Genomic DNA, 113,884 nt, shown 5'->3' with positions numbered 1-113,884 from the left:
AGGGCCCCTCGTCCTCGTTGAACCCGGTGTCGGTGACCCGGGCCGTCACCCAGTCGGCCAGCTCCCTCGCGGCGTCGGAGGACAGCCGGCCCTGTTCCCACTCCCGCCGGGCCCGCCCTGCCGCCTCCGCGTCATGGCGGGCGGCCTCCTCCAGCCAGACCGGTGCCAGGCGCCGGACGGCCTGTTCGTCCGCCGGGTCGCCGGTGGGGGGTGTGCTCGGTGAATCGTTCATGTTCCAACGTGTGACCGGCCGGGCCGGATACCATGCCCGATTCGCCCGTCCATGCCCCGGCAGGGTCAGCGGGGAAGGGTGCCGACGCCGCCCGAGGTCGTCTCCGGCGCCCTCCACCGCACGGTCCGCGCCACCGGCCGCCTCCGGCCGGCGAAGCGGTCCAGCAGCCACACGGCACCGTTCAGCCCCCAGGTGAGCAGGGCGAGGGCTGCGATGGGCGCGACCACCAGGCCGAGGATGAGAACGACGGTTTCCGTCACGGTGCCTCCTGAAACAACCGAACCGGGCTGTCATCGACCGGTGCCCCGTACGGAGAAGAACACTCCTGCCGGCTCGCGTTCGGCTCGGCCGTGCCTCGCGCCGCGAGGCACGGCCGGGGGCGTCATCCGGGCTGGTCGCTGTCCTTCAGGGAGCCCCAGCCGTGCCAGCGGTCGATCTCGATCCAGGCGCTGACGCGGCGGCGGTCCCGCCGCGGATACGGCTCGCCCAGGTAGTGGCGGGCCAGCCGGTCGATGTCGGCGAGTTCCGGGTCCTCGCGGATCTCGGCCACCCGGCCGATGAGGCTGACGTGCGTGTACCAGTTGCCCTCGTCGAGCACGGTGAGGGTGACCCGGGGATCGTCGCGCACGTGCCGCAGCCGTTTGCGGGCCTCGTCCATGTTGACCAGCACCCGGCCGTCCTCCCACAGGTACCAGGTGGCGGTGGACACCGGCTGGCCGTCCGGCCGCAGGGTCGTGATGACGGCCGGGTTGGCCTTCTTCAGCATGGTCACGGCCGCTTCGGGGAGCGGTGGCTTCGACATGGGTGGCACTCCTCGGCACATCGCCGTACGTCGCTGTGTGTCGTTGTACGCCGTCCGACCGGCATGGTCCCGCCCAGCATCACACACCGCCGGCGCCGAACGCGGGAGCACGCACTCCCCGCGGGCGGCGGCGTCGCGCCACCGCCCGCGGGGCGTTTCAGACCCGGGCGGCGCGGGTGCGGAAGCGGCGCAGCACGGCGCTGAGGACCCCGGCGTTGACCACGGCGGCCAGGGAGACCAGGCCGAGCAGGAGCGCCGCTCCCACCGGACCGTCCGGCAGCGGCACGGCGAGGGCGAGCAGGCTGGTCGGGGCGGTGGCCGCCACGGGCCACACCCCCGCCAGCGAGGCGTCCTCGTGCGGGACGAACGCCGCGTCCAGCGCGACCCACAGCACCAGCGCGGCGCACACCGCCAGATAGATCCGGGCGGGCCGGTTGTCCGCGATGCCCGAGATCCGCGCGGGGATCCGCCCCCGTCCGTTCCCGCCCCCGTCGCCCCGCGTACCGTCGTGCACGGCCATCTCGCTCACCTGTCTCTTCCGTCTCGCTCATCGTCCGCCGCCCGTCGTGCCGCGCGTTCCACGGGGGTTCGCGGCGCTCACCGTCCGGTCGGACGGCGTGTGCCGTCCGACCGGACGGTGGCGCGGGGCCGGTGGGCCGTGTCGGCCCGTGGATCCAGGATCTCGCCGGGTGGGCAGCGGATTCCTCGGCCGCCGGCAGGAACTCCCTCTCCACCCCTGGGTAGAGGGGGCTCGTACCGGCGGAGGGCGGGCCGGCCGTCTATCCCGTGGAGGTGGTGCGCGGTCTGATCAGCCCGGTGTCGTACGCCAGGATGGTCGCCTGGACCCGGTCGCGCAGTCCCAACTTGCCGAACAGCGCGTTCACATGGGTCTTAACCGTTCCCGTGGAGACTCCCAGGCGCTCGCCGATCTCGGCGTTGGTCAGCCCCGAGGCGACCAGGAGCAGCACCTCCCGTTCGCGGGGCGTGAGCCGCTCCAGCGCCCTGCCCGACTCGGGACGGACCGGCGCGCCCTGCGCGAAGGCGGCGATGAGGCGGCCGGTCACCGCCGGTGCCAGGATGCCGTCGCCGGAGGCGACGACGCGGACGGCGGCCAGGAGGTCGTCGGCCCGGGCGTCCTTGAGCAGGAATCCGGAGGCCCCGGCGCACAGGGCCTCGAAGACGTAGGAGTCCAGGTCGAAGGTGGTGAGCACCAAAACACGGGCCCCGCTCGGGCCGCCGGTGATCAGCCGGGTGGCCGTCAGCCCGTCCATGCCGGGCATCCGGATGTCCATCAGCACCACGTCGGGGCCGAGTTCCGCGGCCAGTTCCACGGCCGTGGCGCCGTCGCCCGCCTCACCGACGACCGACAGGTCCGGTTCGGCGTCGACGATCGCGGCGAAGCCCGCGCGGACGACGGCCTGGTCGTCGACGACCAGCACACGAACAGCGATGGGTCCACCCCCTGCCCCGGGCCGGCGGAGGCCCCGGCCGACCGGGCGTCATCGTCCCATGCGCACCGGCCCGTTCGCCCGGCCCGCCCGGTGGCGGGATAGCCTGGGCGGCGCCCGCCGGGCCGACGGCGGAACGCCGGGGGCGGGTGCGGGGAGCGGGGGCGGATGGACGGCGTACGAAACCGGCGGCGTGTGCGGCGTGTCGCCTCGGCCGTGGCCGGGACATGGGCCGCCCGCGCCTATCTCGCGCTGTGCGGCGCCCTGCTGGTGTGGGTGCCGGCGGACGCCTTTCTCGTGAGCCACGAGGACGCCTCCATGGCGGGGGTCCTCCCCCTGCTGGCCACCGCGCCGCTGAGCGTGCTGCTCCTCCTGGTGCCGTGGGAGGGGATCCTCGCCTACGTGTCGGTCGTCGTCGTGAGCGCCCTGGCGAACGCCGCCCTGGTCAACTGGTGCGTCCGTGCGCTGGGGCGGGGCGGGCGGAGCGCCGGCGGCGCCCGTTGAGCCGGCGCACCGCCCCGGGGCCGGCGCCTCGGTGGGCGGGGGAACCGGCTCAGTAGGTGACCGTGATACGGCGCGCGGGGCCGTCCACCCGGATCCGTCCTCCGACGGGGATGACGAGCTGAGGGTCGGTGTGGCCGAGGTCGACGTCGAACACCGCCATGGTGTCGGGGGCGTACTGCCCGAGGGCCCGCAGTACGGCCTCCCGCTGGTCCCGGCGGAGCCGTGCCTTCTCCGGGGCGGTGAACCGGTTCTCGAACGACCAGCTCCTCGCCCTGCCCATCAGCAGCGCCGGGAACTGCCGGAGCAGTCCGCGTTCGCCCATGTTGCGCAGGATCCGGTAGACCTGTTCGGCTCGCGGCATCTCCTCGGAGGTCTCCAGGAAGAGCACCCCGCCGGCGTAGGAATCGGCCGGAAGGATCTCGCGGTCGGCCATCAGCAGCCAGGAGACGATCTCCAGTTCGCCGCCCCAGCCGATCCCCTCGACCACCCGGTCGCCGTTGTGCCAGGACCAGCCGTCGGCGGGTTCCATCTGCGGTTCGGAGTCGAAGGTGCGCGGGTCGTCCCAGGGGCGGCTGATGTCCCCGTAGGCGTCCGCCGCGGTGAGTTCGTACTCGCCGGAGGTGAACAGCGCCGCCCTGAGCGAGTCGGCGGTCAGCGGGTGCATCGCGCCGGGGCGCCCGAGTTCGACCATCACCGTGCTGCCGTGGTACCCGACGATGCCCAGGTTCCGCAGGAGGAGCAGCAGGTTGGTGTTGTCGCTGTAGCCGAAGAAGGGCTTGGGGTTGGCGCGGAGGAGGTCGCGGTCGAGGTGGGGCAGGACGGTGATCTGGTCGTCACCGCCGATGCTGGCGAACACGGCCTTGACGCGGGGGTCCGCGAAGGCCGCGTGGATGTCCGCGGCCCGCTCCTCGGGCGTCGATCCCATCTTCCTGGAGGCCGGGTACTCCACCGTCTTCAACCCGAATTCCTCCCGCAGTCTGCGCAGGCCCAGCTCGTACGGCATGGGGAAGAGGCCGGGCAGGCCGGACGAGGGGGACAGCACCGCGACCATGTCACCGGGCCGGGGCTTCGCCGGGCATACGGGATCCGTCATCCGCCGATCATAGAAGTCGGCAAACCCGTCGCCGCAGCGAATATCGCGGGGCCCGTCCCGGACGGACTCGCCCCTTCCCCTCCTCAGCCCCGCGGTCCGCGGCCGAGGGGCTGAGGCGCTCCCCCGGGGTCCGCCGCGGCCTGCGGCGGCGCGGGAACGCCCTCCCCGGACCCGGCCTCCCCGTAAGCGGCCTTCGCCGCAGGTGCGCCGGCGGGCCGGCCGCCGGGCTCGTGGAGGGTGGCGAGCAGCTCGCGCATGGCGGCCAGCGCCGCCCGGGCCTGGGCCGCCACGTCCTCCAGCCGTCCCTCCTCGGCGCTGCGCACCACCCGGCCCGCCCGTTCCAGAACGGTCCCGCGCAGCCCTTCGGCCACGTGCCGCCGCTGGGCGCGTACCGCCTCCGCCGCCTGCCGTACCGCCTCCTGGAGCGCCTCCCGCTCACGTGCGGCGGCACGGGCGCCGCGGGCACGCGCGGCGGCGCCCGCCCGCCATACGGCGGTGAGGACCAGCACCAGGGCGGCGGTGAGCGGCACGGTGACCGGCAGGTGCGCCGCCGGCCCGGCGAACCGTTCCGGCAGCAGCCCCGCGGCGGCGGCGCTGGTGCCCACCGCCGCGCCCAGGACCAGGCCCGTCGCGGGGGCGGCCCACCGGGCGCCGCGACCGTACCGGCCGTGGGCCGCCGCGGAGTACAGCGCGGCGGCCTCCACCCCCGCGCCCACCCACAGCAGCGGTACCGCCTTCGGGGGCAGCGCCCCGGACAGGGCCGCCGCCGGCCACAGCGGCACGGTGGCCAGGGCTGCCGCCAGCGCCGCCAGGGGCGCGCGCCGCCGCCACAGCAGCGGCAGTGCGTGGGCCGCCGTCAGCAGCAGGTACAGCGCGTCGGCCGCCGGCCCGTGGGGTGTGGAGCCGACCGTCCGGGTGGCCAGCGCGGGGACCAGCGGGTTGAGGACGGCGAACAGGGCGAGGAGCACCTGGGCCACCCTCCGTCGGCCCATGCGGAGCGTACGCACGGGCCGGCGGGATCCGCGCCCGCCCGCCGGGGGCGCCGCGGGGGCGGGACCGTCGGCGGACAGTTCGGCCCGTACCCGCCAGCCGCCGCCGGGGCGGGGGCCCGCGGTCAGGTTCCCCCCGGCCGCCGCCGCGCGTTCCCGCATCCCGTCCAGGCCACGTCCCGACCCCAGACCGCGTACGGCGCCGGATGCGTGCGGCGTCCCGCCGGACGGCGGGGCGCCGTTGTCGACGGTCACCTCCAGCAGGCCGCCGTGGTGCCCGACGACGACCCGTACCGCCGCGCCGGGCGCGTGACGCAGCGTGTTCGTCAGGGCCTCGCGCACGACGGCGAAGACGGTTTCGCCCAGCCTCCCCGGCAGGTCCACCCGGAGGTCGGTCTCCACCGGGCCGCCCAGCCCGCCCACTCCGGCGGCGAGTTCGGCGATGCGGCCGTTCCAGGTATGCGGCTCCCCCTCAGCCTCGGTGCGCATCACCGCCACCAGTTCGCGCAGTGTGGCCAGGGTCTCGCGGCCGTCGCGCGCCGCGGCCTCCAGCGCCTCGGCGGTCAGTTCGGGCCTGGAGCCGCCGAGTCTGCGCGCGGCCTCGGCCGTGACCACGACCGAGGTCAGGTGGTGGGCTCCGACGTCGTGGAGTTCGCGGGCCAGCCGGTGGCGTTCCTCGTCGGCGGCCCTGTCCCGCTCCGCCTCGGCCCTTGCCAGCCGTACGGCGGCGGCGTGCCGGGCGGCCAGTCGGCGGCGTCTGCCCAGGCCGGTTCCGGTGCCGATCACATGCGGCACGGCGGCGAGGACGAGGCCCGCGGCGGCGCCCCGGCTCCCGCCGTACAGCACGGCGCCCCACAGCAGCTGCCAGCACAGGTGGGCCGCGCCGGCGATCACGATGGCGGCGGCCTCGCACCGCACCGCCACCGCGTGCAGGGCGAGGGCCACACCGGCGCTGCCGAACAACTCCAGCGCGCCGGGGAACGAGGCGGCCGGCCCGAGGACCGCCACGGCGGTGACGCCTGCCAGCGCGCCCACCGGCGCCCGCCGGCGCAGGCCGAGGACGGCGGCGGCCAGGCACACCGCCAGCAGGCCGGCGCCCGCCTCCACCGGTCCCGGGGCGCCGCCGCCGGGGCGCAGCGCGTCCAGGGGCCACCACACGATCTGCGCGGCGGCGAGGGCGGCGGGGACGGCGAGGGCCCCGAGGGCCGGCCAGGGCCGTGGTGCCTCCATGTCCGGGAAACATAGCGGTGCGCCCCGCGCCGTCCGCCGGCGCGTCCGGTCCGCGGACTGCCGGACGGGCCCGCACCGCTTCCCGGGGCTCCCCGGCCGTCCCGCGCACGCCGACATGAACAGACACCCTTTTTGCCCTATTATTCCGTTCTAGTGACTTATCTCTCGCCTCCTCCGGTATCCGAGAGGGAGGGCCCCGCCGACCGGCCGCCCTCTCCCCGGGTACGTGCGGAGATCCTCGCCTCCTGGCAGCGCTCGCGTCTGCTCGGCGTCGACCAGGAAAACCCCGCGCTGCCCGTCGAGAGCGACCTGGACCCCGACTCCCGGCTACTCAGGGCGGCCATGCCGGTACTGCGGCGGCTGTACGAGCGGTTCTCCGGGATGCCCGTCACCGTGGTGCTGACCGACTCGCGGGCCAACATCGTCGACCGGCTCGGGGAGACCGGGGGGCTGGAGCTGATGGATGCCGCCTCCCTCGTCCCGGGCGCCAACGTCGACGAGCGGTTCATGGGCACCAGCAGCGTCAGCATGGTGCTGAGCACCCGTGCCCCGTTCGTGGTCGTCGGACACGAGCACTTCCTGCACAGCCTCAAGACGCTGACCTGCATGGCCGCCCCGGTGCGCGACCCGTTGGGCGGCACCTTGCAGGGCGCGGTGAACCTCTCCGTCCCCATGGAGCTGGCCAGGCCCGGGATGGCCCTGACGCTCCAGAAGGCCACCGACCGCATCGGCGAGCGGCTGCTGGAGATGGGATCGGCCCGGGAACGCGGCCTGATGGAGTCCTTCCTGCGGGCCAGGCGGCGCGGCGAGCACTCCGAGATCGACCTCGCCACGGGTATGCCCGCCCAGCGCGGCGAGGCGGCGCCCCGGCTGGACCCGAGGGAGGAACTGGCGCTGCTGGAGGCCGCCACCGAGCTGATCTCCTCCGGCGGCGAGACGTTCGCCGAGGTGCCACTGACGGGCGGGCGGGTGGCGACGCTGCGGCGCAAACTCCTGCACCACGGCGACGCGGAGGGCGCCGCCGTCGAGATCAGCTTCCGAAAGGCCCGTCCCGCCGTCCCCGTACCGGGAGCATCCGCGGCCGTGGCGAGCGGCCCGGACGGCCGGCGGGTGCCGCTGCTGCGTCCGCCGTCCCCCGCCGGAGGGCCCTCGGGCGCCCGGGAGGAGCCGGGCACGCCGGACGGCACCCGGGAGGAGCCCGAAGGGCCGCGGGAGGCGGAACCGGAGCGACGACCCGGTGGGACGGAGGGCGGCGGCCCCGACGCGTGGCTGCTGATGGTGGGCGAGCCGGGGGTCGGCCGCCTGGCGGTCGAGGCCCGTCGGCGGCTGTCGCTGCTGAACGAGGCGGGCACCCGGATCGGCACCACACTGGACATCCGGCACACGGCGCGGGAGCTGGCGAAGATCGCCGTTCCGGGGTTCGCCGACGTCGTCGTGGTGGACCTGACCGAGGACGTCCTGGCCGGCGAGGAGCCCCGGCCGGGAACCCCCGGTGCCGCGACGGCGCTGCGCCGGGTGGCCGTACGGGGCGGTGAGGGCGCGGAGGGCGAGCGAACCGAAGGCGCGGACGCCCAGGTCGGCTACGCACCCGGCACGCCGCAGGCCCGGTGCCTGGAAGCCGGGCGGCCGGTGGCGGACTCGGTGCGGACCGAGATCCTCACGGCGCCCTCCCTGGGCGGCGCCCACCCCGGCGAGCTGCTGCGCGAACTGCTCGGCGAGGGCGAGCACTCGTATCTGGCCGCGCCGCTGCGTGCCGGGAGCGCCGTCCTGGGTCTGGCCGGTTTCTACCGGCGCGGCAGGGCGCGCCCCTACGAGGAGGACGACCTGGCCCTGGCGGGCGAGCTTGCGGCCCGCACCGCGATCAGCGTGGACAACGCCCGCCGCTTCAGCCGGGAGCGCGACGCCGCCCTGACCCTGCAGCGCAGCCTGCTGCCGCGTGACACGCCCCGGCTGGCCGCCGTCGACCTCGCCCACCGCTATCTGCCCGCCGACTCCAGGAGCGGGGTGGGCGGCGACTGGTTCGACGCGATCCCGCTGTCCGGGATGCGTTCGGCGCCGGTCGTCGGGGACGTGGCGGGCCACGGACTGGAGGCGGCGGCCACCATGGGCCGCCTGCGCACGGCGGTGCGCACCCTGGCCGATCTGGACATGCCGCCGGAGGAGGTGCTGGCCCACCTGGACGACCTGGTCGGCCGCGCTCTCGACGACCCGGCCACGGCCGCGACCTGCCTGTACGCCGTGTACGACCCGGTGACCTGCCGCTGCACGGCCGCCCGGGCCGGGCATCCGCCGCCCGTCGCCGTGTTTCCCGGCGGCAGGGCGCGGACGCTGGACCTGCCGGCCGGCCCGCCGCTCGGGCTCGGCGGGCTCCAGCCCTACGAGTCGGCCACCGTGGAGCTGCCCGCGGGCAGCCTGCTGGCGCTGTACACCGACGGCCTGCTCAAGGAGGACCGCGGCTACGGCGACGCCGAGGCGCGCATGGGACTGCTCGCCTCCGCGCTGCGCGGCCCGGAGCCGCCGCGGGGTTCCCCGCCGGACTCGCCGCCGGGGCCGTCGCTGGAGCGGATCTGCGACCGGGTCACCGGCACTCTGCTGCCCGACGGCCCCCGGGACGACGTGGCCCTGCTGCTGGCCCGTGTGCACGCGCTGCCCGCCGACCGGGTGGCGTCCTGGGAGCTGCCCTCCGACCCGTCGGTGGTGTCCGACGCCAGGGCGCTGGCCCGGCGGCAGCTGGACGAGTGGAGTCTGCCGGAACTGGAGTACGGCACCGGCCTGGTGGTGAGCGAGCTGGTCACCAACGCCGTGCGGTACGGCGGCGGGGGGCCTGTGCGGCTGCGGCTGCTGCGCGGCGCGTCCCTGCTCTGCGAGGTCTCCGACCGCAGCAACTCCTCTCCCCGCATCCGGCGTGCCGGGGTGACCGAGGAGGGTGGGCGCGGCCTGTTCCTGGTGGCGCAGTTCACCAGGAACTGGGGGGTGCGCTACATGCAGCGGGGGAAGACGGTATGGGCCGAGCAGGTGCCGCCCTCCGGGGACTTCGGCCCCGGGCGGCCCGGCCGCCGGGGGGAGCCCGCCCCGGAGGAGACGGACGAGCAGGCGCTGCTGGCCATGTTCGACGACCTGGGCTGAGAAGGCCCGGCGCCCGCCGGAGCGGCGGCTCACCGGGTCGGCGGGGCCGTGAAGCAGCGGGCCGGTACGGGTCAGTGCGGCCAGATCGGCGGTTCGGTGGTGAAGTGGCCGCCCAGGCAGGCGTGTTCCGGCCTGTCCGGGTCGAGTTCGCCCTGTTCGGCGATGAGCCCGGCCGCATAGGGCTCGGAGTCGTCCTGCGGCTCGTACCCCAGCGCCCGCGCCGAGGAGAGGTCCCACCACAGCCGGGTGTTGGCGGAGGAGCCGTGGACGACGGTGTGCCCGACGCCCTCGGCGGTCAGGGCGGCGTGCAGCAGCCGGGCCCCGTCGGCGGGGCTCATCCAGACCGAGAGCATCCGCACCGTCGTGGGCTCGGGGAAGCAGGAGCCGATGCGGACGGAGACGGTCTCGATGCCGTGCCGGTCCCAGTAGAGCTGGGCCAGGTCCTCGCCGAAGCACTTCGACAGCCCGTAGAAGGTGTCGGGGCGGTGCGGGGTCTCCACCCCGATCAGCGGATCCCCCTCACGCGGGCGGGGGGTGTAGCCGACGGCGTGGTTGGAGGAGGCGAAGACGACGCGTCCGACGCCCTCCTCACGGACCGCCTCGTAGAGGTTGTAGGTGCCCTCGATGTTCGCCCGCACGATCTTCTCGAAGGGGGCCTCCAGGGAGATCCCGGCGAGATGGACGACGGCGTCCACGCCCCGCACGGCCTCGCGCAGCGCCGCCCGGTCCGCGAGGTCGGCGGTGATGGTCTCCTCGGCCCGCTCCTCCGCTCCGGGGAGCGGCTCGACGGGGGCGACGTCCAGGAGGCGGAGGGTGTAGCCGTAGGAGGGGAGCAGTCCCCGCATCAGGGTGCCGAGGCCACCCGCGGCACCGGTGAGCAGGACGGTTCTGGGGGCGGGCATGGGCTGTCTCCTCGGTGCGGTGGGGAGGCCGGCGCGCACACGCCGAGCGGGTTCGGCGAAGGGGTGGCTCACCGAACGTCATTCACAACTGTGGAGACGGTAGGAGCTCTCCCAAGCATCGTCAAGTGTAGGGGAAAGCGCTTTCCCCGCTTTTCGTCAGGCGGTATTCCCGCGGCAGCGGGCAGCCTTGACCGCCGCGAACCGCTGCCCTACCGTAGCGATGTTCATGAATATGGACAGCAGTCTTGAATGTGTACGCCATCTGCCGCCTCGCGACACCCAGGGAGTGCCGTGACCACACCTGCTCTCAGCGCCCGGCTCGACGGCCTGCTCTTCTTCCCCGTCACCGCGTACGGCCCGGACGGCGCCCTCGACACCGACGCGTTCCGCACGCATGTGCGCGGTGGCATCGACGCCGGCGCCGCCGCCGTCTTCGCCTGCTGCGGCACCGGCGAGTTCCATGCCCTCACCCCCGAGGAGTTCGGCGCGTGCGTCCGCGCGGCGGTGGCGGAGGCGGCGGGGCGGGTGCCGGTGGTCGCGGGCACCGGTTACGGCACCGCCCTCGCCGTGCGGTACGCCCGCGCCGCCGAGGAGGCGGGCGCCGACGGGCTCCTCGCCATGCCCCCCTATCTGGTCGCACCCGGCCAGGAGGGGCTGCGGGCCCACTACACCGCCCTCGCCGACTCCACCGGGCTGGACGTCATCGTCTACCAGCGGGACAACGCCGTCCTCGCGCCGGCCACCGTGGCCGAGCTCGCCCGCCACCCGCGGATCGCGGGCCTGAAGGACGGGGTCGGCGACCTCGACCTGATGCAACGGATCGTCAGCGCGGTGCGGACCGCGGAGCCCGGCCGCGAGTTCCTGTACTTCAACGGGCTGCCCACCGCCGAACTCACCTGCCTCGCCTACCGGGGCATCGGGGTCGGTCTCTACTCCTCCGCCGCCTTCTGCTTCGCGCCGGAGGTCGCCGTCGCCTTCCACCGCGCCCTCGGCAAGGGCGACGACGCCACCGTGCGCCGGCTGATCGACGGCTTCTACCGCCCCCTGGCGGAGCTGCGCGACAAGGGGCGCGGTTACGCGGTCTCGCTGGTCAAGGCCGGGGTGCGCCTGCGTGGCCTGGACGTGGGCGGGGTGCGGCCGCCGCTGAGCGAGCCGGACGACGCGCACGTCGGGGAGCTGTCCGCCCTCATGGAGCACGGGCGCACCCTGCTGGCGTGAGCCGGGCCCGGAGAACCTGTCCGCGCGGAGGCCCTGCCCGCGCGGACAGCCCCGGCAGCGGTTCGGGGGCGCATCAAAATCCACATTCGTGAACGCCACTCCGGACATTCACCCGCCCCACCTCTCTCGCCTTTCCGTCTGTTCGCATGTATTGACGCCCCATGAGGGCGCTTCTACTGTGACGGCACGCATTCATAGAGTTGACAGTTGTTCATATCTATGAACCAAAGGAGCCGTCATGGCCGCACTGGACTGGACCGTGCTGGGCGCGTACTTCCTCGTGATGGTGGGCATCGGCCTCTGGTCGAAGAAGCGCATCCACACCATCGCCGACTTCTTCACGGCCCGCGGCCGCATCCCGTGGTGGCTCTCCGGGATATCGCACCACATGTCCGGCTACAGCGCGATCATGTTCGTGACCTTCGCCGCGGTCGCGTACGACCACGGCGTCACCGTCTACTTCTGGTGGCCCCTCACCATCGGGCTCGGCATCGGCGTCGGCGCCTTCCTCTTCGCCGCGCGCTGGAACCGGCTGCGTGCCAGACACGGCGTCAACTCGCCACTCGCCTACCTGGCCGTCCGCTACGACCTGCCCACCCAGCAGGTCCTCGCCTACAGCGGCACCGCGCTCAAGGTGGTGGACATCGCCGCGAAGTGGGTCGCCATCGCCCTGCTGCTCCAGGGGTTCGCGGACATCCCGCTGGTGTGGGGCATCGCCCTGACCGGCGCCTGCACCATGCTCTACATGGCCTTCGGCGGTCTGTGGGCCGACGTCCTCACCGACTTCGGCCAGTTCGTCATCCAGGCCGTCGCCGGGTTCGCGATGCTCTTCGCCCTCTTCGCCCACCTCGACGGGGTGGCCACGCTCTGGACGATGTGGGACGACCTCCCGGCCGACCGCGGCGACCCGGTCAGCGGCCCCGTCACCACCGGGTTGATCATGGCGTTCCTGCTGGTGAAGACCTTCGAGTACAACGGCGGGATGTGGAACCTGGCGCAGCGCTACATGGCCGCGCCCTCGGGTTCCCGGGCCAGGAGGTCGGCGCTGCTCTCCAGCTTCCTGTGGATCGTGTGGCCGTTCATCCTCTTCGTTCCGATGATCGCCGCCCCTCTCGTCGTCCCCGGGCTGGACGACGGCGAGAGGTCGTACATCATGCTCGCCCAGGAACTGCTGCCCGCCGGCCTCATCGGGCTGCTCCTGGCCGGCTTCTTCTCCCACACCATGGCCATGGTGGCCTCCGACTCCAACGTCATCACCGCCGTCATCACCCGCGACCTCGCCCCGGTGATCGTCCCTCGCGTGCGGCGTCTGACGGAGGCCGGGCAGTTGATGTTCGCGCGGGTCACCACCGTCGCCTTCGTCACGTTCAGCATGACCCTCGCCCTCCTCGCCGACCCGGACGGCTTCATCATGACGGTCGTGGTGAGCATCGTCGCGGCCACCATGGGGCCGATCTCCATTCCGCTGATGCTGGGCCTGCTGCCCTGGTTCCGGCGCCACGGACCGCGCGCGGCGCTCACCTCCTGGGCGGGCGGCCTGGCGGTCTGGGCGTATCTGTACTGGGGAGTGGACGACGCGAGCCAGACCGTGAGCGTCGGCCTGCCGGTCCTCACCTCGCTGACGCTGTACATCGTCGTCGGGCTGGTGCGGCCCGAGGGCAGCACGGCGCGCGACGTGCTGCTCGACTCCCTCGACAGCGACCCGTCGGAGGCGGAGAGGGCCGAGGTGGAGCGCAGGTTCGCCGAGCACCCGCCCTCCTTCGACGGCGACGCCGTGTCGGGCACGGTCACCCGCTGAGCGGAAAACGCCCCGGGCGTACACCGCGTCCGGGCGCCGTCACGTCCGGGGACAGCCGCCCGCGCGGCGCGGTTCCCGGTGTTCCGGAGACGGGACTCCCGCCGGACGCCGCGCGGAGATATCGTAAATACCAGGCAAACCGGACGGGGGAAACAATCCAACCCATGGACGGTAGGTGTCTGCGATGCTCCAGGGACTCGCGGCGGCGGGGATCGTGCTGCTCTGCGTCTGCGCCGTCTACGTCGCACTGGCGGCCCGGGTGGTCAAACAGTACGAGCGCGGAGTGGTCTTCCGGCTCGGACGGGTCATGAAGGACGTACGGCCACCGGGCTTCACCATGATCATTCCGTTCGTCGACCGGATGCGCAAGGTCAACCTGCAGATCGTGACCCTCCCGGTGCCCGCACAGGAGGGAATCAGCAGGGACAACGTGACCGTCCGGGTCGACGCCGTCGTCTACTTCAAGGTCGTCGACCCCGTCGACGCGGTCGTCCGGGTGGAGGACTACCGCTTCGCGGTCTCCCAGATGGCCCAGACCTCGCTGCGCTCCATCATCGGCAAGAGCGATCTGGACGATCTGCTGTCCAACCGGGAGAAGCTGAACCAGGGCCTGGAGCTGATGATCGACAGTCCGGCCGTGGGCTGGGGCGTCCACGTCGACCGGGTCGAGATCAAGGACGTCTCCCTGCCGGAGACGATGAAGCGGTCGATGGCCCGCCAGGCGGAGGCCGCCCGCGACCGGCGGGCCCGCGTCATCAACGCCGACGCGGAGTTCCAGGCCTCGAAGAAGCTGGCGGAGGCCGCGCAGCAGATGGCCGACACGCCGTCCGCGCTGCAGTTGCGGCTTCTGCAGACGGTGGTGGCGGTCGCGGCCGAGAAGAACTCCACCCTGGTCCTGCCCTTCCCCGTCGAACTGCTGCGGTTCCTGGAGAGGGCCCAGCAGGCTCCCCAGCCGGGCGCGGCGCCCTCCGCACAGGCCCCGTCCACACAGATCCCGTACGCGGCGGCCTCCTCCGCGCGGACGCCGGCGGACTCCGGGAACGACGGGCAGCGGGCCAGGGAAGTGTGACGCGTGCGCGGCTCGGGCACATCCCGGGCCGCCGGGCGTCGCGTACCTGCGCGGCCGCAATCACCGCGGCCGCTCTCCCCCTCGGACGGACCCGGAAGGAGGGCCCACCCGAAACTGTCGGCCAAAGACGACCACACCGCTCTGCGACCGGGGCAGATGTTCGGACAGAACGGCCTCGTTCACCGAACCGCAGGTCACGGCCTCCCCCGTCGGATGACACCGCCTCATCTGTTCGCATGCCGGACACGTTCTCGCAGGAGACCGGAAGACCCTCGGCCGCCCCCGCGCCACTTTGGGCAACCGAACCATCGCCGAAGGTGACCGGAAGTGATTCATCCGATGTGCGTTCGCCCTTCGCTCCAGCAAGACTCCTGTTCGGAATCCGATGAACCGAACCGAGGAGTGTTCGAAATGCGGTACGCCATCAAGGCCCTGGGAGTGAGCACCGCCCTGGCCGTCACCTGCCTTGCGGGCTCGGCCGCCACCGCGGCCGCCTCGCCCGCGCAGCCCGAAGGGCTGTACACGCCCTCGGCCCTGGTGCTCACCGTCGGCAAGGGAGAGGACCCGGCGACGGCCACCGTGCTGCGGGCCGCCACGCTGAACTGCTCGCCGGCGCCGGGCGGCACCCACCCGGGGCCGGCCGAGGCGTGCGGCGAGTTGCGTTCCGCGGACGGCGAGTTCGCCTCGCTGGTCGAGCCCGGGGACCGGATGTGCCCGATGGTCTGGGATCCGGTCACCGTGACCGCCGACGGGGTCTGGGAGGGCCGCAGGGTCTCGTACGCGCACACCTTCTCCAACGCCTGCGTCATGGCGGACACCGCCCCCGCGCTCTTCTCCTTCTGAGCCGGCAGGCGGTCCCGCCCGGATTCCCGGCCCAGACCCCGGCCCGGAGTCCTGCCGCGTGCCCGAGGACGCCGTGGGGCCGTCGCCGTACGGACGGCGGCGGCCCCACGGCGGTGGAGGGAGCCGGCGGCGGGCCCGTCAGGGAGCGAGGTCGCGCAGGCGGGCGGTCTCCGCGCGGATCTCCGGCAGCCTGTCGTACAGCGCCTGGCCGGGGCAGTCGGTCTGGTGGCTGTCGCGGTGGCCCGCGATGACGTCGAACGTCGCCGCCTCGCCCTTGTCGTAGCGGCTCTCGTCGTTCGTCGAGACCAGCCGCACCCGGCCCTGCGGGTCCGCTCCGGGCCGCAGTTTCCACGCCGCGACCTCGGCGATCGCGTCGATCACCGCACGCGGCACCTCCTGCCCCGCACCGAAGGTGCCCAGCGCCGCCACACCGACGCTGTTGCGGTTGAAGCCCTTGGTGTGCGCGCCGTACACCGGGCGCCCGATGCCGCCGCCCCGCCCCTCGTAGATGGTCCCGCACTTGTCCACGACGAAGTTGTAGCCGATGTCGTCCCACCCCTGGCCCTCGACGTGGTCCGTCTCCAGCCCCCGCAGCATCTCCGGGACGTCCGAGCAGTCGTAGCCGTTGGGGTGGCCGGTGTGGTGGACGAAGACGGCGCTCACCGGGCCCGTGTAGCTGGCCTTCTCCCTGACCAGGCTCTCGTCGGCGCGCCAGGCCTTCCGGCTGACGACCGGAGGCCGTGGCGCGGTGTAGGCGGTGGCGGGGCCGGCGGTCTCCGGCCCCGGGGGATCGAGGAGATGGGCGGGAACGTCCCGCGCCACCAGCAGTGCCAGCGGCAGAAGGGCGGCGCCCAGCACGAGTCGTGGGTACCACATGCCCCCACCCTGCCCCGGCTCGCCGCGGATCTCGCGGCCGGCAGGGCCGGTCGGGTGAGGGCGGGCGACCGCCCGGAAAGGTGTTTACGCAGCTCAGGTGTGAGATGAGGGAGTGGAGTCGAAACGGGCCCGCCCGTGCGGCCGAACGCGCGCTTCCCGGCCGGGGCGGCGGCGTGCCGCCCCGGCCGGGAAGCCGCTCGGGGCTCTGCGGAACCGGTTTCCCGACCGCTCAGCGGGAGGCCATGTCCTCGCGCAGCGCGGCGAGGATCCTGGCCGCCTCCTCCAGGCCCGCCCCGGCGCAGCGGCGGACCGCCTCCTCCAGGCGGGCCACGGCGTCCTTCGGCCGTTCCAGCCCGTTGCCCTCGACCAGGGCGGCCAGCCGTGCCGTCTCCGCCCGGCCCGCCTCCCCGTCCGGGCCGCCCTCCGCCAGACGCGAGTCGGCCCGGTCCGCCTCGGCCAGCGCCTCCTCGAAGCGCTCGGCGCGGGCCAGACAGCGGGCGCGGCACAGGTGGTTGTGACCGGCGTGGTACCAGTGGGGGAACTCCTCCGGGTCCTCTGGGACCTCGGCCAGCAGTTCGTCGGCGGTGGCCAGGTGACCGAGAGCCGCCTGGAGGGCCGTCCGAAGTTCCTCCTCCTCGCCGCGCGTGGCGAGGTCGGCGAACTCCCGGAGCATCTCCAGGACCGGTACCGGGCTCGGCGCCCGGCGGTGGGAGGCCAGAGCGCGTTCGCGCGCGGCCGCGGCCGCCTGGGGGCGGCCGGCCCGGGCCAGCGCCGCGGCCGCCTGGGAGGCGACCATGGTGTGGGTGAACTGCTCCTCCCACCCGGCCACCGTGTCGGCCAGGCTCAAGAACTCCTCGGCCGCCGCACGGTGCTCCTCCAGGTCCGTCAGGCCCCGGGCGAGGGTGAGGCGGATCTGGGCGAGCAGCCGCTCGTCGAGCGGACCGCCTGATTCCGCGGCGCCCTCGCGGGCCACGGACTCCAGCACCGCGACGGCGTCCTCCGGCTGCCCGGAGGCGGCCAGGGCGTCGGCGAGTTCCAGACGGCACTGGGCGGCGCCGTTGTGGTCCCCCTCCCTCTCCATCCGGGCGGCGGCCTCGGACAGGTGGCGGACGGCCCCGGGGAGCTCACCGGCGTGCCGGCAGGCGTGGCCGAGCATCGCGTGGACGGCCGTGGCCGGGAAGGAGCGGTCGTCGTACCGCGTGGCCCGGGCCATGGCCTGCCGGAACACCTCGGCCGCCTCCCCCGGCCGGCCGGTGCGCATCAGGATCTGGCCCAGCAGCAGCATGCCGCGGGTCGCCCGCCACGGGGTGCCGGTCTCCTCCAGGATCTCCTGGGAGCGCCGCTGCCGTTCGACGGCCTCCTCGATGCGCCCGGTGCGGGCGGCGATGTCGGCTTCGTAGAGGTGGGCGGCGGCCCTCTGGTGGGGGACCTCCCAGCGTGCGGCCGCCGTGTGCAGCGCCGCGACCGCCTCCTGGAAGCGCGCGGCGGTCTCCGGGCCGGCGTCCGGCAGCGCGTCGATCATCTCGGTGTGCGCGGCGAAGGCCCGGCAGTGGAGCACGACGAGGTACTTGTCCGGCCGGAAGTCCGCGTCCGGCTCCCGGTCCCCTCCGGGGAGCATCCGTTCGGCGAGTTCCAGCAGGGGCTCCAGTTCCCGCCGTACCGCGAGGTGCTCGGCGGGCTTGTCGGCGGCCTCGTCGGCGGATCCCTCACCGTGCTCACCGTGCCCCTTCCCGGCCCCGGGCCGGCAGGCCACGCGAGCCCGGGCGGCCAGTTCGTGCCAGGGCAGGCCGGCCCGGGCGTAGAGTTCGGCCGCCTCGGCCATCGCGGCCCGGCCGTTCCCGCCCCCCTCGTCCTCGGCGAACGCGCGCTGCTCGGCCAGCTCGGCCAGGAGCAGGTCCCGGTGGCCGAGCGCGGGGTCGTGGACGTATCCGTCGGCGGCCACGCGCTCCGCGACGCGCTCCCACAGCGGCGTGTCACCGGGGTGCCCCTGATCGGCCAGCCGCCGTGCCTTGGCGACCAGTTCGGCGAAGTCCTCGGGGACAGCCACCCGGTGTGCGGCGGCGGGCGCGGGCGCGGGCTCCGTGGCGGCCCCTCCGCCCTTCGGGCCGGTCAGCGGGGAGACGCGCAGCCCCAGCGCGAGGGGCTCGTCCAGCAGGGGGCGCCGCTCCAGGCGCTCACGGCGGCGCCCACCGACCGCCGCCGTGCCGTTGCGCCGGTCGAACGCGGCGGCCAGCCCGTCCGCCTCCGTCCCGATCTCCTCGTTCAGCGTCCGCGCCGTCCACTGCCGCCCGGGCGGCCCGGCGACGGGTGTGTCGGCGTACCCCTGCTCCACGAGGCGGCCGAGCAGCACCTGGACACCGGTGAGGAAGGCCAGCCGCGCCTTGGGGGCGCCGGTGGCCTCGAACAGGTGGCGGTTCTCGGCGAGGATCTCCAGTCCGCGACCCTCGTTGCGGGTCAGGGCGCAGAACTCCAGGTGGAGGCCGATCTCCTCGGCCATCCCCGTCCTGCCGCGAGCGTAGCGGTATCCGGCCAGATGGTGCGAGCGGGCCTCGTCCGCGCGGCCGGTGCGCAGCAGCGGGAGCAGCGCGAAGGCATGGCTGACGTACGGCTCCTCCTGGCAGCTCACGGTCCCGGCGAACAGCGGTGCCCAGATCCGCAGGGCCCGCTCGTCCTCCCCGAGAGCGACGTGGTGCAGCGCCCGGTGGCGTATCTCGCACGCCTCGCAGTCGCTCAGCGGCTCCCGGGGGCGGGTCACCCACAGGTCGTAGGCGGACTCCAGGCCGCTGCCGGTGTGCAGCGCGACGCGGTGTGCCATGGCCGCCACCGGCTGCATGCCGTGGCCGGCCTCGCGGTAGCGTTCGCGCATCCGGCCGATCCACTGCTCGATGGTGGCCAGCGGTACGTCCGGCACCTCCAGCAACGAGGTCGTCACCCACTTGAAGCGCCAGTAGACCTGGTGGCCCTCCCACTCGTTGAAGGCGCCGCGGTCCTCGTCCCACAGCTGGAGCAGCCGGGCGAAGACCACCGGCGACTTGCGGTGCTCGCCGGTGTACTCGTAGGCCTCCATCAGCTCCAGCAGCGCGGTGACGAGGAGGCCCTTGTCCTCGAACTGCCCGGCGGCCTCGGCCAGTTCCTCGGCCCGCACCGTCCTGGGCAGGCCGTAGGGGCGTCCGTCGTTCTCCCGCAGCGCGTCGAGCACGGCCTCCGGGGTCTCCAGCATCACGGCTCCTTCCGGGAGGCCGGGCCGCCAGGGGTGTCGGCCCGGTCGTGCATGGCGTGGTCGAGCAGGCCGAGGAAGGCCCGGTTGAGCAGCGCGCTCTCGGCGGCGCGCAGCGGACGGCGGCTGAGCAACAGCGCCTGCCCGTACAGTGCCTCGGCCGTGGCGGTGGCCAGTCCGCGTTCGGTGATCGTCGCCGCGCGGCGGACCAGCGGGTTGAGGTGGTTGAGGACCAGTTGGGCGCGGGGGGCCTCGGTGCGCAGGGAGCCGAGGATGTCGGCCCACAGCCCGTCGCCGGTGCCGGCCAGTTCGGAGCGGGTGCGCTCGTGCCGGGCCTCCCGGTTGTCCAGCAGGAGGGCGGGGGCGGTCACCGGCTGGAAGCTGCGCAGCACCACGTCGCAGTCGTGGACGCCGATCACCTCGCGGGCCACGGCCAGGAAGGAGGCGGCGGCCAGTTCGGCGGCGGGCTCCACCGCGTCCAGGTGGGCGGTGACGGTGGCCGGGTCCAGGTCGCCGACGGTGGTGCCGGAGCGTATCTCCGGCAGCCGGTGCACCAGGTCCCGGTCGTAGGTGTAGCCGCCGTTGACGACTCCGAGGCCGGCCGCCGCGGCGATCGGCGCGACCTGCCGGAACTCCTCCACGCTCCGGGTGACCAGGATCGTGGGGTGGCTGCGGGCGAACTCGTCCAGGGTGACGTTGCCGTCGGTCGTCTCGAAGGGAAGCCAGGGCAGCAGCATCCGCAGCAGCGCGTCGTCGTGGCGGGCCAGCGCCTTGACGGCCAGGTGGTGGGTCTCGATGAAGCGGTGCAGGAGGGTGGGGTCGCCGGCGGCCAGGCCGGTGAGCCAGTCGCGCAGCCGGTCGCCGAGCGCCTCGCGCACGGCGTCGAGCGTCTCGTCCTCGTACAGCGACTCGCGGGAGGCGGTGGGCCGCAGACCGGTGGTGTCCACCACGCAGCGCACGAAGAACGCCCAGTCGGGCAGGAGTTCGGACGCCTGGTCCGACAGGAGCATGCCCTTGAGGTGCACCCGGTGGCCGGCTCGCTGGGAGGGGCTGACGGCGGTCGGCAGGACGTAGGCGACGCCGCGCAGCCCGACGACGGGCAGATCCAGTTCGACGGTGTCCAGCGGGGTGAAGCCGAAGGTGGAGCGGCAGTGCTCGGCCAGCGCCTCGCGGCGGGCCTGCGGTGAGGCGTGGCGCTCCTGCCACGGCGGGGTCCGGTCGATGCGGGTGGTCGTGCCGCGGGCGTCGGTCACGGTGACCTCGTGCCGCAGCAGGCCGCCGTAGTGCCGGGCCAGCTCCAGGACCCGGTCGGGGCGTGTCCACTCGGTACCGTCCGCGCGGGGGGTGAGCCGTACCGTGGTGCCCGGCTCCGGCCTGGTGTGCGGGGGCAGGGTGCGGATGGTGTAGCTGCCGTCGGCGCGACCGCGCCATTCGACGACCGGTGCGTCGGGGGCGGCCGCCGAGCGGCTGACCACGGTGATCTCGTCGGCCACCACGAAGCAGGCGAGCAGTCCGATGCCGAACTGGCCGATGAACTCCGAGCGGGCCGAGGCGATGGCCGTTCCGTCGAGGCCTCCGTCGGCGGAGCGCTTGGAGCTGCGGCCGATCGTCGCGAGGAAGGTGTGGACGTCCTTCTCGGACAGGCCGACTCCGGTGTCCGTGACGGTGAGCGTCTCACCGGTCTCCACGGTGATCCGGGCAGGGGCGTCCGGGGACAGGGCCTGGCGGGCGGTGATGGCGTCCACCGCGTTCTGCAGCAGCTCGCGCAGGTAGACGCGGGGGCTGGAGTAGAGGTGGTGGGAGAGCAGGTCGACCAGGCCGCGCAGGTCGACCTGGAAGGTGTGGGACGTCTGAGGCTGGGACACCGGGTGGGCTTTCTTCCGTGGGTGGCGGGAGGGGCCGTGGAGTCGGCGGGGCGGTGGGGTGGCGCGGTCAGCGGCCGGCGCGCGAGCGCCACTTGCGGAACGCCGCGACCGGATCGCCGGAGTCGAGGTACTGCCAGGGGAACTCGGTGACCCGTCCCTCCAGCGGCGCGAAGGCGGCAGCCGCGGCCTCCCGTTCACCGGCCAGCGACAGGGCCATGGCGAAGGTGTTGTGCACGCCGATCCAGTCGCGCGGACGTCCGAAGGCCGGGTCCCCGATGGATCGGTGGGCGGCCTCCAGCAGCCGGGCGCGTACGTCGGGGCGGCCGATGTACTCCGCGTCCTCCCCCGGCTCCAGGTCCAGCCAGTGCTCCAGGTGGGCGAGGGCCACCAGTTCGCCCAGCGGGCTGCCCTCGGGGGCCGAGAGCATCGACTCGCGCGCGAACTCGTGCATCTCCTCGTGCGAGCCGCCCCACTTGGCGCACACCTGCTGCAGGTGCTGCCGGTGCGCGCCCGGGTGCCCGGGGCAGCGGCGCACCGCCGCCTCGAAGCGGAGCCGGGCGATCTGGGGTCCGACCTGGAGGCCGCGGCCGGAGACCTGGAGCATGAACCAGGGGGCGACCCACTCCGGCTCGCGCTCGGCCACCCGGTACAGCAGGTCCTCGGCGGCCTCCAGACGCTGGTGGAAGACCCGGAACTGCTCGCGGGAGACCTGGGAGGCCCGCGCGCCGGTACGGGCCTCCCAGGCCCAGTCGATGTGGTGCGCGCCGGCCATGAGCAGGGCCAGGGTCCCGTCCGGCTCGCGGTCCATGACACGGCCCATCAGCTCGGTGGTGCCCGGCGCGCTGGAGGCGTGCCACACCAGCCAGCACAGCTCCTCCCCGTCGGTCACGGCCGCCAGCCGTTCGCGCACCGCGGGCCAGTCCCCCGCTCCGACCGCCTCCCACAGCCGGGCCAGCTCCGGATCGCCGAAGTCGGTGACCAGCCGCGCCGCCGGTCTGCGCTTCCACAGCCCGGACGGGAACACCGGCCGGCGCCGTCCGCCCGCCGACTGCTCCTCGGCCGCGGAGTGCCCGCTGATGGTCGTCATGTGCATCCCCCCGTGAAGCCCCCGCCGGGGCCGCTGATGATCGTCTGGAGAACGAATATCATGCGGCACCGACAATGCTTCGGCCAGGGGTTTCCGCCGGTGACCGACTGTGACCGGCGACGGCGGCCGCTCCGTTCGGCGGGCCGGGCGCGGCTGCGCGACCGGTCAGCGGGAGGGCTCCGCCCCGCTTGCCGCGGTCCGGTCCAGCGGACCCCACCTCCCCCGCTGCCGGGCCACCTCCTCCTCCGCCTCGAGGATCACCCGCGCGTCGACCCGGGCGATCGGCTCAACATCCCTGACCAGCGGCTCGTTGTCGGGCCCGCGTCCGACCTCACGGCCGCGCAGCACCCAGGGCCGCACCCCGGGGCCCTTCGAGCGGCGCAGATGGCAGTAGTCGTACAGGCGCCGGGCGACCCACAGCCGGACCGGCCTGCCCGCCCACCACGGCTCGACGTCCAGCGCGTTGACGGACAGCCCCGGCAGCGGGACGCCGGTCAGGTCGTCCGTGCTGGCCGTCCGCCCCAGATCGGTCCAGGGACCGCGGGACCAGCGGACGTACAGCCGCCCGCCGCTCTCGACCAGACGGACCAGCTCGTCGAGGGAGGTGACCGCAGGCGGTTCGGAGGGGAAGGTCATACGGTGCTCGCTCCTTGGGTGTCGCCTGCCGCCCGGCCTCCGCCGGGCCCGCCGGAACGGACCCTCCTGCCGAGGGGTGGGGGCGCCGGAACGGCACACGACCGCGTGCCCCCGCACCGGGCCGGGAAACCCGGTCGGCCCCGGTGACCTGCGGGGATCGGCTCGGCCGGGCCGCGCCCGGTCTGCGCGGCCCGGCGCCTGCCCGGCGGAGAACGAGATGTTTCCCCCATTTGCCAGCGGTTAGGCGATATAGGGCAAGACGGCACGACACCACCGCGAGGAGGCCGTTATGGGCAAGCTGGGCGACATGGCGAACAAGGCCAAGAAGATGGCCAAGCGCCACCCCGACCAGGCGGACAAGGGCGTCGACCGCGCCGAGCGGACGATCGACGAGCGTACCGGCGGCAAGTACGACACGCAGACGGACAAGGCCGCCGACTCCATGCGCCGCTCCTACGGCAACGACGAGGACCATCTGCGGTAGGGCGGGCCGAGGCAGGACTCTTGTACGGGCGGCGGGGCCGTCGGCGCTTTGAATGAGCCGACGGCCCCGTTTCCCTCGTCTCCCCGACCTCAGTCCCCGGTGACGTCCCGGCGTTGGAAGGCCGCGACACCCGCCAGTACGGCCGACAGCCCGAGGCCGGTCATGACCGCCGCGGGCAGTGGCTCGAACGGCTCGACGGGCACGGTGGCCAGGTGGTGGAACGGCGACAGGTCCAGTACCGCCTCCGGCCAGTCCAGCGCCGTCCCGATCGTCTCCACCAGGTAGGCGGCGACCGCGACGGCCACCGGCAGACCCACGGTGAGCCGGGGCGCGATGCCGTACACCAGTACGGCCAGGCCGGTCAGGAGCACCACCACGGGCAGGGTGTTCAGCACCGATCCGAACGCACCGGCCGCCTCCACGTCGGCCCCGCCGGCCACCGAGCCGGCCCACACGGCCAGTGCCGCGACGGCCGCGATCAGCAGGGAGGCGGCCAGGGCGAGCAGGATGTGGCCGCCCAGCCAGCGGCGCCGGGAGACCGGCCTGGTGAGGGTGGACTCCAGCCGCCCGGCGGCCTCCTCGGCGCGCGCCGCGCCGATCCGCCAGCAGGCGTGGAGGCAGAGCAGCAGACCGAACAGCAGACCCATGGTGCCCAGGTAGCCCTCGGTGACCCGCCGCAGGTCCCACCCGAGCCGCTGGAGCATCTCCCGGTAGGACGCCTGCTCGGCCACGAAGTCCGCGACCGCCCTGGCCACCGATCCGGTCACCAGGGCGTAGAGGGTGACGCCCGTCAGCCAGCCCGCCAGCATGCCCTGCGTTCCGCGCCAGGCGAACGCCGTCGGGCCGCCCAGCAGCCCGAGCCGGGCGCGGCGGCTGTCGGAGCCGGCGATCAGGGCGCCGCCGGTGTCGCGCAGTGCGCGCAGCCGCACGGCGGCGGCGCCCAGGAGCACCGGCGCCGCCAGCAGCAGGAGCAGGGCCGCCCATCGGGGGTCGCGGTAGGCGTGGAGCTCGTCCATCCAGCCGAACGGGGTCAGCCAGCGCAGCCAGCCGCGGGAGTCGCTGCTGTTGGCGGCCATCCTGAGCAGGAAGGACGCGCCGAGGACCGCGGCCGCGGTGCCGGTGGCCCGGCGGCGCACCTCGAAGAGCTGCGCGGTGACGGCACAGACCCCGGCGAACGTGGCCGCGAAGCCCGCGACACCCAGCCCGAACAGCGCCGAGCCCGCCGCGGCGGCACCCGACAGTGCCAGCGCCGCCGCGATCGCGGCGCCGATCACGGTGATCGCGGCGGCGACGACCAGCAGGTTCGCCAGCAGGGCGCGGCCCGCCCGCACCGGCGCCGCCAGTACGGACTCGGCCCGGCCCGTCTCCTCCTCCGCGCGCAGCAGCCGTCCGGTGGTCAGCAGCGCCCAGATCCCGGCGATCGCGGCCAGGATCCAGCCGGCGTCCCAGGCGGCGAAGCCGCCGGGGGTGTCGACGGCGTGCGGGACGCCCTGGAGCATCCGCACGGCCGGGTTGTCCTGGAAGGTGGAGATGGTGCGGCGCGACGCGGCGTCGGGGTAGGCGGCGAGGTAGGTGAGGACCTCGACGACCGCGTAGAGGGCGGTCGACAGGGCCAGCACCAGGGTGCCCCGGCGGATCAGCCGGGCCGCCAGCCGGGCGATCGCAGCCTCCGTGCGGTGCCGGCGCGCCGGGCGGGCGGCCCGGGGTACGGGTACGGCCCTGGCCATCGTCACCGCCTCCTGGCACGGGTCCCGGGGCCCGGTGTGCCCTGCGGATCCGGCGAGCCCCGCCCTTCCCGGGCGCCGGGTCCGGCCACGCCCGGCGGGGCGCCGCGCGCGGCGGCGACGGCCCCGCGCTGCCCGGAGGTGGCCTCGTAGTAGGTCAGGAAGATCTCCTCCAGGCTCGGTTCCCGGCTGCGGAGCCTGACCAGCCCGGCCGAGGCCAGCCGGGAGAGCGCGGCCGACGGCGGCCCGGCGACGGACACCCGCAGGCCCCGGTCGATCCGCTCGACGGCGACCACTCCCGGCACTCCGTCCAGCCGGGGCGCGGGACCGTCCAGGACCGCCTCGAACACCGTGGTGTTCAGCTTGCGCAGATCCTCCAGCGCCGCGACCTCCACCAGCCGCCCCGCGCGCAGGATCGCCACGCGGTGGCAGATGTCCTCCACCTGGTCCAGCAGGTGCGAGGAGAGGAAGACCGTCTGGCCGCGGTCGGCGGCCTCCCGGGCCAGCGCCTGGAACTCCGCCTCCATCAGGGGGTCGAGACCGCTGGTCGGCTCGTCCAGCAGCAGCACGTCGGGCCGGGTCATGAAGGCCGCGGTCAGCGCGATCTTCTGCCGGTTGCCCTTGGAGTACGAGCGGGCCCGCACGCCCGGGTCGACCCTCAGCCGTTCGATGAGTTCGTCCCGGAAGGCCTCGTCGGCGCCGCCGGACAGGTTGGCCAGGTGGGTGAGGATCTCCATACCGGTCAGCTGCGGCCACAGGGAGACGTCGCCCGAGACGTAGGAGACGTGCCGGTGGGCGCGCTCGACGTCCTCGACCGGCACCCCCATGATCCGCGCCGTCCCGGCGGTCGGGCGGACGAGGTGGAGCAGCAGGCGGATCGTGGTGGACTTGCCCGCCCCGTTGGGGCCCAGGAAGCCGAAGATCTCGCCCTGTTCCACCCGGAGGTCAAGGCCCTCCAGGGCGGTCACCGTACCGAAGTGCTTCGTCAGCCCCTCGGTGTGTATGGCCGGAACGCGCATACCGCACCTCCGAGGTCCGGAAGGACACCTCCCACGCTACAGATCTCCTCGGCCGGAGGCAGGCGCGGAAGCCGGGACGGAGGACCCCGGCGGCCCCGCGACGGTGGTGACCACCCGCACCAGGGCGGGCGTGCGGGGCGCGGAGCCGAACCCGAACCGCACCGGCGGATCGACCGGCGCGAGCGGTCCCAGGTCCCGTCCCTCCCAGGAGGCCTCGGCCGTGGTGATCCCGCGCAGGTCCCGTACGCCGTACCACTCCCGGTATCCGCCGCCCGCGCTGCCCCTGGCCCGCACCCCGGGCATCAGCCGGGCGGGGACGTCGGTGAGCGCGACCCAGGCGGGCCGGGCGGCGAGCGGCGCGGGCACACACCGCAGCAGCAGTCCGAGCCCGCCCCGGCGGCCGGTGGTGAAGCGCATCCGCAGCGGTCCGGCCGTGACGTGCCAGTGCCGTCCGGCCGCGTCCACCGTCACCGGGACGACCAGCACCCGGTCGAAGCGGTAGACCGCGGCGACGAAGTCCGCGACCGGCCGGGACGGGGCCAGCAGCAGCCGCTGCCCGTCGGCCCGCTCCAGCATCACGTCGCCGAACGGACCGAACGGCGACCGGGGCCAGTACCCGAGGACGATCCGCGTCCCCGAGGACGTCCCCACACCGGCGATCCACCCGTAAAACCGCTGGGCGTTCCGCACCATGGGCACCCCTTCCGGCGAGAGGGGCGCTCCCGGCCGGATCGCCCCGCAAGGTCCAGGATGCCCGCACGGGCGCAGATGCCCGCACCCGCGCCCGTGCGGTGGCCCACCGCCCGGCGCCCGGGCCCGCGCCGGGCGGCTCCTCAGCCCGGCGCCTGTGCGCGCTCGTCGATCAGGCCCTGCTCGTACAGATCGGCCCACAGTCCCTCGGGCACACCCGCTCCGAACGCCTCGATGTCGCTTCGCACCTCCCCGGCCGAGCGCATGCCGAGCACGATGCCCGCGACGACGGGGTGGCGCAGCGGGAACGCCATCGCCGCCCGCGGAAGCGTCACTTCGTGCGCCTCGCAGACGTCGGCGATGCGGTGCGCCCGCCGCAGCGCCTCCGGCGAGGCCTGCGCGTACTCGTACCGCGCACCGGCGGCCGGGCGGGGCTCGGCGAGGATCCCGGAGTTGAACACCGCGGCCGCCAGTACGGAGACGCCGCGTGCGGCGCACGCGGGCAGCAGGTCGTCCAGGGCGCTGTGGTCCAGCAGGGTGTAGCGGCCGGCCAGCATGACCACGTCGACGTCGGTCTCCTCCACGAGCCGGGTCAGCATGCCGGTGTGGTGCATCCCCGCGCCGATGGCGCCCACCACACCCTGGGAGCGCAGTTCGGCGAGCGCCGGGTATCCGTGGCGCAGCGCGTCCTCGAAGCACTCCTCCGCGTCGTGGAGGAAGAGCACGTCGACGCGGTCGGTCCCCATGCGGGCGAGCGAGTCCTCGACGCTGCGCAGCACTCCCTCGCGGGAGAAGTCCCTCACCCGGCGGTGTGTGGCGGGCACCTGGAAGCTCTCGTCCGTGCGGCCCTCCGCCTCCTGCGGGACCAGGATCCTGCCGACCTTGGTCGACAGCGTGTACTCCGCCCGGGGCCTGCTCCGCAGGAAGCCGCCGACGCGGCGCTCGGAGTGCCCGATGCCGTAGTGCGGGGCGGTGTCGAAGTAACGGATGCCGCCCTCCCAGGCCGCCGCGAGCGCCCCGGCCGCGGTGTCGTCGTCCAGCGGCTCGAAGAGTCCGCCGAGCGGTCCGCCGCCGAAGCCCAGCTCCGTGACCTCGACCGTGCTGCGCCCCAGCCGGTTCGTTCTCATCCCGCCGTCTCCTCCTCCTGCGTCACTGCGCCACTGCGTCGCGCCGCCGCGGCCCCCGGATACGGGAGCCCCTCACGGAGGTGAACCGTCCCCACGACTCCCGGAGGTCAACCGCGCGGTCGCGGATCCCGTGCGGTACGCCGCGGTACACCGGTGCCCCGGCGGCGGTCCGGGTTCCCCGGCGCGCCGCCGCCGTGTGCCAACATGTCCTCCACCGAAGCCCCGCTCACGGACGGCACACCGAGGTGACCACACCGATGACGACACCGGACGGCGCCCCGCGGCGGGCGGTCCTCGGCACCTGGCCGACGCCGCTCGAACCCGCGCCGCGCCTGGCCCTCGCCCTCGGGCTGGAGGCGGAGGACCTGTGGATCAAGCGGGACGACCTCACCGGCCTCGGTGGCGGCGGCAACAAGGTGCGCAAGCTGGAGTGGCTGTGCGGGGCGGCCCTGGCCGAGCGCGCCACCGTCCTGGTCACCACCGGCGCGCCGCAGAGCAACCACGCCCGGCTGACGGCGGCCGCGGCCGCCCGGCTCGGCCTGGGGGCCGTGCTGGTGCTCGCCGGCCGTCCGGGGGCGTCCTCCTCCGGGAACCTCGCGCTCGACGGGCTCCTCGGCGCCCGGGTGGTGTGGGCCGGTGACACCGGCGTGGCAGCGCTCGAGTCCGTCGCACACGAGATCGCCGAGAGGCTGAGCCGGCAGGGCGCCGTTCCGTCGCTCCTGCCCTTCGGGGGCTCCGGTGTGCTCGGCGCCCGGGGCTACGCCGAGTGCGGACGCGAACTCCTCGTCCAGGCTCCCGGCCTGGACACGGTGGTCACCGCCGTCGGCTCCGGGGGGACCATGGCGGGGCTCGTCGGCGAGTTGGGCGCGCGCCGGGTCCTGGGCGTCCACGTCGGCGCCGTGTCCGCCCCCGCCGTCACCGTCTCCCGCCTGGCGTCCGGCCTGACCGGCGCGTACTGCCCGCCGGAGTCGCTGCGGCTGCGTATGGATCAAGTGGGGGCCGGCTACGGCACGCTGACGGAACCGGCCCGGTCCGCGCTTCTCCTCGCCGCGCGCACCGAGGGGCTCGTGCTCGACCCCGTCTACACCGGCCGCGCCCTGGCCGGTCTGGCGGCGGCCGTCGCGGACGGCACGGTCCGGCCCGGGCAGCGCACGGTCCTGCTGCACTCCGGTGGCCTGCCCGGTCTCTTCGGCCACGCGCCGGCGCTGGCCGCCGCCGAGTCCGGGCTGACCGCCGAGGACGGGGGCGAGGACACGGACGAGGGCGGCGCCGGGCTCTGATCCTCCGTCCCGTCCCTCGGCGGCATCTCCCCGGGGATGTGTGCTTTGATCAACAGACCTGCTGCCAGGGCGAGTTCGAGCGCGTAGTTTGACGGGAGCACTCGCGCAGGACCTCAGGAGGGGGCTCCCATGGCAGATGGAACGACCACGTCCGAGCAGGTTTCGGCCCGGATCGACACCACCATTCCGCACTCGGCCCGGATGTGGGACTACTGGCTGGGCGGCAAGAACTACTACGAGGTGGACAAGGCCGCGGGCGACCAGGTCCGCAGCATCCACCCGGGCATCCTGGACTACGCCCGGGCCGACCGGGCGTTCCTGGGCCGCGCGGTGACCCATCTGGCCGGCGAGGCGGGCGTCCGGCAGTTCCTGGACATCGGCACCGGTCTGCCGACCAGTGAGAACACCCATGAGGTCGCCCAGCGCATCGCGCCGGACGCCCGGATCGTCTACACCGACAACGACCCCATCGTGCTGGCGCACGCCCGGGCCCTGCTGACCTCCACCCCCGAGGGCGTCACCGACTACCTCGACGCCGATCTGCACGACCCCGACGCCATCCTGGCCGAGGCGGCCAGGACCCTGGACCTCACCGAGCCGGTCGCGGTCATGCTGCTGGGCATCGTGATGTTCGTCGAGGAGACCGACCGGGCCCGCGCGATCGTGAGGCGGCTCATGGACGCGGTCCCCCCGGGCAGCCATCTGGTGCTGTCGCACACCATCACCGCTCCCGGGCTGGACGACGTGGACGCGGCGGTCGAGTACTGGAACAGCGTCGGCACTCCGAAGCTCCACCAGCGCACGCCCGAGGAGGTGGCGCGGTTCTTCGACGGGCTGGAGCTGCTGGAGCCGGGCGTGGTGTCGTGCTCGCGGTGGCGGCCGGAGCCCTCGCCGTCCGGTGAACTCCCCGACGAGGTGGCCTTCTACTGCGGCGTGGCCCGCAAGCCCTGACGGGCTCCCGGCGCAGCCGCCCCCGGGCCGCCACCGGGCAGCAGCTCGCCAGCTGCCCGGTGGCGGCCCGGTGAAGACGCCCGCGGGGACGGCGGCGGGGCTTGCGGGTACGGGGCGGGCGGGAAGGTGACTTTTCGCTTTTCGTGTTTCGGTGTCCGGTTCACAGGTGACGAGTGTGCCGTTGCCCGTCTGCCCCACACGGAGGAGCGAACATGGAACAGCAGCACCCCGTTCCCGGCCGCCCCGGTCCCGAGCCGCCCTCGCTCGAGGAGCCGACCGAGCCCCGGGGGCCGCTGCCTCCCAAGCCCGACCAGAGCGGCCCCGCCACCGTCAGCCCCACCGGGCAGCCCACCGGCGCGGACCGGGCGGTGATGGCGCAGGGCGGGGAGTACCTCACCACCGCGCAGGGGCACCGGCTGCCGGACACCGACCACTCGCTGAAGGTGGGCGCCCGCGGGCCGGTGCTGCTGCGGGACCATCATCTGCGGGAGAAGATCACCCACTTCGACCACGAGCGCATCCCCGAGCGCGTGGTGCACGCACGCGGCGCCGCCGCCCACGGCGTGTTCCGGGGGTACGGCACGGCGGCGAGCGTGACCAGGGCCGCCTTCCTGGGCGAGGACGTCGAGACCCCGGTCTTCGTCCGCTTCTCCACGGTGCTCGGTTCCCGGGGGTCCGCGGACACCGTCCGGGACACCCGGGGGTTCGCGGTGAAGTTCTACACCGGTGAGGGCGTCTTCGACCTGGTGGGGAACAACATCCCGGTCTTCTTCATCCAGGACGCCATCAAGTTCCCCGACGTCATCCACGCGGGCAAGCCGCACCCGGACCGGGAGATCCCGCAGGCGCAGAGCGCGCACGACACCTTCTGGGACTTCGTCTCCCTGCACACCGAGGCCACCCACCACACGCTGTGGAACATGTCCGACCGGGGCATCCCGCGCTCGTACCGGATGATGGAGGGCTTCGGCGTCCACACCTTCCGGCTGGTGAACGCCGACGGCGGAACGACGCTTGCGAAGTTCCACTGGAAGCCGAAGCTCGGCGTGCACTCCCAGGTGTGGGAGGAGGCCCAGATCACGGGCGGCGCCGACCCCGACTTCCACCGGCGCGACCTCGCCGACGCGATCGAGGCGGGCGCCCACCCGCAGTGGGAGCTGGGCATCCAGACGTTCCCCGACACGCCCGAGCAGACCTTCGAGGGCATCGACCTGCTGGACCCGACCAAGATCGTCCCCGAGGAACTGGCCCCGGTGCAGCCGATCGGGCTGCTGACACTCGACCGCAATCCGAGCAACTTCTTCGCCGAGACCGAGCAGGTCGCCTTCCATCCGGGCCATCTGGTGCCGGGCATCGACGTCACCGACGACCCGCTGCTGGCCGGGCGGCTGTTCTCCTACATCGACACCCAGATCACCCGGCTGGGCGGCCCCAACTTCGCCCAGCTGCCGATCAACCGTCCGCACGCCCCGGTCAACGACATGCTGCGGGACGGCATGCACCAGACCGCCGTGCACCGGGGTACGGCCCCCTACCGGCCCAACTCCCTGGACGGGGGCTGCCCGTTCACCGCGGGAGCCGAGGCGGGCGCGTACGTCGAGGTGCCCGTGGAGGTGCCGGCCGGCCGGAAGGTGCGGGAGGCCCCGGCCTCCTTCTCCGACCATTTCAGCCAGCCGCGGCAGTTCTGGCTCAGCCTGTCGCCGGTCGAGCAGGAGCACGTGATCTCCGCCTACACCTTCGAGCTGAGCCGGTGCTACGAGAACGCGGTCAAGGAGCGGGTGCTGCGCACGCTCGCCAACATCGACCCCCGGCTGTGCCGGGAGGTCGCCGAGGGGCTCGGGCTGCCGGCCCCCGAGCCGTCGGAGCCCCTGGCCGATGTCGCGCCCAGCCCGGCGCTCTCCCAGGTGGGGCGGGAGTGGCCCGTGGCCGGACGGGTCGTGGGGATCGTCACCGACGGCGGCGACCTGGAATCCGTGCGCGCGGTCCGGCAGGCGGTGTTCGACCAGGGCATGGTGCCGCTGGTGGTCGCGCCCACCGGCGGTGCGCTGGGCGCGGACACCGGTGACCCCGTCACCGTCCAGCGGACCTTCGCGGCCGCCCGCTCCATCGAGTTCGACGCACTGCTCCTGGCCGGCGCGCCCGCTCCGGCCGCCGACGCCCACGGGGCCCGGGACGCCAAGGCCGGCGGCGACCGGAGCGGGGACTCCGGCCCGGCGGTCGACCCCCGGGTGGTGCTGCTGGCCGGCGAGGCGTACCGGCACTCCAAGGCCCTCGGCGGCTGGGCGGGCGCCGAGCGGGTCTGGCGGGCGGCGGGCATCGCCTCCGACGCGCCCGGTGTGGTCGGCGGCGGCGACGGCCGGGACGTCCTGCCCGAGGTCGTCCGGCTGCTGGCCCGCCACCGGGTCTGGGAGCGCTTCCCCTCGGCCCTCTGACGACCGTCGCCCTCCGCGGGGCCCGGCTTCCGACCGGGCCCCGCGCGCCTGGGAGTCCGGTTTCCCGCCCGGCGGTCCTCCGGCCCCGCGCGGCGCTCGTCGGGGGAACGTGCGCCCCCTGCCGAGCTGCCGCTCCGGCGGCCGGTCGCGGCGGCAGGTCACGGGCTTCCCGTGCAGGTCTCCGCCGGCGGTTCGGTGAAGGCCCCGGCCGCGGCGGCGACGGCGGCGGCGCGGGCCGCCCGGCCGGGCAGCCGGGGATCGGGCGGGGTCCGCAGAAGGACCAGTTGGTGGTAGAGCGGCGCGGTGGCGGCGACGAGCAGTGCGCGGGCGTCGGTGCCGGCCGGCGCCTCCCCGCGCCGCACCGCGCGCCGGACGACCGTCTCGCAGCGCGCGTACCGGTCCTCCCAGAACCGCCGCAGGGCGTCGGCCGCCTCCGTGGAACGGAACGAGGCCGCGATCAGGGCGGTGGTGACGGACGGCCGTTCGGTCAGGGCGGCGTGCACCTCCTGGTTCAGCGCCGTCAGATCCCCTACCAGGCCGCCGGTGTCCCGGGGCCGCCACTCGTCGTCCCCCGCCGCGTCGAGGACGTCGGCGAGCAGACCGCCGACGTCCCGCCACCGCCGGTAGACCGTGGTGCGGTGCACGCCCGCGCGGGCGGCCACGGCATCGACGGTGAGCTCGTCGTAGCCGCACTCCACCAATTGGGCGCGGACGGCTTCGAGGACCCGCTCCCGGACACGGGCGCTGCGGCCTCCCGGGCGGCGGGCCGGGACGGGTGCGGTGGGGACCGGGCCGGGTATTCCGATTGCCTCCTCGGACGGTGCCATGGCACCATTCTAACGCAACTGTTGTCGCGTTAAGGAGTCGTCGATGCTCTTCCGAAGTGTTCCCCCGGCCCCGCGGCCCCTGTCGGCCGCACCGTCCGCGAACGCTTCGGAGTGCCCGCATGCCCACACAGATCACCGTCCGCGCCGTCACCAGGTCCTACGGCGGGCGGATCGTCCTCGACTCGGTCACCTGCTCGCTCGCCGCGGGTGAGCGCACCGGGATCGTCGGCGAGAACGGTTCCGGCAAGACCACCCTGCTGCGCCTGCTGGCCGGCCGTGAGCAGCCCGACCAGGGGGATGTCGTCCTCCATGCCGAGGGCGGTGTCGGCCACCTGGCCCAGGACGAACGGCTGCCGGCGCGTCTGACCGTCCAGGACGTCCTCGACCGCGCCCTGCACGAACTGCGTGCGATCGAGGAGCGGTTGCGCCGTCTGGAGGCCGCGATGGCCGACGGCGACGAGTCGCCTCTGACCGAGTACGGGGAGCTGCTGACGGTCTACGAACTGCGCGACGGCTACGGCGCCGACGCCCGGCTGGAGCGCGCCCTGCACGGTCTGGGTCTGGGGCGGCTGCGCCGCGACCGCCCGGTGGGCGGCCTCTCCGGCGGCGAGCAGGCCAGACTGCGGCTGGCGGCCGTCCTCACCTCGGCACCCGAGGTACTGCTGCTGGACGAGCCGACCAACCACCTCGACGACGGCGCCCTGGCCTGGCTGGAGGAGCATCTGCGCGCCCGGCGCGGTACGACCGTGGCGGTCTCCCACGACCGGGTCTTCCTCGAGCGCGTCGCCACAACCCTGCTGGAGGTGGACGCCGACCGCCGCGCGGTGGTCCGCCACGGTGACGGCTACTCCGGCTATCTCGCCGAGAAGGCGGCGGCCCGGCAGCGCTGGGCCCAGGCACACGCCCGGTGGCGGGCCGACGTCGACCGGCTCCGCGAGACCGCCGCCACCACCGCCCGCCGGGTGGCTCCCGGCCGGGCCATGAAAGACGGCAACAAGATGGCCTACGACCGGGCTGCGGGCCGTGTGCAGCAGTCCGTCGCCGGCCGGGTGCGCAGCGCGGAGGAGCGGCTGCGCCGCCTGCTGGCCGCCCCGGTGCCGCCCCCGCCCGAGCCGCTGCGGTTCACCGCCGCGCCGTGTACCGGCCGCCCGCGGGGAGAGTCCCCCTCCCCGGAACTCCCGGGCCGGGCCGCCCCGCAAGGTGCCGTGCTCGAAGCCGACGGCATCACCGTCACCGGCCGGCTCGGCCGCACCGCCCTGAGCCTCGCACCGGGCGAGCGGCTGCTGATCACGGGGCCGAACGGGGCGGGCAAGTCCACCCTGCTGCGCGTCCTGGCCGGTGAACTGCCGCCGGACGCCGGGCGAGTGACCCGTCGCGGCCGGGTCGGCCACCTCCCCCAGGAACCGGCGCCCGGGCGGCCGGGCGAGACCCTGCTGGACGCGTTCGCCCGCGGCCGGCCGGGAACGGCCGACGAGCACACCGAACGGCTGCTCTCCCTCGGCCTGTTCGCACCCGACCTGCTTCCCGTCCCGGTGACGGGCCTGTCCACGGGCCAGCGGCAGCGCCTCGCCCTGGCGCGGCTGGTCACCGAACCGGCCGACGTACTGCTGCTGGACGAGCCGACCAACCACCTCTCCCCCGCTCTCGTCGAGGAGTTGGAGGTCGCTCTGGCGGGTTTCGGCGGCGCGCTCGTCGTCGTCAGCCACGACCGTCTGCTGCGGCGGCGGTGGCGGGGCCGGCACCTCGAGCTGCGGGCGGCCCCGCCACCGCCGCCGTGAACTGATCCCCGGCACGGACCGAACCCGCCACACAGTCCGCCCATGCCACGACCACGAGGAGACGCCTCATGCCGCACCCCGCCCGCTCCATCGACCGCATACCCGTATCCGGGCCGGGCGCGGGTCCCTACGCCCTGACGGCCGGACCCGACGGAGCCCTGTGGTGCACTCTGGTCCACTCCGGAGGGATCGCCCGAATCGAACCGGGCGGACGGCTCGACGTCCACCGGCTCGACTCCGTTTCCTGCGGGCCGTCGGTGATCACTCCGGGTCCCGACGGGGCGCTGTGGTTCACCCGGCTGCGGGATCACCGGATCGGGCGGATCACCGTGTCCGGGCGGACGGCCTCCTACCCCGTAACGACCCCGGACAGCGGCCCGTTCGGCATCGTGTGCGGGCCCGACGGCGCGCTGTGGTTCACCCAGACGCGGACCGGCCGGATCGGCCGCGTCACCACCGACGGCCGGATGACGGAGTTCTCCCTGCCGGTCGCCGGCGCCTTCCCCTCCGCCATCGCCGACGGGCCCGACGGGGCGCTGTGGTTCACCCTCAACCAGGCGGACGCGATCGGCCGGATCGGCCTCGACGGAAAGGTGGTGGTCCATCCGCTTCCCACTCCGGGGGCCGCGCCGGTCGGCATCACGCGCGGCCCCGACGGGGCGCTGTGGTTCACCGAGATCGGCGCCGGCCGGATCGGGCGCATCACCACCGACGGCCGCATCGACGAGTTCGCCCTGCCCGACCCCGCCTGCCGACCTCACGCGATCACCGCCGGGCCGGATGGTCTGTGCTGGTTCACCGAGTGGGGGGCGGGCCGGATCGGTTCCGTCGACGCGGGCGGCCGCGTCGAGGAGTACGACCTGCCGGTGGCCTCCTCGGAGCCGCACGGTCTGGCCTTCGGGGCCGACGGGGCCCTGTATGCGGCCCTGGAGATCGGGGAGATCGTCCGGCTGGAGGTGTAGCCGCGCAGGGGTGTGCGTCCCGGTGTGCCGGACCGGTCGCGGGAGCGGCCCGGCACATGGGCGTACCTCCGGCGGCGAGGGCGCGTGGCGTGTCGTCAGACGTCGGGAACGCGCAGCCTCTTCCAGCTGGTGGGGCCGGGGACGCCGTCGGCGTCCTTGCCGGTGAAGCCCAGCTTGCGCTGCCAGGCGGCGTAGGACTGCCGGTCGGCCTCGCTCCACCGGGGGCCGGGGCCCACCTTGTAGCGTCCGCAGCCCTCGGCCACCAGCCGCTTCCCCATGGCGGTGATGACCGCGCTCTCGCGGCCCACCCGGAAGAAGTCCGCGCCCGGGTAGGGCTCGTACCGCGCGGGTGGCTTGGGCGCGGGCTTGCCGGGGCCGTCCGCCTTCCTGCCCAGTCGCCTGGCGATACGGCCCCGCATGGTGTCCATCGAGAAGCCGCGCGGGTCCACTTTGCCCGGCTGCCACTCCCGGTGGCCGATCACGGATTTCTCGTTCCAGCCGTGCGCGCGGCAGACGGCGGCCGCGGCCCTCTCGATCGCCAGCTTCTGCGCCTCGGGCCAGGGGTCCTTCCCGTCGCCGAGGTTGACGCACTCGAAGCCGTAGAAGTGGCGGTTGCCGTCGGTGTCGGCCTCGTCGTCGCCGGGGAGGTCCCGTTCGGCGATGACGGCTCTGAGCACGTCGCCGTCGCCCAGCCCGGCGTGGTTGGCGCGGCCGTTGCCGACCAGATGCACCACGCCCTCCTTGTCGATGACTCCGTGGCACAGCGGGCCCGGCAGCGTCGAGTGCCCCTCGTAGCACAGTTCGACGGTGTGGCCGGTGCCCCTGGTGACGGTGTGGTGGATCATCACGCCGTTCACCGGACCCCAGGGCCCTTTGTGGTTGCGGTTGTGGGTGCGCCAACTGCGGTACTCGCGGACCTCCAGGCCCTCGTCCCGCAGTGCCCTGACCAGCTTGGAGGCGCTCAGGGGTGTGGCCATGCGTTACTCGCTCCTCTCGGGTGTGCCCGGTGCCGTGTCCGTGCCGGGGCCGGCGCCGGCCACGACGCCGGGGTGTCCGTCCGCACCTCAGGCCCGTGGTCCGGCCGTTTCCGTCCCGCTCCCCGGCTCCTCCCGGACGGCCGGTGCCCGCGCCCCGGCCTCCTCCTCGGCCTCCGCCCGGGCCTCGGCCGCCAGTTCCTCCTCGGTCGCCGAGGGGACGGGCCCGGCCAGGGGGCCGAAGGAAAGCCGCAGGTCGGAGACGCCTTCCTCGCCCATCACCCAGGCCAGCGGCGCGTGGTGCACCCGGATGCCGGCCGGCGCGCGCAGCAGGGGCTTGCGGGCCGCGTTCACCGGCCACTCCACCGCCCCGGTGGCGGTACGGGCCGGGATCAGCCAGTGGTCCCCGGGCCGGTAGGCGCCGCCCGGCTCGAAGTACACCTCGACGCCGTCCTCCAGCGGCAGCCAGCGGCCCTCCTCGACCCGGGCCGCCCCGCCCCTCAGCCGGCCGCGCGCACCGCGCCCGCCGCGCCTCGGCGCCTCGCGGTGGTCCCAGCGGCGCAGGTACGGGTGCAGCTCGGGGCGCCGGCCCACGCCGCCGCCCGGCTCCCCCGACAGCCTCACGCGCCGCCCGGGCAGGTCCACCTCCTCCACCCGCAGCAGCGGCAGCGGCTCGCCGCGGCTGGTGTAGGCGGTGTCGGCGAACTCCACCCAGTCCCCGGTGTTCAGGTCGAGCCTGCCGTCCTCGCCGAGCGTGGCCAGCTCCGCCCAGGTGCCGTCGAGGCCGTCGACGGGCAGGACCACCGAGCCGTTCTCCCTGGACCACTTGAAGGTCGCCTCGTCCGCCGTTCCGCCCTCGTGGACCTCCACCCGGTAGAGCTGGTTCTCCGGGCCCCGGTAGCGGGCGTCGGGCCGGAGCAGGCAGGGGTCCTCGTCGGCCCGCTCGGGGCGCCGGCTGCGCGCCGCCATGCGCGACTTCGGCTCGGAGCGCTCGTCGGCCCACCGGTGGAAGGCGGTGCGCAGGGCGTCCTTGTCGGTCTCGCCGTCCTCCACCTCCAGTTCGGAGGCGGGCAGCGCCAGCACCTGCCAGACCACCTTGATGCGGGCGGCGGTGTCCGCCACCGCCGGGCCGAGAGCCACCTCGCGCAGTACCGGGTCCTCGGCCGCGGTCACCGTCCGCTCCCACACCTTCAGATAGGCCATATAGGGGAAGGCGGTGGGCAGCCGGTCACCGGGCCGCTCGGGGTCGCGGTGGCCGTCGGGCTGGTCCCAGTAGGTCCAGTGGGCGGGTGCCCCGTCCGCGTCCCCGGTCCTGCCCCCGGCCCGGTCTCCCGCTCTGTCCCGGCCGCCGCCGTGGCCGCCGTCCTCGTCGGGCCGGCCGTCGTCGCCGTCGCCGTCGTCCTCGACGGCCTCGCCGGGGGCGGGCCGGGAGGCGTCGCACAGGATGCCGTCGACGTAGTAGCGGCCGCCTCCGATGGTCAGGTCGTCCAGCTCGTGGCCGCGGCCGTCGAGCCCGATGGCGAAGCCGGTGGCGCCGGCCGGCCCGCCGTGCCGTCCGATCAGGTCGGCGGCGACGGTGCGGGCCCGGTGCAGCTGGATCGCCGTCTGCTCGTTGGCGTCCGCGTCGAGCTGGACACGGCCCTGCTGGGCGAGCACCGCCGAGTAGTGCCGCTCCGGCCGGAAGGTGATGCGGGAGAGATCAGCGTGCATGGAAGGGGTCCCCCTCGAAAGGTTTTCCGTAACGTCTGCGAGGTCTGCGGGTCCGGGCTTCTGGCCGGCCGGTGGTTCAGGTCACGAACAGGACCCCCGCGTCGGTGCCGGCGGGCGTGTACTCGGCGAGCCGGGCGCGCAGGTTGTCCTCGCGCTGCGGCAGGTACAGGTCGTGGAAGGCGCCCATCGAGGCGCCGTCCTCCGCGCCCCGGAGGATCTCCGGGGGGCAGTCGTCGGCCAGTTGTGCGTACGCGGGCGTGCCGTAGCGTTCGCTCGCGAACAGCGGGCGTGTCCGTTCCGCCTCCCCCGGCCGCGCCGGGTGGCCGGGCACGCAGCGGTACCGGCGCGGGGTGCGTGAGCCCGGCGGCACGTACGAGTGGCGCAGACAGCCGGTCCCGCGCCGGGCCACGTGCATCCTTCCGGTGAACAGGCTGTTCTCGCCGATGGCGACGGCGTGCGTGTACACCTCGCCGATGACGGTGGTGCGGTGTGCGTGCAGGACGGCGTGCGCGTGGCGGCAGTCGGGCGCGGACAGCGCCTCGCGGTCGTGGCCGGTGGCGTCCAGGACACTGTCGCGGATGTGGATCTCCAGCGGGTCGGCGCCCACCTCGTCGCCGGTGACCTGGACGGTTCCCAGGATGCTGCGCTCGATCCGCACGCACGCGGTGGTGCGCTCCAGGACCAGGCTCGGCTCGTTCGGCGACCGCGGTTCGCACTCCGGTTCCAGCGACCAGCCCGGCACCAGGGTGCAGTGCCGGACGACGACCTCGCCGACCGGCCCGGTGACGTTCAGGCCGCGCCCGCCGACCAGCAGCCCGTCCAGGGTGATGCGCGGCGCGTCCCGGCCCGGGGCGCACTCCTCGTCCGCGCGGATGTTGAGCGCGTCCGGCCGGTTGCTGTACCAGTCCAGCAGGCGGATCACAGGTCGGGTGCCCTCGGCGGCGCGCAGCTGGAGCCGGTCGCCGGGGCCGAGGTCGAAGTCGAGCTGCTCCTGGTAGGCGCCGCTGTGGGTGATCTCGATGATGCCCTCGGGGCCGCAGCGCCCGGCCCGCCGGTCCTCGCGCCACCGCGCGTAGGCGTCCATGATGCGCTGGTGGGCGCGTCCGGGGCCGACCCGGTAGACCGCGGCGGCGTCGGGGGTGGTGCGGCCGGGGCGGGCGTACTCGCCGCCGCCGGTGCCGTCGGGGAAGGCGTGGTGGTAGTCGACCCAGAGGCCCCGGCGCGGAGCGGAGCGGGAGCCGAAGGCGATCCGGCCGAGCACCGGGTCGACCGCGACCTGGCCGCGGCGCGGGCGGTAGCGCCAGCCGGTGAGGTCGGCGACGGTGATGTCCGAGGGCGGTACCGGCTCCCCGTCCCCGTCCCGCCGGATCACGAAGGACTTGCCCGGCCCGTAGTAGTCCGTGAGCCGGTCGCCCAGCTGCCGGCGGCGGATGTACGCGGGGACGTTGTCGATCGCGGCGGTGTGGGTGGCCGACGGTTCCGGCTCGGGCCGGGTCACCAGCGGGGTGTCGTTGCCGAGGATGGAGAAGGTGTAGAGGCTGCGGGCCCGGTCGACGCAGTAGGCGGGGGCGTTCGTCACCGGGTACGGCTTGAGCCGCCACACGTACAGGCCGACTCCGGCCGGGGTGTGCCCGCCGGGCGTGCGACGTGAGCCGGCGCGCCGTACGTCGGCCGAGCGCGCCGTGGTGGCGAAGGGACCGTCCGCCAGGTCCAGCGCGGCCCCGTCGCGCAGGTCGGCCAGGCGGCCGCGCTCGAGCCGCCGCCGGCCGGCCGCCGCGGTGCCCGTGCCGTGGAGCCCGACCGGCTGGTGGTGGGCGGTCAGCCGGGAGAACTCCACCACTCGCGCGGGCCAGTCCGCCGCCGACCGCGCCAGCTCCTCCAGCAGGTGGGGAGTGCCCTTGCGGCGCCGGTTGGCGACCGTGGACGCCACGTCCCGGCGCGGCGCGAGCACGCGGGCCAGCCGCTGCCGCGAGACGTGGTCCGGGCTGCCGTCCCGCAGGCCGGTGGCCAGGACCCGCTCGTAGCCGGGCAGCGGCCGGTAGCCGACCAGATCGCCGAGGTAGGGCAGCACCCAGTCGGCGGCGGTCTCCACGAACCAGTCGTCGTAAGCCTGCTCCACCCCGGTGCGTACGAGGTCGACCTGCTCGGCGATCACGGCGAGCAGGGCGCGCAGGGGCTCCTCCCCCGCCCCCCGCGCTCCGCGCCCGCCGTCCCGCAGCCTGTGCCACTGCGGGAGCAGTTCCGCGAGCCCGTCCGGCTCCCTGCTCATGGCCGTGTCCTTCCGTCGTCCGTCGGGATCGTGGAGGTCGTCGGGGCTGTGCGGGCCGCGGGAGCCGTGGGGGTCGCCGGGCTCATCGGGCTCATCGGGGGGCCTCCGTGAGGATCAGCGTGTCCGCCGCCGCGGGCGAGAACATCGCGAGCTGGGCCGGGCGTACACCGCGGAAGACGTACACCGAGCGGCCCCTGGGAAGCGGCCGGGTGTCGGTGACGTCGGGGTTGAGCCGCAGCAGTTCGGTGAGCGTGATGCCGTGGCGGGCGGCGATGTCACCGAGTGTCTCGCCGTCCCCGGCGGTGACGGTGTGGACGCGCTCGTCGTACCGGGCGGGGCGGGCCGGCACGGTCTCCTGCGGTCCGGTACGCCCGCCGCCGGACAGGAGCGGGCCGCCGGGCAGTGCGGACGCGGGCACGCCCGAGAAGACGTCCACGTCCACGTGCTCCACGCCGGGCACCGAGTGAGCCGTCGCCAGGACCTCCGAGAGCCGGGCGGGTTGTCCCAGCTCCCGCCCCTCGAAGCCCATCGCGTCCAGCAGTGCCTGCCGCAGCCGGGGCTCGACGAGGGCCCAGGAGTGGTCGGGCCCGACCGCCACCCGGGCCGCCAGGAGCAGCAGCACCGGCTCGCGCACGTCCACGCGCACCGGCAGCCGGGGGTCGCCGTGGGCGGTGAGGGCGGCGCGCAGGGCGTGCAGGGTGTCGGCGTCCGCGCCGATCGGCGCGTCGCCCACGCCTGCGACCGTCACGTGCAGCACCTGCCGCCGCCCGTCGAACACCTCCCGTGCACTGGCCCGGCCGATGCCGGCCCGGCAGCGGGTGAAGTCCTCGTAGTCCTGGACGGAGACCAGCCGGTCGAGCGCGGAGACGGCGAGCGGGATGCCGCGTCTGGTCGCCTCCGGTCCGTCGGCCCGCGCGCCGCCGGTCGCGGGCAGCGGGTTGGTGACGGCGGTGACGCCGAGCGGCCGGGAGACGGCCTGGGTGATGCGGCCGGCCGCGACGTTGGCGGCGCCGCCGGTGCCGAAGCGGTAGCGGGCCCGTACGTTCTCGTGCCCGGTGGGCAGCCGCGCGCCGTTCACACCGTCGCCGAACGTGACGGTGGTGCGGCCGTCGGCGCCGGTGCCGACGACGTACACCCGCTCCTGCGGCCCGCGTCCGGCGAGGCTGTCGACGGGGTGCCACAGCAGTCCGTCGACGCGTACCTCCAGGGCCGGGCGGGCGCCGTGGGGGTACCCCCGGCCGGAGGCCGGGGGAGGGTTGTCCGCGGGCAGCCAGGTCAGCGGCGCGTTCCAGAGGGCGAAGGTCTGGCCCGCCCGGCTCGCGTCGCCGCTGCCGACGGCCTCGTCGCGTGTCTCGCCGTGTGTCGCGGGCACCACGTTGCCGTGGATCACCAGCGTCTCGCGCCGGTAGCGGTGGGCGAGATCGGCGGTGAGGGTGAGAACGGTGTGGACGTGGTCGCCGGGCAGTTCCGGATCGACCCGCTGCTCGACGGCGGCGATCACCGCGAGTTCGGTGCCGCGCACTCCGGTGGTGCCGGGGATGTCGGTGCGCTCACCGGAGAGGATCAGCCTCCGGCCGGGCCGCAACCCGTCGTACAGCTCGGCCAGTTCGAGTTCGTTGCCGCCCACGTCGTCGCCCAGTGGCTCGTCGGCGGGCCGCAGCGGCTCGCCCGCCGCGTGTACGGTGGCGTCCCGGATGTGGGACAGCAGCACGTCGTGCTCGTCCAGCCAGGGGTCGGCGAGGGTCAGTTCGGTGCCCCGCCCGGTGATCCCGTACCGGGCGTAGGAGCCGGTGCGCACGGCCGTCACACGGGTGGTGACCAGCGAGAGCCTGCTGTCGCCGGGGGTGCCGTCCGGGACGCCCTTGCGGGGGCGCTCGATCGCGACCCAGCTGCCCGCGGTGATCCTCTCGTGCACGGTGTCCAGGGCGAGGACGTTGCGGTGGACGGGCTCGGGGACGGTGGCGATGCCGATCTCCACGGCCGCCGGCCCCCCGCCGGTCCGGTAGACGACGGTCAGCTCGTGGCCGCCGTACGTGGCCCGCTCCGGCCTGTCCGGGGACAGGTGCCACTGCAGCGGCGGCTCACCGTTCCTTATGGCGACCTGTACCCGGGCGTCCGCCCCCGGCCGGGAGACGAACAGCGTCAATTCCGGCAGCCCGCCGCTCAGTTCGGCCGTGACTCCCGGTTCCTGGGAGTCGACCGGGCGCCGCCGCAGCCAGCTCAGGTCGTTGTCCTGCCCGGTGCGGGTGGACAGCCGGACCTCTCCGGGGCCGAGGGCGAAGCGGACGTCGGCGGGGAGGTTCTCGGCGCGCTGGACCGACGCGGTCGTCTCCGCGTGCACGAACTCGGCCCTGACCGGCACCTTCCCGGTCGTGTCGAACACGACCCGTGCGGTGGTCAGCGTGTTGCCCGTCAGGGGCCAGTCGGACTGCCGGATCACCCGGCCGCGCTCGTCCTGCACCGGTTTGAGGGGTGCCGTCGAGCCGAAGGGCGCGGCCGTCACGCGCATCGCCAGCAGGTCGGTGAGGGCTGCGGGGGCCGTCGGCGCGGCCGGCGCCGAGCGGCGCCAGGCCCGGTAGAGCTCGCCGGACAGCGACGGGTCCAGCGCCGCCGCCAGCCGTGCGCCCAGATCGGGCTCCGGGCCGAACAGCCGTACCGGGTCCGCCGGCGCGGCGCCGGCCACGGGCGGGCGGTGCGCCGCCCTTCCCCCGCCCGTGCCCCGGGAGCGCAGCGCGGGCAGCAGTTCGCCGAGCGCGCGGGCGGCCGCGCCGCCCGGCCCTTCGCCGGCTCCGGTGCCCGCGGTGCCCCCTGCCGCGAACCGGCCCGCGAAGCCGTCCGGCCGCAGCGGTTCCAGCTCCGCCGCCCTCTCCCGGAGGTCGACGAGTACGGCGGCCAGCCGCTCGAACCAGGCGGCGCTCTCCTGGTGGGGCCCGGCCAGCGCCCGCGCCTCCGCCAGCCGGTCCACGGGTTCCTCCAGGCGGCGGGCGAACGCCGCGGGGGTGTCCAGCAGGTCGAGGTCGGCCCGTAGCCGGCCGAGCACCTGCTCGTCGAACTCCTCGACGAGCAGGCTGCCCGCCGGCCGCGGGTTGGGGCTGTCGGCGGCCGGTGTGATCCACCGCTGCAGCTCGCCGACCAGCTCGGCCAGGGTCGGGGGCGGGGAAACGGGCAGGCCGAGGGCCGTGCTGTCGTCGTCCCGGTCGATGCGGATCCGCGTCACCGGCAGCAGCAGCCGCCTCCCGGAGCCCGCAGGGCCTTCGGGCGCTCCGGGGCCTTGGGGGCCGTCGCCGCCGAAGACGAACAGCAGGTGGTCGCCCACCGAGAGGGCGTTGGCCGTGCCCGCGACGTACAGCTCCGAGCGTTCCCGCAGATCCTCGTGGGTCAGCGGGGCCGGGCGGCGGCGCCGCACCCTCAGGTCGTTCCACGACCAGCGGGCCGTCAGGTCCTCGGTCGTCTCGAACGTCTGCGCCTCCTCGCGGGAGGAGGCGGGCACGCTGTGGCTGCGCGAACCGCGCGGGATCAGCACGGGGACGTCCTCGCGGCTGCGCGGGTCCCGGTCCACCGTGTACGCCAGATGGGTGTCGGCGGCGATCCCGGGGCGCGGCCGGTAGCCGACCAGCCGGCCCAGCCGTACCAACGAGCGGTGGTCGTCGGCGGTGCGCAGATAGCCCTCGTCGGCGATCCGCTCGGAGTGGAAGGTCAGCAGGTCGCCCAGGACCGCCCAGGCGTCCAGCAGCGCGATCGCCGGGTCGTCAGGGGTGCGGACGGTCAGCCGGCGCAGGGCCGGGTAGGCGGGCGAGGCCAGCCGGTCGAGCATCGCCGCCAGGAAGGAGCCGTACTCGCCCACCCGGTGGTCGAGCGCGGTGCGTCCCGGCGGGTTGTGGGGGGCCCGCGGCGCGCGGCGCTCGTCGTGGCGCCCGCCGCCGTCGGGTACGCGTCCGCGGTGGCAGCCGCGGGAGCGGCCGCCGCTGTGGTCGCCGGTCATCGCGTACCTCCCAGCCTCAGGGCGAGGCGGCCGTTCTCCGGCCGCTCCGGGTCGTTGTCGCACCGGGCGGCCTCCAGTGGGGCCAGCCGCAGCACGCCGTCGTCCGGCACCGGGCCGCCGGCCGGGTCCGGGGCGTCGGTGGAGGCGTCCGCGAACAGCCGCCGCAGCCGGGTGACGCGTACGCTCTCCACGCCCTGGACGGCCGCGGCGACGGCCACCAGGCGGCTGAGCCGCACCGGCTCACCGAAGCCGAGCGCGTCCGGGTGGAAGAGGCCGAGCCGGCCTCCGGGCAGCCGGCGGTTGCCGAGCACCCGGCGCAGATCGGCCAGGATCCGGCCCGTCTGGTGGCCGGGTGTCACGCACACCTCCACCTCGATGTCGAGCGGCACCGGCCGCGCGGGCCCGACCACCAGGTCGTGGCCGATGAGGCGGTAGGCCTCCAGCGACTGCGCCACCGCGTCGAGGAGTTCCGCGGGCGCCTGTCCGGTGCCGTCGGCGTCGATGGCGACATGCGCCTCCCGCGCACTGCCCGTCCAGCGGATCTCGGCCGCCGCCCGCTGCACGCCGGGCAGGGCGGAGGCCAGTTCGGCGTAGTCCCGCGCGGTCACGGCGCGCAGCCGCACCCGCCCCGGGGCCGTCGGCGCGAGCCGGCGCACCTGGTCGACGGGCTCCGGCCCGGTGCCGCCGGCGGCCGGCAGCGGGTTGCGCACCCCGGCCACGGGCATCGGCTCGCCCGCGTCCCCGCCCTCCCCGGCATCCCGGCACAGCACCAGGTGGTTGATGGCCTCGGCACCGACGTTGCCGGCCCTGCCGCCGCCCAGCCGGTAGTGGGCCTCCAAGATGGTGCCGGGTTCGGGCCGGGCGCCGTGCATGCCGTCGCCGAAGCGCAGCGCGAGCCGCCCGTCGTCCTCCAGCTCACCGGTGAAGTGGCGGTCCCGGGGGCCGCTGCCGAGGAGGTCGCGGCGCGGCTCCCACACGGCTTCCGCTCCGTCCCCGCCGTCCCCGCTCCCGCTTCCGGTGCCGCCGGTCAGCCGTACGGCCGGGAGCGCCGCGCGCGGATCAGGGGTCAGCGCGGACGCGGGTCCGTGCAGTTCCGGCTCGTCCGGGTGGAGTCCGGCCGCGTACGCCGGGCCCCAGTCGTGGGCGATCTCCCAGGCCGTGCGCCCGTCCAGGACGCGTCCGGCCCGGGCCCGTGCCGTCAGCACCTCCAGCCGGCGCAGCTTCGCCGCCAGCAGCCGTTCGGCTCGGTGGAGCAGCTCGCGCAGGGCGGGCACCGGGCGGCGGCGCAGCTCCAGCCGCTCCAGCGTCTCCAGCCCGAACAGCACGGCCAGTTCGGCGATCTCCCCCTCGTCCAGCCCGTCGCGGTCGCGGGCGCTGCGCCACAGCTCCACCAGCCGCTGCCGTGCCCGTCCGGGGAGGGCGGCCAGCCGTTCGGCCTGGCCGGCCGAGACATGGCGGGGGTCGGGGAACGGCGCGGTCTGGGCGACGGGGAAGCGGTGCAGGCGGGGACGCAGGCGCGGGGCGATGCCGGGGTAAACGGACTGGGCGAGCAGTGTCTCCAGCGCGGCCTCCTGCTCGTAGGCGGTGCCGGGCACCGCCTTCTCCCCCTTCCGCCCCGCCCGCTCCACGCCGAGCCCGGCCCGCCGTACCGCCTCCTCGCCGACGACCTCGGACAGTTGGCGGATGTGCACCGGTGTCAGCGGCCTTCCGCGGGCGGTCTGCCGGAGCCGGTCCAGGATCAGCCTGCCGGGCCGGTTGCCCTCCGCCTCGTACGCACCGTTCCGGCAGCCGAACGCGGGCGGCCCGCAGGACGGGAGGACGGCGGGCACCGGCGGTACGCGCAGTCGCTCGGGGAGGTGTCCGCGGAAGGTGAGCGAGCGGCCGTGGTCGACGAGGGCCACGTTGCCGCGCGCGACGGTGACGTCCTCCACCGGCTCGCAGTCCCGGCCGCCGAGCGTGGTCAGGTGCAGCGGGAAGGCGAGCGCGTCCTGGCGGGCCCAGGTGACCTCCAGCACCGGCTGGTCGCACAGCCGGTCGACGGCCGGGGTGACGGAGGTCAGCCGTACCGCCTGCCGGCGGGTGGGGTCGGCGTCGCCGGGGGTTCCCGAGCGCGGCCCCCTGACCTCCTCCAGTACCAGCAGATCGCCGGGGCGCAGGTCCAGCCGCCGCTTCCGGCGGCCCCTGCCGGCGGTCTCGTCGCTCCCCCCGTCGGCCTGTCCGTCGGTCCACTCGTCACGCAGGGTGGCGCGGGTGGCGCCCTCGGGCAGTGCGCACTGCTCGCCGTCCCAGGTCCACAGGCGGATGGTGTTGTGCTCGGGCCGCAGCCGCAGCGGCGTGTCCGTGACCGGTTCGAAGACCTCGACCGAGCCGCGCTCCTGAAGCACCGCCAGGTCGTGGTCGTCGATGACCGTGCCGGTGCGCGGCCGGTCGCGCGGGCCGAGGGTGCGCACGTCCACGGCGGCGAAGCGGTACGTCCCGGCGAGCAGCGTCAGCGGCCGGGCCACCTCGACGGCGACCAGCGCGCGGGCGCTGCAGCCGTCGTGCATCGGGTAGTCGACGAGCCGTACGTGGCGGCGCACGGAGACGCGGCGGCGGGCGGTGTCCAGGTACGCCTCGGTGGCGGCCGCGTCCTGCTGGTGGCTGATCTGGTCGGCGGTGTACGCCAGCAGCTCGACCAGGGTGGTGCCCAGGTCGGCGGGGTTGCGTTCGGTCCAGTCGGGCGCCGTCAGGGCCAGACGGTCCATGAGGAGCCGGCGCAGGGTGTCGTAGTCACGGGCGGTGTAGTCGATCACGGGGGCGGGCCGGAAGGTCCCGGGCGCCTCTGCCGTCTCTTCCGCCTCCTGCGGATCCCGGCAGTCGAGCGGCGCGGGGCAGTCGGGCCGGAACGAGAACTCGGCCGCGTGGTATCGCTGGTCGAAACCGGGGAACGGCTCGGTGCCGGGGCGGCCGTAGGGGTCGGTCCCGACGATCGCCAGCCGGTGACGGCCGAAGCCCCCCGTCCGGTCCACGGTGACGTACAGCCGGTCGTCGAGCTCGGGGTCCTCCTCCCTCTCGACCTCCAGGGCGACGGCCCGGATCTCCGTGCCCCCGCGGCCCGCTTCGATGCGGATGTTCTCCGGGCACAGGCCGTGCGGCGCCTTGCCCAGGAAGGTGACGGTGAGGGTGAGCCCGTCGTCGCCGACCTCCACCGCGTCCACGCCGTTCAGCCGCGCCGCGCGTACCCTGCCGCGCCTGCCTCCCGGGTGCGGGAGCGTCTTTCCCCTGCCGCCGCTCATGCCGCGGCCCTCCCCTCGAAGACCTCGTCGCGCCTGTCGCCCGTGGCGCGCACCGTGTAGCACAGATGGACACGGACGGTGTTCTCCTCGCCGATCACGTCCAGGTCCTCCACGGCGATCAGTTCGCCCAGCCAGCGCTGGAGCGAGGCCTGCACCGACAGCTCCAGCGCGGAGGCCAGCTCCGGGCTGTTGGGCGTGAACACCAGATCCAGCAGCCCGCAGCCGAAGTCGGGGCGCATCACGCGCTCGCCGGGGCTGGTGAACAGCAGCTGCTCGATCAGATCGCGCACATGCTCCTCGTACGCCGCCTGCGCGGTCCGGCCGCGCCGGTCGACGCGGAAGGGGAAGGCGATGTCCCGGCGTGCCGCCTCGGCCCTCATCCGCAGGTCACCCCCTTGTGCGCCGCCGGTGCGACGAGCGGCTGCCCCTGCGGCACGAGCCCTGCGGTGAAGCACATGCCCGGCGTGCCCTCCGTCAGCAGCGGCGAGCCGTCCACCGTCACCCCGCCGTCCGCCGGCGTCCAGCGGACGGTGGTACACGGCACCGGCACCCCGTCGACGGTGTGGCGGCAGCCGGTGACGGTGTGGACGAGCGCGCCGGTGGCGGCCGGCAGACCGTCGACCAGCACCCCGTGCGCATCGGCGCCCGCGACGCCCGCCCGGCCGCCGTGCGGGCAGCCGACCGCGGTTCCCGTGTGCATGACTTCTCCCGACAAGGCTTCTCCCCCGTTCCGTTCAGCGTTTGATGGGCACGATCAGCCGGCCCTGGTTGACGTCGACCCGGTCCCCGGCCACCGAGACCGAGGCCCCCTGCCCGTTGTCGATGTGGATCCCGCCCCGGGTGACGCGGATGTACGGGCCCGGCCTGCCCTCGCCGGGGCCCGGCGCCTGGAGCAGGATTCCGGTCTCCGGGTCGTCGGAGACCACGATCTTGTGTCCGCCGCGGGTCTGGATGACGACCGGTTCGGCGCCCGTGCGCGCCGCGGCCCGGGCGTCCTCCGGCAGCTCGCTCGCCTCGCCGTACCAGCAGCCCGTCCAGATCGGGTAGCTCGGGTCGCCCTGCTCGAACTCGATCCAGACGCCCGCCCCTCGCCCCGGGACCACGTACTGGCCGGACCGCTCGCCCGTGAAGGGGAGGCAGGGCATGGCCCAGGTGGAGGGCTCGCCGCCGAGCACGTCCGGGACGTGGGCGGTGATCCGGCCGATCCCCAGCGGGTCGTCGTTGTCCGCCACCCGGCCTCTGAACTTGCCGAGGAAGCGGTTGTTCGGTGCTGGCGCCATGCGGACTGCTCCTGGTCGGTCTGTGTGGTCTCGGCGGCCGGCCCCTACGGGCGGACGGTGTCCCCGCGCGCGATCAGGCCCTCGCGCGAGAGCGTGAAGTTCTGCCGGTACGAGCCGGGCGTGAGGTTGTGCGTGACGGAGGTGACGTAGTACTCGCCGTCGTAGGTCACGCCCGCCCCGCGCACGCCGACGAGCTCGCGCGGGCGCAGTACGTAGCCGTGGCGGTTGACGTCGAGCTGCCCGGAGCCGGAGATCGCGTCGGCGGACGTCGCGGCCCGTGCCAGCGCCTCGGCCCTGGCCTGCGCCTGGTCCTTCTTGGCGGTGCCGGTCAGCCGGCGGCGCTTGAGGGCCGGGCTCGCGCGCCTGCCCAGCGGCGGGCGCAGCGGACCGATGTCGGGCTGGGGGATCAGGGTGGACTCGCGGGTGCGCGGATCCTGCCAGTGGGCCTGCGGCTCCTCGCGGGCGGCGCCGTCGTAGGCGAAGGTGAGCTGGTCGACGGTGGAGTGGACGTCCATGTTGACGTTGAGGGCGTGCTGGGGCAGGCCGACGCGGCGCTGCGGGCCCCAGTAGGCGGTGGAGTGGCCGGGCCGCGGGCCGGGCTCCAGGTAGAAGACGTAGCCGTTGGCGCGGGCCAGTTCGTTGACGTAGGCCAGGTCCGTGCCCGTCTGGTAGTCCACGCGGTGCTCGGCGCGGGGCTGCTGGACGATCTGCTCGGGGTGGACGTCCGGGTGGACGCCGTAGTCGGCGTACCGGGCCAGGATGCGCTCGACCCGGCGGGCCGGGGAGAGGTTGGGGTAGCGGTCCACCCTCTCCTCCAGGTCCATCAGGATGCTCAGGTCCTCGCCGGTGACGGTCAGGGTCGTCCGGCCGGGCTGGTTGCTCGCCCCGACCTCCTGCCGCACGATCAGGCCGTCGAGGAGGACGGTCGGCGTGCCCTTGATCGTCGTGGTGACGATGACGCGGGTGCGCGGATCGAAGAACCCCTCGGGCAGCAGGTTCGAGATGATCGCGCCCTTCTTGGTGAGGTCGAACGCCAGCTGGAAGCCGGAGCGTTCGCCCGCGGTGCTGGTGATCTGCGCGGACAGCAGCGCCTCGCTCACCGCTTCGGGCACGGGCCGGGCGAGGTGGGGCCCCATGCTCAGGGTCAGGTGGATCGGCCCGCCGCCGACACGCTCATCGGCCATGCGCGCCTCCTCCCGGGAAACCGCCGGGCAACGGCACGTCGATCTCCCGTCCCGGCTCGGCGGTCAGCTCGCGCGGGTCGAGGACGGGGTTGGCGTCGGCGATCCGCCACCACTGGGAGGGGTCGCCGAAGTAGCGCTGGGCGAGCTGGTCGGGGCGCTCGCCGCCGCTGACGGTGTGGACGACGGTGTCCTCGTCGCGGTCCTCGGGCAGCGGCGGCAGCAACCGCCGCCTGGTGTAACGGACTTCGGTGCCGTCGGGCATGCGGCGCACGGCGATCTCGGCGTCGTGGTAGCGGCTCGTCCTCGGGTACGGGTGCGAGCCCGGGATCCCGTCCTGCGGACCGCCGTGGGCACCGCTGTCGTCTGCCATGGCCTCTCACACCCTCCCCGTTCCGATGTCGGCCCCGGTCAGCCCGAGCGCCCCCAGGGTCCCCGCCCGCGCGGTGCCGGCCAGCCGCTCCTTCTGCGCCAGATGCGCCAGGTACAGCTCGGCGCCGCGGTGCCCGGCGGGCAGATCGCTCACCGTCAGCACCTTCATCCCGATGCTCAGGCTCGCCCGTATCGGGTTGAGGTTCACGTCGAAGGCGGACTCGTTGACCGACAGCTCCGTCAGCCGCACGGGCATGACGCGTTTGCTGCCCCAGGTGAACAGGGTCAGCGGCATCTCGATCGGGCTGATCTCGATGGCGCCCTTCTTCGACAGCCGCGTGGCCTCCCTCAGCTGGGCGGTGGTCGGCTGTACGAGCATCTCCAGCGTCGCGAGCTGCGGATGGATCCCGTCGGGCGCCGCCAGCTCCAGCTGGTCGGTGGCGTCGATCTCGGCGGTGAACTTCCACGTCTCCTGCGCCGGCCCCTTCAGCCGCAGCGCCTCGTTCCGGTCCCCTCCGCTCCCCCCGCCCCCGGCGTCACCGCTCCCGCCCGCGGCCTGCGGGCTGATGCTGCGCTCCAGGGTGTCGGGGTTGAACTGCAGCACGATGATGCGCTGCGGTATCCCCCGCTCGGGATCGACGATCACGATCCCGGACCGGATGGGCCTGGGAATGTCCGCGTACCTGGTCACAGCCGGGCCTCCAGGCGCTCGCGAAGCGGACTGTAGTCATGCTCCGGAAAAAGACTGGGGAATGCTTCCAGCATGCGCTTGACGTGGTCTCCGAGGCCAGCGACGGACGAGTTCTGAAACGAGATGTCGGCAAACAGGTACTGCCAGCCCCGAGTCCCTTTGGTGATCAGTAGGTTCTCGATGTACTGGCGGTAAGTCAGATCGAGTTGCACGTACCCGATGGGGTTAGGTTCGCCGCCGATGCGCGCGAGTTCATAGTGCCAGATCTCAAGCGGTGAGGAGTTAGGCAGCAGTCGTAGGTAGGTCATGGATCCGCTGCCGGAGTAGTACGCGCTGTCAATGTACCGGAGTTGACTCACGAAATCTCTTTTAAAGCCAGGTGGGACGGTTTCGACCGCCGGATCCGGCCCCTGCGTGAGGATTTCTAAAGGGTCGGGAACGCGGTACTCCCCGAAGAATCTTGGAAGAGGATCCCTTGTATGCCAGTGGACGGCCAGGCCCGGAACCCTGAGGCAATCATCCAGCATGTCCTCATCCAGGTGGATACCGACCCACTCCTCCCCGAACCCGGACAGCGGCTGAAGGTCGGAGAAGGACTCCGCGGGGTCGTTCCATGATTCATCGTCTATCTTGATTCCTCCCGCTCGCCGCAGATCCTGGATCGAGGAAAAGTGGAGGGATTCCAGATGGTTCAGGGCAGTCAAGTGCTTCCTTCCAGTCATTTCAGAGGGTGAAGAGTCCGCTGTTGTAGTTGACTTCGATCTGCGGCCACACCTTTCTCTCGAATTCGTAGATCCCCTTACCAGATGTATGTTTGTATGCCGACAGCTTCGCCTTCATGTCGGCGATATCCGTAAACGGGCGCAGCTTGCTCACGGCTATGAACGTGATGCCATGATTGCCGAGAAGAGGGCGGACCCGGGCCGCCTCCGCCTGGTTACCCAGATTGACCGTATTCAGGTTCACGGTCGCAGACCGCCGCCTAGGAGGCGGATCGAATTCCACCTTTTCCTGGCTCCGCCACGGGGAGGAATTCCAGTCGGACCTGCTGGCACCCGACCCCGGCCCCTTGTACTCGTGGGTGCGATAGGTGGCCGTTATCTTTCGGGGGAACCAGTCGGGATAATTACTCCTTCCGGGATATCCGGCCGCCGGACCTTGGTACAGTTCGAGGTCGAGCTTGTAGTCACCCGGGCGTTTCGGCCTGTCATTGGCATCGGAGTTACCGAATTTTCCGGCCGCCTCCCCTTCGATCTGATTATAGAATCCCCTATTCTTATAGTTCGGCGCGGGCACGAAGTTCGCCGCCATACTGGGCCCGCCGAGTTCCCGCGGCAGCAGATGCATGAGGTCCCACTGGAGGTTTCCCTGATCCTCCCAGAGGCCGTTGGTGTCGATGTACTGGAAGCCTCTGAGCATACGGGTCTTGGCCGGCCGGCCGGAGGGCGGATACTGACCGTTCCTGCCGGCCCACCTCTTATTGATGAACTGCTGATTGAAGCCGCTCGGTTTCGTGTTGATGTCGTTGGTGAACTGCAGTTTGTCGGGATTTGGCAGCCGGATGGGTTCAAGCCGCTCAACGCCTTCCTCGTTGATTCCCGAATTGGTCGTGGTATCGGGATTCAGTGAGGCTGTCACCCGGAATTCTGGATGGCCGATCTTGCGCAATGCGGTGATCCGGTACCAGGACCGCATCGATTCGAGAGCGAAGAGGAAGGCAGGTGTACGGGTACCCCGGCGGAGCATCCGGTCGATCCTTGGGCGGATTCGCGCGGCGATTTTCCGGAGACGTGCCTTCTTGGACTCGCTGCCGTTCTCGCTCTTCCGGCGCTGACCGCGCAGTCGGCGCTTCTGCTCCTGGCGGCGCTTGCGCTGGTCGAGCAGGAGGTCGCGGCGGCGGCGGTAGGCGTCGCGCATGCGGCGGGCGTTGTTGTCCAGGGAGCGGTCGAGGCGGCCGTCGCGGTCCTTACGGTCGAGGGCCTGCCGGGCTCTGCGGATGCGGTTCTGGGCGGCCCTGACCGTCTGCCGCGCACGGTTTTCGGTACGCGCCTCCGGTGAAGTACGACGCGGGCGCGGGGCGGGCCTGGTGCCCTCCGTCTCGCGGCGCGCGGGGGTCCGGGACTGGTCCTGTCCGGTGTCCTGGGTGCGGCTGTCGGGCCGGTCCGTACGCGAACGGTCGTCCGGGCGGCGGGTGTCGGGACGGCGCGCGGAGTCGCGGCGGGACTGGGGCGAGTCCGGCCGCCGGGCCGGGCGGGTCTGTGTGCGGGGCCGCTTCGGCTCGGCCGGCGGGTTGCGCGACATCTCCGCGTTCACCCGGCGTGTCCGCTCCTGTGCCCTCCTCGCCTCCTCGTGCGGGTCCTGGCCCTTCTTCGGGTCGTTCTTCGGCTTGTCCGCCGTCGGCGGCCTGTCGGTGTCCCGCGGTTCGTCCTCGTCCTTGGCGCCGGGCTTCTTCTTCCCGAGGTTGGCCGCGACGCCCTTGAGCCGGTCGCCGACCTTGCCCACGTACTTGCCGATGCCGCTGAGCAGGGCCTGGTAGGCCAGCTCCAGCAGGGCCACCACGCCCGAGGCCACGGCCTTGGCGAACAGCACGCCGGCGTTGCCGCCCTTGACGGCCTTGAGGTAGTCCATGAAGGCGCCGAAGGCCCGCAGGATCTCGCTCAGCGACTCCCAGGCCGCCTTGAAGGCGTCGATGATCGCCATCACCCAGCCGGCGCCGGGGATCAGCTTGGCGATGACCTTGGTGATGATGATCTCCCCGATGATGATGGGGAGTTGGGGGAGCGCGGCGTCCCACGCCTCCTTGGCCATCTGCTCTCTGCTGACGCCCCCGCCGATCAGCTTGTCGAAGACGGCCTTGGGGAGCCCGAGGATCTCCTGGATCTTCTCGCTGAACCAGTTCCTGATCGCCGAGGTGACTTCCCGGAACAGATGGTTCCTGGCCCCGTCCTCGGCCGAGGCCTTGGCGCCGCTGAGCCAGCCGCCCGGGTCGGAGAGGATGTCAGTGGCGATCATCGCCCACTCCCCAAGGGCGTTGAGCAGGCCCATGGCGAAGTCCATGATGCTCTTGAGCGCGCTCCTGACCGCATCGACCGCCGCCCGGAGGCCCTCCATCAGGGCGTCGAGGATGCCACTGAGGATCTTGCCCATCTCGTCCAGGAGTTCGGTGACGATCCGCTTCAGCTCGTCCGCGATCCGGTTGACCAGGGCGATGGCCGCGTCCCTGATGCGGATGATGAGGGTCCGCAGCCGGTTCGCGATCTCCACGATCGCGTCGAGGAGGTCCTTGCCCAACTGGACCAGGGCCTGGGTGAACTCCTTGAACTTGTCGACGATGAACTGCCGGGCCGCTTCGATCCAGCGGATGACGGTGCCCTTGAAGTCCTTGATGAGGCTGGTGATCGCCTCACGGGCGGCGCGGAAGAAGCCGACGATCGCGTTCTTCAGCTCGATGAGCTTGTCGCGGATCCAGTCGAACGCCCTGGAGAGCCAGTTGCCGGAGTCGCTCTTGGCCGTGTCGCGCTTGCTCCTGGCATCGTCCTCGGCCTTGGTCTTCTCCTTGCCGATGTCCTCCTGCTTCTTCTTCCGGTGCTCCTCGGTGTCCTTGTCGGTCTGCTCCTCCTTGTCCCTGACGTCCTTGCGGATCCTCTCGGTCTTCTCGGTCTTCTTTGTGCCGAGTGAGTCGAGCTCGCCGTCCTGCTCCTTGCGCCACTGCTCGCGGGAGGACTCCACCTCAGCCCTGGTCTTCCGGCGTTCGGCGGCCTGCGTGCGGGTGTTGCTCTCGACCTCGCTGCGGACCTGCCGCCTGTGGCGCTCCCGGGACTCCCGGAAGCCCCCGTCCTTGGCCTGCCGCTTGTCGGACATCTGCTTCTGCCCGTCGGTGAACGCGGTCCGGATCTGCGGGCCGCGCTCGTGCTCCGCCACCGCGGACACGGCCTCTGGGGGGATGCGTCCGCCCATGGACGGGCCGCCGCCTCCGCCGGGGCCCCCCTGTCCCTTCCCTCGCGGGACCTTGGCTGTCAGGGTCTCCTCGGGCACATCGGGGTAGATCTGGTCCTCGCCCAGGGGACGCCCGGCGTCATCGCGGCCTGAGGCGTGGAGTTCCCGGCCTTTGGCGTCGAGTTCACCGCCCTGTTCGCCGGCGCGTCCGTCCGTCTCGCCCCGGAGGCCGACCCCTGGCGCCGTGCCGACGTCAGCCTGGGCGAGCATCTCGTCCTCGGTGGGCAGGTCGAGGATCCACTGGACCACCGCGTCGGAGTCGATGAGGTCCTCGTCGGCTCCCAGGAAGTCGGCGACACCGTTGATCGCCCCCACGACTAGCTGGGCTCCGCCCGCCAGAAGGCCTTCGAGGGTGCTGGGCTCCTCGATGTCCTCCCCCGGGATCTCGCCCTCCGGGGCCTTGTCTCCCGTGACCTCGGCCTTCTCCTTCTCCGGGGCGTCGACCCGGGCGGCCGGGTCACCTGAGTACTGTCCCGGAGCAGAGGTCTTCGGCGCGCCGTGCAGGGTCTGCGGGGCACCCGCGGGGCGCTCCGTCGTCGGCGGCGCGTCCTGGAGGGTCTGGTGTTCGTCGCCGACGGTCTTGTCGACCGCGCCGTTCACTCCGCCCAGCGCTTCGAGCGCGCGGTGCGGTTTGAGGTTCGCTGCGGTGGACAGACCGGCTTCCGGCGTCACCTTCGACAGTTTGGGGGCCGCGGGGTCCTTCTTCGGCCGGGACGAGGCGGTGGGGCGGGCGCCGCCCCCTCCCCCGCCACCACCCAATGCGCTCCGGGTGCCGCCACCACCGCTGACCGATCGTGAGGGCCTGGAGCCGGACCTCGGTACGGGGGCGGGTTCGGGCCGGGATGCCGGGGCCGAAGGCTCCTGCCGCTGCCGGGATCCCGCCCCGTCCCCCGGCGTGGCGTCGCTGGTGGAGCCGTCACCGCCGTCCGCGCCCGAGACATGGGTGTCCCGGGCCGGGGACGCCTCGGCCGGAGTGTCCGTGGCCGGCCCGGGAGCGGTCGTGCCGGTGGCGCCGCCCCCTGAGGGCGTGCCCGAGGTGCCCGCGCTCCGAGCCGGGGCGGAGGACGCGGTGGGCGTGTCGGAGGAGGTGCCGGAGGAACCAGAAGTTCCGGCCTCCGTCGCCTCCTCCTTCGGGGCTCCCGTATCGGCCGTCTCGGGTTCCGGACCCTTCTCCGGTTCGGTTGTTCGCTCCTCGCCCTGCTGCTGCGGGCCTTCGGGAGTCGTGGGCTCGGGCTTCGGCTCAGGGGCGTCGGCGCGGCCGTCGGCGGTGCCGGAGGACGGAGACAGCGGGTCGGCCTCCTGGCGGCCCGGCGCCCCGGTGCCGAGATCACGCGCCGTACGGTCACCGGCTCCGGCACTGGTCGCCGGGGAGACGGACGCGCCGCCGTCGGCGGGCAGCGGTTCGGCGAACCCGGCGTCCTCGGACGCGGCCTCCTCCGCGTCCTCCTCGTCCCGTCTGGCCTGCACCTGTTCGGCCTTGGTGGCGGGCGGTCCGGGGAAGCTCGGCATCCGCCCGCCGGTGTCCGAACCGGGCGCGGTCTCGTCGGCGGTCGGTACGACGGAGACGTCGAGGTCGGTGGCGGGTAGGAAGTCCTCGGGCCTGAGTTCGGTGTTCCATGCACTGTCCTGGTCGGTGGCCCGCTCGTCCTCAAGTCCGTCGAGCGCTCCGGGTTCACCGCTCGGGCCGGGTTCCAGGCCGATCGACTCGTCCTGTGCGAGCGCCGGCTCGTCCTGGGGCCGCTTCCCTTCCAGGATGCCGCGGTAGCCCGGGTCGGCCGTCCTCAGCAGGGGGCCGGGTTCCACTCCGGCCCGCTTACCCTCGCGCGTGTCCCGCTTGTCCGCCCGGCCCGGTTGCTGCCCCACGACCAGGGGCTCCACGGCTCCGGGCCGGTTCCTGGCCGCGGACTCCTCCTTGCTCGCCGCGGGGGTGCCGCCGGTTCCGGGCGCCTCGGAGCGGCCGCCCGCACCGCTGCCGTCCTGCTGCCGGGGCTGGGCGGCCCCGCCGCCCGGAGCCGTGTCCCGGCCGCCGCTCGTCCCCGCTGCTCCCGTGCCTCCGCTGGAACTCTCCGAGTTCCCGGAGGTCCCGGCGGGCCGCCGTGTGCCCTGGCGGACCGCGCCTGTGCCGCCATGTCCGTGCCGTCGCCGGTCCGGCCGTTCCGGTGCTGCCTTCCCTTTCTCCTCCTGCCCGGCAGCCCCTTCGGGCTCCTGCCGCTCCTCGTCCGTGCGCTGTCCGTCGCTCCGGTCGTCGCGGGACCGCTCCTCCTCGGCCCGCTGTCTCCGGTCGGCGGCTTCGGCTTCCTCCCGTTCGTCCTCCAGAAGTTCGGCCGCCTCCGGAACGGCCTCGGGCGCACCGAGCGACTCCGGTTCGAGCGTGCCCTCGTCCTCGGTCTCCTCGACCAGCTCGATCAGCCTGTCGAACTCCGAGGTGAGCAGGCGTGATTCCAGCCGGTCGAGAACGGCGTCCTGCATCTCGGTGGAGAATCGGGCGAGTTGCACGCGCACGCGCTTGGAGCGGTCCTGCGGGTCGCCGCGCAGGGAGCGGAGCACGCCGTTGGCCAGGCGGTCGACGAGGGTGGCCGGATCCAGTTGCTCCATGCGCCGCTGGTCGGCGTCGACCGTGGCGTAGCGCAGCCAGCCCGGGGTGGCCCGGCCCTCCTCTACTCGCTCGGCCGCCGGACCGCCCGCCCCGCCGTCGCGGGACACGTCCTGCGCCGCCGTCTCCGCCTCGCGCTCCACCGTCTGCTGCGGCAGGCTCACCGAGCCCAGGTCGCGGCCGGCGCGCAGCGCGCCGAGGCCTTCGGGGTTCTGGACGGTGTGGAGCAGTTCGTGGGCGAGCAGGCGCATGCCGTCGGCGGTGCCCGGGTGGTACGCGCCCTCACGGAAGAAGATGTCCTGGCCGACGGCGACGGCGTCCGCGCCGAGCAGGTCGGTGAGGGCGGCGGCGTCCCGGTCTGTGTGCAGGCGTACGCGGCCCAGGTCGTGGCCGAGCCGCTCCTCCAGTTCGCGGCGGACGCTCGCGTCGAGCGGCAGTCCGGCGGCGCCGACGACGTCCTTGGGCTCGGGCACGGGGGATTTGGCGCCGCGCTCCTTTCGCTCCCCGCGCCTGCGGCGTTTGGCGTCCTGCGCCGAGCGGGTCTCCTGTGACGCCGTGTGCGAGCTCATCGGCGCCCCCTCCCGTCCGCGGGCCTCGTCTCGCCACGTCCCGACAGACCCGCGTGCACCGCGCGTGCCAGCGCCTCGCCGAGGCGGGACGGCGAGGTGGTGGCGGGCAGCGGTGGCAGGCCGGACAGGGCCTCCAGGGCGCGCCCCCCGCCGTCCGCCGCCAGCGGTACGCCGCGCTCCCGCACGAGCCGGGCCAGCTCCGCCTCGAACGCGGTCGTGACCCGCTCCGGGTCCACCCTCGCGTCGAAGCCGTCGAGCACCAGCTCGCCGATGTCCACCCGGACCGCCGTGTCGCGGACTGTGTTGCGGGCCGTGTCGCGCACGGCGTCGTGTGCGGCGTGGCGCGGCGTCTCGTTCACACCCATCCGCGGACCTCCGAGGGCGTCAGGGAGCGTTCCAGCTTCAGGTACTCGGTGCGTGCGGCGGCGAGCATGTGGCGCATCCGCAGTACGTCCCCCTCCTCGGCGGCCAGGAAGGCCGCGGAGAGGGCGATGTTGCGGATCGAGCCGCCCGCGACCGTCAGCCGCGCCAGCAGCTCGGGGTCGATCTCCTTGGCCGGGGCGCTGTCGGGCAGCACCCGGCGCCAGATCTCGGCCCGTTCGGCCTCACCGGGGAAGGGGAAGTCGACGACGAAGCGGATACGGCGCATGAAGGCGGTGTCGAGCGCCTTCTTCATGTTGGTGGTCAGGATCGCCAGGCCCCGGTAGGCCTCCATACGCATCAGCAGGTAGGAGACCTCGAGGTTGGCGTAGCGGTCGTGGCTGTCCCTGACCTCGCTGCGCTTGCCGAACAGTGCGTCGGCCTCGTCGAACAGCAGTAGTGCGCCGCCGAGTTCGGCGGCGTCGAAGACGCGTCGCAGGTTCTTCTCGGTCTCGCCGATGTACTTGGAGACGACCTGGGAGAGGTCGACGACGAACAGGTCGAGCCCCAGCTCGCGGGCCATCACCTCGGCGGCCAGGGTCTTGCCGGTGCCCGAGCCGCCCGCGAACAGGGCGGTGACCCCCAGGCCCCGGCGCAGGGTACGGGCGAAGCCCCACTCCTGGTGCACGGTGCCCCGCTGCCGTACATGGGCGACGATCTCGCGCAGGACGCGCGACTGGCGCTCGGGCAGTACCAGATCGTCCCAGCCCGCCTCCGGCTCGATGCGGCGGCCCAGCTCGTCCAGGCCGATGCGGGCCTCCGCGAGCCCGGCCCGCCAGGCCAGTTCGGAGACGTCCGCCCCGGCTGTCCCATCCTGGCCGGCCTGCCGGCGCACGGCCGCGGCGGCGGAGCGGACGATGTGCGGCGGCAGTGCGAACTGCGCCACCAGCCCGCGCAGTTGCCGTTCCCCGATCCGCGGCACTCCGGCGAGGGCGTCGGCCCACAGGCCGAGTTGCTCCTCCTCCCCCAGCGCCGGCACGGTGACGCGCTCGGCGCGCGTCCGCTCCGTCCGTCTCGGATCGGGGCTGGAGACGGCGAGCGGTACGGCGGCGGAGGAGGTGAACGCGTCGACCGCGGCGTCCTGTTCGCGGTCCGGTTCGCCCGTCTCCAGCAGCAGGGCGGCGGGCAGCAGGATCGCCTCGCGCTGCCACAGCCGGGCGAGCCGGTCGCGTTCGGTGTGGTCGGTGGGCAGGTCCTCGGCGCTCAGGGTGTAGAGGCCGAGTCCGCAGGCGCGGGCGGCGGCCGCGGCGATGTCGTGGCGGCTGTGCCGGTCGCCGCCGGTGAGTTCCACTCTCGGCGGCGTGCCCGGGCCGGCCCCGGCCCAGGCCGCGGCGACGCGGTCCGCGGCGTGCCCGAAGGAGGGCGGCAGTCCGTCGGGCGCGGTGGCGCGGGTGAGCATGCCGTGCAGCCGCGCGTCGAGGTACGGGGAGCCGAGGAGGAAGTGCAGGATGCGTTCGTCGAGGCGGATCCGGGTGGTGGTCAGCCGGGTCTCGTCGTCGAGTTCGACCAGGCGCCAGCGGCGCAGCGGTGCGACGGGGGTGAGGGCGCTCCAGTGGGGCTCGCCGAGGGTGGCGAGCGCGAGGGAGAAGGTGGGGTGGGCGCGCTCGGGGTCCCCGCTCGCGGCGGCGCAGCGGCTGCCGGTGGTGGGCTCCAGTTCGGCGGCGGCCAGCAGCAGGACGATCTCGCGTTCGAAGGGCGTCAGCCCGAAGCAGCGGACGAGCGCGTCGAGCGCGGCGGGTTCCGAGGCGTCGGCCGGTTCGGGGGTGCCGGCCGGTTCGGGGGCGCCGGTGCCCGCGCCGCCCCCGCGGGCACGGGCGGCGTGGGCGTCGAGACGGGCCAGGACGGCGCGCATGGCCGCGGCCAGCGCCGGGCCCTCGGCAGCGCCCGTCCTGTCGGCGGTGCCGTCCGTGTGCCTGTCCGTCCCCGTCGTCGTCACCTCGTCTCAGCCCTCCTGGTCGTTCGTGGTGCCGTCGTCCCCGCCCGCCGGTGTGCTCCCGCCTCCGCGTGTGGGGCCGGTGCCGGACTGCTTGCGCGTACGGGTCCGGGGCGCGGCGGTCCTGGCCGCGGCGCGCCGCTTGCCGGCGGTCTTCTCGGCGGGTGTCTTCCTGGGCGATGTCCCCCTGTCGGGCTCCGCCGTCTCCGGCCCGCTCTCCGTCTCCGCCCGCGACGTGGGAGCGGCGGATCTGGCTGCCATGCCGCCCGCGCGGCTCGCCCGGGCCGCCACCTTCCGGGCGGCCGTCCCGGACGCGCGTTCCGCGGGTACGGCGGCGGGATCGGCGGTGCCGGTGCCAGGCCGTCTCGGGGCTCCGGGCGCGCCCGGAGCCCCGAAGGGCAGCGCGCGCACCATGTGCCGCTGGACCGGCCGGGGCACGACGGGCTGTCCGCGGCCCTCGATCAGCACCAGGGCCGCCTGGTAGGCGACCGACAGCGAGTACGGCGTCTGGTGGAGCATCCCCCACAGCTTGGAGGTCTCGTCGATGTCCATCTGGGCCGGTGTGAAGCGCACCCTCTGGACGGCTTCCGTCAGGTCGCCGCCCGCCAGGTACGGCCGCTGCGCGGCCTCCTCGATCAGGTGTCCCGGTAGTACCGGGAACTCGTGCAGGGTGCGTACCACACAGCCGATGAGCCGCTGTCCGACCAGCTCCGCCTCGTTGCCGTAGGCGCTGATCAGGTAGTGCAGGTCCAGGGCCGCCGCCGGGCGCCTGAGCAGGGTGCCGTCCGGGGCGCGGGTGGGCAGGTCGTCGTTGCGCCGGGAGGTGTTCGGGGTGACCTGGTAGAGGAAGACGGTGATGGTGGCGTCGTCGGTGGCCTCCGCCGGTGGGCGCTCGGTCTTCACCGCGACCTGCATGTCGATCTCGGGCCGCAGATTGTGTTCGATCAGCAGGGCGAGTGCCTGTGTGACCGTGGCGATGGCGAGTGCGTTGCTCATCTCCTCAGTCCCTCCGCTCGCTGCCGGCCAGGTAGTCCGCGAGGCTCAGCGCGGGTACGGGCCGCGCCGGCCGCTGCGGCCGGTCCGTGCCGGTGGGACCCGTGGCCGGAGGTGCGGCGCTGACCTCCAGCCGGCCGATCCGGACGTGTACGGTCCGCTCCGCCGTGCGGGGCCGGCGCCTCCCGGCGGCGGCGCGTGCGGCGTCGCGTGCCGCCGAGGCGCCGGCGGCACTGGGCCGCAGGGGCACCGCGGCGTTGGGTGGGGAGGCGGGGCCCGCGTTCCGGAAGGCGGGGGCGGGCGCCGCCGCGGAGGGCGCGTCCCGATCCGCACGTGCCGGGACCGTGTGCCCGCCGCGCCGGGGCGTGGGTTCCGTTCCGGGGCGCGGCGGGGCCGTCGTGGGGGCGGTGGTCCGCGGTGACCGGGCGGGGCGCGCCGCCACGGGCGGTCGTGTCCGGTCGCCGTGCGGGGCGGGCTCGGTCCGCACCACGGTGTGGTGCTCGGTGCGGATCTCCCGCTCGTGCCGGACCGCCGTCCGCTCCTCCCCCGGCAGTACGGCCGGACGGAGCGCGGGCCGGAGGAAGGGGTCGGCTTCGTCCTGCCCCCGGTGGTCCGCCCGTAGTGCCTCGACGCGCTCGTACGGCTCGGGCAGCCGCGGGCGCACCCGTACGGGGGTGTCCGGCCCGCCGCCCGCGGCGGGCCCGGCGCTCAGGGCCGCGGGGGCGTGCCGGGTCAGCAGCCGGTCGAAATGGTCAGACATCGGCGCACAACTCCAGGTAGTAGCGGCGGCGCAGTGGGCTGAGCGCCAGGATCTCCGGCTCGGTCCAGCCGTACGCGCCGGCGAGCAGATGGACGTCGAGGAGCAAATCCCTTGCCCAGGCGTCGAGTTCGGCCCAGAGGTAGGAGGCGATGTCGAGCTCGGCCCGGGTCGTTCCGCCGCATTCGGGGCAGTGGACCTTGAGTGTCACGTCGGCGGCCGGGTCGGCCTGTCCGGCGGCCTCGGCGACGCGCCGCAACACTGTCTCGGGGAGCAGGGCGGGCAGCCGGCCGGCGGGCACCGGACGCCCTGCGCGCCGGGCCGACACGGCGCAGCGGGCGGCCAGCAGGGCCCGGGCGGAGGCTCCGTCCGTCTCCTGCCCGTCTCCCGTGCCGTGTCCGGCTTCCGCGGCCCGACCGTCTTCCACGGCCTCGGCCACGGCCACCAGATCGGCGACGGTCGGCAGCCGGAACTCCACCTCCCAGTCCTCCTCGGCCACCCGCAGCGGGGCGTCCCGCCGGGGCGGCCGGGCGGCCAGGCCGTCCGTGCCGAGGTCGAACTCCATCGCCTCCCCGCACGGTTCGCACTCCACCCGCACCTGCATCCGCTCGCCGAACAGCGCCCGGCGCAGTGCGAACAGATCGGCCTCCCGCTCGCCGACCGGCACCGACAGCAGCTCGCCGTCGCCGGCCTCCGGGCGGGCGGTGCGGTGCAGCAGGAGGGCCCGGCCGGGATCGGTGAGCCCCAGCCCCGCCTCCCAGACGGCCAGCAGTTCCGCGGGCCCCGCCGCCGGCGTCCCGGTCGCCGCCGCCGTCTGCACCGCCCCCTCCGTCATCCGCCGTACCGTCCGCTCAGGGGTTGGTGAAGGAGGGCTCGGTGGGCTCGGGCACCTCGTAGTCGCGCTCCCAGCCCTCGCACTCCAGCTTGAGGCTCTGGATGGCCACCGCGTTGGCGTTGGCGTCCAGCTCGCCCAGCACCTGGTACTCGCTCGGCCAGGTCCGGTAGAGCTTGTGCGAGACGGCCACCTGCCCGGCCTCGTTGAGGACCTGGATGACGATGTCCTTGCGGAAGTCGGCGAGCGACACCTCCGCGCCGAGACCGGCGCCGACCTGCCACACCTTGTTGGCCCAGCGGTCGAATTCGGGGTCGTGCGTGACGCCGCGCTCCAGGGTGATGCCCTCGAACTCGGAACGGCCCGGCGATTTGCGCGGTGAGCTCGGGTCGCCGCCGTGCCGGTGCTTGACCACTTCCGTGGTCCGCTTCAGCGGGCTGATCTTACTGACGCCCGCGACCGTGCGCCCGCCCCACAGCACCAGGAACTTGAAGTTCTTGTAGGGGTCAAAGCGCTGCGCGTTCACCTGGAATTCAGCCATCGGAATCCTAAGTCTCGAACTGTCCGGCGGTCTGCTGGATCTTGACGACCACGAATTCGGCGGGTCTGACCGGCGCGATTCCGACCAGGACGTTCACCACACCGCGCGCGACGTCCTCTTCGGTGGTGGTCTCCCCGTCGCACCTGACGAAGTACGCCTCGCGCGGGGTGGCGCCCTTGAAGGCGCCCTGCCGGAAGAGGGTGTTGAGGTAGGCCGAGGCGTCCAGCCGGATCTGCTGCCACAGCTGCTCGCCGTTGGGTTCGAACACCACCCACCGCAGTCCGCGGTACAGGCTCTCCTCGATGTGCAGTGTCAGCCGCCGCACGGAGACGTACTTCCACTCGCTGTCGAGGGCGTCCGCGCCCTGGAGGGTGCGGGCGCCCCAGACCACCGATCCGACGGCCGGCAGGGTGCGCAGGCAGTTGACGCCGAGCGGGTTCAGCAGGGCGTTCTCCCGGTCGGTGAGCCGCACGCTCAGCGAGCGCACGCCCGCCAGCCGCGCCGCGGTGCCCGCGGGCGCCTTCCACACGCCGCGCTCGGCGTCGGTGCGGGCGCAGACGCCGGCGATCGCGCCCGAGGGCGGGAAGGAGCGCAGCCGTCCCGTGAGCGGGTCGTTCATCTGCACCTGGGGGAAGTACAGCGCCGTCTGCCCGTCCCGTACGGGGTCGAAGGCGCTCAGTCCGGCACGGGCGCTGTCGACGTCGGCCCAGGAGCCGGGGGCGTCCGCGAGCAGGAAGATCCGCCGCTCCCGGCAGAGCGCCTGTGCGGCCGAGATCACCATGATCATGTCGTCGGTGGAGTCGTAGGCCGCGAGTTCCGGGAGGGACAGCAGGCTGACGTCGTCGACGTCGCGCAGCGCGTGGAGCCCGGTCTTGCCGGCCTCGTCGCCGATGATGTCGCGCGGGCCGGGCGGGTCTCCGTCCACGCCTCCGGTCAGCGGGAAGACCGGAGGGTTGACGGTGGCCTCCAGGCCCAGGTCGTTGGCGCACTCGCCGACGAAGCGGACGGTGTCGCGGGGGTCGGTGGAGCCCGCGACGACCTGGAGGCGCCGGCCGAACGCGGTGACCTCCGCGCCGGCGAAGGCCCGCCTGCCGGGCGCGTCCGGGAGGGCGCGCAGCTTGCGTTCCAGGAGCAGGGCCAGCTCGGCGACGTTCCGCGGGGGCTCACCGTCCCGGTCGGGGTCGTGGAGCGTGAACTCGCGTTCCACATCACCGATCTTCACGGTCAGGTCGACGGCGAGGTCGGGCAGCTCGTCGGCGAACGGCTTGGAGACCGTGCCCGAGGGGTCCGGCCTGCCCTCGCCGACGACGTCGGCCCTCACCAGAGTGGAGCCGGCGTTCACCACCGTCTCGGCGTGGCGGCCGTGGCCCGGGGCCATGGACAGGCCGGTGAAGGTCTCGCGCGTGCCGCCGTCGGCGTCCAGGACCCGCAGATTGAAGGTCTCCTCGGGCTCACGGGTGTCGTGGTCGACGGCCAGACGCAGCCGGGAGCCCCAGACGCCGGGCTCCTTGGCGTGCACGGTCATCACGGGGCAGGCGCTGTGCCCCTCGGTCGACTCCAGGGTGGCGCCAGCCTCCTCGCCGGTGCCGGCCGCGGCGACGCGCACGACCACCGCGGTGGTGCCGCCGTTGCCGAAGAACTGGTGTACGGCGTAGGCGACGGCGCTCTGCGCCGTGAGCCCGCCGAAGCGGCGTTCGAAGTCCGCGAAGCCGGTGACCCGCACCGGCCGGTTGAGCGGGCCTCGGCGGGTGTGGCCCACGAAGGCGGTGACCGAGGTGGTGACCGCCGAGATGGTGCGGACGCTGCTGGGAAGCTCCTCGATGTATACGCCGGGATGGCCCGTTTGCACCGGCATTCCCCTCCATTCCCTTCGTGCGCCGAGAGTTGGGGAGAAAAGGTGAAGAGAATGCGCGCAGACGGCAACGCACCGCGCACGCCTTTTCGATTCCCCCGTCACACACCCCGTGCACGGTCGGTTTCGCACGGCCGGGCCGGGCGGCCCGTAACCCCTGATGCATGAGTTCTCCAGGAAGTGTCGAGCCCTGCCGCACGACGGGTCAAGGAGAGGTTTCGGTCATCCGGAAAGATCTTTCGGCCGGCGCGTCGCATCCTCGAATTCTGCCCGACCAAGCCGATTTATGGAGATTAAAAGATATGGAAATAAGATCAACGAGGAGCCCGTCCCGTAAAATCGGGCATCGACAACAGGAGGAATAAGCAATCCTCTCGGCGCGTCGATTTGCGGTCCGCGCGGGCCGGCACCGGATCCCGCCCGGCCCGGGGAGGATCCGGCGTCCGGCGCCGTGGCCGGAACCGGCCCACACCCGGCTCGCGCCGGACCTCCGGGTGCGCGCGGGCCGCTACCCCGCGTCCTTCGAGGGCCGGGCGCGTACGTGCATCCGCTCGCCCTGCGGCCCGAAGATGCTGAGGAACTCGACGGGGCGCTCCCCGGCGTTCGCGAAGCCGTGGGGGGTGCGGGTGTCGAACTCGGCGGCCTCCCCCGCCCCCAGGACGAGATCGTGCTCGCCCAGGGCCAGCCGCAACCGCCCGGACAGGACGTAGAGCCACTCGTAGCCCTCGTGTGTCTGCTGCTCGGGCCGCCCGCCCTTGCCGTATCCGGCGGGCATGATCTGCTTGTAGGCGCGCAGGCCGCCCAGGCTGCGGGTCAGCGGCACGAAGGTCTGCCCGTACCGGTTGAAGGGACGGGGGTGGACACGGGGGTCGCCGGTGGCGGGCGCGCCGACGAGTTCGTCCAGGGGAACGCTGTAGACCCTGGCCAGGGGGAGCAGCAGTTCCAGGGTTGGTCTGCGCTGCCCCGACTCCAGTCGCGAGAGGGTGCTGAGCGATATCCCGGTCGTCTCGCTCACCTGGGAGAGCGTGGCGCCACGCGCCTGGCGCAGGGTCCGCAGCCGGGAGCCCACACCGGTCAGAACGTTCTCGAGGTCGTCGTCGGCCATTCCCCTATTTGCTGTTCCGGCAAAGATGTTTGTCAAGTGGGCGGTCCTGGGCGGAGGCTTGCCGCATGACGGAAGGAGAGACATGAACGGACATGACGGGCGTTCCGCGATCCCACCCGCCCGGGGCGCCGGGCACCTCTACGACGTGGTGGTCGTCGGGGGCGGCGCCGCCGGACTGAGCGGGGCGCTGACCCTGGCCCGGGCGCGCCGCTCGGTCCTGGTGGTCGACTCCGGGCGGCCGCGCAACGCCCCGGCCGCCGGTGTCCACGGCTACCTGGGGTTCGACGGCACACCGCCCCCGGAGCTGGCGGCCGCCGGACGCGCCGAGGTGCTGCGCTACGGGGGCGAGATCGTCCCGGGTACCGTCACGGCCGCCGAACGCCTGCCCTCCGGAGGCTTCCGCCTCTCCCTGGACGACGGCACCGCCGTGGCGGCGGGCCGGCTGCTGGTGGCCACGGGCCTGGCCGACGAGCTGCCCGGGGTGCCGGGGCTGGCGCGGCTGTGGGGGCGCGATGTCCTGCACTGTCCGTACTGCCACGGCTGGGAGGTGCGCGACCGGGCGATCGGCGTGCTGTCCACCGGGCCGGCGGCCGTCCGGCAGGCGCTGCTGTGGCGGCAGTGGAGCGCGGACGTGACCCTGTTCCGGCACACCGGCCCCGAGCCCGGCGACCGGGAGTACGAGCGGCTCGCCGCCCGCGGTGTCGCCGTCGTCGACGGCGAGGTGACCGGCCTGGAGACAGGCGGCGGACGTCTGACCGGGGTGCGTCTGGCGGGCGGGCGGACCGTACCGTGCCGGGCGCTGGTGGTCGCCCCCCGGTTCGCCGCCCGTGCGGGCTTCCTGGCGGATCTGGGGCTGGAGACGGCCGGGCAGGTGAGGAGCGGCCATGTCATCGGCGAGCACATCCCCGCCGACGCCACCGGTGCCACCGCCGTGCCCGGGGTGTGGGTGGCCGGAAACGCCACCGATCTGACGGGGCAGGTCGTCGGCGCCGCCGCCGCGGGCGTGAACGCGGCCGCGGCGATCAACGCCGATCTGGTCGAGGAGGAGACCGACCGGGCCGTCGCGGCCCGTGACGGCCTCGGAAGGAAGGTTCTGCGATGAGCGGTCACACGACGAACGGCGACGGCACGGACGGCGCCTCGCCCGGGGAGTTCTGGGACGACTTCTACGGTGCGGGCGAGCGGGTCTGGAGCGGCGAGCCCAACGCCGCCCTGGTCCGAGAGACGGCGGGTCTGGCCCCGGGCAGCGCCCTGGACCTGGGCTGCGGGGAGGGGGACGACGCGATCTGGCTCGCGCGGCAGGGCTGGCGCGTCACCGCGGTGGACGTCTCGCGGATCGCCCTGGAACGCGGAGCCGAGCGGGCACGGCGGGCGGACGTCGCCGACCGGATCGACTGGCAGCGGCACGACCTGGCCGAGTCCTTCCCCCGCGGCGTCTTCGATCTGGTCTCCGCCCACTTCCTGCACGCCCCCTCCCCCGTCGAGCTGCCCCGGGAGCGGATCCTGCGCGACGCCGCGGCGGCCGTGTCGCCGGGCGGCGTCCTGCTGGTCGTCGGGCACGCCGGCCCTCCTCCGTGGGCGGCCGACCACGGCCACGACGACCATCCGCCCCTGCCCACGTCGGCGGAGGTCCTCGGCTCGCTCGGCCTCCCGGAGCGGGAGTGGGAGCCTCTGGTGAGCGGGGAGTACCGGCGCGAGGCGACCGGACCCGACGGGCAGCGGGCCGTCCTGGAGGACGCCGTGCTCAAACTGCGGCGGCTGCCCGGCTGAGACCTCGGGACGGGGACGGGGACGGGGCCGGGCCCGGCCGGGAACTCGTGCGCGTTCCCGGCCGGGCCCGATGGTGCGCGGGGCCACGCCCCGGCTCCGGTACGTCAGACGAGCCGGGCCTCCAGGGTGATGTTCTTGACGCCCGCCAGGGCCTGGCTGACCGGGCAGTTGGCCTTGGCCTCCTCGGCGGCCGCCTGGAAGTCCTCCTCGGACAGCCCGGGGACGGTGGCGCGGACGGTCAGCTTGATGGCGGTGATGCCCTCGCCCGGCTGGAAGGTGACGTCCGCCTGGGTGTCGAGCTTCTCCACCGTGTGGCCCTTGCGCGCCAGGCCGCCCGAGAAGGCCATCGAGTAGCAGGAGGAGTGGGCCGCCGCGATCAGCTCCTCGGGGCTGGTCTTGCCACCGGGCTCCTCGGCGCGGGCGGGCCAGCTCACCTCATAGGTGCCGATACCGGAGGATTCGAGGGCGACGCTGCCCTTGCCCTCGAGGAGGTTGCCTTCCCAGTGGGTCTTGGCGGTACGGGTGGTGGCCATGACTGTCGCTCCTGACGGGTTGTGAGTGACAAGAAGGTCTGCGGTGATCAGTTTATGCGGCACGGCCGCCCCGGTCCGGCGAACCGGCCCGGGCCCGGCGCGTGCCGCGCCGGGGCGGGTCCCACGGGCCGCCCGGAGCGGATGACCGACGGCCCGCGGCCCGCGGCGCCGGTAGCCTCCCTTCCCGCCAGACGCGGCGGCACACATCCGCCCCCTGGGATGTGGCTCCCGCCCCCGCGATCCCGCACGCGGGCCCCGCGCTAGGGTGCAGCGTGCTCCTGCGATCCCCTCACGGCTCCCTGGCCGGCGTACGCGTCCTGCACCACCGGGAGCAGGACGTTTCCTGGCCGATGCTGTTCTGGCGGCCCGAGTCCCGGCGGCGGATGATCAGCAGCGCACTGCTGGGCGGCGGGCTCGGTGAGCGCGGCTGGGTCCTCAACGTCCAGGTGCCCCCGGGCTACGCGCGCCTGGACGCCGAGCGGCACCTGGCCGAGCTGGCCGGGCGGGCGGGCGCGGAGGGCCCCGGTGTGGGCCTGATGACCGCGGCCCGGGTGCTGGACCACTGTGTCGCGGTGGACGAGGGGGCCGAGGCCCTGGTCACGGCCGGGATCGGCGTACACGGCTGGGCCGCCGCGCCGGGCGCGGGCAGTGGCGGACCGCTGCCCGCCGGCACCATCAACATCCTGGTCTCGGTGCCGGTCGCGCTGTCGGACGCCGCCCTGGTCAACGCCGTGGCCACGGCCACCGAGGCCAAGGTCCAGGCGCTGCGGGACGCCGGTGTGGACGCCTCGGGCACGCCGACCGACGCGGTGTGCGTCGCCGCCGCGCCGCCTTCGCCGGGCCGTCCGACCGCCGTCGAGCCCTTCGCCGGCCCCCGCTCCCGGTGGGGCGCCCGCCTGGCCCGTGCGGTGCACCGGGCGACCTATCTGGCCTGCACGCGTACGGCGGCGCCCGAGGGCTGACGGTCCGTCCGGCTCACGGGTCCGCGCAGACCCCGCGCGCCCGCTCCAGATCCTTCTTCTCCTGCGCGTCGAACCCGAAGGCCGGGAGAACCCGGTGGTGCGACTTCCCGAGCGACTCCGCGAGCGGCTCGTACCGCTCGTCGCCCGCGGCCGCCGAGGCGGAGAGGGCCTGCGCCGCCCCAGCGGTTGAGCGGCGCCTCACCGGTCGGCCCCTTGTCCGTGCACCGCGACTCGTCGAAGCGGTCCAGGGCGCCGCACGCCGCACGCGCGTCGGCCTCCGGGCCTGCGGCGACGCCGCTTCCGCCGGTGAGGGCCCAGGCGGTCCCGACGCCCGCGCCGCCGATCACCGGTCCGGCCGCCGGCGCGGCCAGGAACGGGCCCGCGCGGCGTCGGGCGGGGGTCGCCAAAGTTTCGAACGGTTGCCGCATGGGGCCGAAGCGTGGTGGCGGGCCGCCGCGCCGCGATGGGCGCCTCCCGCTGCGAACCGCCCCGCCCGGCGCCCGGGTTGCCAGGCGGCCGAGTCGCCCGGCCGGCGGACGGTTCGCCCCCGCATCCGGGGTCAGGCCGCGCCGTGGAGGCGGCGGTGCAGTTCGCGCACCTCCCGCGCGAGGCCGGGGACCGGCCCCTCCACCGCGACACCGGGCGCGATCTCCTCCACCGGCAGCGTCCGCACCGGCGGTGCGGGCACGCCCAGTTCGTGCAGCCAGGAGGCCAGTTGCGCGGAGGAGCTCGCGTAGACGATGCGGCCCAGCCCGACCCAGGCGTGGGCGGCGGCGCACATCGGGCAGTGCTCTCCGGAGGTGTAGACGGTCGCCGCCGCCCGTTCCTCCGGTGTCATGTGGGCGGCGGCCCAGCGCGCCAGCTCGAACTCCGGGTGGCGGGTGCGGTCGCCGAGGGCGACGCGGTTGCGGTCCTCGGCCAGGACCGTCCCGTCCCCGCCGACGAGTACGGAGCCGAACGGTTCGTCGCCCGCCTCCAGCGCCTCGGTCGCCAGTTCCACGCAGCGGCGCAGATGGCGCAGCCCGGCCTCGTCCACCATGACGGCCTCCCCGGTGTGTGATCCCGCGGCTCGGATGCTACTGCGCCCTCCCCGGAGGGGGCCCGTCTCCGCCGCGCCCCCTCCGGGGAGGGCGGGAGCTCGCGCTCCCGCCCGGCCGGGTCAGTACATGGTCGCCTTGTAGGCGCTGAGCGCCTCGGGGACGGGCTGGTAGAAGGTGGTGCCGCCCCTGCGGCAGTCGCCGCTGCCGCCGGAGGTGATGCCCAGGGCCCTGGAGCCGTCGTAGAGCGGGCCGCCGGAATCGCCGGGCTCCGCGCAGACGTTCGTCTGGATCATGCCGCGGACGGTGCCGCTCCCGCTGTAGCGGACCGTGACGTTCAGGGCGGTGACGGTGCCGCTGTGGGTGCCGGTGGTGGATCCGGTGCGCTTGACCGACTGGCCCACGTAGGCGTCGGCCGGGGCGAAGCCGCCCGGGTGCCCCAGGGAGGTGTTGTCGTAGCGGACGAGGGCGTAGTCGTTTCCGGGGAAGCTCGACTTCACGGTCGGGCCGATGAGCGTGCGCTGGCCGGAGTCGGCGTACCAGGTGTCGACCACGTCGCCGCAGTGCCCGGCGGTGAGGAAGTGGTACGTGCCGCCGCTGAGGACGTTGAAGCCGAGCGAGCAGCGGTAGCCGTTGCCGTAGATGGCGTCGCCGGCGGAGCCCAGCGGGGCGATGGTGCCGGGTGTCCGCTCGATCCTGATCGCACCCGCGTCCGCGCCCGCGGCCTTCCGCAGGGCCGCCACGTCGGCGGGCGAGACGGTGCTGTCGGCGGTGACGACGACGCGTCCGGTCCGGTCGTCGGTGTGCCAGGCGATGCCGTCGACGTCCGTGTGGAGCACGGCGTCGCTCACCCGGGAGAGTTCGGCCGCGCCGTAGGCGCGCGGGGCGGCCGCGGTGGCGCTCGGTGCGGTGGTCACGGCGGCGACGCCCAGGCCGATCGCTGCGGCGAGCAGCCGAACGCGGCGGGCGGTGCTCCCGGTGGTGCTCCTTGCGGTGGTGCGCCTGGTCCTCACGTGGTCTCCTCCTCGTGGTGGGGAAGCCGGTGGGCGACGGCACGTGGGGGGTGTCGCGCGGCGCGCGGAGACGTGTCCACCGAGGTCCATTGATGACGTGCACCTGACATCAACAGAGCGAGTATCGGGCCGCTCCGGCGCCCCGCACAAGACCGCCTCCCGCCCCCGTCCGCCCCTCAGGGGCGCCGGGCCACGACCAGCCGGCAGCGGGGGCTGCCGTCCTCCCGCCGGCCGAGCTCCTCCAGCGGCAGCGTGCCCACCTCGAACCCCGCGTCGGTCAGCTCACGGCGCACCTGGGGAAGGGGGAACGTGCGGTAGTACATGACGAACGGAGGGCGCCACAGCGCGTTGCGCACCCGCATCGCCGCGTCGAAGCCCCACAGCGTCCAGTAGGCACGCGACCCGATGCGGGGCGGCGCGCCGACGGGGAAGGCGAACAGGCCCCCGGGCCGGAGCGCCGCGTACACCCCCGCGAACAGCCCGGGCCGCTCCCGGGGCAGGAAGTGCCCGAACGCCCCGAAGCTGACGGCCAGGTCGAAGGCCCCGGCGAAGGGCAGCCTCCGTACGTCGGCGCGCACCCAGCCGACCGCCGGGCCGCCGGGGTCCCCCGGGTGGGCGGAGCGGGCCTCGCCGAGCATGCCGGCGCTGAAGTCGACGCCCACGGCCCGCCGTTCGCACAGCCGCAGCAGGACGCCCGTGCCCGCGCCGGTCCCGCAGCACACGTCCAGGCCCTCTCCGAACGGCCCCAGCGGTTCGAGCGCGCGTGCGGTGGCCTCCAGCAGGCGGTCCGAGGTCCTGAACGGCGTCAGGTCGAACTTCGGCGCGAGCAGGTCGTAGCCGCGCTCGACGGACGACAGCGCCTGCACGGCGAGTTCGGGGAGGGTGGGGCCCTGAGCGGTGAACATGGTGCCCACCGTAACGAGCCGGTGGACCGGCTGTCGCCGGAACAGCCCTCCGCCCCTGCCGGCGGGGGCCGGGGCAGGGGCGGAGGGCTGTTCCGGCGGGCCGGCCGGGGCAGGCCCGGGCGTCACATCTCGAAGACCACGCGGGCCCTGACATGGCCTCCGAGGATCTCCTCTATGCAGTCGTTGACGGCTTCCAGCGGGCGGGTCTCGTAGATCACCTTCGTGCGTCCGGCCGCGTGGAGGGCGAAGACCTCCGCGAGGTCCTGCCGGGTGCCGACGATCGAGCCGATGACGGAGGTGCCGTTCAGCACGGTGTCGAAGACCGGGACGCGCAGGGCGCCGCCCGCCGGGAGCGAGACGAGCACCAGCTTCCCGCCGCGCCGCAGGCCGCGCTGGAGCGTCTCCGTCGCCCGGTCGTCGACGGCGAGCGCGATGGCGGCGTGGGCTCCACCGTGCCTGCGGAGCACCTCGGCCGGGTCCTCCTTGCGGGCGTCGATCAGGATGTCGGCGCCCAGTTCCCCGGCGAGGGAGAGCTTGTCGTCGGTGACGTCGATCGCCGCCACCGTGGCTCCGGCGATCTTGGCGTACTGGACGGCGAGGTGTCCCAGTCCGCCGATGCCGGAGACGGCCACCAGATCGGTCGGGCCCACCCCGGCCACCTTGACCGCCTTGTAGGTCGTCACGCCCGCGCAGGTCAGCGGGGCCGCCTCACGCGGGTCGATGCCGTCGGGCACCGGCTGGGCGAAGTCGGCGTGGGCGAGCATCATCTCGGCGTGGCCGCCGTCGACGCCGTAGCCGGTGTTCTTCTGCCGCTCGCACAGCGTCTCCCAGCCGGACAGGCAGTGCTCGCAGCGCCCGCAGGCCCAGCCGAGCCAGGGCACCGCCACCCGCTGGCCGACCGACAGATGGGTGACGTCGTCACCGAGCCGCTCGATGATGCCCACGCCCTCGTGGCCGGGGACGAAGGGCGGGTTCGGCTTGACCGGCCAGTCGCCGCGGGCGGCGTGGATGTCGGTGTGGCACAGACCCGACGCCTCGACGCGGATGCTGACCTGCGCGGGGCCGGGCCACGGATCGGGCCGGTCCTCGATGACCAGGGGCTCGCCGAGGGTTCGGACGACTGCTGCTCTCATGGCCTTGGCTCCTCGTGTCCGGTTCCGGCGTACCGGATTCCTGTTCTCCGGCTCCACCCTCCCGCCTCACGAGGGGGCGGCGGGAGGTCCGACAGGAGCAGTCCGCGGGGCCGAACGGCCCGTTCCCCCCGGGGCCGTACGGCCCCGGCCGGAGCGGCCGCACGGCACGGCGGTACGACGGTACGACCGGAGCGGCGGCGCGTGGCGCGGATTCGGACGGGGTGTCAGCGGCCGGGCGCGCCCAGGAGCGCGGCCAGGGCGCCGGGCAGGTCGTGCAGTGCGGCCGCGGCGCCGGGAATGCCCGGGGGCCAGCCCGGTCCGGCCGGGTGGACGGGGACGGAGACCGTCTCCAGCGCGGTCCGCAACCAGGAGAGGTCGGCCGTGGCGGGGGAGCGGGCCCACAGCACCACGGCACCGGGGCGGGCGCGGACGAGGGCGTCGCTCAGGGCGGAAACGGGCAGGTCGCCGGCCAGGAGGACGGCACGGCCCCCTTCGGCCAGGGCGGCGGCCAGGGCCGTCAGCGGCAGCGTGTGGTGCTCGGCCGGTGCGGCGGCCAGGAGCACGGGGCCGGAAGCGCCGGAGGCAACGGGGGCGGGCGGGAGCGCGGCGGCGCGGTCCTGGGCGTGGCGGCGCAGGGCGCTTTCGACGATGCCGCTGGTGACGTGCTCCACCTCGATGCCGCGGCCGGTCTCCTCCCAGTGGTCGCCGATGGCGGTGAGGGCGGGCGCGAGCACGGTCGTCCAGGCGCCGGCGGCCCCGAGCCGGGACAGCGCGGCCGACACCGCCGCCTGGACGGCCGCGGTGTCCAGCGCGTGCATGGCCTCGGTCAGCCCGGTCGCGCCCGCTTCCGCGCCCGGCGGACCGGCCGCGGCCACCGCTCGGGCCGCGTCGGCGGCGGGTACGCCGCGGCGGACGAGCGTACGCATGCGCTCCAGCCGCTCCAGGTCCCGCGCCGAGTAGCGGCGGTGTCCGCCGGGGGTCCGCCCGGAGGGGGCGAGGCCGTAGCGGCGCTCCCAGGCGCGGAGGGCGGCGGTGCTCATCTCCAGGCGCTCGGCCACCACCCCCACCGGCAGCAGGATCTGGCCCGCCTCCTGTCCGAAGGCCGGGTGCGCGGCGGCGCGGGAGGAGCGAGCGGAAGGCATGGCGTCATCGTCCGCCCAGGTCGGGACGGGCGCAAGTCACCGGCTGTACAAGTTGTGCACAACTTCGTTTGCCTCTGCCGAACATGGGCACCCGCGAAGCCACGGGCCGCCCCGAACGGTCCGGTGCGCCTTGGAGGGGGCTTTCACACGTGCGTCGGCACCGCGCCCTCCCCGTCGCCCATCCGCGCCGCGCGATGCCTCCGCCTCACCCGTCCAGAGCGCCCGTACTGAGAGCATTGTCTTCAATGTTCGGGTGTGAAAACTTCTGTCCGTATGTGCGCCGGGCGTCTCGGCCCCGCGCCGGGAAGGAGCCGCGATGCGGCACCAGGCCACCGACCTGGCCCTCGCCCCTGCCAGCCCCGCACCCGCACATCCCGTGTCGGCCGCCCTGGGGGGAGAGCAGACCGTCCGGGCCGCGCCCCGGCCGCCGCACCGCCCGGACGAGGCCCGCGCGGAACACCCCGCGGGCCGCCGTGCGGACCGCGGCCCTCTCTCCCGGGACCCCGACCGTGACGTCACGGCCACCGTCGACGCCGTGCTCACCGAGCATCTGACACTGCGGCGGGCCGAGGCGCGGCGGATCAGCGACCGGTTCACCGCCGATGTCGCCGACTGCCTGATCGACCTGGTGCGGCGCGGAGGCAAGCGGCTGCGTCCGGCGTTCCTGTGGTGGGGCTGGCGGGCGGGCGGCGGCACGCCGGAGCACGCCGACGCGGAGGCGGTACTGCACGCGGCCGCCGCGCTGGAGCTGATCCAGGCCTGTGCGCTGGTGCACGACGACCTGATGGACGACTCACCGCTGCGCCGCGGCGCGCCCGCCGCCCATGTGGCCCTCGCCCGCCGGCACCGCGCCCAGGGCCTGCGCGGGGACGCGGAGGTGTTCGGGGCGTCCGCCGCCCTTCTGACGGGTGATCTGGCCCTGGTCTGGGCGGAGGACCTGTGGGACGCGGCGTCCCCCTGCGAGGAGGCCCGGCGGCGGGCCCGTCCCGTCTGGCGGGCGATGCGCACCGAGATGGTGGCCGGTCAGTACCTGGACCTGTACGGGCAGGCGGCCGGCGCGCCCTCCCCCTCCTCCTCCCTGCGCATCGCCCGCCTCAAGAGCGGGCTGTACACCGTGGAGCGCCCGCTGCACCTGGGGGCGGCGCTGGCCGGCGCGGACGCGCACACCACCTCGGCGCTGCGGCGGGCCGGGCGGTGCGCCGGGGTGGCCTTCCAGCTGCGCGACGACCTCCTGGGCGTCTTCGGGGATCCGGCCCGCACGGGGAAGCCCGCGGGCGACGACGTGCGGCAGGGCAAGCCCACCCATCTGATGGCCCTGGGCCTGCGCCTGGCCCGCGTCCGCGGCCGGCGCGCGGACCGGGAACTGCTGGAGCGGGCGCTCGGCGACCCCGCGCTGACCGAGGGGGAACTGGGCCGGGTGCGCGCCGCGCTGACCGAACTGGGGGCCCGTGAGGCCGTGGAGCGGCGTGTCGGCTCTCTGGCCGGCGAGGCGCTGGCCGCGCTGGAGGAGGCCGCACTCGACGGGATTCCGGCCCGGAAGCTCTCGGCGCTGCTGTACGCCGTCCTGGGCGATCCGGACGCCGGCCACCACCGCCCGGGCGGCGCCCCCCGCGACACCGCCGTCCTCCCCACCCGCTGAACACCTGCCGAAGGAATCCGGATGAGAAGACTGCACGGGCCGGGCGACCACGTCGTCATCGTCGGGGCGGGGCTGGCCGGGCTGTCCGCCGCACTGCACCTGCTGGGCGCCGGGCGCTCGGTCACCGTCGTCGAGCGGGAGGACGGGCCGGGCGGCCGGGCCGGCCGCGAGGAGTGGGCCGGCTACCGCGTCGACACCGGCCCCACCGTGCTGACCATGCCCGATCTGGTCGACGAGGCCATGGCCGCGGTGGGCGCCAGGCTCGCCGACCACGTCGAGCTGATCGGGCTCCACCCCGCCTACCGCGCCCGTTTCGCCGACGGCGGCTGCCTGGACGTGCACACCGACCCGCACGCCATGGAGGCCGAGATCGCCCGGGTGGCCGGGCCGAAGGAGGCGGCCGGGTACCGGCGGCTGCGCGACTGGCTGGAGCGGCTGTACCGGGTGCAGATGCGCTCGTTCATCGACGCCAACTTCGACTCGCCGCTGGGGCTGCTCGGCGCCGACCTGGCCAGGCTGGCCGCGCTCGGCGGGTTCGGCACCTGGCACGGGCGCGTCGCGCGCTTCCTTCAGGACGAGCGGCTGCGCCGCGTGTTCTCCTTCCAGGCCCTGTACGCCGGGGTGCCGCCCACCCGGGCGCTGGCCGCGTACGCCGTCATCGCCTACATGGACACCGTCGCCGGGGTGTGGTTCCCGCGCGGCGGCGTGCACGCCGTGCCCCGGGCCATGGCCGGCGCCGCCGCCCGTGCCGGGGCCCGCTTCGTCTACGGCGCCGAGGTGACGCAGCTGGAGCGCTCGCCGGGCGGGCGCGCCGCGGCGGTGCGCACCGCCGGCGGGGAGCGGATCGCCTGCGACGCGGTGGTGCTCACCTGCGACCTGCCGCTCGCCCACCGCCTGCTGGGCGGCGCGCCGCGCCGCCCGGTGCCGCTGCGGTACGCGCCCTCGGCGGTCGTCCTGCACGCGGGCGGCGACCGCACCTGGCCCGAACTGGCCCACCACACGCTGTCGTTCGGCTCCGCCTGGGAGTCGACGTTCCGGCAGCTCACCCGGACCGGCGAGCTGATGGGCGACCCCTCCCTGCTGATCACCCGGCCCACCGCCACCGATCCCGCGCTGGCGCCCGAGGGCAGGCACCTGCACTACGTGCTGGCCCCCTGCCCCAATCTGGTCACCGGCCCCCGCGACTGGGACCGCGTCGGCCCCCGCTACCGCGACGAACTGGTCGCCGAGCTGGAGCGCCGCGGGCTGGACGGCTTCGGCGACGCGATCGAGGCGGAGCACCTGGTCACCCCGGCCGACTGGGCCCGGCAGGGGCATGCGGCCGGCACCCCGTTCTCCGCCGCGCACACCTTCGCCCAGACGGGCCCGTTCCGGCCGCGGAACCTGCCGCGCGGCTGGGAGAACGTGGTCCTGGCCGGCTGCGGCACCACACCCGGTGTGGGCGTGCCGACGGTGGTGGTCTCCGGCAAGCTCGCCGCCGCCCGCATCACCGGAGGAGCCGGCCGTACGCGCCCGCCACGGCGCGCGGCGCAGGCTCCGGCCGGTGCCGGCGCGGCCGAGGGGGCGGCCGTATGACGGCGCGCGAGCTGGACGCGGCCGGCGTCCACGACCCGGCGCTGCGCGCGGCCTACACCCGCTGCCGCGAGCTGAACGCCCGCCACGGCAGGACGTACTTCCTGGCCACCCGGCTGCTCACCCCCCGCCAGCGTCCGGCCGTCCACGCCCTGTACGGCTTCGCGCGCTGGGCGGACGACATCGTCGACGACCTCGATCCCGCCCTCACCCACGATCAGCGCGCCCGGGCGCTGGCGGAACTGGACGAGGAGCTGTCGGCGGCCCTGCGCGCCGGGCACGGCGGGCACGGCGGGCACCCGGTGATCGCGGCGCTGGCCGACACCGCCGCCCGCTACGCCATCGACCCGGCGCACTTCACCGACTTCATGCGTTCGATGGCCATGGACCTGCGCGTCACCGAGTACCCCACCCTCGACGACCTGCGGGTGTACACGCACGGCTCGGCGGCCGTGATCGGCCTCCAGGTGCTGCCGGTGCTGGACACGGTCGTGCCGCGCGAGGAGGCCGCCCCGCACGCCGCGGCGCTCGGGGTGGCCTTCCAGCTCACCAACTTCCTGCGGGACGTGGGCGAGGACCTGGACCGCGGCCGGATCTACCTGCCGCTGGACCGGCTGGCCGCCCACGGCGTCGACCGCGACCTGCTGCTGTGGTGCCGCCGGGCCGGGCGCGCCGACGCCCGGGTGCGGGCCGCGCTGCGGGAGCTGTGCGAGACCACCCGGGGGATCTACCGGGAGGCCGAGCCGGGCATCGCCATGCTGCACCCGGTCTCGCGGCCCTGTGTGCGCGCCGCGTTCGTGCTCTACCGCGCCATCCTGGACCGGATCGAGGCGGCCGGGTACGCGGTGCTCCACCGGCGTGCGGTGGTTCCCCGCCGGCGGCGGGCCGCCGTGGCGCTGGGCGGGCTGGCGGACGTCGCCGCCTCGCGCGCCCGCGGCGCCCTGACCGGTGACCTGCCGCGGGTGCCCGGCCGGCCGCGGGACCCGGTGGGGAAGCCGGCGGAGAGAGCAGAGGAAGCCCCGCGGGCCCGCCGGCGGGACGCGCAGCGAGGAGGAGTGCTGTCTTGACCAAGCGCCGTGTCGGGGGTTCGACCGGTTGGCGCAGCCCTCTGCGCCTGATGTCCGACCCCGGCTGGAGCCGCCAGGAGCCGACGTGGCGGGCGGCCCGGCCCCAGATCATCTCCGACGCCCTGAAGCGGGCCTCGGCCCGCCCCTCGGGCAACTGGTACGCGGTGGCGGCCAGTCGCCAGGTCCGTCCGGGCCGCCCCTTCGGCAGGACGGTCGCCGGGGTGGAGCTGGTGTTCTGGCGCGCGGAGTCCGGGCGCCTGGCGGCCGGTCCGGGCGCCTGCCCGCACCTGGGCGCGCCGCTGTGCGACAGCGTGGTGGAGTCCGGGCGCCTGATCTGCCACTGGCACGGCCTGAGCCTGACCGAGCGGGGCATGCCCGGCTGGGAGCCCTACCCCGTGTACGACGACGGGGTGCTGGTGTGGGTGCGGCTGGACCCGGTGGGCGGCGAGGAGCCGCTGGAGCGGCCCTGTCTGCCGCGGCGCCCCGACCCGGCCGCCTCGGTGGACGCGGTGACGACCCTGGTGGGCGCCTGCGAGCCGGAGGACGTCATCGCCAACCGGCTCGACCCCTGGCACGGGGCCTGGTTCCACCCGTACGCCTTCACCCGGCTGACGGTGGTGGAGGAGCCGGACCCGGCCGTCAACGGCGACCGCTTCCTGGTCGACGTGGTCTACCGCGTCGGCCCCCGGGCGGGTGTGCCGGTGCGGGCCGCGTTCAGCGCGCCGGAACCGCGCACGCTGGTGATGCACATCGTCGACGGCGAGGGCCAGACGTCGGCGGTGGAGACCCATGCCACGCCGCTCACCGCCCCGGGGGACCCGAACCCGCGCACCGCCGTGATCGAGGCCGTGCTGGCCACCTCCGGCCGGCCGGGCTTCGCCGTGGCGCGGGCCGCCGCGCCGCTGCTGCGGCCGCTGATGCGGCGGGCCGCGGCCCGGCTGTGGCGCGACGACCTGGCGTACGCCGAACGCCGCCGGCTGCTGCGCCGCCAGGGCCGTTTCCCGGGGGCGGTGTGAGGACCGCCGGGGCGGCGGCCCTCACACCGCCCCTCGCACCGGGCCCCGGCTCAGCGCGGGGGGCGGGCGAGGAAGGTGTGGAGGATGCCGTACTCCCAGCCCGGCAGCGGCACCGTGCGGACGCCTTCGAAACCCGCTGCCGTCAGCCGTTCCGCCAGTTCCGGCGCGGTGTCGAACTCCAGGACGCTGCGCCACAGATGGCGGTACAGGTCCGCTCCGCCCGGGCCGAGGGAGCCCGCGGGGATGATCACCGAGCGGCACACGGCCGTCCAGACCAGGCGGTGCCGCACCGCGCCGGACAGGGCGTACTCGTGGACGGCCAGCCGTCCGCCGGGGCGCAGCAGACCCCGCAGCCCGGTCAGCACCTGGTCCGGGTCGGTCAGGTTGCGCACCAGATAGGCGGCGAACACCGCGTCGAACGGTCCACTCACCCCCGCCCCCTCCAGTTCCTCGGCGGGGGTGTGGACGAAGGTGACGTTCCCGGGCCACCTCTTGGCCGCGGCCCGCTCCAGCATCCCGGCCGAGGCGTCCACCGCGGTGATCTCGGCGTGGGGCGCGGCGGCCAGCAGGGCCGCGGTGGAGGCGCCGGTCCCGCAGCCCAGATCGAGTACGCGCAGGCCCTTGCCGCCGTCCGGCAGGGCCAGCCTGCGGGCGGAGCGGCGCAACTGCCGGTGGTAGCCGGGGTTCGCGCCGGTCAGACGGTCGTAGGCGGTGGAGGCTCCGTCGAACGCGGCGGTCAGCGCGCCGTCCTGCAGGAGGGTCATCGTGTCCGTCCTTCCGCCCGTACGGGCCCGGGGTGTGCGGTCATGGCCGCACGCCTACCCGGCGTGCGGCACCGGGAACGCGCCGGGGGGAGTGCGGGGCGGGCCGCCGGGTGCGCCGCCGGAGGGAGGGGGCGCGGATGAGCCGGCCCAGGGCCACCGCGGGCCCGGACGCACACACGGGGCCGGATGCGGACGCGGACGTGGTCGTGGTCGGTGCGGGAGCGGCGGGTCTGTCGCTGGTCCGCCACCTCCTCGACGCCTCCCCGCCGGCCCTCTCGGTCGCGGTGGTGGAGCCGCCGCCGGGCCCTGTCCGCAGTCCCGAGCGCACCTGGTGCTTCTGGGAGGAGGAGGCGGAGGAGTGGCCGGGCGCCAGCGGGCCCGGCGCGCCCGTCACCGCGTCCTGGCGGCGGCTGCTGGTGCGGGGCCCCGGCGGGGAGACCCTGGGCGGTGACAGCCCCCGGCGCTACCTGATGGTCCGCTCCGCGGACTTCGTCCGGGCGATGGACGCCCGTCTGGCCGCGGCCGGCGCCGTCACCCGCGTCACCGGCACCGTCACCGCCGTCGGGGACGGGCCGCACGGCGCGCGGGTGAGCGGCACGGACGCCGGGGGGCGGCCCTTCGCGCTCACCGGCCGCTGGGTGTTCGACTCGCGTCCGCCACGGGTCCTGCCGCCCGCCCACACCACCTTGCTGCAGCACTTCCGGGGCTGGTTCGTGCGTACCGCCGAGGACCGCTTCGACCCGGGCACGGCGGAGCTGATGGATCTGCGCACCCCGCAGCCGCGGTGCGGGCTGTCCTTCGCCTACGTCCTGCCCCTCACCCCGCGCGAGGCGCTGGTGGAGTACACCGAGTTCTCCCCCTCGCCCCTGAGCGTCCGGGAGTACGAGGCCGCGCTGCGGCACTACACCGAACGCGTCCGTCCGCTGGGCGAGTTCACCGTCACCGGCGCCGAGCAGGGCGTCATCCCCATGACCGACGGGCGCTTCGCGCGCCGAGCCGGGCGCTCGGTGTTCCGCATCGGTACGGCGGGCGGCGCCACCCGCCCCTCGACCGGCTACACCTTCGCCACCGTCCAGCGCCAGAGCGCACAGGTTGCCGCGGCCCTCGCGGCCGGGCGCACCCCCGTGCCTCCCCGGCCGCACGCCCGCCGCCATCTGGCCATGGACGCCGCACTGCTGCGCGCCCTGGCCACCGGCCGCGTGGACGGCGCGGACTTCTTCGCCCGCCTCTTCCGCCGCAACCGGCTGGACAGCGTGCTGCGCTTCCTCGACGGCCGCTCCGCCTTCCACGAGGAGGTCGCGATCGGTCTGCGCTCCCCCATATGGCCGATGGCGCGCTCCCTGGCCGAACTCCCCCTCCTGCCGCGCCGGCCCTCCGCCGCCGTGCCGCGGCCCGGCGATCCCCACCAGCGAAAGGCCTCCCGATGACAGACACGAGAAGTCCGTTCCCCCACCCGCTCGCGGGCCGGAGCCGTACCCGGCTCGCCCGCGACCGTTACGCCGTGCACCGGCCGGCTCCCGCCGGGGCCGCCCGCGTCGGCGACCGCGGGGTGCGCGCCGCCGTGGTGGGCGGCGGCATCGCCGGGCTCACCGCCGCCACCGCGCTGGCCGAACGCGGTGTGACCGTGGACCTGCTGGAACGCGGGGAGGTGCTGGGCGGGCGCGTCGGGGGCTGGTCCACGAAGCTGGCCGACGGCACGTCCGTCACCATGAGCCGCGGCTTCCACGCCTTCTTCCGCCAGTACTACAACCTGCGCAATCTGCTGCGGCGCATCGACCCGGCCCTGTCGATGCTCACCCCGCTGCCGGACTACCCGCTGTGGCACAGCGGCGGAGCGCGGGACAGCTTCGCGCGGGTGCCCCGCACCCCGCCGTGGAGCGTGCTGGGCTTCACCGCCCTCAGCCCGACCTTCACCCCCTCGGGGCTGGCGGGCATGAACCCCCGCGCGGCACTGTCCCTGCTCGACGTGCGGGTGCCCGAGGTCCACGAGCGGCTGGACGGCGTGAGCGCCGCGGAGTTCCTGGACTCCGTCAACTTCCCCGAACCGGCCCGGCATCTGGCCTTCGAGGTGTTCTCCCGCAGTTTCTTCGCCGATCCGCGCCAGTTGTCGGCGGCCGAACTGGTCTTGATGTTCCACATCTACTTCCTGGGCTCGGCCGAGGGGCTGCTCTTCGACGTCCCCGACGCCCCCTTCCCCACCGCCCTGTGGGATCCGCTGGCCGCCCGGCTGGAACGGCTGGGGGCACGGGTGCACACCGGTACCGCCGTTGAGCTGGTGCGCCCCGAGCGCAGCGGCTTCACCGTGGTGACGGCCGGGGGCCGGGAGCCGGGAGCCGAGCGCGGTGAGCGCTACGACGCGGTCGTCCTGGCCGTGGACGGCGCGGGCCTGCGCGCCCTGGTCGGCAACTCCCCGCAGCTGGGCGGCCCCGGCTGGCGGGCGTCGGTCGGGCGGCTGCGCGAGGCCCCGCCCTTCCTGGTCTCCCGCTACTGGCTCGGCCGGCCCGTGGCCGCCGACCGGCCCGGTTTCCTGGGCACCAGCGGCTACGGCCCGCTGGACAACGTCAGCGTCCTGGACCGGTGGGAGGACGAGGCCGCCCGCTGGGCCGCGCGGACGGGCGGCAGCGTGGTGGAACTGCACGCCTACGCCGTCGATCCCGGCGCGGACCGCGCCGCCGTCCAGCGGGCGGCCCTGGCCGAGCTCGCCCGTGTCTACCCGGAGACGGCCGGCGCGCCGGTCGTCGACGAGCGGCACGAGTGGCGGCAGGACTGCCCGTTGTTCGCCACCGGCACCTGGCGGGACCGGCCGGGTGTGCGCACCGGCCACCCCCGGCTGGTGCTCGCCGGTGACCTGGTGCGCACCACGCTGCCGGTGGCGCTGATGGAGCGGGCGGCCACCACCGGTTTCGAGGCCGCCAACGCGCTGCTGGCCACCTGGGGAGTGCGCGGCCATCCGCTGCTGACGGTGCCGCGCCGCGGCCGCTCGGCGCCGCTGCGGCTGCTGGCCTCGGCCCTCGGCGGCTGAGGGGCGGCCCGACGGCCGGGGGCGGTCAGAAGGCGGGGAGCGGCAGGGCTCCGGTGGCGGCCGGCAGGGCGTGCTCGTGCTCCAGCAGCGCCCGTTTGCGCTCCACTCCCCCGCCGTAGCCGGTCAGGGCGCCACCGGCTCCGACGACGCGGTGGCAGGGCACGATGACGCCGACCGGGTTCCTTCCGTTGGCGAGGCCGACGGCGCGGGAGGCCGTCGGCCGGCCGATGTGCTCGGCGAGCCGGCCGTAGGTCCAGGTCCGCCCGTGGGGGATCTCGCGCAACGCGGCCCAGACACGTCGCTGGAACGGCGTTCCGTACAGCCTCAGCGGCAGGTCGAAGGTCTCACGGTGCCCGGCGAAGTACTCCTCCAGCTGCCGGGCCGTCCCGGCGAGCGGCGGCCCGGCGGGCTCCGGCAGCCGCTCGCCGAAGGCCGACTCGTCGGGCCGGTACCGCTGGGCCTCCATGTAGAGGCCGATCAGGTGCTCCTCCTCGGCGACCAGGGTGAGCGGGCCGCAGGGACTGTCGACGACGGTGTGTGCGCGCCTTCCGGGCGCCCGGGGTACTGCGGGCACGTGCTGGGTCTCCTCTCGGCCGCGGTCCGGACGGGCCGGGCCGCTCGGCACCAGCATGGCCCGGCGCCCGCCCGCGGACCGGCGGTTTCCGGACGCCTACCCCCGGGCGGGGGGCGGCCGCCACCGGACGCCGTCAGAGGGCTCCGGGCCGCTGTTTCGGCTCCCCGGACCGTCCCGGGGACTCCTGCTCGGGCGGTGCGGTGAGGTACTCCAGGGTGCCGGTGATGTCCAGGAACCGTTCCAGGAAGGAAGGGCGGTTGTCCAGGTGGAGGCGGGTGCCGTGGACGCCGGCGAGGCGGTGGATGAGCAGCAGCCCGGAGAGTCCCGTGGAGTCGCAGGTGCTCAGCGCGGCGAAGTCGAGGTGGAGGTCTTCCGGCGCCGGCCGGCCGCCGAGGTGCAGGCGTGCGGCGCCGACCAGTTCCCCGGTGGTCTCGTGGTCGAGGTCGCCGGTGACGCGGAGCCGGGCGGTGCCGGGGCCGGTCTCGGCCGCGAGCGCGAAGGAGGGGCGGTGCATGGGTGTCATTCGGGCTTTCCGTGGCCGGTGGTGTCGGGGGCGGGGGTGGGGGCTGTGCATGCGTCGAGGGCCCGGTGGGCCTGCTCCAGCAGCCGGGTGGCGCGGGGGAAGTCCTTCAGCTGTCCGGCCAGCAGGTCCAGCGCGGGGCGCAGGGAGTGGGCGGGGACCTTGCGGGCGGTGAGGATCCGCGCGGTCCAGGTGATGAAGCCGGTGAAAAGCTCCTCGTCGTCGACGTAGAGGGCGGTGGAGAGGAAGTCGACGATGTGGACGACGTCCTCGGCGGTGTGCTGCCGCTGGCGTTCGGTGTAGTCGCGCATGGCCGGGAACCGCTTCTCCAGCCCGGCCACGGTCTCTCCCACCAGCCGGGGAGCGGTGCGCGAGACCATCGTGTACTCCTGGTCGGCGAGGTGGGGCAGGTCGTCGACCGGGTGGTGCGCGGGGCGCGGGCCGGGCAGCGTCAGTGCCTCCCCGCCCAGCCTGTCGGCGGCGGCGCGGGCGTCCGGGGCCCAGGCGTCGGCGCCCAGCAGGCGTGCGTGGCGTCCGTCGGGGCCGAAGGCCGCGCCGCCGGCCAGCACCGGGGTGCCGGCCGCCTGGCAGGCGGTGATCGCGGCGTGGGCGGCGGGCAGGCGGGTGGGGATGGAGGAGGACAGCGCGACGGCGCAGGGCCCCGTGCGGTGCAGATGTGCTATCAGGTGCGGGACGGGGACCTGGGCGCCGAGGAAGTCGACCTGCCAGCCGCGCAGCGCCAGCACCTCGGCGAGCAGCCGGGCGGGCAGGGCGTGCCACTCGCCGTCCACGCAGGCGACCGTGACGCGGCCCGCCCCGGCGCCGGGGCGGGCCGTGCCGCGCACCCGGTGGGCGAGCGCGGCGACGATCCGGTCGTTGATGGCGGTGGCGGCGTGCTCCTGCGCCACGGTGATGCGGTCGGCGGCCCACTCGGTGCCCACCTTCCGCTGGACGGGCGCTATGACGTCCAGCAGTACCGCCTCCGGGTCCGTGCCGGCGTCCAGCGCGGCGAAGACGGCCTCGGAGGCGGCGTACTCGTCGCCCTCGCGGACGGCGTCCCACAGTCTCTCCCGTGCCGCGCGCGGACCGGCCGCGGAGTCCGCAGCGCCGGGGGCGTGGTCCGTGTGGATGGTCATGCCGTGTACCTGCCCCGGGTGTGGCCGTCCACCGCGCTGAGGTGCACGGTGCGCGGCGCGGTGATGGCGACGACGGCCATGTCGTCGTGGCTTCCCCCGGCGACCCACTGGCCGGCGAGCATCTGGACGCGTTCGACCACGGCCTCCGCCGGCATGGCCGCGCACTCCCCGAGCGCGTCCTTCAGCCGCCGCTCCCCGAACATGTCCCCGCCCAGGGGTCCGCCACGGGCCTCGGTGATGCCGTCGGTGTACAGCAGGCACGTCTCGCCCGGCGCGAGCTCGACCGTGGCCGTGCGTGCCCGGACACTGGGCAGCACGCCGATCAGCGATCCACGGGTGTCGGCCTCCTCCACGCTCCCGTCGGCGCGCACGATCAGCGGCGGGGGGTGGCCGGCGCTGGTCAGCCGGAGCCTGACGTGGTTGTCCACGCGGGCGGCGGAGGCCAGTACGAGGGTGGCGAAGCGGGTGTGGTGCGAGCTGACCAGCGCGCCGTTGAGCAGGCCGAGCACGCGCGGATGGTCGCCGGCCATCGGCAGCAGCGCGTGCAGCGTGTTGCGGATCTTCCCGGTCAGGACGGCCGCCTCCAGCCCTTTGCCGCACACGTCCCCCAGGACGATCAGGGACTCCTCGTCCGGCCCGGCCGCGGGGTGGAGGTCGTAGAAGTCGCCGCCGACCCACTCCTTGAGCTCGGATACGCGGTAACCGCCGGCGAACTCGACCCCGTGCACCTGGCGCAGCTTCGGCGGGAACAGCTCCCGCATCAGCGTGGCGGTGATGGCGGCCTGCTCGGCGTACAGGCGCGCGGCCGACAGCGCGGCTCCGGCCCGGGCGGCGAAGAGCCCCGCGAAGGTCTCCTCGCTCCGGCTGAACGCGGCGTGGTCGCTGCGGCGCAGCAGGACCAGGGCCCCGGCCGGTACGCCGTGGCCGGGCAGGGGGGTGACCACCACCGAGCCCGCCGGTCCGTCGAAGCGGGGCGGCACGATCCACTCGGGCAGCAGTGCGGGGTCGATCCAGCGCGAGGGCACCGGCGGGAATCCCTGGAGCGCCTCGCTCAGGCCCGGCACCGTCTCCGGGTCCGCCTCGACCATGCCGTGCACCGGGCCCTCGGGGCCGCTGTGGGTGACCGGGAGTCTGCGCCCGGCCGCCGGGGCGATCAGTACGGCCGCGTCCGCCAGATGCCGCACGGCCAGACGCACGGTCGCCTCCATGCACCGTTCGACGTTCAGGGTGCCCGACAGGGTCTCGGACACCTCCGCGAGAAAGGCGGTGCGTTCCCGCTCGCCGCGCAGGGCGTCCTCGGCCAGGCGCAGTTCGGTGTCGTCGAGCAGCCACCACACCACGTCGCCGTTCCCGCCGCGGGCCGGATGCGCCCGCAGGCTCCGCCCGCCCGCCTCTCCCCGGGGCGCCTCGCCCGGCCCGGAGAGCGGGCCGGAGAGCGGGCCGGAGAGCGGGCCGGAGAGCGGGCCGGAGGAGGCGGTCAGGCGCCGGTGGGCGTCGGCCAGCCAGTGCGGTACCGCCTCCTCCAGCCGTGCCCCGGGCACCGCCTCGGGGAGGAGTCCGGCGGCGACCGCGTTGGCCCCCACCACCACTCCGGACGGATCCACCGCCACCACCACGCAGGGCGCGTCGTCCCACGCGGCACCGGTTCCGGTGCCGCGCGGCCGGGCGGATGAGTCCTCGGAGATCGTCACAAGCGGGGGTCCGCGTGCCGCGGGCCCCACCACCTTCCTGCTGGATGGACACTGAACGGAACGCCGGGCGGGACGCCGAACAGGGAATTGCCGTCCGACAACCTTCCCCCGGATGCCGCGATCAAGGCAACCGTGACGCCCGGGAGGACGGGACGCCTCCGCGGGGGTGCCCCGCGCACGGCTTCCGCCTGCCCCATGAGAACAACCGGCGGTACGGATTCGGGGCGGAGAACGGCGTTTCGCCGCGATGGTGAGAAACCTCACCGATCCGGCTCCATCCCCGGCCCGCTTCACCGCCGGAGCGGGCCGGGGGCGGCAGTCGCCCTCGAGCACGCCCGTACGGCGTCACACGAAGACGCCACACCTGAATAATGTCCCTTATGTCTTTTTTGCGGCGGTCGATGGAGAACGCGGGACCCACCGGGCTGCCCCTGGAGGTGTTCGACCCGGCCCCGGTCGGGGTCCTGGTGTGCCGGGGTCCCGACCACGTCCTGGCGTACATGAACGCCGCCTACCGCGCGATCTTCGGGGACCGGCCGCTGGGGGTGCCGGTGCGGCGGGCGTTCGCCGATCTGGAGCAGCAGGACTATCTGGAGCTGTTCGACTCGGTGCTCCGCGACGGGGAACCGGCGCGGGTCTCCGCCGCGCCCGTCACCGTCCGCTACGCCCACGGCGAGATCGAGCGGCGGTACTTCTCGTTCAGCATCTCCAGGGTCGCCTCCGCCGGGGAGGAGTCCGGGGTCCTCGTCGTCGCCGCCGAGGTGACCGCCGAGGTCACCGCGGCCGAGCACGCCCGGACGCTCGCCGAGGAACGGCGCCGGACGCTGCTGCGCTACGAGAGCCTGGTGGCCACGAGCACCGAGAAGGTGTGGGTGGCGGACCCGGGCGGCCTCCTCGTCGAGGGGAGCGAGGGATGGGAGCGTGCGACGGGACTCCCCTGGGAGGAGCTGCGCGGTGCCGGATGGCTCGGCACCGCCCACCCCGACGACCGCGCGGCCCTGGCCCAGGCATGGTCCCGGGCCGTCAGGGAGGTGCCCGAGCGGTTCCAGCACACCTACCGGCTGCGGTACGCCGACGGGACCTACCGGCACTGCCTGCTGCGCGCCGTTCCGGTGCGCGACGGCGGGGGCGTGCTGGAGTGGATGGCCGCCTGCGTCGACACCGAGGAGCAGTGGTGGCGGGAGTTGCGCGACTCCCTCCTCGGCCGTGCCGCGGTGGCGGTGACGGAGTCGGGGGACGCGCCGGACGCCTTCGCGGCCCTGAGCCGTGTGGTCGTTCCCGCCCTGGCCGACGAGTGCGGCATCTACCTGCTGCCCGAGCCCGTGGGGCAACCGTCCGGAGACGGCCGCCTGACCGTGGAGCGGGTCGCGGCCACCGCGCGCGAAGGGCTGCCCGCGGGCCTGCCGCCGCGCCGCGAGGAGTACATCGGCCCCGGTCACGCGCTCGCCCGCGCCGTCCGCGAGCGGCGCCCGTTCCACTGTTCCTTCGCCCCGGGCGCCGTACCGGCGGATGTCGCGCCGCCGGGCGTGGGGCCCTGGCTCTCCCGCGCCGGGGCGCACGGCGGGGTGATACTGCCGGTCCTGGTCGACGGAGCGGTGGCCGCCGTGGTGACCGCCTTCGTCTGCGGGGACCGGGCGCCGATCGGCCCGCGGGAGCGGACCCTGATGCGGGAGGTGGTGGAACAGGCCCACGATGCGCTCAGCCAGGCACTGCGGCTCCAGCGCGCCCAGCGGGTGGCACGGGCGCTGCAGCGCAGTCTGCTCACCGAACCGCCCGACCACCCGCATCTGCGGATCGCCGCGCGCTATCTGCCCAGCCCGGCCGCTGCCGATGTGGGCGGGGACTGGTACGACTCCTTCCCGCTGCCCTGCGACGCCCTGGCCCTGGTCATCGGTGACGTGGCCGGACACGACCTGGGGGCCGCCGTCACCATGGGCAGGATGCGCAACATGCTCCGCGCGCTCGCCGCCGACCACGGCCGGCGGCCGCCCGGCGAGGTCGTACGGCGGCTGGACGCGGCCGTGCAGGCCCTCGATCCGGACACGGGCACCACCACCTGTGTGATGGCGCGGGTGGAGCGCGGCCCGAAGGCACGGGCGGAGGCGGGCGGCGGGAGCGCGGAGGGGCCCTGGCGGCTGACGTACACCGCCGCCGGACACCCCCCTCCCCTGCTGCTCTCCGGGGACGGCGGCGCCCGCTTTCTGGAGGGCGCCCGCGGCCCCCTGCTCGGCATCCTGCCGCCGGAGGCCTCCCGGGAGAGCGCGACCGAGGAACTGCCGCCCGGCTGCACCCTGCTGCTCTACACCGACGGCCTGGTCGAGCGCCCCGGGGAGCCCCTCGACCTGGGACTGGAGCGGCTGCGGCGCAAAGCCGCGGCCCTCGCCCGCGAGCCCGTCGGCGCCCTGTGCGACGGCCTGGTGGCCACCACCGCCGCCACCGGACGCGACGACATCGCCCTGATCGCCCTGCGCCTGCCCGTTCCCGTGCCCGGCCGCTGAACCACCGGGGTCCGGTGCGCAGCGCTCCCGGGCACGGGCGGCGGGCCGTACGGGGCAGTGGTCACGGTCCGTCCCGGGGCCGCACGTCCCCGCCCCCGAGCGGCGGCCGGGGCCGTACGTCCCGGGCGGCGGGGCCTTTCGGCCCTGATCCCCGTCCGGCGCCCGAAAGCGCCGCCCGCCGCTGCTAGACAGGTCGTGGCCGCACGTCAGCGGCCGACGAATCCCGTACCCCTCCTCCTAGGAGCGTCATGCTTTCCGCCGAATCGGCCTCGGTGATCCGTGCCACCCTGCCCGCCGTTGGCGGTGCGCTGGACGAGATCACCACCCGCTTCTACGCGACCATGTTCGCCGACCGTCCCGAACTGCTCGACGGCATGTTCAACCGCGGCAACCAGGCCAGCGGCGCGCAGCGGCAGGCCCTGGCGGGCTCCATCGCCGCCTTCGCCGGAGCCCTGGTCACCGAGCCCGGCGTCCGGCCCGACGCACTGCTGGCCCGCATCGCCCACAAACACGCCGCCGTCGGCGTCACCGAGGACCAGTACACAATCGTGCACAAGTACCTCTTCGCCGCCATAGCCGATGTGCTCGGCGACGCGGTCACCCCCGAGGTGGCGGCGGCCTGGGACGAGGTGTACTGGCTGATGGCGGGAGCCCTGATCGCCCAGGAGGCCCGCCTCTACCTCATGGCGCAGGTCAGGCCCGGGCACCCCTGGCGGCAGTGGACGGTCGTCGAGCGGCGCGAGGAGACCCCCGACACGGTGTCCTTCCTGCTGCGCCCCTCCGACGGGGCGCCCGCGCCGGCCGCCCGCGCGGGCCAGTACGTGAGCGTGCGGGTGCGGATGCCCGACGGCGTCCACCAGCTGCGCCAGTACAGCCTCTCCTCCGCCCCCGGGGACCGGACGCGCCGGATCACCGTCAAGCGGGTCCACGGCGACGGCGCCCCGGAGGGCGAGGTCTCCGGCCTGCTGCACCGCACCGTGCGGGCGGGCGACGAACTGACCCTGTCCGCCCCTTTCGGGGACGTGGTGCTGGACCGGTCCGACCGGCCGCTGATGCTGGTCTCCGCCGGAATCGGCTGCACCCCCATGGTCGGCATGCTCGAACACCTCGCCGTCACCGGCTCCACCCGCCCGGTGACGGTGCTGCACGCGGACCGCTCCCCCGGCGACCACGCACTGCGTGCCGACACCGGTCGGCTGGTCGAGCGTCTGCCGGGAGCCCGCTCGGTGTTCTGGTACGAGCGGCCCGGCGCCGAGGAGCCCTACGCCCGCCGGGGCGCGATGGACCTCGACGAACTGGGGGTGGACCCCGACGCGAGCGTGTACCTGTGCGGTCCGCTGCCCTTCATGCGCTCCGTGCGCGAGCAGTTGCTGCGCGCGGGGGTCCCGGCCCGGGAGATCCGGTACGAGGTCTTCGGGCCCGACCTGTGGCTGGCCGACGCGGCGGCCTGAGGCCGCCGCCCCTCCCAGGGCGGTCACGGGTGAGCATGACGGCCCGCCGGTGCGACCGGCGGGCCGTACGCGCGTGCGCTCCCGCGCCCGCGCACGGGACCGGATGCGACGGGCGCCGGCGGTGCGGGAACATCCCGGGCCCGGACAGCGCTACTCACTGTGCCCCTGCGTTATGAGCGGTATGAGATGGAAGGTGTGGGAACAGTGGCTGAGACAGGACGGGCGCTTCCCCGGCCGGCCGGGGAGACGCCGATGGTCACCTCCTGCGACCGGCGGATCTCCGTGAAGTGTCTGCGGCTGCCGACCGCGGACCGGCCGATCAGCCGGGTCACCCTGGATCTCGGCCCGGGCCGCGACAGCACACCGGGCACCTGGGCCGCGCTCACCACCGAGGAGGCGCGCGAGCTGGCCCGGCGGCTGCTGGCCCAGGCCGCCCTGGCCGAGCGTGAGGCCCCCCGGCCCTCCGCGGCCCCCGGCTCGCCGGTGCGTTCCGGCTCCCTGCCGTCCGCGCCGCCCTCCCCGCCGGTACCGCCGGTATCGCCCGGCTCACCCCGGGTCTGATCCGGCTCCGGGCAGGTCGAGCGGCCCGGGCCGCTCCTCCCGGGCCGCTCGACCTGCTCCCCCCACGGCTCCCCACAGCCGCGACGACGATGCTGCCCGTCCCGCCGCGTCCGCCACAGGGCCGAAAGGGGAACACCCCTTGGGACCAACGTCCCCGTCCGCCCGGCCGGCGGGCCCCGCGGCCCCGGTCCGGTGACGCACCACCGCGCGAACCGACCGTGCCTCAGGAACGCGGTCCAGTGGCGGTGTTGCGCCGCATGCGGACAGTTACCCCGGGTACACGGCGTACACGGCGCGCTCGGCGTGCCGCGCAGCCGACGACGACCGGGGGTGCGAAGGATGAGGCACGGTCTTCCGCGAAAGGGTACGGGCCCCGGCACGACCACGGCGGTACGCGGGGAGCCCGCCGCGCCCCGGCCGCCCCTGGTGCGGGCGCTGGTGATGGTGGTGGCCCTGGCCGCGACGGTGCTGTTCGCCGTGGTGCTGGCCAAACTGACCCTGACGCCGTCGTACGCCTCGGAGGCGCTGACGCACAGCAATCTGCGGCCGGGCGACTCCATCCGCAACTACCTGGACCAGCCCGCGTTCCGCGACACCGTCAAGCAGCTCGGCGGCAACATCGCCCTGGGGGTGCCGTTCGGGGTGCTGCTGCCGGTGGCCTGGCCGCGTGCCCGCGGGCTGCTGCGGGTGGCCCTGCTGACCATGGCGGTGATGGTGGCGGTGGAGCTGGTGCAGGGGGCCGTGGTGCCGGGCCGGGCGTTCGACATCGACGACGTCATCCTCAACACCACCGGCGCGCTGCTGGGTTATCTGCTGCTCGGCCGCCGCATCGGCCGCGCCGTCCATCCGCCCCGCCGCCGCTGGTGGCAGCGGGGCGCGAGGCGGGGAGGCGCCGCGGCCGCCGGGCCCGGGAAGGCCTGAGACGCCGGTGCCGCGGCCGCCGGCCGGGCCCGGCGGCCGCGGCGCCTTCGTTCCTCCCTCACCGCCCGTCCGGCGGGAGGCCCGGTCTCACCAGATGGCCTCGACCCACTCGGGGCGGTCGATGAACGGGTTCCGGTTGCGCTGGTACTCGTTGTGGATGACCTCGTTGCGGTTGCGCTCGAAGGAGTCGGGCGGGTCCTGCCGGTGCCACTGCTTCAGGACGCTGATACGCCCGTGGTAGGGCGCCGAGCCGTTGCCCACCCGGTCGTTGGGCTCCAGGTCGGCGAAGCCGTCCTCGCCCTCGTAGCGCACGGCCATGTAGAGGATCATGCGGGCCACGTCGCCCTTGACCGCGTCGCGGGGCTCGAAGCTGTCGCCGTCGGTGTAGTTGCCGGGTGCTCCGGAGACCGCGCTGCCGCCGTTGTCGAAGTCCTTGTTCCCCCGGATGCTGTTGACCCGTACGTCCGTGGGGCGCAGATGGTGCAGGTCGGTGCCGGGTCCGGTGCTGGTGCCGAAGCCGCCGTGGGACTTGGCCCACACGTGCTCGCGGTTCCAGTCGCCCAGGTCGCCGCCGTGCTCGGACTTCGCCTGGGAGCGGCCGCTGTACAGCAGGATCACGTTGTCCGGATCGGAGGGGTCCTCGTCGGTGTCTCCCAGCGCGTCCCAGACCTGGCTGTAGGAGAGCCTGGTCTGCTCGCTGATGATGTCGTTGAGCGCCGCCTTCAGCGCGGCTCCGGTCTTCCCCTCGGCGGACGCGTAGTAGGTGTCCGCCGAGGAGGCCGGGAGCGCGGCGGAGGAGACGGGGGCGGGAGCGGCCGAGACGGGGGTGGGGACGGCCACGGCCAGCAGGGCGGCCGCGGCCAGGGCTATGCCTCCGGCCGCGGACCCACGGGAGCGGGACATGTGGGGATGTCCTTTCGGTAAGCCCCGGATCAGGGACTGCCAACGGTTGTTCGATATGCGGAGCTTCCCATGCGAGCATGTCCCTGCCAACAGCACAGTGGGAAGATCCCGTGACCGTCACGGGAACACCGGCCCCCGCTGATCCCGGTTCCGTGCGCCCGGACGGTCGGGAGAGCCGGTCCGGACGCACGGGGCGGGCCGCCCCGGAGAGCGGATCACCTCGGGCAGGGGCCGCCCGGCATGACACCCGTGTAAGGGGCCGCACCCTCCCCCTGCCCGCGGGGCATCACGGGCAGGAGGGCGCGGCGGGCAGGTCCGGGACCAGTTCGGACCACCGGTGGGTCCGCCTCGCCCTGCAGACCTCGGCCGCCACCTCGGCGGTGTCCAGCCGCCACAGGCGCTTCCCCTTGCCCGCGGTCGCCAGCGTCCGGCCGTCCGGGCTCAGGGCCATGGCGGAGATCTCCCCGTCGCCGGTGAGCGTGGCCGTCATGTCGCGTGAGGCGGTGTCCCACAGGTGGATCGTGCCCGTCCCCGCGGTGACGAGCGTTCTGCCGTCCGGGGAGAACGCCACGTGCTCGGCGCCGTCGGGGTGGCCCGTGAGGGTGGTGGCGGTGCGGTACGAGGCCGTGTCCCACAGCCGTACGCGGCCTCCGGCCGCGGTGGCCAGCAGCCGGCCGCCCGGGGAGAACGCCACACCGGTGACCGGGCCCTCGTGGCCGGTCAGGGAGGCCCGCACCCGTCGGCCGCGCACCTCCCACACCAGCACGGTGCGGTCGGCGGAGATCGTGGCCAGGGTGCGGCCGTCCGGGGAGAAGGCCAGCGCGTGCACCCGGTCGGTGTGCCGTCTGAGGACGGCCGTCTGCCGCCCCGAGGCGGCGTCCCACAGCCGTACGGTGTCGTCGGGGGAACCGGTGGCCAGGGTGCGGCCGTCCGGGGAGAACGCCACGGCCGTCACCGTGTCGGTGTGGCCGGTGAGGGTGGCCCGCCGCCGCCCCGAGGCGGCGTCCCACAGCCGGACCGCGCCGTCGGCGGTGCCGGTGGCCACAGTACGGCCGTCGGGGGAGAACGCCGCCGCGTGCACGTCGCTTCCGTGTTCCAGGGTGCGCGGCCGGCGGTGTCCGTCGGTCCGCCACAGCTCCACCGCCCCGTCGGCGCTCCCGGTGGTGGCCAGGGTGGCCCCGTCCGGGGAGAAGGCCGCCAGCCGGGAGAACGGCGCGGTGGTGCCCAGGACCGCGGTCCGCTGCTGTGTGGCCGTGTTCCACAACTGCACCCGGCCCTCGCCGTCGGCCACGGCCAGGACTCGGCCACCGGGGGACAGCGCCGTCTCGTAGGCGGCCGGTTCCTCTCCGGCGGTGATGGTGGCGGTCGTGCGGTGGTCACCGGTGTCCCAGAACCTGACGGTGCCGTCGGCCGCGGTGACGGCGAGGGTACGGCTGTCGGGTGTGAACGCCAGCTCCCGGTGGGCGTGTTCGCGGCGGCCCGTCACCGAGGAGGTCTTGCGGTAGTGGTAGGTCGCGGTGTCCCACAGCCGGGTGATCTCGGTGCCGGCCGCGGCCAGGATTCGGCCGTCCGGGGAGAACGCCACGTCGTGGACCGGGCTGCGCTGCCCGGTCGACGCGCTCCTCATGACGGTGAGGGTGGCGTTCTCGCGGCCCGGCTCGGTGTCCCACACGCGCAGGGTGGCGTCGACACCGCCGGTGGCCAGGGTGTCGCCGTCCGGGGAGAAGGCCACGGCCGTCACCTCGCCCGTGTGCCCGGACAGGACGGCCGTCTGCCGCCGCTTCGCCACGTCCCACAGCCGCACGGTCCCGTCGCCGCCTCCGGTGGCCAGGGTGGCCCCGTCCGGGGAGAAGGCCACCGTGGTCGCCTGGCCGGTGTGGCCGGTGAGGGTGGCGGCGACCCGGTGGTTCCGGGTGTCCCACAGCTTGACGCTGCGGTCGTCGCCCGCGGTGGCCAGCAGCCGGCCGTCCGGGGAGAAGGCCACGTCGTTCACCCGGTCCGTGTGGCCGGCGAGGGTGGCGGCGACCTGTTGCGCCCGGGTGTCCCACAGTCTGACGCCGTGGCCGTCCCCGGCCGTCGCCAGGGTCCGGCCGTCCGGGGAGAACTCCATCGCCGACACGGTGCCGGCCCGCCCGGTGAACCGGTCGGCCCGGTAGCGGGCGTAGGCGGACAGCAGACTGCTGCGCGTCTCGGGGACGTCGGCCCGCTGGAAGGCGGCCAGGGCCAGCATCGCCGCCGCCTCCGGGCGTTCCCCGGCCATCGAGTCGGCCTGGGCGGCCAGTTCGTGCGAGACGACGACGCGCCGCTGCTCACGGGCGATCGAGTACTGCTGGACGGTCGCCGCGATCGCGGTCGCGCAGAGCACCAGCAGTGCGGACAGCACCACCGACAGCCGCCGCAGCCGCACGGTCCGGGCCCGGGCCTCCTCCGCCTCCGCCTCCTCGGCGGCCTCGCTGGCCAGCAGGAACTCCCGCTCCAGCGCGGTGAGCCCGGCTCCCGCGCCGCCGAGCCGGTCCCGGGCCGCCGCGAGCCGGGCGCCCCGGTAGAGGGCTCCCGCGTCGCGGTCCAGGGAGTGCCAGACCTGCGCGGCCTCCGTCAGCTGCCGGTGGACGAGCAGCCGCCGCCGGTCCGCCTCGATCCAGCCGCGCAGCCGGGGCCAGGCCGCGATCAGCGCCTCGTGCGCCAGGGTGACCGTCGAGCCGTCGAGGGTGACCAGGCGGGCCCGCGCCAGCCGCTCCAGCACCTCGGCCTCGGCGGTGCGGCCCGCGCCGTCCGCCCCCAGCTCGCCGCGGTCGGTGGGGCGCCGGGTGTCGGGCACCCCCTCGCCGGGGTTGACCAGCCGCAGCAGGATCCCGCGGGCGGCGGCGGCCTGGTCGGGGTCCAGCCTGGTGTAGAGGTCCTCGGCGGTCTGGGCGATGGCGCCGCGTATGCCGCCGGTGGCCTCGTAGGCCGCCAGGGTCAGGGCGCGTCCGCGGCGCCGGCGCCAGGTCTCCAGCAGGGCGTGGGACATCAGCGGCAGCCCTCCGGGCTCGCCGGTCACCTCGTCCACCAGCCTGGCGGTGAGGGCGCGTTCGACGATCAGGCCCGCGTCGGCGGCCGGGCGGACGATGGCCCGGCGCAGTTGCGCCGGGGTCATCGGCCCGACCAGGAGCGTGGCGTCCCGCAGGGCGTCGGCGAGGCCGGGATGGCCCGCGCAGTGGCCGAAGAAGTCCGCTCTGACCGCGACGACGACCCGCAGCCGGCCGCGGGGGCGGCGGGCCGCCAGCAGCAGGTCGATGAACTCCCTGCGCTCCCCGGGGTCGCGGCACAGGGTGAAGACCTCCTCGAACTGGTCGACGACGACCACCGTGTCCGCGTCGGGGGCACGGGAGGCCGGCGAGAGCAGACGGGGGTGGTCCCTCATCGGGTGCGGGCCGGGGGTGAAGACGCGGATGGCGGCCGGCCGCATAGCGGCGGCGCCGGAGCGCAGGGCGGGGATCAGCCCCGCGCGCAGCAGCGAGGACTTGCCGCTCCCGGAGGCGCCGACGACGGCCGTGAACCGCCCCTCCCCCACCCTGCGTACGAGGTCGCCGGTGAGCTGCTCGCGTCCGAAGAACCGTTTCTCGTCCTCCGGCTGGAAGCGTCTGAGCCCCGGGTAGGGGGCGTCGGCGCCGTCCGTGCCGGACGGCTGGGCCAGCGAGTCGGCACACGCCCGGCGCCAGCGCTCCTCCCACTCCTCCCGGTCGCCGCCGCAGGCCTGCGCGTAGGCCAGGGCGACCGGGAGCGTGGGCAGTCTGCGGCCGGCCGCCGCCTCGGCCAGGGTCGCCGCCGAGTAGGGCGCCCGCTGAGCCATCGCCCGGTAGGTGGCGCCGCCCGACGCCCGGCGCAGCTCCCGCAGTTCGACCGCGAATCGCTGCACCGGCCCGGCGGCCGGGTCCAGTGGTTTCTCCCGGCGCCCCATCGCGTGTCCTCCCCCGCCGCGTCCGCGATCGGGCGCCACCGTAGGCCCCCCGCGACCGGCCGACAAGCCCGCGCTCCGCCCCTCGCCTCCCGCTCCGGCGAGTGCCGCGCGCCGGCCGCGAATTGTCCGGCGCGGCGGAACGGGCCTGCCTGACAACGCCTGTCGGCCGAGACTCGGTGCCGGGCATGGCCGGACGGACCGGTGTGCTCCGGCCGGGGCGGCGGCGGGGGACACGACCGGGGAGAAGGAGGAGTACATGGTGTACGAGACGGTGTTCGCGAGCGAGGACGTGCCCGCGGCCGAGCGGTTCGGCCGATGGTGTGAACTGGTCCGGCGGGCCCACGCGCCCCTGGAGGCGGACAGCCCCCACCGGGCGGACTTCCGGGCCCGGCTGCGCGTGCTGAGCCTCGGGGCCGTCACGGTGTGGCCCGCTGAGTTCGCTCCCGCCGTCCTGCGGCGCACCCCGGAGCTGGTCCGGCGGCACGACCCGCGGACCGTCCATGTGTCCCTGCCGCTGCGGGGGCGGCTGAGGGTCGCACGGGAGGGCCGCGCGGACGGCTACGGCCCCGGTTCCCTGTGCGTGGTGGACACCTCTCGTCCCTGCGAGATGTGGGCGGGCGACGGCGACGGCCCGTACAGCGGCATCGGGCTGGAGGTCCCCCGGGACCTGCTGCACCTGCCGCCGGAGCGGCTGACCGGACTGACCCGCCGCAGCCTGTCGGCACGGGAGGGCATGGGGGCGCTGCTGGCGCAGTTCCTGACCACGGTGACGGCGGACCCCGCCCACTACCGGCCGGCCGACGGGCCCCGGCTGGCCGCGGTCGCGGTCGACCTGCTGTCCGCCCTGTTCGCCCACACCCTGGAGAGCGATCACGCGCTGCCGCCGGAGGACCAGCGGCGGGCCCTGCTGCTGCGCGTCCAGGCCTTCATACGCCGGCACCTGCACGACCCGCGTCTGTCCCCGCCCGCGATCGCGGCGGCGCACCACATCTCCCTGAGCCATCTGCACCGGCTGTTCCGGGACGAGGGCTCCACCGTCTCGGCGTTCCTGCGCGACCAGCGGCTGCGGCGCATCCGGCGGGACCTGTCCGACCCCGCCCTGCACCGCACGCCCATCCACGCCGTCGCCGCCCGGTGGGGTCTGACCGACCCCTCCGCCTTCAGCCGTGCCTTCCGCCTCGCCTACGGCACCTCGCCCAGCGACTACCGGCAGCGCGCGCTGGCCCGCGGCGGCACGACGGCGGCCGCGCGGGGCGCTCTCGTGGCGAACGCCGCCGGCCGCTGACGCGCCGTGCGACCCGGCGCCCGGTGTCCTGTGCCGGACACCGGGCGCCGGGTGTCCCCTGTCCGGTACCGGGTGCCGGCTGCCGGCTGCCGGGCATCCGGTATCAGCCCATGTCCAGGCGGGCGGCGGCCTTGCGCAGCACGCCCGTCTTCTGCTCCACCGGCTTCTGCTGCTCGCCCTGGAGCGCGCTGACGACGGTGAGCGCGCCGGTCAGCACGGGGATGCTCCACTGGGCCCAGCGCAGCTGCCGCTCGGCGTCCTCCGTGGAGGCCGGGTGGTGCTGGGCCCCGGCCGCCTTGCCCGGGTCGGCGGAGGTGGCCATCTCCAGCTTCTTGCCCATGACGCGGCTGTAGGCGGTGGCCGCCAGGGCCGCGCCGGTCAGGACGGTCTTGATCGCCGAGGAGGCCCCCACTCCCCGCTGGTGCTCCACGCGGTACATGTTGGACGCCAGCAGGGATACGGCGCCCGCGAGGTGGGCGGCGATGGCCAGCCCGTTGACCGGCGTCCACTTCGCCCATCCGATACTCGCGATCCTGTCGCCGGTCGCGGCGTCCTCCCACTCCCTGGCGACGCCGTTCAGCCCCACGGCGCCCATCAGGGAGCCGCCGAACCATGCGCCCATACCCAGGTCGTGCAGGCTGCGGGCGAGCGTGTTGCGTTCGGACACGATGATCTCCAGTTCGCCTCGTCCGATTCGAGCGATATTCACGACATCTCGAGAATTTCGCGGCATTCAAGGCATACCAGAGGTTCCGGCGGGCCGCCGCCCGGAGCCGTACGCCCCCGGGCGGGCCGGCGGGCGTACGGGCCGGTGGGCGTACGGCGGGCCGCTCAGCCGCAGGAGGCCGTCCGCTCGTACCAGCCGGGCTCGGCCTCGGTGAGGGAGGTGACGGTGTAGACGTTCCACAGTCCCAGCGCATCGCCGGAGCCGACCGCGTAGGTGTAGCCGTAGCGGACGGTGGCGCGGCCCTGCTGCACATGGGTGTAGTTGCTCGCCGTGAAGCAGGCGGGCGTCCCCGGATCGCCGGGATCGCCCGGATCGCCCGGATCGCCGGGGTCGGTGCCGCCCAGGCCCCAGTCGGCGGTGATGTACGCCGTCGAACACATCAGGTCGGCGGTGTACGCGCCGGTCGTTCCGCAGCCCTCCGACGGGCGCACCGGGACGGCGTGCCCCATGCCACGGACGCGGTAGTCGCGCACGACGGTACCGGCGGAGGAGCCGTAGTCCCTCCGTGTCACCCCGCCGGGCAGCGAGGCCGAGCCGTCCGCGGTGGCGTCCGTGCCGTGCGTGTTCGTCCACTGCTTGACCAGCTCGTCCGCGTTCGCCGGGGCGACGGTGGTGTCGGAGGCGCCGTGCCAGATCGCGACCGACGGCCACGGGCCGCCGTACCCGGGGTTCTGGGCGCGGACCAGATCGCCCCACTGGGCGGCGGTCTTCGTGACGCCCGGGTTCATACAGCCGAACGCCCCGGTCATGCTGGTGGCGCAGCCGTGCGGGATGCCGGCCAGCACGGCGCCGCCCGCGAACACGTCCGGGTAGGCGGCGAGCACGCTCGCGGCCATCGCCCCGCCGCCGGAGAACCCGGCGACGTACACCCGGGACGGATCCGCCCCCACCGCGTTCACGGTGTGGCCGACCATCTGGCGCAGCGACAGCATCTCGCCCCGGCCGCGCGAGGTGTCCCCGGCCTGGAACCAGTTGAAGCAGCGGGAGCTGTTGTTGGCCGCCTCCTGCTGGGCCGCGACGAGCGCGAAACCGCGCGCGTCGGCGTACGTGCGCCAGCCGTAGGTGGCCGTGAAGCCGGGCGCGTCCTGGGTGCAGCCGTGCAGGACGAGAACGACCGGGGCGCCGGCCGGCAGGTCGTCGGGGATGTAGCGGTACATGGTCAGCGCGCCCGGGTTGGAACCGAAGCCGGTGACGCGTTCGAGGTCGGCTGCCGCCGCCGGGGCGGCGGACAGCCCGGTGAACGCCAGCGCGAGCGTGCCCAGCAGCACACCCGCACGGCGCAGGAGGGTCATGGCTCTCATGAGGGGGGTCCTTACGCCTGAAAGGGACCTGACAATCGATGCCGGTACCGTAGGACGTGACGCAGATCACCCGAACATGCAGGAGCCACAGGTTCGCCGGCTCTCCGGTGGCCGCCGCCCACATTGCCCCGCGAAGGGCCGCGGCCCCAAAGGTCACTCGTCGCAGGCCTCCTCCGGTCCCGCGCGGGCGAGGACGTCCGGCGGTGGCGAGGCGAGGGCGAGGCGTACGGCGTGGGGGCCCGGAGCCCGTCGGCGGCGCACGCGGCCGCCGGGGTGACCGCGGCGCCGTGCCGGGCGGCGGTGCGGCGGTACTGCGGTGGGGCGGGTCACCACCGCAGGGCGAGCGCTCCGTCCGGCTCCCGGTCGACGTGGGAGCCGAGACCGCGGCCGGCGCGGTCCAGGACCGCCCGCAGCCATCCGGCGTCCTCCCGCGAGGCGCGGCGCAGCCGCATCCGCCGCGCCTGGAACGGCACCATCCGCACACCGGCCGTCCGGCCGTCCGGCTCCAGCCGGACGAGGTACAGCAGCCGCAGGTCGTCCCGGTACCGCTCGTATCCGGTGATGCCCTCGTAGTCGTTCACCAGATCGCCGCAGCCGTACAGCACGAGCCTTCCCCGGTACACCTCCGCGGGGCGGGGGTGGTGCGAGGAGTGGCCGTGGACGATGTCCGCGCCGCCGTCGACCAGGGCGTGCGCGAAGCCGGTCTCCTCGGCGGAGACCTCATAGCCCCAGTTCGGCCCCCAGTGGACCGAGACGACCACGACGTCCCCCGGCCGCCTGACCCGGCGGATCCGCCCGGCCACGGCGGCAGCGGCGGCCGGTGAGGGCTCGTCCACGACGTCCACGCCGGGCCGGCCCGGGCCCGCGGCCCAGGACGGCGGTACGCCGCTGGAGGGCATGCAGAAGGCCAGGACCACCACCCGCCGCCCGCCCTCCAGGGGCACGGGCACGGGCCGCCGCGCGGCGGCGAGGTCCCGTCCCGCCCCCGCGGCGGCGATTCCCGCGCCCGCCAGGGCGTCGAGCGTCTCCTCCAGGCCGGGGCGGCCGAAGTCCAGGACGTGGTTGTTGGCCAGGGCGCAGACGTCGGGGCGGGCGGCCGACAGACAGGGGAGGCCGGCTGGACTCATCCGGTAGTGGATGCCCTTGCCCGGCGCGAACGCTCCGCCGCGCGTGACGGCGGTCTCCAGGTTGACGATCCGGGCGTCGGGGGCGGCCTCGTCGATCGCCGCGAGCGCCTCGCCCCAGGGCCACTCGAAGCCGGCCGGCCGGGGCACCGGGCCGCCGGCCGCCTCCGCCAGCTCGACGTAGGAGCGGGCGTCCCGGATGTACGCCTCGCGCAGCTCCGGGTCGCCGGGGTGCGGGAGGATCTGGTCGACGCCCCGGCCGAGCATCACGTCACCGCAGAGGAACAGGGTGACCGCGGCCCCGCTCATGCTTCCGAGGATAGGACCTTCCCGCCCTCACCTCCGGGGCCGGCCGGCCCCGGGAGGAGGGGACCCTCGGCCCTGCACTCCCGGCCGCGTCCGTGGTGTCCTGGTGGTGGCCGTCGGAGGCGGCCACCGGACGCGGAGAAGCGGAGCGAGACCGCGCACCGCGCGATCGGAACCCGCGGGAAGCGGGTGGCCTCCGGCAGGCCGCGTGTGCCCGGCGGGACCCCCGTACGCCGGGCACACGGCGTGGGCGCGGCTACCCGCCGCTCCCCTCCGTCCCGGCCCCCTCCAGGGTCGCGGCGTGGTCGGGCACGCGGGTCTGCGTCTCCCTCGGCGGCCGCCGGTAGCCCGTGGACGGCGGCCGGGGCGGCAGGCTCAGCTCCGGCGGCTCGACCTCGCGGTAGGGGACGCCGGACAGCAGATGGGCGATCATGTTGATCCGCGCCCGCCGCTTGTCGTCCGCCTCCACGACGTACCAGGGGGACTCGGGGATGTCGGTGTGGGCGAACATCTCGTCCTTGGCCCGCGAGTACGCCTCCCAGCGGACGCGGGACTCCAGGTCCATCGGGGACAGCTTCCAGCGCCGCATGGGGTCCTCCAGCCTCGACCGGAAGCGCCTCTCCTGCTCCTCGTCGCTGACCGAGAACCAGTACTTGCGCAGCAGGATGCCGTCCTCGGTCAGCAGTCGCTCGAAGACGGGGCACTGGCGCAGGAAGCGCGCGTACTCCTCGTCGGTGCAGAAACCCATGACGCGCTCGACGCCCGCGCGGTTGTACCAGCTGCGGTCGAACAGGACGATCTCGCCGGCCGCCGGAAGCTGCTCCGCGTAGCGCTGGAAGTACCACTGGGTGCGCTGGCGCTCGGTGGGCGCGGGCAGGGCGACGATACGGGCCACGCGCGGGTTGAGGTACTCGGTGACGCGCTTGATCGCGCCGCCCTTGCCCGCCGCGTCGCGCCCCTCGAAGACGACGACCAGCCGGGCGCCGGTGGAGCGCACCCACTCCTGCATCATCACCAACTGCTCCTGGAGCCGGAGCAGTTCCCTCTCGTACACCGGCCGGGGCAGCCGGGCGCGCCGCCCTCCGGACTTCTTCGGCGGCCGTTTCCCGCCGTCCTGCCGCACCATACGCACCCTTCCACGCTTTCCGGCATTTTTCCTTTTCCGATGACAAAACCGTTTCCCCCGGAGAAACCGGGAAACACGGACGGCCGATTCACGCGGCCCGACCCAGGGATGGTGAAGTATGGCAACCGGAGAGACCGGATTCAGCGATGTCGTCTACGACCTGATCTCGGTGCAGTACCACGCGCTGAAGGCCGGACACGACTACGGGCAGTACGTGCGCGACGCCGAGAACGCGGGGAAGCAGGAGATCGCCGACTTCTTCCGCAAGGTGATGGAGGAGGACTCCCGGCGTGCCGCCCAGTGCCACAAGTACCTGGCGCAGCTGTCCGGCACCGAGGACGCGGGCCCGGCGGCCCAGTAGGGGGCGGGTCCTTCCGGCCGGACGGGGCGGCCCGCGGCCGCGTACGGCGGTACCGCGGGCGCCCCGGCCGGCCGCGCCCCGCACCGTTGCGCCATCCCGCTTCCGGCGCCCCGGAGCGCGCCGCGGTCCGCGCGGCGGTCACCATTGAGGCATGTCCCGACGCCGATCCCGTCCGCGCCAGAAGGCTCCGTCCGCCTCCCCCGCCCTCTCCCCCGACGCCCCCTGCCCGTGCGGGCTGCCCGCCCGCTACGCCGACTGCTGCGGCCGGTTCCACCGGGGGCAGGCGGCCGCCCCCACCGCCGAGGCCCTGATGCGCTCCCGCTACAGCGCCTTCGCCGTGCGCGACCGCGCGTATCTGCTGCGCACCTGGCATCCGGACACCGCGCCGGAGCGGCTGGAGACGGACCCGGACACCCGGTGGCGGCGTCTGGAGATCCTCGGCGCCACCGGTGGCAGCCCCTTCCACGCCGAGGGGACCGTCTCCTTCCGCGCCCACTACAGCGAGCGGGGGCGCGAGGGCGTCATGGAGGAGCACAGCCGCTTCGTGCGCCACGCCGGCGCGTGGGTCTACCTCGACGCCTCCGGCTCCTCCGGCCGTCCCTGACCGTCCCCGACCCGCGCTCGGGCGCCCCGGGGCACCCGGAGGCAACCGGGCGCCCGGGGACGTGAAGAAGCCGTGCACCGCCCGCGCACGACGGGCTCCGACGCGGCCGCGACCGAGTAAGGTCCTCTCCGGGGACCATCCGTGAGCGGCCGCGCACTCTGCGGCGCGGCGCCGCGGTGAAGTGCGTGTCCGGCGCGGAACGTTCGCGCGGACGCACCGCGGTCCCCTCCGCGCCCCGCTCTGCGGGTGCGGAGGAGGTACGGGAGGGGGGAGATCGCGTTGCGTCCCGACTCGAGGTCGCGGCTGCGCCGTCCGGCCGCCGGGGAGCCGCGCTCCCTGGGCCCGTGGGACCGCCCGGGGCCGGACGCGCCACAGCGGTCCGGTGACGGCGCTTCCGGAAACGGGGGCGGGGCCGGCTCGCGGGGCACGGAGACCGGCGGCTCCCACCGGGGCGGGCCGGCCGATCCGTCCGGGCCCCCCGAGCCGCGCACGGGTTTCCTGACGGGGCGCCGCGGCCCGCGCACCACCGCCCTGATCGTGACCACCGGCGCGATCGGCTCCGCCCTGGCGACCCTGCTGGTGGCCTCCGGTGTCCTGACGCCCGCCGACCCCCGCCCACCGCTGTCCGGCGGCCCGCCGCCCTCCCCCGAGCAGACGGCCTCCGCGCCGGACGCCCCGCCCTCCGCGTCCGGTTCGCCGGGCCCCGGGCCCTCCGCTCCCGCCGCGCCCCCGTCCTCCCCGGCCGCCCCGGACGGCACGCCGTCCGCGCCCGCACAGCCGTCCCGCACACCGCCGGAGTCCGCCGCACCGCCTCCCAGCCCCGCCTCCCAGCAGTCGCGGCGCCCCGTGCCCGGCATGCTGCGGGAGGGGGACGGCGGCCCGGAGGTCGAGGAGCTCCAGCGGCGGCTGCGGCAGATCCCGGGCATCTATCCCGACGGCGAGGTCGACGGCCGCTACGACGCCGAGGTCACCGAGGCCGTCGCCCGCTACCAGCAGTGGTACGGCATCCGGGGCGACGAGCAGGGCGTGTACGGCGACGACACCCGGCGCGACCTGGAGGCGCGCACCTGACGGGCGGCCGCGCGCTCACCGCCCCTCTGCTCACCCCCGTGTGTCCGCCGCCCGTGCGTTCACCATCCGTGTGCCCCGAGCCAGGACTCCACCCGGCCTTCGTCCCAGGCGCCGTCCGCGACGACCACGCGGTAGCGGTAGGCGAAGCTCTCGCCCGGCGGCAGCTCGAACTCCTCGAAGAAGGCCCAGGAGAAGGCCACGACCGGGGTCGGTTCGGAGCGCACGAACCAGTGGGAGTCGTGGATCGCGTCGTCGTTGCCGGGCGCGTGGGCGAAGACCACGGTGGTGTGCGCGTCCGCTCCGTCGCGTTCGGCGGTGAAGGCCAGCCAGGGCGCCCGGGTGCCCATCATGGCCGCGGCGCCGGCCTCCCCCTTCCCGCCCCGGCCGCCGGGGCCGAGGACGTCGCCGCCGGCGAGGTCGCGCGGACCTCGCCAGTGGAGACCGGTGTAGCCGGCCATCTCGCGTCCGGCGGTGGTCGGGGAACCGAACAGCAGCGGCTCGGTGCGGATGTTGGTGAGGTGGATCGACCAGTCCAGCGCCCAGGCACCCTCCTCGGGCTCGGCCGAGTGCACCTCGACGGTGCGCTTCTCCCGGGCCCACTCCTGTCCGCCATTCTCGGTCCACGTCAGCCGTTCGGCCACGCGTACCCGGTCCCCGCCCGGGCCGAGGACGTCCACCGCGTCGAAGCCGTCGTGCCGCATCCACCCCACCCGGTCCCGCAGCGGCAGGTAACCGCGGCCGTGGACGTAGGAGTTGCCGCCCCAGAAGTTCTGCCCGGACAGGTGGCTGGCGGTCATCTGCAGCCCCTTGTGCCAGCGGTGGTCGCTGGGCCGGTAGCCGGTGACGGTGCGGCCGGCCAGGGTGCGCAGCGGGTGGGCGTAGGGCTTGCGGGACTCGAAGGCGTCCGGATCGGGCCGGTACACATAGGCCAGCAGCTCCACCGCGCCGCAGGCGACGGAGATGCGCTCGCCGTGGGTGTGGGTGACGGTCAGCGGCGCGCTCACCGGGTCGCCTCCTTCACGGGGGCGCCCGGCGCCCAGTCGGGGTGGTCCCCGTGCATGGCGGTGTGGTACGGGTCGCCGGGGACGATCTCGCCGGCGCGCACCGGCAGCCCGGTGAAGGCGGACTTGTACAGGGCGGCGGTGAACTCCAGGGTGCGGCGGGCCTCGTGGCCGCTGCCGGGCGGCCGGACGCCCGCGCGCCGGGCGGCGAGTACGGCCGCGAGCTGGACGGTGTGGGAGCTGGGCAGATCGGCCGCCGGGGTGCGCCAGGCGCGGACGCGGTCGGCTCCGTCCGCGGCGCCGGCCACGTGGGGGGCGGGGGTGTAGACCCAGTCGTCGTTGGAGTGGCCGTACAGATGGGTGAGTTCGACGGTGGCGTCGGCGCAGTCGATCCGTATGCGGCTGGTCTCCTGAGGGGACAGGACGCTGTTGACGACGGTGGCCATGGCGCCGCTCTCGAAACGGACCAGGGCGGTGGAGACGTCCTCGCTCTCCACGTCGTGCACCAGGCGTCCGGCCATGGCCCGCACCTCGGCCCAGTCACCGAGCAGATGCAGCAGCAGGTCCGTCTGGTGGATGCCGTGGCCCATGGCGGGGCCGCCGCCCTCGGTGGCCCACCGGCCGCGCCAGGGGACGCGGTAGTAGGCGGCGTCGCGGTACCAGGTGGTCTGGCAGTGGGCGACGAGCGGGGCTCCCAGCGCTCCGGAGGCCAGCAGTTCACGGGCGTGGACGGCGCCGGAGCCGTAGCGGTGCTGGAAGAGGACGGTGGCGAACGGGCCGCCGTCCTCCTCCCTCCCCTCGGCGGCGGCGATCTCGTCGTACTCGGCGAGGGAGAGGCACAGCGGCTTCTCGCACAGCACCCACGCCCCGGCGCGCAGCGCGGCCACGGCCTGCTCTCGGTGGAGGGAGGGCGGGGTGCCGATCAGCACCAGATCGGGCCTCTCCCGCTCCAGCATCAGGGTCAGGTCGGTGTAGCCCGCCACCCCTTCGCCCGCCCGCGCGCGGAAGGCGTCGAGCCGTCCGGTGTCCACGTCGACGACGGCGACCGGCTCGACCTCGTCCGCGTGGGCTTCGAGAGCCGGCAGGTGGCCGACGGTGGCGATGGCTCCGGCGCCGACGACGGCGACGCGGAGGCGTTGGTTGACCGGGGGCATCTGGTTCGGGCTCCTTCGGTGGCCGACTACGACAGAAAGCGCTTACCGAACTAGACCCTAGGGGCGGCGAGGGCATCTGGAAAGAGCCGCGCGCCGCGTCCGCGGCTCCGCGGGTCAGCCCTGCGGGACGTCCTTGACGAAGACGACGCCGTCGCCGTCGCCGTCCGCCAGTCGGGCCGGATCGAGCGGGGCGTAGCCGAACCAGGGGGACACGCGGGGCGCGGGAGGAGGGTCGCCGAGGGCTGCGGCCAGCTCCTGGGCACCGACGAGACAGCGATCCCGGGGCAGCGCGTACAGGAGCCCTTCGAGGCTGTCCGGCGGCGGGGCGTCCACTCCCCGGTGCCGGATCGTGCCCAGGGCCGTGGCCACGAAGGCGTACTCCCGGCCGAGCCGGGCGCTCACCAGCGCGCCGGCGCCCCACCACTCAACCGGCCCCTCCCACATCCGCATCGTGCTCCTCCCCCTCTGGAGATGGGAGTTGTGGGCGTGGACGAACACCGGGCCCCGCTCGGCGAGGGCGAGGAGGTTTCCGGCCATCATCGAGTCCCGCAGCGCGCACAGCCGGGCCATACGCACCGGTGACGCGCCGGCCATCCGGTGGTGGTAGCGCAGCAGGCCGGTCGCGGCGCGCCCGTGCAGGCGCGCCCTGTCCCACTCCTCCCATGAGGCCGCCGCGATCAGGTGAGGTGTCTGCTCCTCCAGCAGCGCCACCAGGTCGTCGGCGAGCAGCCGCAGTCTGTCCGCCTCGGCAGACCGCCCCACCGACCGGGACGGGTCCGTCATCGCGGCGGGTTCGGTCCACCGGGCGTCGTCGCCGAGCAGGCGGTCGAGCGTCTGTGCGTCACACGGGAGCAGGTCCGCTTCCACATGGGCCGTGAGGTGGTGGTGGAGCGCGACAAGGGCCTGCCGGGGGCTCGCGGCATGGGTGATCTCCAGCGGGCCGTCGAAACCGGCGAAGCGGAGCCGGTCGGAGGCGGGCCTGCCCTCGGCGTCGGCGCGGGCGTTGTGGGCGCGCATCCAGCGCACGAGTTCGCGGTTGGCCGCGAAGGCACCCCAGCCGTGGCTGAACCCACTCTCCATGACCTGGTCGAGGGTGCCGGTGCCGGAGGTGACGTAGTCGTCCACGGTCAGACCCGCCACGCAGTCGCTCTCGATCGCGATCGTCCGGTAGCCCTCCTCCTCGACGAGTTGCCGGAACAGCTCGTTGCGCAGGCCGAGCAGCGCGTCCTCGCCGTGGGTGGGCTCGCCCAGGGCGAGCATCCGGGGCCGGACCGGGAGTACCCCCATGATGGCCGCCGCGTCGACGGCGCGGGCGATGTCCTTGGTGTCGGTAACCATGCCTTCAACGCTATCGTTGAACCTTCGATGGAGACTTTTCCGCGATATCTTCGCCTCCATGGGGAGAAAGCTTCAAAATGGTGAGCGGCTCAGGCCGGTCGATCTGGCACGCGGGCACGGCCTGTCCACACAGGCGGTCAGGAATTACGAGGAGGCCGGGATCCTTCCGGCCGCCGATCGCACACCCCACGGCTACCGCGTCTACACCCCGCTGCACGCACGGGCCCTGCGCACCTTCCTCGCCCTGGTGCCCGGCCACGGCCACCAGGCGGCGACGGCGATCATGCGGGCGGTGAACGAGGGCGCGCAGGAGGAGGCGTTCCGCCTCGTCGACGAGAGCCACGCCCAGCTCCTGGAGGACCGCCGGACCCTCCGGACTGTGGAGAGCGCCCTGCGCGATCTGGATACCGGTGCGGACCCCGGGGCGGGCCGGGCGCCCAGGGCCGGGTCCGGGTCCGGCGGCGTGTTCATCGGGCCACTGGCCGGGAGGCTCGGCATCCGGCCCGCGACGCTGCGCAAGTGGGAGCGTGCCGGGCTGGTCCGCCCGCACCGCGACCCGCGTACCGGGTACCGGGTCTACGGCGAGGCCGAGGTACGGGACGCCCGGCTGGTCCACCAACTCAGGCGGGGTGGCTATCTGCTGGAGCAGATTGCCCCGCTGGTCGACCGGGTGCGGGCGGCCGGCGGGCTGGAGCCGCTGGAGGCAGCGCTGCGCGACTGGCACGGCCGGCTGTCCGCCCGCGGGCGGGCGATGCTGACCGGGGCCGCCGAGTTGGAGGCGTACCTGCGCGAACGCGGGTGAAACGTCCCTCTCCTGGGATCCGCAGACGAACGGCCGCCGCTCGGCGCGGAGTCCGACGGCCGAGGCAGGGCGGGAGGATGTCCCGGATCCACCGCAACGCCTCCTGCGCCGCCCCGTCCGGCGGCTATGGTGCGGTCACCGGTCGGGCGAGGGGCGTGAGGGGCGGCATGGCGGACGAGGCGGTCGCGGGCGGCGGTACGCGTACGGGACCCGGTGGGGAGCCGGTACCGGAAGCCGTGCTGGAGTCGTCCCTGGATTCCGTGGTGGTGCACGCCGTCGGGGCCGTGTGTATCCGGCGCGCCCGCTGCACCCTCCCACGGGACCCGAAGGGTCCGGACGCGGTCATGCGCGTCCGGGTGGAGGGGTTGCCGATCTCCCTGTACGACCACTCGCTGCGCGGCCGGGTCGTCTCCGGCCCGCCCGGGCTGCGGGTGACCGACGTACGGCCGGTGCGGTCCGCCGCTCCCCGACAGGACCGCGAACTACCCTCCCTGCGATTGGAGTTGGAGGAGGCCGAGAACCGGCTGGACCGGCTGCGCGAGCGGCACGGCCGGCTCACCGCGGAGATCGGGACGGTGGCCGAGCTGCGGGCCGTGCCGCCGCGGCCCCGCCGCGGGGATCCGCCCCGCTGGGCTCCGGTGGAGTCCCTGCTGGCGCTGGCGAACTTCGTGGACGGCCGGCTGGCGCTGCTCCAGGGGCGGCTGCGGGCGGTGGAGGACGAGCTGAGCGGCGCCGAGCACGATGTCGACGTACTCGTCCGGCGTCTGGAAGCGGCCTCCGGCGCGCTGCCCGCCACGCGGACGGGCGAGTCGGCCGCCGCCGTCCTGACCCTGGAACGGTCCGGGGACGGCGCGCCGCGCAGTGGCGGGGACGAACAGGACTGTCCCGACGCGGAGTTGGAGGTCGAGTACCACGTGCCCGGTGCCACCTGGTCGCCGGTGTACCAGCTGCGGCTGGACGGCACGGACTCCTCCTCCGGAGGGACGCTCGTGCTGCGGGCCTGCGTGGCCCAGCGCACCGGCGAGGACTGGACGGGCGTACGGCTGGGCCTGTCCACCGCCGACCTGCTGCGGCGCACGGACCTCCGGCTGCGGTCGCTGCGGATCGGGCGGCGCCAGGAGGAGCCCGCCGCACGGGGATGGCGCGAACCCCCGCCGGGACTGGAGGAGTTGTTCGCCGGATACGACGCGGCTCTCCCGCCGGGGCCGCCGCCCGGCCCCGTCCCGGCCCGGACCGGCGGGGCGCCGCCGCCCGCCTCCGCGGCCTCGCCGCCCCCGGTCGGTGCGGCCGCGGTGCCGGGTGCCGCTCCGGGGCCGGACACGAGCCGGAGGTCCCGTGGGGCCGAGCGCGGGTTCGCCGCCTACGGCGCCCCCGCCGCGGCCTCCGCACCGCTCGCCCCGGCCGTCCCCGGGGCCCCGGGGACGGCTGCCGCCCCCTCCCCTCCCTCCCCGCCGGGCCCGGCCGAGGGCATGCTCGACTACCTGGGTCTGACGCTGGCCGGCCCGGACGAGCCCGGCCGGCGCGGCAGGCTGCGGCCCGCACCGGAGAAGAAGAGCACGGCCGTCGCGGAGCAGCGGCGGCGGGCCGAGTCCGTGGCGCGGCTGGCGCGGCCGGCCCACGCGGTCGACGTACGGCGGTCCGCCGGCTCCTTCCACCACCGCTACGACACGGCCGCCCCCGTGGACGTGGCCGCGGACGGGGCCTGGCACACCGTCCCCGTCCGCGAGATCCCGGTGGAGACGGTGCCTCGGTACGTGTGCGTGCCGTCGGTGGACCCCACCGTGTACGGCACGGTGCTGCTGACCAACGCCTCCCGCCATCCGCTGCCGGCCGGACCGGCCGACGTCGTCGTGGATGGCGACTTCGTCCTCACCGCGCCGCTGCCCACCCTCGCGCCCGGGGAGTGCCGCGGGGTGGGGATCGGCGCGGTCGAGAGCGTGAAGGCGGCGCGGCGCACGCGTCTGCGCGAGTCCGCCGCCGGGCTGCGCGGCGGGACGACGGTGCTCGACCACACCGTCGAGGTCGAACTCGCCAACCGCCTCCCGCACCGGATCACGGTGGAGGTGCGCGAACGCGTGCCCGTCAGCGCCGACAAGGAGGTGCGGATCGAGGAGCGCCCGGCCGAGCCGCCCTGGACGGACCCCGGCAGGCCCCTCGACGACGGGGACGGCGGCGACGGCCGCCATGTGCGTGGTGCGCGGATCTGGCGGGTGGAGCTGGAGCCGGGCCGGACCACCGTCCTGACCGGCGGATACGAGGTGCGGATCCCCGCGGGGAAGGCACTGGTCGGCGGGAACCGGAGGGAGTGGTCCACATCTTGACTTCCTCCTCCTCCTGAAGGAGGGGGATTCCTACGGCTCGCGCCGTGGGGTTTTCTGCT

The 113,884-nt window shown here is 74.7% G+C and carries 91 protein-coding genes (1 of these 91 cut by a window edge); 31 read left to right on the top strand and 60 right to left on the bottom strand.

The genetic code is table 11. The annotated features are described in order from the left end of the window. From ACW69E_RS18395 to ACW69E_RS18375, 5 genes are all read right to left on the bottom strand, one after another. Positions 1 to 232, bottom strand: the 5' portion of a protein-coding gene (locus tag ACW69E_RS18395) for a hypothetical protein (RefSeq protein ID WP_457499341.1). 83 nt of this gene lie to the left of the window's left edge; the window shows 232 of its 315 coding nt (coding positions 1–232); it begins with the start codon at positions 230 to 232; its stop codon lies off the left edge, out of view. Positions 233 to 297: 65 nt separating this feature from the next. Then, a complete protein-coding gene (locus ACW69E_RS18390) occupies positions 298 to 492 on the bottom strand; it encodes a hypothetical protein (protein WP_457499340.1) in 195 nt (64 codons plus the stop codon). A gap of 122 nt (positions 493 to 614) precedes the next feature. Then, the gene (locus ACW69E_RS18385; protein WP_457499339.1) at positions 615 to 1,034 is read right to left on the bottom strand and encodes a PPOX class F420-dependent oxidoreductase; all 420 of its coding nucleotides are present in this window, start codon (positions 1,032 to 1,034) and stop codon (positions 615 to 617) included. A gap of 157 nt (positions 1,035 to 1,191) precedes the next feature. After that, positions 1,192 to 1,554 carry an SCO4225 family membrane protein gene (locus tag ACW69E_RS18380; RefSeq protein ID WP_457499364.1) on the bottom strand — a complete coding sequence of 121 codons (363 nt, stop codon included), beginning with the start codon at positions 1,552 to 1,554 and terminating at the stop codon, positions 1,192 to 1,194. A 259-nt stretch (positions 1,555 to 1,813) separates the two neighbouring features. Then, positions 1,814 to 2,485, bottom strand: coding sequence for a response regulator (locus tag ACW69E_RS18375; RefSeq protein WP_457499363.1), 672 nt, complete (start codon positions 2,483 to 2,485; stop codon positions 1,814 to 1,816). A 165-nt stretch (positions 2,486 to 2,650) separates the two neighbouring features. Between ACW69E_RS18375 and ACW69E_RS18370 the strand changes: the two genes are divergently transcribed. Beyond that, a complete protein-coding gene (locus ACW69E_RS18370; RefSeq protein WP_457499338.1) occupies positions 2,651 to 2,986 on the top strand; it encodes an SCO4225 family membrane protein in 336 nt (111 codons plus the stop codon). Positions 2,987 to 3,035: 49 nt separating this feature from the next. Here the strand turns inward: ACW69E_RS18370 and ACW69E_RS18365 are convergent, their stop codons facing one another. Both ACW69E_RS18365 and ACW69E_RS18360 read right to left on the bottom strand, forming a co-directional pair. Then, positions 3,036 to 4,079: a S66 family peptidase gene (locus ACW69E_RS18365; RefSeq protein WP_457499337.1), complete on the bottom strand. Its 1,044-nt coding sequence runs from the start codon at positions 4,077 to 4,079 to the stop codon at positions 3,036 to 3,038. A gap of 83 nt (positions 4,080 to 4,162) precedes the next feature. Next, the gene (locus tag ACW69E_RS18360) at positions 4,163 to 6,298 is read right to left on the bottom strand and encodes a sensor histidine kinase (RefSeq protein WP_457499336.1); all 2,136 of its coding nucleotides are present in this window, start codon (positions 6,296 to 6,298) and stop codon (positions 4,163 to 4,165) included. A gap of 153 nt (positions 6,299 to 6,451) precedes the next feature. On the opposite strand from ACW69E_RS18360, the gene ACW69E_RS18355 reads away from it, so the two are divergent. Continuing rightward, entirely contained in the window at positions 6,452 to 9,424 is a 2,973-nt protein-coding gene (locus ACW69E_RS18355; RefSeq protein WP_457499335.1) for a SpoIIE family protein phosphatase, read from the top strand. A gap of 71 nt (positions 9,425 to 9,495) precedes the next feature. On the opposite strand, the gene ACW69E_RS18350 is transcribed toward ACW69E_RS18355, so the two are convergent. Further along, the gene (locus ACW69E_RS18350) at positions 9,496 to 10,326 is read right to left on the bottom strand and encodes an NAD-dependent epimerase/dehydratase family protein (protein WP_457499334.1); all 831 of its coding nucleotides are present in this window, start codon (positions 10,324 to 10,326) and stop codon (positions 9,496 to 9,498) included. 249 nt (positions 10,327 to 10,575) lie between these two features. Between ACW69E_RS18350 and ACW69E_RS18345 the strand changes: the two genes are divergently transcribed. The 4 genes from ACW69E_RS18345 (at position 10,576) to ACW69E_RS18330 (ending at position 15,254) form a co-directional block, all read left to right on the top strand. Next, entirely contained in the window at positions 10,576 to 11,544 is a 969-nt protein-coding gene (locus ACW69E_RS18345; protein ID WP_457499333.1) for a 5-dehydro-4-deoxyglucarate dehydratase, read from the top strand. 238 nt (positions 11,545 to 11,782) lie between these two features. Then, positions 11,783 to 13,342 carry a sodium:solute symporter family protein gene (locus ACW69E_RS18340; RefSeq protein WP_457499332.1) on the top strand — a complete coding sequence of 520 codons (1,560 nt, stop codon included), beginning with the start codon at positions 11,783 to 11,785 and terminating at the stop codon, positions 13,340 to 13,342. 184 nt (positions 13,343 to 13,526) lie between these two features. Further along, on the top strand, positions 13,527 to 14,411 hold the full coding sequence (locus ACW69E_RS18335) for a slipin family protein (RefSeq protein WP_457499331.1): 885 nt from the start codon (positions 13,527 to 13,529) through the stop codon (positions 14,409 to 14,411). 411 nt (positions 14,412 to 14,822) lie between these two features. After that, the gene (locus ACW69E_RS18330) at positions 14,823 to 15,254 is read left to right on the top strand and encodes a subtilase-type protease inhibitor (RefSeq protein ID WP_457499330.1); all 432 of its coding nucleotides are present in this window, start codon (positions 14,823 to 14,825) and stop codon (positions 15,252 to 15,254) included. 138 nt (positions 15,255 to 15,392) lie between these two features. Here the strand turns inward: ACW69E_RS18330 and ACW69E_RS18325 are convergent, their stop codons facing one another. From ACW69E_RS18325 to ACW69E_RS18305, 5 genes are all read right to left on the bottom strand, one after another. Beyond that, the gene (locus ACW69E_RS18325; RefSeq protein ID WP_457499329.1) at positions 15,393 to 16,130 is read right to left on the bottom strand and encodes a peptidoglycan recognition protein family protein; all 738 of its coding nucleotides are present in this window, start codon (positions 16,128 to 16,130) and stop codon (positions 15,393 to 15,395) included. Positions 16,131 to 16,359: 229 nt separating this feature from the next. After that, positions 16,360 to 19,350: a tetratricopeptide repeat protein gene (locus tag ACW69E_RS18320; RefSeq protein WP_457499328.1), complete on the bottom strand. Its 2,991-nt coding sequence runs from the start codon at positions 19,348 to 19,350 to the stop codon at positions 16,360 to 16,362. Beyond that, complete coding sequence (locus ACW69E_RS18315; protein WP_457499327.1) at positions 19,350 to 21,212, bottom strand: HSP90 family protein; 1,863 nt, start codon at positions 21,210 to 21,212, stop codon at positions 19,350 to 19,352. The genes ACW69E_RS18320 and ACW69E_RS18315 overlap by 1 nt, the downstream gene beginning before the upstream one ends. 67 nt (positions 21,213 to 21,279) lie before the next feature. Then, positions 21,280 to 22,299 (bottom strand): hypothetical protein, encoded by a 1,020-nt coding sequence (locus ACW69E_RS18310; RefSeq protein WP_457499326.1) that lies wholly within the window; start codon positions 22,297 to 22,299, stop codon positions 21,280 to 21,282. Between the two features lie 165 nt (positions 22,300 to 22,464). Then, on the bottom strand, positions 22,465 to 22,935 hold the full coding sequence (locus ACW69E_RS18305; RefSeq protein ID WP_457499325.1) for a DUF6098 family protein: 471 nt from the start codon (positions 22,933 to 22,935) through the stop codon (positions 22,465 to 22,467). Between the two features lie 289 nt (positions 22,936 to 23,224). Here ACW69E_RS18305 and ACW69E_RS18300 point away from each other — a divergent pair, with 289 nt between their 5' ends. After that, entirely contained in the window at positions 23,225 to 23,419 is a 195-nt protein-coding gene (locus tag ACW69E_RS18300) for an antitoxin (protein WP_457499324.1), read from the top strand. Positions 23,420 to 23,508: 89 nt separating this feature from the next. Here the strand turns inward: ACW69E_RS18300 and ACW69E_RS18295 are convergent, their stop codons facing one another. The 4 genes from ACW69E_RS18295 to ACW69E_RS18280 all read right to left on the bottom strand — a co-directional run bounded on the left by ACW69E_RS18295 (position 23,509) and on the right by ACW69E_RS18280 (position 27,979). After that, positions 23,509 to 25,146, bottom strand: coding sequence for a hypothetical protein (locus ACW69E_RS18295; RefSeq protein WP_457499323.1), 1,638 nt, complete (start codon positions 25,144 to 25,146; stop codon positions 23,509 to 23,511). A gap of 2 nt (positions 25,147 to 25,148) precedes the next feature. Continuing rightward, the gene (locus ACW69E_RS18290) at positions 25,149 to 26,162 is read right to left on the bottom strand and encodes an ABC transporter ATP-binding protein (RefSeq protein WP_457499322.1); all 1,014 of its coding nucleotides are present in this window, start codon (positions 26,160 to 26,162) and stop codon (positions 25,149 to 25,151) included. Positions 26,163 to 26,198: 36 nt separating this feature from the next. After that, positions 26,199 to 26,855, bottom strand: a complete 657-nt coding sequence (locus ACW69E_RS18285; RefSeq protein ID WP_457499321.1) for a hypothetical protein — start codon at positions 26,853 to 26,855, stop codon at positions 26,199 to 26,201. A 140-nt stretch (positions 26,856 to 26,995) separates the two neighbouring features. Next, positions 26,996 to 27,979, bottom strand: coding sequence for an aldo/keto reductase (locus ACW69E_RS18280; RefSeq protein ID WP_457499320.1), 984 nt, complete (start codon positions 27,977 to 27,979; stop codon positions 26,996 to 26,998). Between the two features lie 257 nt (positions 27,980 to 28,236). On the opposite strand from ACW69E_RS18280, the gene ACW69E_RS18275 reads away from it, so the two are divergent. From ACW69E_RS18275 to ACW69E_RS18265, 3 genes are all read left to right on the top strand, one after another. Further along, positions 28,237 to 29,259 carry a pyridoxal-phosphate dependent enzyme gene (locus ACW69E_RS18275; RefSeq protein WP_457499319.1) on the top strand — a complete coding sequence of 341 codons (1,023 nt, stop codon included), beginning with the start codon at positions 28,237 to 28,239 and terminating at the stop codon, positions 29,257 to 29,259. A 129-nt stretch (positions 29,260 to 29,388) separates the two neighbouring features. Continuing rightward, positions 29,389 to 30,210 (top strand): SAM-dependent methyltransferase, encoded by an 822-nt coding sequence (locus ACW69E_RS18270; RefSeq protein WP_457499318.1) that lies wholly within the window; start codon positions 29,389 to 29,391, stop codon positions 30,208 to 30,210. 212 nt (positions 30,211 to 30,422) lie between these two features. Beyond that, positions 30,423 to 32,642 carry a catalase gene (locus ACW69E_RS18265; RefSeq protein WP_457499317.1) on the top strand — a complete coding sequence of 740 codons (2,220 nt, stop codon included), beginning with the start codon at positions 30,423 to 30,425 and terminating at the stop codon, positions 32,640 to 32,642. Between the two features lie 158 nt (positions 32,643 to 32,800). On the opposite strand, the gene ACW69E_RS18260 is transcribed toward ACW69E_RS18265, so the two are convergent. Beyond that, positions 32,801 to 33,469 carry a TetR/AcrR family transcriptional regulator gene (locus ACW69E_RS18260; protein WP_457499316.1) on the bottom strand — a complete coding sequence of 223 codons (669 nt, stop codon included), beginning with the start codon at positions 33,467 to 33,469 and terminating at the stop codon, positions 32,801 to 32,803. 119 nt (positions 33,470 to 33,588) lie between these two features. Here ACW69E_RS18260 and abc-f point away from each other — a divergent pair, with 119 nt between their 5' ends. Continuing rightward, entirely contained in the window at positions 33,589 to 35,247 is a 1,659-nt protein-coding gene (abc-f, locus tag ACW69E_RS18255) for a ribosomal protection-like ABC-F family protein (protein WP_457499315.1), read from the top strand. Positions 35,248 to 35,315: 68 nt separating this feature from the next. Beyond that, positions 35,316 to 36,209: a Vgb family protein gene (locus tag ACW69E_RS18250; protein ID WP_457499314.1), complete on the top strand. Its 894-nt coding sequence runs from the start codon at positions 35,316 to 35,318 to the stop codon at positions 36,207 to 36,209. Between the two features lie 95 nt (positions 36,210 to 36,304). Here ACW69E_RS18250 and ACW69E_RS18245 read toward each other — a convergent pair whose 3' ends face one another. From ACW69E_RS18245 to ACW69E_RS18145, 21 genes are all read right to left on the bottom strand, one after another. Further along, positions 36,305 to 37,186, bottom strand: a complete 882-nt coding sequence (locus tag ACW69E_RS18245; RefSeq protein WP_457499313.1) for a peptidoglycan-binding protein — start codon at positions 37,184 to 37,186, stop codon at positions 36,305 to 36,307. An 87-nt stretch (positions 37,187 to 37,273) separates the two neighbouring features. Then, positions 37,274 to 38,893, bottom strand: a complete 1,620-nt coding sequence (locus ACW69E_RS18240) for a DUF6519 domain-containing protein (RefSeq protein ID WP_457499312.1) — start codon at positions 38,891 to 38,893, stop codon at positions 37,274 to 37,276. Positions 38,894 to 38,969: 76 nt separating this feature from the next. After that, on the bottom strand, positions 38,970 to 41,162 hold the full coding sequence (locus tag ACW69E_RS18235; RefSeq protein WP_457499311.1) for a hypothetical protein: 2,193 nt from the start codon (positions 41,160 to 41,162) through the stop codon (positions 38,970 to 38,972). A gap of 91 nt (positions 41,163 to 41,253) precedes the next feature. Next, on the bottom strand, positions 41,254 to 45,144 hold the full coding sequence (locus tag ACW69E_RS18230; RefSeq protein WP_457499310.1) for a putative baseplate assembly protein: 3,891 nt from the start codon (positions 45,142 to 45,144) through the stop codon (positions 41,254 to 41,256). Next, complete coding sequence (locus tag ACW69E_RS18225; RefSeq protein ID WP_457499309.1) at positions 45,141 to 48,419, bottom strand: putative baseplate assembly protein; 3,279 nt, start codon at positions 48,417 to 48,419, stop codon at positions 45,141 to 45,143. The genes ACW69E_RS18230 and ACW69E_RS18225 overlap by 4 nt, the downstream gene beginning before the upstream one ends. Beyond that, positions 48,416 to 48,799: a GPW/gp25 family protein gene (locus ACW69E_RS18220; RefSeq protein WP_457499308.1), complete on the bottom strand. Its 384-nt coding sequence runs from the start codon at positions 48,797 to 48,799 to the stop codon at positions 48,416 to 48,418. The genes ACW69E_RS18225 and ACW69E_RS18220 overlap by 4 nt, the downstream gene beginning before the upstream one ends. Then, complete coding sequence (locus ACW69E_RS18215; RefSeq protein WP_457499307.1) at positions 48,796 to 49,119, bottom strand: hypothetical protein; 324 nt, start codon at positions 49,117 to 49,119, stop codon at positions 48,796 to 48,798. The genes ACW69E_RS18220 and ACW69E_RS18215 overlap by 4 nt, the downstream gene beginning before the upstream one ends. 34 nt (positions 49,120 to 49,153) lie before the next feature. Further along, positions 49,154 to 49,699, bottom strand: a complete 546-nt coding sequence (locus ACW69E_RS18210) for a phage baseplate assembly protein V (RefSeq protein ID WP_457499306.1) — start codon at positions 49,697 to 49,699, stop codon at positions 49,154 to 49,156. A 44-nt stretch (positions 49,700 to 49,743) separates the two neighbouring features. Next, a complete protein-coding gene (locus ACW69E_RS18205; protein WP_457499305.1) occupies positions 49,744 to 50,883 on the bottom strand; it encodes a hypothetical protein in 1,140 nt (379 codons plus the stop codon). Next, positions 50,873 to 51,253 (bottom strand): hypothetical protein, encoded by a 381-nt coding sequence (locus ACW69E_RS18200; RefSeq protein ID WP_457499304.1) that lies wholly within the window; start codon positions 51,251 to 51,253, stop codon positions 50,873 to 50,875. Before ACW69E_RS18200 ends, ACW69E_RS18205 begins: the two co-directional genes overlap by 11 nt. A 6-nt stretch (positions 51,254 to 51,259) precedes the next feature. Then, a complete protein-coding gene (locus ACW69E_RS18195; protein ID WP_457499303.1) occupies positions 51,260 to 51,943 on the bottom strand; it encodes a hypothetical protein in 684 nt (227 codons plus the stop codon). Then, a complete protein-coding gene (locus ACW69E_RS18190) occupies positions 51,940 to 52,647 on the bottom strand; it encodes a hypothetical protein (protein ID WP_457499302.1) in 708 nt (235 codons plus the stop codon). The genes ACW69E_RS18195 and ACW69E_RS18190 overlap by 4 nt, the downstream gene beginning before the upstream one ends. Before the next feature lie 19 nt (positions 52,648 to 52,666). Beyond that, positions 52,667 to 59,101, bottom strand: a complete 6,435-nt coding sequence (locus ACW69E_RS18185; protein ID WP_457499301.1) for an eCIS core domain-containing protein — start codon at positions 59,099 to 59,101, stop codon at positions 52,667 to 52,669. Further along, positions 59,098 to 59,466, bottom strand: a complete 369-nt coding sequence (locus ACW69E_RS18180) for a hypothetical protein (protein WP_457499300.1) — start codon at positions 59,464 to 59,466, stop codon at positions 59,098 to 59,100. Before ACW69E_RS18180 ends, ACW69E_RS18185 begins: the two co-directional genes overlap by 4 nt. Beyond that, on the bottom strand, positions 59,457 to 61,373 hold the full coding sequence (locus tag ACW69E_RS18175; protein WP_457499362.1) for an ATP-binding protein: 1,917 nt from the start codon (positions 61,371 to 61,373) through the stop codon (positions 59,457 to 59,459). The genes ACW69E_RS18180 and ACW69E_RS18175 overlap by 10 nt, the downstream gene beginning before the upstream one ends. Before the next feature lie 90 nt (positions 61,374 to 61,463). Further along, complete coding sequence (locus tag ACW69E_RS18170) at positions 61,464 to 62,450, bottom strand: Pvc16 family protein (RefSeq protein WP_457499299.1); 987 nt, start codon at positions 62,448 to 62,450, stop codon at positions 61,464 to 61,466. 4 nt (positions 62,451 to 62,454) lie between these two features. After that, positions 62,455 to 63,207 (bottom strand): hypothetical protein, encoded by a 753-nt coding sequence (locus ACW69E_RS18165; RefSeq protein ID WP_457499298.1) that lies wholly within the window; start codon positions 63,205 to 63,207, stop codon positions 62,455 to 62,457. Then, positions 63,200 to 64,039 (bottom strand): hypothetical protein, encoded by an 840-nt coding sequence (locus ACW69E_RS18160; protein ID WP_457499297.1) that lies wholly within the window; start codon positions 64,037 to 64,039, stop codon positions 63,200 to 63,202. The genes ACW69E_RS18165 and ACW69E_RS18160 overlap by 8 nt, the downstream gene beginning before the upstream one ends. Positions 64,040 to 64,055: 16 nt before the next feature. Further along, positions 64,056 to 64,577 carry a phage tail protein gene (locus ACW69E_RS18155; RefSeq protein WP_093659737.1) on the bottom strand — a complete coding sequence of 174 codons (522 nt, stop codon included), beginning with the start codon at positions 64,575 to 64,577 and terminating at the stop codon, positions 64,056 to 64,058. Between the two features lie 7 nt (positions 64,578 to 64,584). After that, positions 64,585 to 66,432 (bottom strand): phage tail sheath family protein, encoded by a 1,848-nt coding sequence (locus tag ACW69E_RS18150; RefSeq protein WP_457499296.1) that lies wholly within the window; start codon positions 66,430 to 66,432, stop codon positions 64,585 to 64,587. Positions 66,433 to 66,937: 505 nt separating this feature from the next. Continuing rightward, complete coding sequence (locus tag ACW69E_RS18145) at positions 66,938 to 67,534, bottom strand: helix-turn-helix domain-containing protein (protein ID WP_457499295.1); 597 nt, start codon at positions 67,532 to 67,534, stop codon at positions 66,938 to 66,940. An 82-nt stretch (positions 67,535 to 67,616) separates the two neighbouring features. On the opposite strand from ACW69E_RS18145, the gene ACW69E_RS18140 reads away from it, so the two are divergent. Beyond that, positions 67,617 to 68,636, top strand: coding sequence for an NAD(P)/FAD-dependent oxidoreductase (locus ACW69E_RS18140; RefSeq protein ID WP_457499294.1), 1,020 nt, complete (start codon positions 67,617 to 67,619; stop codon positions 68,634 to 68,636). Then, the gene (locus ACW69E_RS18135; protein WP_457499293.1) at positions 68,633 to 69,304 is read left to right on the top strand and encodes a class I SAM-dependent methyltransferase; all 672 of its coding nucleotides are present in this window, start codon (positions 68,633 to 68,635) and stop codon (positions 69,302 to 69,304) included. Before ACW69E_RS18140 ends, ACW69E_RS18135 begins: the two co-directional genes overlap by 4 nt. A gap of 104 nt (positions 69,305 to 69,408) precedes the next feature. On the opposite strand, the gene ACW69E_RS18130 is transcribed toward ACW69E_RS18135, so the two are convergent. Further along, entirely contained in the window at positions 69,409 to 69,837 is a 429-nt protein-coding gene (locus tag ACW69E_RS18130) for an OsmC family protein (protein WP_457499292.1), read from the bottom strand. A 350-nt stretch (positions 69,838 to 70,187) separates the two neighbouring features. Here ACW69E_RS18130 and ACW69E_RS18125 point away from each other — a divergent pair, with 350 nt between their 5' ends. Next, positions 70,188 to 70,799 carry an adenosylcobinamide amidohydrolase gene (locus tag ACW69E_RS18125; protein ID WP_457499361.1) on the top strand — a complete coding sequence of 204 codons (612 nt, stop codon included), beginning with the start codon at positions 70,188 to 70,190 and terminating at the stop codon, positions 70,797 to 70,799. A 13-nt stretch (positions 70,800 to 70,812) separates the two neighbouring features. Here ACW69E_RS18125 and ACW69E_RS18120 read toward each other — a convergent pair whose 3' ends face one another. From ACW69E_RS18120 to ACW69E_RS18095, 6 genes are all read right to left on the bottom strand, one after another. Then, complete coding sequence (locus ACW69E_RS18120; protein WP_457499291.1) at positions 70,813 to 71,001, bottom strand: hypothetical protein; 189 nt, start codon at positions 70,999 to 71,001, stop codon at positions 70,813 to 70,815. A gap of 357 nt (positions 71,002 to 71,358) precedes the next feature. Then, on the bottom strand, positions 71,359 to 71,838 hold the full coding sequence (locus ACW69E_RS18115) for a nucleoside deaminase (protein ID WP_457499290.1): 480 nt from the start codon (positions 71,836 to 71,838) through the stop codon (positions 71,359 to 71,361). A gap of 120 nt (positions 71,839 to 71,958) precedes the next feature. Then, complete coding sequence (locus ACW69E_RS18110; protein ID WP_457499289.1) at positions 71,959 to 72,849, bottom strand: S1 family peptidase; 891 nt, start codon at positions 72,847 to 72,849, stop codon at positions 71,959 to 71,961. Between the two features lie 176 nt (positions 72,850 to 73,025). Continuing rightward, positions 73,026 to 73,754, bottom strand: a complete 729-nt coding sequence (locus tag ACW69E_RS18105; protein WP_457499288.1) for a class I SAM-dependent methyltransferase — start codon at positions 73,752 to 73,754, stop codon at positions 73,026 to 73,028. 122 nt (positions 73,755 to 73,876) lie between these two features. Further along, positions 73,877 to 74,887 (bottom strand): zinc-dependent alcohol dehydrogenase, encoded by a 1,011-nt coding sequence (locus tag ACW69E_RS18100; RefSeq protein ID WP_457499287.1) that lies wholly within the window; start codon positions 74,885 to 74,887, stop codon positions 73,877 to 73,879. A 224-nt stretch (positions 74,888 to 75,111) separates the two neighbouring features. Continuing rightward, complete coding sequence (locus ACW69E_RS18095) at positions 75,112 to 76,029, bottom strand: MerR family transcriptional regulator (RefSeq protein WP_457499286.1); 918 nt, start codon at positions 76,027 to 76,029, stop codon at positions 75,112 to 75,114. A 316-nt stretch (positions 76,030 to 76,345) separates the two neighbouring features. Between ACW69E_RS18095 and ACW69E_RS18090 the strand changes: the two genes are divergently transcribed. The 4 genes from ACW69E_RS18090 to ACW69E_RS18075 are packed head-to-tail and all read left to right on the top strand — an operon-like array spanning position 76,346 to position 81,323. Next, a complete protein-coding gene (locus ACW69E_RS18090) occupies positions 76,346 to 77,668 on the top strand; it encodes a polyprenyl synthetase family protein (RefSeq protein ID WP_457499285.1) in 1,323 nt (440 codons plus the stop codon). Between the two features lie 21 nt (positions 77,669 to 77,689). Continuing rightward, positions 77,690 to 79,243, top strand: coding sequence for a phytoene desaturase family protein (gene crtI / locus ACW69E_RS18085; protein WP_457499284.1), 1,554 nt, complete (start codon positions 77,690 to 77,692; stop codon positions 79,241 to 79,243). Further along, positions 79,240 to 80,307 carry a phytoene/squalene synthase family protein gene (locus ACW69E_RS18080; protein WP_457499283.1) on the top strand — a complete coding sequence of 356 codons (1,068 nt, stop codon included), beginning with the start codon at positions 79,240 to 79,242 and terminating at the stop codon, positions 80,305 to 80,307. Before crtI ends, ACW69E_RS18080 begins: the two co-directional genes overlap by 4 nt. A gap of 50 nt (positions 80,308 to 80,357) precedes the next feature. Continuing rightward, positions 80,358 to 81,323, top strand: coding sequence for a DUF5914 domain-containing protein (locus tag ACW69E_RS18075; RefSeq protein ID WP_457499360.1), 966 nt, complete (start codon positions 80,358 to 80,360; stop codon positions 81,321 to 81,323). 50 nt (positions 81,324 to 81,373) lie between these two features. Here ACW69E_RS18075 and ACW69E_RS18070 read toward each other — a convergent pair whose 3' ends face one another. Then, positions 81,374 to 82,087: a class I SAM-dependent methyltransferase gene (locus ACW69E_RS18070; RefSeq protein ID WP_457499282.1), complete on the bottom strand. Its 714-nt coding sequence runs from the start codon at positions 82,085 to 82,087 to the stop codon at positions 81,374 to 81,376. Between the two features lie 137 nt (positions 82,088 to 82,224). On the opposite strand from ACW69E_RS18070, the gene ACW69E_RS18065 reads away from it, so the two are divergent. Together ACW69E_RS18065 and ACW69E_RS18060 are read left to right on the top strand one after the other, a co-directional pair. After that, entirely contained in the window at positions 82,225 to 83,514 is a 1,290-nt protein-coding gene (locus tag ACW69E_RS18065) for a lycopene cyclase family protein (RefSeq protein ID WP_457499281.1), read from the top strand. Continuing rightward, on the top strand, positions 83,511 to 85,109 hold the full coding sequence (locus tag ACW69E_RS18060) for an FAD-dependent oxidoreductase (protein ID WP_457499280.1): 1,599 nt from the start codon (positions 83,511 to 83,513) through the stop codon (positions 85,107 to 85,109). Before ACW69E_RS18065 ends, ACW69E_RS18060 begins: the two co-directional genes overlap by 4 nt. Positions 85,110 to 85,134: 25 nt before the next feature. Here the strand turns inward: ACW69E_RS18060 and ACW69E_RS18055 are convergent, their stop codons facing one another. The 4 genes from ACW69E_RS18055 to ACW69E_RS18040 all read right to left on the bottom strand — a co-directional run bounded on the left by ACW69E_RS18055 (position 85,135) and on the right by ACW69E_RS18040 (position 89,030). Continuing rightward, positions 85,135 to 85,683 (bottom strand): methylated-DNA--[protein]-cysteine S-methyltransferase, encoded by a 549-nt coding sequence (locus ACW69E_RS18055; RefSeq protein WP_457499279.1) that lies wholly within the window; start codon positions 85,681 to 85,683, stop codon positions 85,135 to 85,137. A gap of 133 nt (positions 85,684 to 85,816) precedes the next feature. After that, on the bottom strand, positions 85,817 to 86,206 hold the full coding sequence (locus ACW69E_RS18050) for an STAS domain-containing protein (RefSeq protein ID WP_457499278.1): 390 nt from the start codon (positions 86,204 to 86,206) through the stop codon (positions 85,817 to 85,819). Beyond that, the gene (locus ACW69E_RS18045; protein ID WP_457499277.1) at positions 86,203 to 87,339 is read right to left on the bottom strand and encodes a cobalamin B12-binding domain-containing protein; all 1,137 of its coding nucleotides are present in this window, start codon (positions 87,337 to 87,339) and stop codon (positions 86,203 to 86,205) included. Before ACW69E_RS18045 ends, ACW69E_RS18050 begins: the two co-directional genes overlap by 4 nt. Next, complete coding sequence (locus ACW69E_RS18040) at positions 87,336 to 89,030, bottom strand: PP2C family protein-serine/threonine phosphatase (protein WP_457499276.1); 1,695 nt, start codon at positions 89,028 to 89,030, stop codon at positions 87,336 to 87,338. The genes ACW69E_RS18045 and ACW69E_RS18040 overlap by 4 nt, the downstream gene beginning before the upstream one ends. 401 nt (positions 89,031 to 89,431) lie before the next feature. On the opposite strand from ACW69E_RS18040, the gene ACW69E_RS18035 reads away from it, so the two are divergent. The 4 genes from ACW69E_RS18035 to ACW69E_RS18020 all read left to right on the top strand — a co-directional run bounded on the left by ACW69E_RS18035 (position 89,432) and on the right by ACW69E_RS18020 (position 94,461). Then, a complete protein-coding gene (locus tag ACW69E_RS18035; RefSeq protein ID WP_457499275.1) occupies positions 89,432 to 91,528 on the top strand; it encodes a SpoIIE family protein phosphatase in 2,097 nt (698 codons plus the stop codon). 248 nt (positions 91,529 to 91,776) lie between these two features. Next, positions 91,777 to 92,979 carry a globin domain-containing protein gene (locus tag ACW69E_RS18030; protein ID WP_457499274.1) on the top strand — a complete coding sequence of 401 codons (1,203 nt, stop codon included), beginning with the start codon at positions 91,777 to 91,779 and terminating at the stop codon, positions 92,977 to 92,979. Between the two features lie 204 nt (positions 92,980 to 93,183). Beyond that, the gene (locus ACW69E_RS18025; RefSeq protein ID WP_457499273.1) at positions 93,184 to 93,540 is read left to right on the top strand and encodes a hypothetical protein; all 357 of its coding nucleotides are present in this window, start codon (positions 93,184 to 93,186) and stop codon (positions 93,538 to 93,540) included. Positions 93,541 to 93,879: 339 nt separating this feature from the next. Continuing rightward, complete coding sequence (locus ACW69E_RS18020) at positions 93,880 to 94,461, top strand: VanZ family protein (protein WP_457499272.1); 582 nt, start codon at positions 93,880 to 93,882, stop codon at positions 94,459 to 94,461. Positions 94,462 to 94,548: 87 nt separating this feature from the next. On the opposite strand, the gene ACW69E_RS18015 is transcribed toward ACW69E_RS18020, so the two are convergent. Continuing rightward, entirely contained in the window at positions 94,549 to 95,364 is an 816-nt protein-coding gene (locus ACW69E_RS18015) for an endonuclease I family protein (RefSeq protein WP_457499271.1), read from the bottom strand. 286 nt (positions 95,365 to 95,650) lie between these two features. Beyond that, on the bottom strand, positions 95,651 to 99,304 hold the full coding sequence (locus tag ACW69E_RS18010; RefSeq protein ID WP_457499270.1) for an nSTAND1 domain-containing NTPase: 3,654 nt from the start codon (positions 99,302 to 99,304) through the stop codon (positions 95,651 to 95,653). A 256-nt stretch (positions 99,305 to 99,560) separates the two neighbouring features. Between ACW69E_RS18010 and ACW69E_RS18005 the strand changes: the two genes are divergently transcribed. Beyond that, entirely contained in the window at positions 99,561 to 100,589 is a 1,029-nt protein-coding gene (locus tag ACW69E_RS18005) for an AraC-like ligand-binding domain-containing protein (RefSeq protein ID WP_457499269.1), read from the top strand. Between the two features lie 103 nt (positions 100,590 to 100,692). On the opposite strand, the gene ACW69E_RS18000 is transcribed toward ACW69E_RS18005, so the two are convergent. The 4 genes from ACW69E_RS18000 to ppk2 all read right to left on the bottom strand — a co-directional run bounded on the left by ACW69E_RS18000 (position 100,693) and on the right by ppk2 (position 105,173). After that, entirely contained in the window at positions 100,693 to 101,256 is a 564-nt protein-coding gene (locus tag ACW69E_RS18000; protein ID WP_457499268.1) for a hypothetical protein, read from the bottom strand. A gap of 164 nt (positions 101,257 to 101,420) precedes the next feature. After that, complete coding sequence (locus tag ACW69E_RS17995; protein WP_457499267.1) at positions 101,421 to 102,617, bottom strand: extracellular catalytic domain type 1 short-chain-length polyhydroxyalkanoate depolymerase; 1,197 nt, start codon at positions 102,615 to 102,617, stop codon at positions 101,421 to 101,423. Between the two features lie 326 nt (positions 102,618 to 102,943). Next, complete coding sequence (locus ACW69E_RS17990) at positions 102,944 to 104,050, bottom strand: CapA family protein (RefSeq protein WP_457499266.1); 1,107 nt, start codon at positions 104,048 to 104,050, stop codon at positions 102,944 to 102,946. Between the two features lie 253 nt (positions 104,051 to 104,303). Continuing rightward, complete coding sequence (gene ppk2 / locus ACW69E_RS17985; protein WP_457499265.1) at positions 104,304 to 105,173, bottom strand: polyphosphate kinase 2; 870 nt, start codon at positions 105,171 to 105,173, stop codon at positions 104,304 to 104,306. 118 nt (positions 105,174 to 105,291) lie between these two features. Here ppk2 and ACW69E_RS17980 point away from each other — a divergent pair, with 118 nt between their 5' ends. The 3 genes from ACW69E_RS17980 (at position 105,292) to ACW69E_RS17970 (ending at position 107,209) form a co-directional block, all read left to right on the top strand. Beyond that, complete coding sequence (locus ACW69E_RS17980) at positions 105,292 to 105,534, top strand: acyl carrier protein (protein WP_093659922.1); 243 nt, start codon at positions 105,292 to 105,294, stop codon at positions 105,532 to 105,534. Positions 105,535 to 105,685: 151 nt separating this feature from the next. Further along, entirely contained in the window at positions 105,686 to 106,138 is a 453-nt protein-coding gene (locus ACW69E_RS17975) for a YchJ family protein (protein WP_457499264.1), read from the top strand. Between the two features lie 279 nt (positions 106,139 to 106,417). Then, positions 106,418 to 107,209 (top strand): peptidoglycan-binding domain-containing protein, encoded by a 792-nt coding sequence (locus tag ACW69E_RS17970; RefSeq protein WP_457499263.1) that lies wholly within the window; start codon positions 106,418 to 106,420, stop codon positions 107,207 to 107,209. A gap of 59 nt (positions 107,210 to 107,268) precedes the next feature. On the opposite strand, the gene ACW69E_RS17965 is transcribed toward ACW69E_RS17970, so the two are convergent. From ACW69E_RS17965 to ACW69E_RS17955, 3 genes are all read right to left on the bottom strand, one after another. Further along, positions 107,269 to 108,213 carry a DUF6807 domain-containing protein gene (locus ACW69E_RS17965; RefSeq protein ID WP_457499262.1) on the bottom strand — a complete coding sequence of 315 codons (945 nt, stop codon included), beginning with the start codon at positions 108,211 to 108,213 and terminating at the stop codon, positions 107,269 to 107,271. Then, complete coding sequence (locus ACW69E_RS17960) at positions 108,210 to 109,364, bottom strand: Gfo/Idh/MocA family protein (protein ID WP_457499261.1); 1,155 nt, start codon at positions 109,362 to 109,364, stop codon at positions 108,210 to 108,212. The genes ACW69E_RS17965 and ACW69E_RS17960 overlap by 4 nt, the downstream gene beginning before the upstream one ends. Positions 109,365 to 109,478: 114 nt before the next feature. Then, positions 109,479 to 110,702 carry an erythromycin esterase family protein gene (locus ACW69E_RS17955; RefSeq protein ID WP_457499260.1) on the bottom strand — a complete coding sequence of 408 codons (1,224 nt, stop codon included), beginning with the start codon at positions 110,700 to 110,702 and terminating at the stop codon, positions 109,479 to 109,481. Positions 110,703 to 110,760: 58 nt separating this feature from the next. On the opposite strand from ACW69E_RS17955, the gene ACW69E_RS17950 reads away from it, so the two are divergent. Together ACW69E_RS17950 and ACW69E_RS17945 are read left to right on the top strand one after the other, a co-directional pair. Continuing rightward, on the top strand, positions 110,761 to 111,504 hold the full coding sequence (locus ACW69E_RS17950) for a TioE family transcriptional regulator (protein WP_457499259.1): 744 nt from the start codon (positions 110,761 to 110,763) through the stop codon (positions 111,502 to 111,504). Positions 111,505 to 111,671: 167 nt separating this feature from the next. Continuing rightward, on the top strand, positions 111,672 to 113,825 hold the full coding sequence (locus ACW69E_RS17945; protein WP_457499258.1) for a DUF4139 domain-containing protein: 2,154 nt from the start codon (positions 111,672 to 111,674) through the stop codon (positions 113,823 to 113,825). The last annotated feature ends 59 nt before the right edge of the window (positions 113,826 to 113,884 follow it).

The organism is Streptomyces sp. SS8 (assembly GCF_054072955.1).
This window is presented reverse-complemented; position numbering and strand designations above follow the sequence as displayed.

Bases quoted from the DNA above. Each gene is read 5' to 3' on its own strand.
- ACW69E_RS18385 (WP_457499339.1), bottom strand. From the start codon at position 1,034: ATGTCGAAGCCACCGCTCCCCGAAGCGGCCGTGACCATGCTGAAGAAG.
- ACW69E_RS18380 (WP_457499364.1), bottom strand. From the start codon at position 1,554: ATGGCCGTGCACGACGGTACGCGGGGCGACGGGGGCGGGAACGGACGG.
- ACW69E_RS18370 (WP_457499338.1), top strand. From the start codon at position 2,651: ATGGACGGCGTACGAAACCGGCGGCGTGTGCGGCGTGTCGCCTCGGCC.
- ACW69E_RS18365 (WP_457499337.1), bottom strand. From the start codon at position 4,079: ATGACGGATCCCGTATGCCCGGCGAAGCCCCGGCCCGGTGACATGGTC.
- ACW69E_RS18360 (WP_457499336.1), bottom strand. From the start codon at position 6,298: ATGGAGGCACCACGGCCCTGGCCGGCCCTCGGGGCCCTCGCCGTCCCC.
- ACW69E_RS18350 (WP_457499334.1), bottom strand. From the start codon at position 10,326: ATGCCCGCCCCCAGAACCGTCCTGCTCACCGGTGCCGCGGGTGGCCTC.
- ACW69E_RS18345 (WP_457499333.1), top strand. From the start codon at position 10,576: ATGTGTACGCCATCTGCCGCCTCGCGACACCCAGGGAGTGCCGTGACC.
- ACW69E_RS18340 (WP_457499332.1), top strand. From the start codon at position 11,783: ATGGCCGCACTGGACTGGACCGTGCTGGGCGCGTACTTCCTCGTGATG.
- ACW69E_RS18335 (WP_457499331.1), top strand. From the start codon at position 13,527: ATGCTCCAGGGACTCGCGGCGGCGGGGATCGTGCTGCTCTGCGTCTGC.
- ACW69E_RS18330 (WP_457499330.1), top strand. From the start codon at position 14,823: ATGCGGTACGCCATCAAGGCCCTGGGAGTGAGCACCGCCCTGGCCGTC.
- ACW69E_RS18325 (WP_457499329.1), bottom strand. From the start codon at position 16,130: ATGTGGTACCCACGACTCGTGCTGGGCGCCGCCCTTCTGCCGCTGGCA.
- ACW69E_RS18320 (WP_457499328.1), bottom strand. From the start codon at position 19,350: ATGCTGGAGACCCCGGAGGCCGTGCTCGACGCGCTGCGGGAGAACGAC.
- ACW69E_RS18310 (WP_457499326.1), bottom strand. From the start codon at position 22,299: ATGACGACCATCAGCGGGCACTCCGCGGCCGAGGAGCAGTCGGCGGGC.
- ACW69E_RS18305 (WP_457499325.1), bottom strand. From the start codon at position 22,935: ATGACCTTCCCCTCCGAACCGCCTGCGGTCACCTCCCTCGACGAGCTG.
- ACW69E_RS18300 (WP_457499324.1), top strand. From the start codon at position 23,225: ATGGGCAAGCTGGGCGACATGGCGAACAAGGCCAAGAAGATGGCCAAG.
- ACW69E_RS18295 (WP_457499323.1), bottom strand. From the start codon at position 25,146: ATGGCCAGGGCCGTACCCGTACCCCGGGCCGCCCGCCCGGCGCGCCGG.
- ACW69E_RS18290 (WP_457499322.1), bottom strand. From the start codon at position 26,162: ATGCGCGTTCCGGCCATACACACCGAGGGGCTGACGAAGCACTTCGGT.
- ACW69E_RS18285 (WP_457499321.1), bottom strand. From the start codon at position 26,855: ATGGTGCGGAACGCCCAGCGGTTTTACGGGTGGATCGCCGGTGTGGGG.
- ACW69E_RS18280 (WP_457499320.1), bottom strand. From the start codon at position 27,979: ATGAGAACGAACCGGCTGGGGCGCAGCACGGTCGAGGTCACGGAGCTG.
- ACW69E_RS18275 (WP_457499319.1), top strand. From the start codon at position 28,237: ATGACGACACCGGACGGCGCCCCGCGGCGGGCGGTCCTCGGCACCTGG.
- ACW69E_RS18270 (WP_457499318.1), top strand. From the start codon at position 29,389: ATGGCAGATGGAACGACCACGTCCGAGCAGGTTTCGGCCCGGATCGAC.
- ACW69E_RS18265 (WP_457499317.1), top strand. From the start codon at position 30,423: ATGGAACAGCAGCACCCCGTTCCCGGCCGCCCCGGTCCCGAGCCGCCC.
- ACW69E_RS18260 (WP_457499316.1), bottom strand. From the start codon at position 33,469: ATGGCACCGTCCGAGGAGGCAATCGGAATACCCGGCCCGGTCCCCACC.
- abc-f (WP_457499315.1), top strand. From the start codon at position 33,589: ATGCCCACACAGATCACCGTCCGCGCCGTCACCAGGTCCTACGGCGGG.
- ACW69E_RS18250 (WP_457499314.1), top strand. From the start codon at position 35,316: ATGCCGCACCCCGCCCGCTCCATCGACCGCATACCCGTATCCGGGCCG.
- ACW69E_RS18245 (WP_457499313.1), bottom strand. From the start codon at position 37,186: ATGGCCACACCCCTGAGCGCCTCCAAGCTGGTCAGGGCACTGCGGGAC.
- ACW69E_RS18240 (WP_457499312.1), bottom strand. From the start codon at position 38,893: ATGCACGCTGATCTCTCCCGCATCACCTTCCGGCCGGAGCGGCACTAC.
- ACW69E_RS18235 (WP_457499311.1), bottom strand. From the start codon at position 41,162: ATGAGCAGGGAGCCGGACGGGCTCGCGGAACTGCTCCCGCAGTGGCAC.
- ACW69E_RS18230 (WP_457499310.1), bottom strand. From the start codon at position 45,144: ATGACCGGCGACCACAGCGGCGGCCGCTCCCGCGGCTGCCACCGCGGA.
- ACW69E_RS18225 (WP_457499309.1), bottom strand. From the start codon at position 48,419: ATGAGCGGCGGCAGGGGAAAGACGCTCCCGCACCCGGGAGGCAGGCGC.
- ACW69E_RS18220 (WP_457499308.1), bottom strand. From the start codon at position 48,799: ATGAGGGCCGAGGCGGCACGCCGGGACATCGCCTTCCCCTTCCGCGTC.
- ACW69E_RS18215 (WP_457499307.1), bottom strand. From the start codon at position 49,119: ATGCACACGGGAACCGCGGTCGGCTGCCCGCACGGCGGCCGGGCGGGC.
- ACW69E_RS18210 (WP_457499306.1), bottom strand. From the start codon at position 49,699: ATGGCGCCAGCACCGAACAACCGCTTCCTCGGCAAGTTCAGAGGCCGG.
- ACW69E_RS18205 (WP_457499305.1), bottom strand. From the start codon at position 50,883: ATGGCCGATGAGCGTGTCGGCGGCGGGCCGATCCACCTGACCCTGAGC.
- ACW69E_RS18200 (WP_457499304.1), bottom strand. From the start codon at position 51,253: ATGGCAGACGACAGCGGTGCCCACGGCGGTCCGCAGGACGGGATCCCG.
- ACW69E_RS18185 (WP_457499301.1), bottom strand. From the start codon at position 59,101: ATGAGCTCGCACACGGCGTCACAGGAGACCCGCTCGGCGCAGGACGCC.
- ACW69E_RS18180 (WP_457499300.1), bottom strand. From the start codon at position 59,466: ATGGGTGTGAACGAGACGCCGCGCCACGCCGCACACGACGCCGTGCGC.
- ACW69E_RS18175 (WP_457499362.1), bottom strand. From the start codon at position 61,373: ATGCGCGCCGTCCTGGCCCGTCTCGACGCCCACGCCGCCCGTGCCCGC.
- ACW69E_RS18170 (WP_457499299.1), bottom strand. From the start codon at position 62,450: ATGAGCAACGCACTCGCCATCGCCACGGTCACACAGGCACTCGCCCTG.
- ACW69E_RS18165 (WP_457499298.1), bottom strand. From the start codon at position 63,207: ATGTCTGACCATTTCGACCGGCTGCTGACCCGGCACGCCCCCGCGGCC.
- ACW69E_RS18160 (WP_457499297.1), bottom strand. From the start codon at position 64,039: ATGACGGAGGGGGCGGTGCAGACGGCGGCGGCGACCGGGACGCCGGCG.
- ACW69E_RS18155 (WP_093659737.1), bottom strand. From the start codon at position 64,577: ATGGCTGAATTCCAGGTGAACGCGCAGCGCTTTGACCCCTACAAGAAC.
- ACW69E_RS18150 (WP_457499296.1), bottom strand. From the start codon at position 66,432: ATGCCGGTGCAAACGGGCCATCCCGGCGTATACATCGAGGAGCTTCCC.
- ACW69E_RS18145 (WP_457499295.1), bottom strand. From the start codon at position 67,534: ATGGCCGACGACGACCTCGAGAACGTTCTGACCGGTGTGGGCTCCCGG.
- ACW69E_RS18140 (WP_457499294.1), top strand. From the start codon at position 67,617: ATGAACGGACATGACGGGCGTTCCGCGATCCCACCCGCCCGGGGCGCC.
- ACW69E_RS18135 (WP_457499293.1), top strand. From the start codon at position 68,633: ATGAGCGGTCACACGACGAACGGCGACGGCACGGACGGCGCCTCGCCC.
- ACW69E_RS18130 (WP_457499292.1), bottom strand. From the start codon at position 69,837: ATGGCCACCACCCGTACCGCCAAGACCCACTGGGAAGGCAACCTCCTC.
- ACW69E_RS18125 (WP_457499361.1), top strand. From the start codon at position 70,188: ATGCTGTTCTGGCGGCCCGAGTCCCGGCGGCGGATGATCAGCAGCGCA.
- ACW69E_RS18115 (WP_457499290.1), bottom strand. From the start codon at position 71,838: ATGGTGGACGAGGCCGGGCTGCGCCATCTGCGCCGCTGCGTGGAACTG.
- ACW69E_RS18105 (WP_457499288.1), bottom strand. From the start codon at position 73,754: ATGTTCACCGCTCAGGGCCCCACCCTCCCCGAACTCGCCGTGCAGGCG.
- ACW69E_RS18100 (WP_457499287.1), bottom strand. From the start codon at position 74,887: ATGAGAGCAGCAGTCGTCCGAACCCTCGGCGAGCCCCTGGTCATCGAG.
- ACW69E_RS18095 (WP_457499286.1), bottom strand. From the start codon at position 76,029: ATGCCTTCCGCTCGCTCCTCCCGCGCCGCCGCGCACCCGGCCTTCGGA.
- ACW69E_RS18090 (WP_457499285.1), top strand. From the start codon at position 76,346: ATGCGGCACCAGGCCACCGACCTGGCCCTCGCCCCTGCCAGCCCCGCA.
- crtI (WP_457499284.1), top strand. From the start codon at position 77,690: ATGAGAAGACTGCACGGGCCGGGCGACCACGTCGTCATCGTCGGGGCG.
- ACW69E_RS18080 (WP_457499283.1), top strand. From the start codon at position 79,240: ATGACGGCGCGCGAGCTGGACGCGGCCGGCGTCCACGACCCGGCGCTG.
- ACW69E_RS18075 (WP_457499360.1), top strand. From the start codon at position 80,358: ATGTCCGACCCCGGCTGGAGCCGCCAGGAGCCGACGTGGCGGGCGGCC.
- ACW69E_RS18070 (WP_457499282.1), bottom strand. From the start codon at position 82,087: ATGACCCTCCTGCAGGACGGCGCGCTGACCGCCGCGTTCGACGGAGCC.
- ACW69E_RS18065 (WP_457499281.1), top strand. From the start codon at position 82,225: ATGAGCCGGCCCAGGGCCACCGCGGGCCCGGACGCACACACGGGGCCG.
- ACW69E_RS18060 (WP_457499280.1), top strand. From the start codon at position 83,511: ATGACAGACACGAGAAGTCCGTTCCCCCACCCGCTCGCGGGCCGGAGC.
- ACW69E_RS18050 (WP_457499278.1), bottom strand. From the start codon at position 86,206: ATGACACCCATGCACCGCCCCTCCTTCGCGCTCGCGGCCGAGACCGGC.
- ACW69E_RS18045 (WP_457499277.1), bottom strand. From the start codon at position 87,339: ATGACCATCCACACGGACCACGCCCCCGGCGCTGCGGACTCCGCGGCC.
- ACW69E_RS18035 (WP_457499275.1), top strand. From the start codon at position 89,432: ATGGAGAACGCGGGACCCACCGGGCTGCCCCTGGAGGTGTTCGACCCG.
- ACW69E_RS18030 (WP_457499274.1), top strand. From the start codon at position 91,777: ATGCTTTCCGCCGAATCGGCCTCGGTGATCCGTGCCACCCTGCCCGCC.
- ACW69E_RS18020 (WP_457499272.1), top strand. From the start codon at position 93,880: ATGAGGCACGGTCTTCCGCGAAAGGGTACGGGCCCCGGCACGACCACG.
- ACW69E_RS18015 (WP_457499271.1), bottom strand. From the start codon at position 95,364: ATGTCCCGCTCCCGTGGGTCCGCGGCCGGAGGCATAGCCCTGGCCGCG.
- ACW69E_RS18010 (WP_457499270.1), bottom strand. From the start codon at position 99,304: ATGGGGCGCCGGGAGAAACCACTGGACCCGGCCGCCGGGCCGGTGCAG.
- ACW69E_RS18005 (WP_457499269.1), top strand. From the start codon at position 99,561: ATGGTGTACGAGACGGTGTTCGCGAGCGAGGACGTGCCCGCGGCCGAG.
- ACW69E_RS17995 (WP_457499267.1), bottom strand. From the start codon at position 102,617: ATGAGAGCCATGACCCTCCTGCGCCGTGCGGGTGTGCTGCTGGGCACG.
- ACW69E_RS17990 (WP_457499266.1), bottom strand. From the start codon at position 104,050: ATGAGCGGGGCCGCGGTCACCCTGTTCCTCTGCGGTGACGTGATGCTC.
- ppk2 (WP_457499265.1), bottom strand. From the start codon at position 105,173: ATGGTGCGGCAGGACGGCGGGAAACGGCCGCCGAAGAAGTCCGGAGGG.
- ACW69E_RS17980 (WP_093659922.1), top strand. From the start codon at position 105,292: ATGGCAACCGGAGAGACCGGATTCAGCGATGTCGTCTACGACCTGATC.
- ACW69E_RS17975 (WP_457499264.1), top strand. From the start codon at position 105,686: ATGTCCCGACGCCGATCCCGTCCGCGCCAGAAGGCTCCGTCCGCCTCC.
- ACW69E_RS17960 (WP_457499261.1), bottom strand. From the start codon at position 109,364: ATGCCCCCGGTCAACCAACGCCTCCGCGTCGCCGTCGTCGGCGCCGGA.
- ACW69E_RS17955 (WP_457499260.1), bottom strand. From the start codon at position 110,702: ATGGTTACCGACACCAAGGACATCGCCCGCGCCGTCGACGCGGCGGCC.
- ACW69E_RS17950 (WP_457499259.1), top strand. From the start codon at position 110,761: ATGGGGAGAAAGCTTCAAAATGGTGAGCGGCTCAGGCCGGTCGATCTG.
- ACW69E_RS17945 (WP_457499258.1), top strand. From the start codon at position 111,672: ATGGCGGACGAGGCGGTCGCGGGCGGCGGTACGCGTACGGGACCCGGT.